Here is a 115,343-nt window from a genome sequence, read left to right as displayed (position 1 = left end):
GGCCAGCTCGGGGCCACCGGACTCGACGATCTTGCCCGCCGAGAAGACGTGCACGAAGTCCGGCTTGATGTAGCGCAGGATGCGCGTGTAGTGCGTGATCAGCAGCGTGCCGACCTCACCGGTCTCGCGGACGCGGTTGACGCCGTCGGAGACCTGGCGGAGCGCGTCGACGTCGAGGCCCGAGTCGGTCTCGTCGAGGATGGCGATCTTCGGCTTCATGAGCTCCATCTGGAGGATCTCGTGACGCTTCTTCTCGCCGCCGGAGAAGCCCTCGTTGACGTTGCGCTCGGCGAAGGTCGGGTCCATCTGGAGCTGCTCCATCGCGGACTTGACCTCCTTCACCCAGGTGCGCAGCTTGGGGGCCTCGCCGCGCAGGGCGGTGGCCGACGTACGCAGGAAGTTGGACACCGAGACGCCGGGGACCTCGACCGGGTACTGCATGGCCAGGAACATGCCGGCGCGGGCGCGCTCGTCGACGGACATCTCCAGGACGTCCTCGCCGTCGAGGGTGACGGTGCCGCTGGTGATCGTGTACTTGGGGTGACCCGCGATCGAGTACGCGAGGGTGGACTTGCCGGAGCCGTTGGGGCCCATGATGGCGTGGGTCTCGCCCTGCTTCACGGTCAGGTCGACGCCCTTGAGGATCTCCTTCGTGCCGTTCTCGACATCGACGGAGACGTGCAGGTCGCGGATTTCAAGCGTTGCCATGGGGTACTCAGGACTCCTGGGTGACGGAGACGAGCACATCGTCCCCTTCGATCTTTACGGGGTAAACGGGGACGGGGCGCGTCGCGGGAAGACCGGACGGCTTGCCGGTGCGGAGGTCGAAGCTGGAACCGTGCAACCAGCATTCAATGGCACAGTCCTCCACCTCGCCCTCCGACAGCGAGACGTTCGCGTGCGAGCAGATGTCGTTGATCGCGAAGACTTCGCCCTCGGTGTGGACGAGCGACACCGGCGTGCCGTCGACCTCCACCCGCTTCGGGGTGTCGGCCTCCAGCTCGCTGAGTGCGGCCACCTTCACGAACGCCATCAGACGGACGCCTCCAGCTCCGCATCGATCTTCGCGATCAGACGCTCTTCGACGTCGTCGACGCCGATGTGCTGGACCAGCTCGGCGAAGAAGCCGCGCACGACCAGGCGGCGGGCCTCGTCGGCGGGGATGCCGCGCGCCTGGAGGTAGAAGAGCTGCTCGTCGTCGAAGCGGCCGGTCGCCGAGGCGTGGCCCGCTCCGGCGATCTCGCCGGTCTCGATCTCCAGGTTGGGGACCGAGTCGACGCGCGCGCCGTCGGTCAGCACCAGGTTGCGGTTCATCTCGTACGAGTCGGTGCCCTCGGCGGCGGCCTGGATGAGCACGTCGCCGATCCACACCGCGTGCGCGTCCTGGCCCTGCAGCGCACCCTTGTACGCCACGTTGGACTTGCAGTGCGGGGTGTTGTGGTCGACCAGGAGGCGGTGCTCCTGGTGCTGGCCCGCGTCCGTGAAGTACAGGCCGAACAGCTCGGCCTCGCCGCCGGTCCCGGCGTACGCGACGCGCGGGTGCAGGCGGACCAGGTCGCCTCCGAAGGTGACGACGACGGACTTGAAGGAGGCGTCGCGGCCGACGAGCGCGTTGTGCTGCGCCACGTGGACGGCCTTGTCGTCCCAGTCCTGTACGGACACGACGGTCAGCTTCGCGCCGTCGCCGAGCAGGTAGTCGACGTTGGCGGCGAGGACGCCGTCACCGGTGTGGTCGATGACCACGACGGCCTCGGCGAACGCGCCGAGCTCGATGACCTGGTGGCCGTAGGCGGTGCCGCCCTCGCCGTGCACCGCGATGCGGATCGGCTCGGTGAGCTGCGTGTCCTTGGGCACCGAGACGACCGAGGCCTTCTCGAAGGAGCTGTACGCCTGGGCGGCCACCCGGTCCACCGGGGTGCCGGCCCTGCCGAGGCGGGCGTCGCCGCGGTCGACCGTCTCGACGGTGACGCCCTCGGGGGCGTCGACCCGGACGGTCAGCACGCCGCCGGCTTCGGCGGTGCCGTCGTGCAGACCGCGGAGGCGGGCGAGCGGGGTGAACCGCCACTCCTCCTCGCGGCCGTGCGGCACCGGGAAGTCCGCCACGTCGAAGGACGGCGGCGCGCTCATGCGCGTGGCGACGGTGGACTCCGCGGCCACCGCGATGGAACCGGCGGTGGTGGAACCCACCGGGATGTTCTGAGCCTCAGCCATGGCTGTCGTAGCGCTCTCTCTCTGGATCAAGAAATCTGGGCGTGCGGAAGGAGGGGGACGGTCAGCCGACCGAACCCTCCATCTGCAGCTCGATCAGCCGGTTGAGCTCCAGGGCGTACTCCATCGGGAGCTCCTTGGCGATCGGCTCGACGAAGCCGCGCACGATCATCGCCATCGCCTCGAACTCGGTCATGCCGCGGCTCATCAGGTAGAAGAGCTGGTCCTCGGAGACCTTGGAGACGGTCGCCTCGTGACCCATCGACACGTCGTCCTCACGGACGTCCACGTACGGGTACGTGTCCGAGCGGGAGATCGTGTCGACCAGCAGCGCGTCGCAGAGCACGTTGGACTTCGAGCCGTGCGCGCCCTCGCCGATCTCGACCAGACCGCGGTACGACGTACGCCCGCCGCCTCGTGCCACCGACTTGGAGATGATGTTCGACGAGGTGTTCGGCGCCATGTGGACCATCTTGGATCCGGCGTCCTGGTGCTGGCCCTCACCCGCGAAGGCGATGGACAGCGTCTCGCCCTTGGCGTGCTCGCCCATCAGGTAGACGGCCGGGTACTTCATCGTGACCTTGGAGCCGATGTTGCCGTCGACCCACTCCATGGTCGCGCCCTCGTACGCCACGGCGCGCTTGGTGACCAGGTTGTAGACGTTGTTCGACCAGTTCTGGATCGTCGTGTAGCGGCAGCGGCCGCCCTTCTTCACGATGATCTCGACGACGGCGCTGTGCAGCGAGTCCGAGGAGTAGATCGGAGCGGTGCAGCCCTCGACGTAGTGGACGTAGGCGTCCTCGTCGACGATGATCAGCGTCCGCTCGAACTGGCCCATGTTCTCCGTGTTGATACGGAAGTAGGCCTGGAGCGGGATCTCGACGTGCACGCCCTTCGGCACGTAGATGAACGAGCCGCCGGACCACACGGCCGAGTTCAGCGACGCGAACTTGTTGTCGCCGACCGGGATGACCGTGCCGAAGTACTCCTGGAAGAGCTCCGGGTGCTCCTTCAGCGCGGTGTCGGTGTCCATGAAGATGACACCCTGCGCCTCCAGCTCCTCGTTGATCTGGTGGTAGACGACCTCGGACTCGTACTGGGCCGCGACGCCCGCGACGAGGCGCTGCTTCTCCGCCTCGGGGATGCCGAGCTTGTCGTACGTGTTCTTGATGTCGGCGGGCAGGTCCTCCCAGGACTGTGCCTGCTTCTCCGTGGAGCGCACGAAGTACTTGATGTTGTCGAAGTCGATCCCCGACAGGTCCGAGCCCCAGTTCGGCATGGGCTTCTTGCCGAACAGCTTCAGACCCTTGAGACGCAGCTTCAGCATCCACTCGGGCTCGTTCTTCTTCTCCGAGATGTCGCGGACGACAGCCTCGGACAGGCCTCGCTTGGCCGCGGCGCCTGCCGCGTCGGAGTCGGCCCAGCCGAATTCGTACGTACCCAGGCCCTCGAGTTCGGGGTGGGCAGTCTCCTCGATAGGGAGAGTCATGCGGGGTTCCTCCCGGCCGTGCTTGCTGATGCTGAATGACTGGTCTTGGGGATGTACGTCGTGCAGACCCCGTCGCCGTGGGCGATGGTGGCCAGCCGCTGGACGTGTGTCCCGAGCAGTGCGGAGAAGACCTCGGTCTCCGCCTCGCAGAGCTGTGGGAACTGTTCGGCGACGTGGGCGACAGGGCAGTGGTGCTGGCACAGCTGCTCTCCGACCGGTGCGCTACGCGCCGTAGCAGCGTACCCGTCGACGCTCAAAGCCCTTGCCAGAGCCTCGGTGCGCTGCTCGGGGGGCGCCGCGTCGACGGCCGCGCGGTACGCCTCGGCCTGCGCGGCGATCCGGGCGCGGGCGAATGCGGTGACGGCCGCCTCGCCCTGCTTGCCGCCGCCGGCCGCCCGGGAGATCCAGGTGAGGGCGTCGGCCGCGAGCTGGTCGTAGGACTGGTCGAAGGCGTCCCGGCCGCAGTCGGTGAGCGAGAAGACCTTGGCGGGCCGGCCCCGCGTACGAGCGCCGTAGACGCGCTGCTCCTTGGCCTCGACCACATCGTCCGCGGCGAGCGCGTCGAGGTGGCGGCGCACGGCGGCCTGCGTGAGGCCGAGGCGCTTCGCCAGATCGGCGACCGTGGACGGGCCGTGGTCCAGGATGGAGCGCGCGACACGGTTGCGGGTGGACCGCTCGCCGGTCGCGACATCCTCCTGCGGGACCTCGCCGTCGTATTTCACAACGCCATTGTTGCGTAATTCCTCTGACCCTGACAACCCTGATCTTGAGCGGGGCCGGTGGACTGCATCACTTAGGCAAACCTAAGTTGACCTGCGGAAATGATCACCGCCCGCTCCCTCGTGCCCCCTGCGCGCACCCGCGCCACCAGCACCCCCCTCCCCTGCCTAGACTCGCTCCCATGTCACATGAGCCCGTCGTCCAGGTCACCGGCCTGGTCAAGCGGTACGGATCCAAGACCGCGGTCGACGGCCTCGATCTCACGGTCGCCACCGGCACCGTCACCGCCGTCCTCGGCCCCAACGGCGCCGGCAAGACCACCACCGTCGAAACCTGCGAGGGCTACCGCAAGCCCGACGCGGGCACCGTGCGTGTCCTGGGTCTCGACCCGGTCGCCGACGCGGCGAAGCTGCGCCCCCGGATCGGGGTGATGCTCCAGTCCGGCGGCGTCTACTCCGGTGCCCGTGCCGACGAGATGCTCCGCCACATGGCGAAACTGCACGCACACCCGCTGGACGTGGACGCCCTCATCGACCGTCTGGGGCTCGCCGGCTGCGGCCGTACGACCTACCGGCGGCTGTCCGGCGGCCAGCAGCAGCGGCTCGCGCTCGCGATGGCCGTGGTCGGCCGCCCGGAGCTGGTCTTCCTGGACGAGCCGACCGCCGGGCTCGACCCGCACGCCCGCCGCTCCACCTGGGACCTCGTACGCGAACTGCGTTCCTCCGGCGTGAGCGTCATCCTCACCACCCACTTCATGGACGAGGCCGAGCAGCTCGCCGACGATGTCGCCATCGTGGACGCGGGCCGGGTCATCGCCCAGGGTTCCCCCGCGGACCTGTGCCGCGGCGGCGCCGAGAACACCCTGCGATTCACCGGCCGCCCCGGCCTCGACGTGGCGTCCCTCCTCAAGGCGCTCCCGGTGGACGCCCTCGCGCAGGAGCTGATCCCGGGGACGTACCGCATCAGCGGGAAGATCGACCCGCAGCTGCTGGCCACCGTCACCTCCTGGTGCGCCCAGCACGGGGTGATGCCGGACGGCATCTCGGTCGAGCGCCGCACCCTCGAAGACGTCTTCCTCGAACTGACCGGTAAGGACCTGCGTCCATGAGCACCGCCCCTTACACCCCGATGCCGGGAGCGGCCCCGCTCGGCCGGATGATCGCGGCGCAGACCGCGCTCGAAACGAAGATGCTGCTGCGCAACGGCGAGCAGCTGCTGCTGACGGTGATCATCCCGGCGCTGCTGCTGGTGCTGTTCTCGGCCGTGGACATCATTACGGTGCCCGTTTCACCGAGCGGTACCGGGAAGTCCGTCGACTTCCTCGCCCCCGGTGTACTCGCCCTCGCCGTCATGTCGACCGCCTTCACCGGGCAGGCCATCGCGACCGGGTTCGAGCGGCGCTACGGCGTCCTCAAGAGGCTCGCCGCGTCGCCGCTGCCGCGCTGGGCGCTGATGACCGCGAAGACGCTGTCGGTGCTGGTCACCGAGGTACTCCAGGTGATCCTCCTGACCGCGATCGCGTTCGGGCTCGGCTGGTCGCCGCAGGGCGGCCCCGTCTCCGTACTCCTGCTCCTGGTTCTCGGTACGGCGGCGTTCTCCGGGCTCGGGCTGCTGATGGCGGGCACCCTCAAGGCGGAGGCGACTCTCGCGGCCGCCAACCTGGTGTTCCTGCTGCTGCTGGTCGGCGGCGGAGTCATCGTGCCGCTGGAGAAGTTCCCGGACGCGGTGCGCGACGTACTGGGCCTGCTGCCGATCTCGGCGCTCTCCGACGGGCTGCGCGACGTGCTCCAGCACGGGGCTTCGATGCCGTGGGGCAACCTCGGGATCCTCGCGGTGTGGGCGGTACTCGGGCTCGGCGCGGCGGCGAAGTTCTTCCGCTGGGAGTAGCCCCCGGTCGGATCTGGGAGTGACGTCACAGCCCTCCCCTGCCCCCCTCGTGAAATCCTGCACAAGCACCGGCCTACGATGGTTGCCGTGTTGAACCCCCTCGCCCTCATCGCCAAGCGATGGACGCCCACGCCCCGTACGCTCCAGCGCGCCGCGATGTCGGCCGTCGTGATGAGCGTGTTCATCATCGTCACCGGCGGCGCGGTCCGGCTGACCGGTTCCGGTCTCGGCTGCGACACCTGGCCCAAGTGCACGTCCGGCAGTCTGATCGTGACGCCCGAGCAGGGCTTCCACGGTTACATCGAGTTCGGCAACCGCATGCTGACGTACGTCCTGTCGGCCGCGGTCGGCTGGGCGATCATCGCGGCGCGCGCGACCAAGCCGTGGCGGCGCGGGCTCACCCGCATCGCCTGGGCCATGTTCTGGCTGGTGATGAGCAACGCCGTCATCGGCGGCATCTCCGTGCGGACCGGCCTCAACCCGTGGACGGTCGCGGGCCACTTCCTGGCCGCCAACGTCCTCCTCGCCGTCGCCGTCGTCGTCTGGCAGCGCACCCGCGAGGGCGACACCCCGCCGAGGCCGCGCGTGCCGGGCCCGGTCCGCAAGCTGTCCTGGGCGATCGTCGCGGCCACGGTCGTGCTGCTCGTCCTCGGTACGTCGGTGACCGGTTCCGGCAAGCACGCCGGTGACAGCAGTGACGTACCGCGCATGCCGTGGGACTGGACCGACGCGGCTCATGTGCACGCGATCGCCGCCTGGGCCCTCTGCGCGCTGGCCATCGCGATGTGGCTGGTGCTGCGCATGGTGGACGCCCCGGACGACACGCGGGCGCGCTCCCGCGATCTGCTGATCGTGCTGGTGGCCCAGGGCGCCGTCGGTTACGTCCAGTTCTTCACGCAGGTCCCGGAGATCCTGGTCGCCGTCCACATGCTGCTGTCCTCGCTGATGTGGATCGCGGTGGTCCGCCTCGCCCTGAGCCTGCGCGAGCGCCCCCTGGAGAGCTCCGACGAGGTCCCCGCACCGCAGTCCGGCGCCTCAGCCGACACCGCGGTCGCCAGCGTCGTCTGACAACCGGTAGACGCGGCGGGCATTGCCCGCCGCGATCAGGCCCGCGACCCGTTCCGCGTCCGCCTTCGACCAGGCGCCCTCGGCCACCCAGCCGCCGAGCACCCGGCCGATCGCCTCGCGGAACACCTGTGCCCCCACCACGTGCAGTTCCGGCAGCCCGCGCGCGCCGCTGGAGAACAGCAGCTTGCCGAACGGTGCCAGCTCCAGGGTCTCCGCGAGTACGGCCGCCGCCCGCGCCCCCGTGTGCGCGGGCGCGGGCCCCAGGTCCGCGTAGACGTGCGGGAAGACGCCCGCGAGATGGGCCGCGTGCCGGTGGTACGGATAGCCGTGCAGCAGCACCAGGTCCGTGCCGAGCCCCGCGCTCGCCGCCGCGAACTCCGTGAGCCGCTCCGGGTCCCCCGCCACGTGCAGCTGGAGCGGCAGCCCGCAGCCGACCGCGTTCCACAGCAGGTGCCGCAGCAGTACGGGGTCGGTCAGCCGGCCGCCCGCCCGGCGCCCCGCCAGCCACCGCCCGGCCGCCCCGCGCACCTCGCCCGGCCCCGGCGGGTACGGCGCGAAAGCGAGCCCGTGCCGTACCCCCGCCACCGAGGTGAAGGCCACCGCGGACTTTCTCGCCGCGTGCATCGCCTCGCCCAGATTGGCGAGGAACCCCTCCGCCGTCCCCGAGGTGTCGGCGATCTGCTCCGCGAGCAGCTCCAGCCGTACGATCTCGCGCGCCTCGGCGCCGCCCGCCGACGCCAGGTCGTCGGGGCAGGTCAGGTCGCCCGGCAGCCCGGTGTCCACGAGGTACGTCGAGATCCCGGTGCCCCTCAGCAGCCGCCGCCCCGCCTCCAGTACGCCCAGCTCCCGGCGCCTGGCCAGATAGCGGGCGGGCGTGCAGTGCGGCTCCAGGCCGAGGAGGGGCGGACACCAGCGGCGTACCGCGAAACCGGTCTGGGTGTCGAAGAAGGTGGTGCCCGCGGCGGGCGGCGCGGGCGTGCGCCCGAGGTGGGCCTCGAAGGTGCCGAGACCCAGCTCGGTGCGGAGCACCCCGTGGCAGTACTGGTCCACCAGGGACGACGGGGTCGTGATCATGGGGGCTCCCGGGGTGGCGGTGACGCTTCCGCAGGGCCTAACGGGTGAGGCCCGCCCCGGGTACTCCCGAGAGAGCCTAGGAAGGCTCGTCCGCGGTCTTCTTCTCGGACTCGCTCACGGGCTTGCTCGCGGACTCGCTCACCGGCTCGGTCACAGGCTCGCCAGCCGGCTTGGTCACAGGCTCGCCAGCCGGCTTGCTCGCGGGCTTGTTCGCCGGGCCGCCGATCTGGATTCCGGCCATCCGCTTCCACTCGTAGGGGCCGGTCTCGACCTTGGCCGCGAAGTCGCCGTCGAAGTCCTCGTGGACGGTGATCCCTGCCTTCTCGGTGGCAGCCTTCGCCACGTCGTACGTCGGGGCCACCAGGTCGCCCCAGGCGCCGTCGTCACCGACCAGGACGATGCGGGTGCCCCGCTGCCCGATGTACGCGAGCTGTCCCTCGGCGCCGCCGTGCTGCCCGGCGAAGGCGCCGATCTGCTTGGCGAGCTTGGCGGTCCTGCGCTCGGCCGACTTGCTGGGGGCCTGCACGGCCTGCTCTGCCTGCTTGGTGTCTGCCATGAGCAGGATGCTACCGACGAGTAGCGAAACTGGCGACGGGCGGGACGCGTGGCCTTGACCACGTGTCCCGCCCGCTTACGGACGTACGTACTTCTACCAGCGCAGGAAGGGGTCCACGGCGACCGCCACGAACAGCAGCGAGACGTAGGTGATGGACCAGTGGAACAGCCGCATCTCCTTGAGCTTCGCGCCGGTGATCTCCGCCTTGGCGCGGGCCAGGAGGCCGTGCGCCTCCCAGAGCCACCAGCCGCCGGTGACGGCCGCGACCGCGGTGTAGAACCAGCCCGTGTAGCCGAGCGGCTGGAGCAGCAGGGACACGGCGACCATGACCCAGCTGTACGCCACGATCTGCTTGGCGACCGCCTTGTTGCCCTTGACGACCGGCAGCATCGGCACGCCCACCCGGGCGTAGTCGTCCTTGACCTTCATCGACAGCGGCCAGTAGTGCGGCGGCGTCCAGAAGAAGATGACCAGGAAGAGGATCAGCGCTGCCCAGGAGAGCGAGTTGGTCACCGAGGACCAGCCGATGAGCACCGGCAGGCAGCCGGCGATGCCGCCCCAGACGATGTTCTGCGCGGTGCGGCGCTTCAGGATCATCGTGTAGACGACGACATAGAAGAGCAGTGCACCCAGCGACAGCGCGGCGGACAGCCAGTTGATCAGCAGTCCGAACCAGAGCGTGGAGATCACCGCGAGCGAGATGCCGAAGACGAGGCACTCGCGCGGGCTGACCATTCCGGTGACCAGCGGTCGCTGCGCCGTGCGGTCCATCAGCGCGTCGATGTCGCGGTCGATATACATGTTCAGCGCGTTTGCGCCACCGGCGGAGAGATAACCGCCGAAGCAGGTGGCCAGCACCAGCCACAGGTCGGGGACACCCTGCTCCGCAAGGAACATCACCGGAACGGTGGTGATCAGCAGAAGCTCGATGATCCTCGGCTTGGTCAGTGCCACAAACGCCTTGACCCGTGCTCCGAACGGCCGATGGCCCCCCGGGCTGGGAGTCAAGGCGACCCCTGCGGGTCGGGACTCGACGGCCGTCACGCACACCCCTGACAGAGAATTCTTAAGCAAGCTCCGGACGTGAAGGCCCGGTAAAGACTTGCGCGTACCACGCCACTCTAGACGTTGCCCATACGTCGCCCTCCGCCGGGGTGGGGTCGTGTTGGGCCGTCCGTGAAGCAGCCGTGGGGTCCGGCCGCACTGGGAGTACTGTCCCGATGTATACGGAAATGCGTTCGTCGAGAGGCGAACCCCGTTCGGCGCGCGCACCCTGGTCACTGAGGCGTCGATTTTCCACGGCGTGGACTCGAAATTTTGCGCGTTCCTGCGGGGGTAGGCTCGACAGCGCCCCGGTGCGGCGAACAGACACCGGGACCAAACATTGTGGAGAGGAGCCCTGACCCAGGGTGAGCACCAAGCCGACCACCACAGACCTTGAGTGGACCGAATTGGACCAGCGGGCCGTAGACACCGCCCGCGTCCTGGCTGCGGACGCCGTACAGAAGGTCGGCAACGGCCATCCGGGTACGGCCATGAGCCTGGCCCCGGCCGCGTACACCCTCTTCCAGAAGGTGATGCGGCACGACCCGGCGGACGCCGAGTGGACGGGCCGCGACCGCTTCGTCCTTTCCGCGGGCCACTCGTCCCTCACTCTGTACACCCAGCTGTACCTGGCCGGCTTCGGCCTGGAGCTGGACGACCTCAAGGCGTTCCGCACCTGGGGTTCCAAGACGCCGGGCCACCCGGAGTACGGGCACACCACCGGTGTCGAGACGACGACGGGCCCGCTCGGCCAGGGCGTCGCCAACGCGGTGGGCATGGCAATGGCCGCCCGCTACGAGCGCGGCCTGTTCGACCCGGAGACGGCGCTCGGGGAGTCCCCGTTCGACCACTTCATCTACGCGATCGCCGGTGACGGCTGCCTGCAGGAGGGCATCTCCGGCGAGGCGTCCTCGATGGCCGGCCACCAGAAGCTCGGCAACCTCGTGCTTCTGTGGGACGACAACCACATCTCGATCGAGGGCGACACGGAGACGGCCGTCTCCGAGGACACCATGAAGCGCTACGAGGCGTACGGCTGGCACGTCCAGCGCGTGGCGCCCAAGCCGGACGGTGACCTGGACCCCGAGGCGCTGTACGACGCGATCGTCGAGGCCAAGAAGGTCACGGACAAGCCGTCGTTCATCGCGATGCGCTCGATCATCGCCTGGCCCGCGCCGAACGCGCAGAACACCGAGGCCGCGCACGGCTCGGCGCTCGGCGACGACGAGGTCGCAGCCACCAAGCGCGTGCTCGGCTTCGACCCGGAGAAGACCTTCGAGGTCTCCGACGAGGTCATCGCCCACACCCGCGAGGCCCTCGACCGGGGTGCCCAGGCGAAGGCCGAGTGGGAGAAGGGCTTCGCCGCCTGGCGCACCGCGAACCCGGAGCGCGCGGCCGAGTTCGACCGCATCTCCGCGGCCGAGCTGCCCAAGGGCTGGGAGGAGAAGCTCCCGGCCTTCGAGACCGGCAAGGCAGTCGCCACGCGTGCGGCTTCCGGCAAGGTCCTGGCAGCGCTCGGTGCGGTCGTCCCCGAGCTGTGGGGCGGCTCTGCCGACCTCGCCGGCTCGAACAACACGACGATCGACAAGACGTCGTCGTTCCTCCCCGAGGGCAACCCCCTCCCGGAGGCGGACCCGTACGGCCGCACGATCCACTTCGGCATCCGCGAGCACTCGATGGCCGCCGAGATGAACGGCATCGCGCTGCACGGCAACACGCGCATCTACGGTGGCACCTTCCTGGTGTTCTCCGACTACATGCGCAACTCCGTCCGGCTCTCCGCGCTGATGCACCTGCCGGTGACGTACGTGTGGACGCACGACTCGGTCGGTCTCGGCGAGGACGGCCCCACCCACCAGCCGGTCGAGCACCTGGCCTCGCTGCGCGCCATCCCGGGCCTCAACGTGGTCCGTCCGGCGGACGCCAACGAGACCGCGATCGCCTGGCGCGAGATCCTCAAGCGGTACACGAAGGTCTTCGGCAAGGGCGCCCCGACGGGCCTCGTGCTGACCCGTCAGGGTGTGCCGACGTACGAGCGCAACGAGGACGCGGCCAAGGGCGGCTACGTCCTGTTCGAGGCCGAAGGGCCCTCCGGGCAGAACACAGAGCCGCAGGTCATCCTCATCGGCACCGGTTCCGAGGTCCAGCTCGCCGTCGAGGCGCGCGAGGAGCTCCAGGCCGCGGGCGTACCGACGCGTGTCGTGTCGATGCCGTCGGTCGAGTGGTTCGAGGAGCAGGACCAGGGGTACCGGGACAGCGTCCTTCCCCCGTCGGTCAAGGCGCGTGTGGCGGTCGAGGCCGGTATCGGTCTGACCTGGCACAAGTACGTGGGCGACGCGGGCCGGATCGTTTCGCTGGAGCACTTCGGTGCCTCGGCGGACGGCAAGGTCCTCTTCAAGGAGTTCGGTTTCACCGGCGAGGCAGTCGCTGCCGCCGCCCGGGAATCCCTCGCCGCCGCCCAGCGCTGACGCCCGTAGAGACACAGACCAGTAGGAGATGCAGAACTCATGACAGACGCACTCAAGCGCCTCTCCGACGAGGGCGTGGCGATCTGGCTCGACGACCTGTCGCGCAAGCGGATCACGTCCGGCAACCTCGCCGAGCTGATCGACCAGCAGCACGTCGTGGGCGTCACCACCAACCCCTCGATCTTCCAGAAGGCGATCTCGCAGGGCGACGGTTACGACGTCCAGCTGACCGACCTCGCGGCCCGCAAGGTGACCGTCGAGGAAGCGATCCGGATGATCACGACGGCTGACGTGAGGGACGCCGCCGACATCCTGCGCCCGGTCTTCGACGCGACGCAGGGCCAGGACGGCCGGGTCTCCATCGAGGTCGACCCGCGCCTGGCCCACCACACCCGGGCAACGGTCGCCGAGGCCAAGCAGCTCGCCTGGCTGGTGGACCGCCCCAACACGCTCATCAAGATCCCGGCGACCAAGGCCGGTCTGCCGGCGATCACCGAGGTCATCGGCAGGGGCATCAGCGTCAACGTCACGCTGATCTTCTCGCTGGAGCGCTACCGCGAGGTCATGGACGCCTACCTGGCGGGCCTGGAGAAGGCGAAGGCCGCCGGCCTGGACCTCTCCAAGATCCACTCGGTGGCCTCCTTCTTCGTGTCCCGCGTGGACACCGAGATCGACAAGCGCCTGGACGGCCTGGGCACGGACGAGGCCAAGGCCCTCAAGGGCAAGGCCGCGCTGGCCAACGCCCGTCTCGCGTACCAGGCGTTCGAGGAGGTCTTCTCCTCGGACCGCTGGGCCGCGCTCGACAAGGCGCAGGCCAACAAGCAGCGTCCGCTGTGGGCCTCGACCGGCGTCAAGGACCCGTCGTACAAGGACACGCTGTACGTCGACGACCTGGTGGCGCCCGGCACGGTGAACACCATGCCGGAGGCGACCCTGGAGGCCACCGCCGACCACGGGCAGATCACGGGCAACACCATCGCGGGCACGTACGAGCAGGCCCGCGCCGACCTCGACGCCGTCGAGAAGCTCGGGATCGCGTACGACGATGTCGTACTGCTCCTGGAGACCGAGGGCGTCGACAAGTTCGAGGACGCCTGGAACGACCTGCTCAAGTCGACCGAGGCCGAGCTCCAGCGCCTCGCACCTTCGAAGGGCTGACCACTTGTCCAGCAGCAATCCGCTGCGTGACGCACAGGATCGACGGCTCCCGCGTATCGCGGGGCCGTCGGGCCTGGTCATTTTCGGCGTCACGGGCGATTTGTCCCGTAAAAAGTTGATGCCTGCCGTGTACGACCTGGCCAATCGCGGCCTGCTGCCGCCGGGCTTCTCGCTCATCGGCTTCGCCCGTCGCGACTGGCAGAGCGAGGACTTCGCACAGGTCGTGCACGACGCAGTCAAGGAGCACGCGCGCACGGAGTTCCGCGAGGAGGTCTGGCAGCAGCTGATCCAGGGCATGCGCTTCGTGCAGGGCGACTTCGACGACGACGAGGCGTTCGAGACGCTGAAGTCGACGATTGCCGAACTCGACCAGGCGCAGGGCACCGGCGGCAACTTCGCCTTCTACCTGTCCGTACCGCCGAAGTTCTTCCCCCAGGTCGTCCAGCAGCTCAAGAAGCACGGGCTTGCCGACCAGTCGGAGAACTCCTGGCGGCGCGCCGTCATCGAGAAGCCCTTCGGACACGACCTGGACTCCGCGCAGGAGCTCAACCGGATCGTGCACGAGGTCTTCCCTCCGAACGAGGTCTTCCGGATCGACCACTACCTGGGGAAGGAGACGGTTCAGAACATCCTGGCGCTGCGTTTCGCCAACCAGATGTTCGAGCCGATCTGGAACCGGTCGTACGTCGACCACGTGCAGATCACCATGGCCGAGGACATCGGCATCGGCGGCCGGGCCGGGTACTACGACGGCATCGGCGCCGCCCGCGACGTCATCCAGAACCACCTTCTCCAGCTGCTCGCGCTGACCGCGATGGAGGAGCCCGCCTCCTTCGACGCGGACGCGCTGGTCGCGGAGAAGTCCAAGGTGCTGGGCGCGGTCAAGATCCCCAAGGATCTGGGCCGGGACACGGTGCGCGGGCAGTACGCGGCGGGGTGGCAGGGCGGCGAGAAGGCCGTCGGCTACCTCCAGGAGGACGGCATCGACCCCAAGTCGAAGACCGACACCTACGCCGCGATCAAGCTGGAGATCGACAACCGCCGCTGGGCGGGCGTCCCCTTCTACCTCCGTACGGGCAAGCGGCTCGGCCGCCGCGTCACGGAGATCGCGGTCGTCTTCCAGCGCGCCCCGCACTCCCCCTTCGACCACACCGCCACCGAGGAACTCGGGCAGAACGCGATCGTCATCCGCGTCCAGCCGGACGAGGGCGTCACGGTCCGCTTCGGCTCGAAGGTCCCCGGCACCTCCATGGAGATCCGGGACGTGTCGATGGACTTCGCGTACGGCGAGTCCTTCACGGAGTCCAGCCCCGAGGCGTACGAACGCCTGATCCTGGACGTCCTGCTCGGCGACGCCAACCTGTTCCCGCGCCTGGAGGAGGTCGAGCAGTCCTGGCGGATCCTCGACCCGATCGAGCGGTACTGGGACACGCACGGCAAGCCCGCGCAGTACCCGTCCGGTACCTGGGGCCCCGACGAGGCGAACGAAATGCTCGCACGAGACGGACGGAGCTGGCGCCGGCCATGAAGATCGACCTGACGGACATCACGTCCAGCAAGATCAACAAGGCACTCGTGAAGGGACGGCGGGCCCTGGGAACCCCCGCCGTCGGCATGGTGCTGACCCTCGTCATCGTGACGGACGAGGAGAACGCGTACGACGCGCTCAAGGCCGCCAACGACGCATCGCGCGAGCACCCCTCGCGCAAGCTCGTCGTCATCAAGCGCCCCTCCCGCTCGCCGCGGGACCGCTCGAAGGCACGCCTCGACGCGGAGGTACGGATCGGCGCGGACGCGGGCACCGGTGAAACGGTCGTCCTGCGCCTCTACGGCGAGGTCATCAACCACGCCCAGTCGGTGGTCCTCCCCCTCCTCCTCCCGGACGCGCCGACGGTGGTGTGGTGGCCGGTGAACGGTCCCGTGGACCCGGCGAAGGACCCCCTGGGGGCCCTGGGCCAGCGCCGCGTGACCGACACGTACGCCGCCGAGCAGCCGATCCACGAGCTGACCGCGCGCAGCGAGAACTACACGCCGGGCGACACGGACCTGTCCTGGGCCCGCATCACCCCGTGGCGTTCGATGCTGGCCGCCGCACTCGACCAGCTCCCCACCGAGGTCACTTCCGTCGAGGTGGAGGGCGAGGAGTTCAACCCGAGCTGCGAGCTGCTCGCCATGTGGCTGGCGGACCGCCTCGGCGTTCCCGTGCGGCGCACGCTCTCCTCCGGCCCCGGTCTGACGGCCGTACGGATGGAGACCCAGGACGGCCCGATCGTCCTGGACCGCGCCGACGGCTCGCTGGCCACCCTGTGCATGCACGGCCAGCCGGACCGTGCGGTGGCGCTGAAGCGGCGCGAGACCGCCGAGCTCATCGCTGAGGAACTGCGCCGCCTCGACCCGGACGACACCTACGCCTCCGCGCTGAAGTTCGGCGTGGACCGGCTGGGCGCGGTCGTGGACAAGGCGGAGGCGGAGGCCTCGGCGACGGGTGGGACGGCATCGTCCGACAAGCCCGCCGAGAAGGCGGACAAGCCCGCCCCGGCAAAGAAGGCCACGTCTGCCGCTGCCGCGAAGAAGGCGGCGTCCAAGTGATGAGCAACGCGCCGCAGTTGGTGGTGCACCGGGACAAGGAGCTGATGGCGCAGGCCGCGGCTGCCCGGCTGATCACCAAGGTGGTCGACGCTCAGGCGGCCCGCGGTTCGGCGTCGGTGGTCCTCACCGGTGGCCGCAACGGGAACGGCCTGCTGGCGGCGCTCGCCACCTCACCGGCCCGGGACGCGATCGACTGGTCGCGCCTGGACCTGTGGTGGGGCGACGAGCGCTACGTCCCCGCCGACGACCCGGAGCGCAACTACACCCAGGCCAGGAAGGCCCTGCTGGACTCGGTCCCGCTGGACCCGGCCCGGGTGCACGCGATGCCGGCGTCCGACGCGGGCTTCACCGACGCGGACTCGGCCGCGGCGGCGTACGCGGCGGAACTGGCCGCGGCGGCGGGCCCCGAGGACCACGGCTCCGTGCCCACGTTCGACGTCCTCATGCTGGGCGTCGGTCCGGACACGCACGTCGCGTCCCTCTTCCCCGAACACCCGGCGGTACGCGAGACGCAGCGGACGGTGGTCGGCGTCCACGGCGCCCCCAAGCCGCCGCCCACCCGCATCTCGCTCACCCTCCCGGCGATCCGCGCGGCCCGCGAGGTGTGGCTGCTGGCGGCGGGCGAGGACAAGGCGAGGGCGGCGGCGATCGCCCTCTCGGGTCCGGGCGAGGTCCAGGCCCCGGCGTCGGGTGCGTACGGACGCGCCCGCACGCTGTGGCTGCTGGACGCGGCAGCTGCGTCCGAACTGCCGCGGGCACTCTACCCGCAGGCCTCGGCCTGACCGCTGGGCGCGGGGCGAGCGGGTGCGGTCGTGAAGGGGGCGTGCTCCGCGTGGGGGCCGCCCCCTTGCCCACCCGTCCCGCCCCCGGGGGGCGGCCCCGCTGCCCAAGGAGGCTCGGGGCTAAGGGGCGGCAGTTAGGGGCGCGGGGAACTGCGCGACCAGCCACGACGCACCTGCACGAAGTCCCCGCACCGCACGATGTCCCCCGCAGGTGCGCACCGGGCCCGCACGGGGGCCAAAATCCCGCCCCCTACCCCCGTTCCACGAACGGCCCCAGCAACCCCTCCACCGCCTCCTCCGCGAAGGCCAGCCCCTCCCCCTCCCCCGCGTCGTACACCGAGTACGCCCCTGCCCCGGCCGCGGTCGTGGCCATGACCGTGACCAGCCCCGCCCTCCGCTGGAAGACCGACTGCTTCACGGTGAAGCCGATCACCCCGTCCCTCCGCAGCGCCACCGTCGCCCGCCGCACCGTCCCCGACCGCATCACCAGGTACTCCCCGGTCAGACCGTGCCCCAGCGCGCGATACGCATCGACCGCCAACAGCACCGCCACCGGCAGCATCACCACCGCCACGCCCCCGGCGACGTACAGCAGCACGTCCGTCAGAAGCACCCCCAGCACCACCAGCACCAGAGTCACCCCCAGCACTGCTCCCACCGACCACCGCAGCCGCCGCCCCCGCGCCGCGGCGGGGTGCGGAACCAGCCGGGCCGCCGACGTCGGCGCGACCGGCTCGCGCAGCACCCGCGCCGCCACCGAGTCCGCCAGTTCCCTCGGCACGGCCGGGATCAGCGTCTTGTGGTCCGTGTGCTTGTCGGAATCGTCTTCCGCGAGACCGGTGGCCACCGCGTCCACGCGGGCCGCACCGGCCAGCCGTACGCCCAGGGGCTCCACGACCTCGACGCCCCTCAGCCGCCGTTCCTCGATCGAGATCGACCGGGAGGTGAGCAGTCCGCGCTGGACCCGCAGCGTGCCGCCCGGCTCGCGGTCGAGCCGGTAGCCCCACCACATCTCGACGAACAGCCCGAGCGCACCGACCACGCCCGCGAACAGCAGCGCCAGCGCGAGCGTGAGGACCATCCAGGCCACCGCGACCCCGCTGAACAGGCCGCCGACCCACTCGATGACGCCCCTCTGCATGCCGAACCATTCGCTGCCCTGCATCACCGCGCCGCCGGCCGCGAAGCCGAGCAGCGGGGCCGTGAAGGACACCGGCGCGTACCGGATCCAGCCCGGGTCGAGGGTGGCGAGCCTGCCGTCGGTGTGCGCCCCGCCGGTGGACGGAGCGGCCCGGACGAGGAGTTCGCGGCGCAGCCGGTCGGCCTCCTGCCGGGTGACCGGGTGGAGTTCGAGGGTGGAATCGGCGCCGCCGCTGTGCTCGCCCGTACCGATCCGCACCTTGACCAGGCCGAAGACCCGCAGCAGCGGGTGCGCGGTGAGGTCGACGCTGCGGATCCGCTCACGGGCCAGCGAGCGTCGCTTCACCAGCAGCAGCCCGGTGTGCAGTTCGGCCCGCTCGGGGCCGATCCGGTACCGGGTGCGCCGCCACCGTACGTATTCGGCGCCCGCGCTGCCGCCGATGACGACCACGGCCCCGCCCAGCACCCAGCCGAGCGCGGCCCAGGCCCCGAAGGGCACGGTGAGGGCGACGAAAGCGGGCACACCGCCGCTGAAGGCGATGCCGCTCATGATCAGCACGGCGACGACGACCGTCCGCCGGTCGAGCTGCCGCCACTCACCGTGGTCGCGCTCACCACCGTCGTACTCGGCGTCGTCGTGCCCGGCGCCGTCGTGCCCGCCCCCCGGGTCGCTCATGTCGCGTCCCCCGGCGTCGCCCCGGTGATCTGCGTCAGCCGCTCGGCGAGCTCAGCGGCCACCTCGTGGTCCAGGCCCTCGATCCGCACCGCGCCCTTGGAGGAGGCGGTGGTGACGACGACCGTGGCCAGCCCGAAGAGCTGCTGAAGCGGGCCGCGCACGGTGTCCACGGTCTGGATCCGGGACATCGGCGCGATCCGCCACTCCTGCCAAAAGAAACCGGTTCGGACGTAGACCGCGCTGTCCGTCACCTCCCACCGGTGCACCCGGTACCACCACAGCGGCAGGAACACCGAGACGATCAGCCCCGGCACCGCGATGACGGCCGCGGGCAGCAGCAGCCAGAACCTGGCCGGGGCGATCAGGACTCCCAGCAGTACGAGGACGAGGACGGGCGGCACGAAGAGCGCCAGCCACTGCACCTGCCACCAGCGGACGGACCGCGGGTCGAGCATGTTGTTCGGCGGCCTGAGCCTTACGGCCCCCGTGCCATTCCCCGTCACCGTCACCCCTTGTCGGTCAGCAGAGGGCTCAACGACCCCGCAGCGTACGGTACTTGTCCACCAGCGCGGCGGTCGAACTGTCGAGCTGCTCGCCGCCTTCGCCCTTGGTGAGCACCGGCTCGATCTTCTTGGCGAGGACCTTGCCGAGCTCGACTCCCCACTGGTCGAAGGAGTCGATGTTCCAGATCGCGCCCTGGACGAACACCTTGTGCTCGTACAGCGCGATCAACTGCCCGAGCACCGAGGGCGTCAGCTCGTCGCTGAGGATCGTCGTCGTCGGGTGGTTGCCGCGGAAGGTCTTGTGCGGCACCAGCTCCTCGGCCACGCCCTCGGCGCGCACCTCGTCCGGCGTCTTGCCGAAGGCCAGCGCCTGCGTCTGGGCGAAGAAGTTCGCCATCAGCAGGTCGTGCTGGGCCTCCAGACCGGACGTCAGATCGGCGACCGGGCGGGCGAATCCGATGAAGTCGGCCGGGATGACCTTGGTGCCCTGGTGCAGCAACTGGTAGTACGCGTGCTGTCCGTTGGTGCCCGGGGTGCCCCAGACGACCGGTCCGGTCTGCCAGTCGACCGGATTGCCGTCACGGTCCACGGACTTGCCGTTGGACTCCATGTCGAGCTGCTGGAGGTAGGCGGTGAACTTCGACAGGTAGTGGCTGTACGGCAGGACCGCGTGCGCCTGCGCGTCGAAGAACGCCCCGTACCAGACGCCCAGCAGACCCAGCAGCAGCGGCACGTTCTCCTCGGCCGGCGCCGTGCGGAAGTGCTCGTCGACCTGGTGGAAGCCGTCGAGCATCTCGCGGAACCCATCGGGGCCGATGGCGATCATCAGCGAGAGGCCGATGGCCGAGTCGAAGGAGTAGCGGCCGCCGACCCAGTCCCAGAACTCGAACATGTTGGCCGTGTCGATACCGAAGTCGGAGACCTTCTCGGCGTTGGTCGACAGGGCCACGAAGTGCTTGGCGACGGCGGACTCGTCGGCGCGCAGGTGCGTCAGCAGCCAGTTGCGGGCGGACGTGGCGTTGGTGATCGTCTCGATCGTCGTGAAGGTCTTCGACGCGACGATGAAGAGGGTCTCCGCCGGGTCGAGGTCGCGGACGGCCTCGTGCAGGTCGGCGCCGTCCACGTTGGAGACGAAACGGAAGTCCAGCTCGCGGGCGCTGAAGGAGCGCAGCACCTCGTACGCCATGGCGGGGCCGAGGTCGGAGCCGCCGATGCCGATGTTCACCACGGTCTTGATGCGCTTGCCCGTGTGGCCGGTCCACTCCCCCGACCTGACCTTGTCGGCGAAGCCGGCCATCTTGTCGAGGACGGCGTGCACCGCCGGGACGACGTTCTCGCCGTCGACCTCGATCACCGCTCCGCGCGGGGCGCGCAGCGCGGTGTGCAGGACGGCCCGGTCCTCGGTGGTGTTGATCTTCTCGCCGCGGAACATGGCGTCGCGCAGCTCGGCGACCCCGGTGGCACGGGCCAACTCGCGCAGCAGCCCCAGCGTCTCGTCGGTGACCAGGTGCTTGGAGTAGTCGAGGTACAGGTCGCCGACCTGCAGGGTGTAGCCGGTGCCGCGCGCCGGATCGGCGTCGAACAGGTCGCGCAGGTGTGTGTCACCCAGCTGCTCCCGGTGCTTGCCCAGGGCGGTCCACTCGGGCAGCTGGTTCAGCCTGGTGCGGCCGCCCGTGGCCTGCGAGCCGCTCTTCGAGTCCATTGCGTTCATCTCGGACATCAGCCCTCTTCTACTCGTATCTGCATGCATCCCCCGCTGCCTCCCCCAACTTAATTGATCAGGGGTGCGAGTGAGGCCACGGACAGGACGAACAGCCCTGCGGCCATCAGCATCGGGGTGTTCAGCCCCCAGGCCGAGGCCACCAGCCCGCCCAGCAGCGCACCGAGCGGAGCCCCTGCGGCGCCCAGCGTCCGGGAGGCCGCGCTGATCCTGCCCAGCATCTTCGCCGGGGCGCGCTCCTGCATCAGGGTCACCTCGTTGGCGTTCCACACCAGGCCCATCAGGCCGAACAGGGCGAGGGCCACCACGGTCACCCACAGCTCCCGCACCAGCCCCATGGCCAGCAGACAGCCACTCTGGACGATCCCGGCGAGGAACACGCAGCGTATTCGCCCCAGCACCCGGGCCAGCCTCCCCGCCACCAGTCCCCCGATCACGCTGCCCACCCCGTATGCGGTGAGGGCCACCACGTATCCCGTGTGCCCGGCATCCAGCCAGCCGGTGAGGTGCAGTACCAGCATCGCGATGAGCGCGCCGACGCCCACGTTGCACAGTGCGGCCGAAATGCAGAGTCCGCGCAGCGGCCGGTCCGCCCAGAGCGTCTTCAGCCCCTCCTTGATGTCACCGCGCAGGGTCGCGCCGGCCTCTCTGGGCTCCCGCTCCGGGGCTGCGGTGCGCAACGAGGCGATCAGCACCGCCGCCAGGACGTAGGTCACCGCGTCGGCCGCGTACGGCACAGAGGTGCCCCAGATCAGCAGCACCGGCACCAGCGGGGCCGCCAGGAAGGTACCCGCGATCATCTGCCCGGTCATCAGCCGGGCGTTGGCCGTGCCCAGCGTCGGGGCAGGGACCAGCGAGGGCAGCAGCGCCGTGGCCGCGTTGTCGAAGAGGGTCTGGAGGGTGGTCAGGGCGAACGCCACCACGACGAGCAGCGCGATCGACGCGTGTCCCCGCGCGACCGCCACCGCGAACGCGGCCATCAGGACGCCCCGCAGCAGGTCGACCGTCCACATCGCCCGCCGCTGGTCGACCCGGTCCGCGACCGCGCCGCCGAGCAGTCCGAACAGCAGCCAGGGCAGGAAGCCGCACGCGGTCACCAGTGACACCAGCACCGGGTCGGAGGTCAGCGAGGCGGCGAGCAGCGGCATCGCTGCCCCGCGCAGCGAGTCGCCGAACTTGGAGACGACGGCGGCCGACCACAGCCGACCGAAACCCCCACGCCAGGCGGGCGCCCGCTCCTCCCCCTGCACTGCTTGCACCGCCGCCACAACTGCCCCCGCCCCTACCGTTGTTCAGATCGTGCAAGAACAGTACGAGGCAGCACTGACAATCGCTCTGACCAGCGGAAACAACAAAAGCCGGACACCTTCCGGTGTCCGGCCCTCGCTCAGTTCCTAGATTTCGCCGCGCAGTTTCGCGAGTGCCTCGGCGAGGATCGCCTCGCCGTCCGCGTCGCTGCGCCGCTCCCGTACGTACGCGAGATGCGTCTTGTACGGTTCGATGCGCGGCGGCGCTGGTGGGTTGTCCCGGTCCTGTCCGGCCGGGAATCCGCAGCGCGGGCAGTCCCAGTTGTCCGGAACCTGCGCGTCGCTTGCGAAGCTCGGCTGTGTCTCGTGCCCGTTGGAGCACCAGAAGGAGATGCGCAGGCGGGGCGCGGACTCGCCGCGCTCTGCCTCACCCATCGGCCCCGCTCCGACCCGGCTTCCCCGGATCGCGTTGCCACTTGCCACGGTCGTAACTCCCTGCGTGATGGTGCTGCGAAGCTTCGTCGAGCGGCTTCGCGGCGGGCGCCCAGTCTCGATAAGGCCCAACGCGCGTCCAGTGACGGGAGTTACACCCCGACGCCGGGACACCTGCCCATGATAGGCCGCGTCCCGCGCGTCGTACCGTCAGTCGTATCAGGTCAGCCCTTGAGCTTCATCAACAGCGCAAGCACGACAATCAGCCCGAACCAGACCAGACCGACCACGACCGTGATCCGGTCGAGGTTGCGCTCGGCGACCGAGGAACCTCCGACGGACGACTGCATGCCGCCGCCGAACATGTCGGAGAGGCCGCCGCCCTTCCCCTTGTGCATCAGAACCAGCAGCATCAGCAGCAGGCTGAATACGATCAGGGCGATCGAGAACCCCATAACCACGGCTGGACCACTTTCCTCGGATCTAGACAAACGACGGGGCCGGTGGCTGGCCACCGGCCCCGTCAGAGTACGACGGATCGGCCCGAGGGCCTACTCACTGCCGGTACTACTGGTCGCGGAAACGCACGATCTTGACGAACTCGTCGGCATCCAGCGCCGCGCCGCCGATCAGGGCGCCGTCCACGTCCGGCTTCGCCATGATCGCGGCGACGTTGCCTGACTTGACCGAACCGCCGTACTGGATGCGGACCTTGTCGGCCAGTTCCTGCGAGTACAGCTCGGCGAGACGGCCGCGGATCGCACCACAGACCTCCTGCGCGTCCTCGGGGGTGGCGACCTCGCCGGTGCCGATGGCCCACACCGGCTCGTACGCGATGACGATGGACTCGGCCTGCTCGGCCGGGACGTCCTTGAGGCCGCCGTCGACCTGGGCGAGGGTGTACTCGACCTGATTGCCGGCCTTGCGGATGTCCAGGCCCTCGCCGACGCACATGATCGGGGTCAGGCCGTGCTTGTACGCGGCCTTCACCTTGGCGTTGACGATCTCGTCGGTCTCGTTGTGGTACTGGCGGCGCTCGGAGTGGCCGATCGCGACATACGCACACTTGAACTTGGCGAGCATGGCGCCGGAGATCTCACCGGTGTACGCGCCGGAGTCGTGCGCCGAGATGTCCTGGGCGCCGAACTTGATCTTCAGCTTGTCGCCGTCGATCAGGGTCTGCACCGAGCGCAGGTCGGTGAAGGGCGGCAGGACCGCGACCTCGACCGCGTCGAAGTCCTTGTCGGCCAGCGCGAAGGCGAGCTTCTGTACGTGGGTGATGGCCTCAAGGTGGTTGAGGTTCATCTTCCAGTTGCCCGCCATCAGCGGGGTGCGGGTGGTGCTCATTCTTGGATCAGTCCTCCAGTGCGGCAAGGCCGGGCAGGGTCTTGCCTTCCAGGTATTCGAGGCTTGCGCCGCCGCCGGTCGAGATGTGGCCGAACGCGTTCTCGTCGAAGCCCAGGATGCGGACCGCGGCGGCCGAGTCGCCACCGCCGACGACCGTGAAGGCGTCGCTGTCCAGCAGGCCCTGCGCGACGGCTGCGGTGCCGCCCGCGTAGTCGGGATGCTCGAAGACGCCCATCGGGCCGTTCCAGAAGACGGTGGCGGCGTCGGCCAGCTTGGCAGCGTACAGCTCACGGGTCCTCGGGCCGATGTCCAGGCCCTCCTGGTCGGCCGGGATGGCGTCCGCGGCGACCGTGGTGGGATGGGCCGGGGCCTTCGTCTTCAGGTCCGGGAACTCCCCCGAGACCAGGACGTCGACCGGCAGGACGAACTCGACGCCCTTCTTCTTCGCGCGCTCCAGGTACTCCAGGACGACCGGGATCTGGTCCTCCTGCAGCAGCGAGATGCCGACCTCGTGGCCCTGGGCCTTGAGGAAGGTGTACGCCATGCCGCCGCCGACCAGGATGCGGTCGGCCTTCTCCAGGAGGTGATCGATCACGCCGAGCTTGTCGGAGACCTTGGCGCCGCCGAGGACGACGGCGTACGGGCGCGAGACGTCGTCCGTGAGCTTCTTCAGGACGCCGACCTCGGTGGCGATGAGGTCGCCTGCGGCATGCGGCAGACGGGCCGGGAGGTCGAAGACCGAGGCGTGCTTGCGGTGCACGGCGCCGAAGCCGTCGCCCACGTACAGGTCGGCCAGCGACGCGAGTTCGTCCGCGAAGGCGCCGCGCTCGGCGTCGTCCTTGGCGGTCTCACCGGCGTTGAAGCGCAGGTTCTCGATCACCGCGACCTGGCCGTCGGCCAGTGCCTCGACGGTGGCGCGGGCGGACTCGCCGACCGTGTCGGTCGCGAACGCCACGTCCGTGCCGAGCAGTTCACCGAGCCGGGCGGCGGCAGGTCCCAGCGAGAAGGCCGGGTCCGGGGCGCCCTTGGGGCGGCCCAGGTGCGAGGCGACGATCACGCGCGCGCCCGCGGCGGCGAGCTTGGCGATCGTCGGCTGGACGGCGCGGATGCGGCCGTCGTCGGTGATGGTCGTGCCGTCGAGCGGCACGTTGAGGTCGGCGCGGACGAAAACCCGCTTGCCGGCGACCCCGTCGGCGATGAGTTCGTCGATCGTCTTCATGAAGTACGGCTCCTCAGGAGGGCTGGACAGGCCACAGGGCTCGCACAGCGCCGCGTTGCGCTGCCCGAGCCCTGTAGCTCACATCTTCATGCTCTCAGTACTGCTGATCAGAACGCGATCAGAGCTGGCCACCGACGAAGACGGTCAGGTCGACCAGACGGTTCGAGTAGCCCCACTCGTTGTCGTACCAGCCGAGGATCTTCACCGTCTTGCCGTCCTGAACCATGGTCAGGGAGGAGTCGAAGGTGCAGGACGACGGGTCGCCCACGATGTCGGAGGACACGATCGGGTCCTCGGTGTACGTGAGGAAGCCCTTGAGGTCGCCGTCGTCGGACGCCTTCTTGAACGCGGCGTTGACCTCGTCCTTGGTGACCTCGCGGCCGAGCTCGACGACCAGGTCGGTGGCCGAACCGGTCGGGACCGGCACGCGCATGGCGATGCCGTCGAGCTTGCCCTTGAGCTGCGGGAGGACCAGGGCGGTGGCCTTGGCGGCACCCGTCGTGGTCGGGATGATGTTCTCGGCGGCGGCGCGGGCACGGCGCAGGTCCGAGTGCGGGAAGTCCAGGATGCGCTGGTCGTTGGTGTAGGCGTGGACCGTCGTCATCAGGCCCTTGACCAGGCCGAAGTTCTCGTCCAGAACCTTGGCCATCGGCGCCACGCAGTTGGTGGTGCAGGAGGCGTTGGAGATGACGTGGTGGTTGGCCGCGTCGTACTTGTCCTGGTTGACGCCCATCACGATGGTGATGTCCTCGTCCTTGGCCGGAGCCGAGATGAGGACCTTCTTCGCGCCGCCGGCGATGTGCTTCTCGGCGTCGGCCTTCTTGGTGAAGATGCCGGTGGACTCGATCACGATGTCGACGCCCAGCGTGCCCCACGGGATGTCGGCGGGGTTGCGCTCGGACAGCACCTTGATGGTGTGACCGTCGACAGTGATGGTGTCCTCGGTGTGCGACACCTCGGCCTTGAGGCGGCCCAGGATGGTGTCGTACTTCAGAAGGTGCGCGGTGGTCGCGGTGTCACCCAGGTCGTTGACAGCAACAATCTCAATGTCCGCACCCTGTTCCAGGAGCGCCCTGAAGTAATTGCGCCCGATGCGGCCGAAGCCGTTGATTCCTACGCGGATCGTCACGAACCGATCTCCTCGTTGGTACGCCGGGGTTTCGACGCCTCGGCGAGCTTGAATGGGATGTCCCCGACCGAGTCCGACCCTACCTCTCCGTAGACCGGGCCGCCGCATCGACCGGGCCCCCGACAGGGCCGGACGTGAGTCCGGCGGCCCGTACTCCCCAGTAATGAAGCGGGGAGTACGGACCGCCGGGACTTTAGCCCTGACTACTCTCGGTGATTGTCGGGTCCAGGCCTTGACATCGGCCCCGGCTTCCGGAATCAGCCCTTGATGCTCTTCAGTGCCTTCTCCAGGAGCACCGCGCGCTGCTTGGCGTCCGGTACGTGCTCCAGGCCGAAGCCGAGGAGTGCGGTGTCACGCGTGGTGACGCCCGCGTACGTCTGGAACAGCTCGCCGGTGCGGGCCCACGGCCCGACGACCGCCGGGCTGCCGGCCGGTGCCGGTGTGGCCGCCCAGGCGCCGAGGGAGGTCTCGAAGCCCTCGACGGCCTGGTCGGCGCCGCCGACGCTGACCCGGGCGTTGTCGGCGAAGACGCCGCGCTCCAGGCTGCCCGGGTCGGTGACGTAGGCGAGGGACAGGTCGACCTTCTTGCCCGCGTAGGCGCTCAGGTCGAAGGAGACCTGCTTCCAGCCGCTGGAGCTGCCGGTGAAGCTGTTCCAGGCGCCGCTGGAGCCGGTCGCGGTGCAGCCGGCCGCCCCCTGCGTGAGGTAGTGCGTCAGGAACGGGTGGGCCCTGATGAAGAACCCGGCCGAGCACTCGGCGGGTACCGCGTTCGAGGTCAGGCCGCCCGCCTCGGGCAGGGTCGTCCAGTCCTCGGCACCCGTGGTGTGCGCCTCCAGGAGGGCGTGGTCGTAGCCGCCCTCGGTGTCCCAGTTGAGCGCCATCTTCAGCGCGGGCTTGTCGGCGGCACTGACACCGGTGAGGTCCACGGTGCGGGTGAGGCGCTTCCAGTTGCTGTCGTTGCTCTGCGCCGAGGCCATGCCCTGGCCCTCGTACGGGGCGTAGGGGTTGTTGATCCCGGTGTAGCGGCCCGCTTGGGCGCTCTTGAACTGCGGGAACTGTGCGGCCGGGAGCGTGTCCGAGGTGACCTGGTAGGAGCCCGCGGTGTCCAGCGGGTTGCCCGGGGCGCCGGTCAGCGGGGTGGTGACCCCGGCGAGCCCGCCGGCGCCGGCCAGCCCGGTGGCGCCGGGAGAGTCCACACGGCCGTACGCACCGAGGTAGTACTGGCTGAAGTCGTTGGTGTTGGCCGGGCCGAGCCTGGCCGAACCGCCGGCCTTCTCGCCCGCCTCGACCAGCTTGCCGCCCTCGTTGAGGTACGAGCGGAGCTGGAGCTGGGTCGGGCCGCCGGGCACCGAGGCGCCGGTGTAGTGCACGACCGAGTCGAAGTGGCTCAGCACGCCGAGCGCGTGCGGGGCGCCCTGGGTGGCGACGTCCCAGACGGTGGCCGAACGGCCGTTGGCCTTCAGCGCGTCGACGTACTTCTGGACCTGCGTCGCGGGTGCGCCCTCCTCGGCGACCACCAGGTGCGCGGCCTTGGGGCGCTCGGCGAGCGTGTAGGTGAAGTGCTCGCTGGAGGTGGGCTTTCCGGCCTTGGTGACGCCGGTGAACCAGACCTCGACCTTGTCGCCCGGCTTGCCGTCCTGGACCTTGGCGCGGTAGTCGTCGAAGTAGGTGTTGTCCTCGTCGCCGTAGACCTCACCGCCGTCCCAGGCCTTCAGGGCCTGGTCGTGCGTGGGCCCGCCGTTGACGCGGTACTTGAGCTCCTTGTCGCGCACCGACTTGCGGGCCGTGACGTTGACTTCCTGGTCCTTGTCACGGGCGTACGAGGAGGTGAACGCGTCCAGGGTGAAGTCCGGGGCGTCGATGCCGACGGAGGACTTCGGCTGGTCGGGGGTCAGGCTCGTCTCCGCGACGGAGAGCGCGAACGGGACGTTCTTGGCGAACTCCTGCTGGATCAGCTTCTCGTCGTCGGGGAAGTTGAAGCCGGAGAGGCAGTCCTCGGGCTTCCAGCGGTCGTTCGGGTCGATCCTGGAGGCGGTCTCGCAGGTGGTCATCTCCGGCGTGAACATCTTGATGCCGTTGACGTTGCCCGCGTGGCCGTCGGCCTCGCCGTTGGTGGTGTACAGCTCCGAGGAGACCTGCGGGTGGTAGCCGGGGACCGCCGGGTTCGCCGGGGTGCCCGCGAGGGCCTTGAGGGCCACGTCGTCGGGGGTGTTGGTGGCGACCTGCCAGCCGACGCCGTAGAGGATCAGCTCGGACGCCGAGTGGTAGTTGATGGCGTACTTGAAGCCGATGCGCTTCTGGAACGCGTCGAGCGCCTTGGTCTCGGGCTCGGAGCTGGGGCTCGGGCCGCGGAAGGTCTCGCTGGCCGGGTCGGGGGACGAACCCTCGTTGTCGTAACCCCACTTGTAGGCGAAGTTGCGGTTGAGGTCGATGCCGTCGCCGGACTCGATGGTGCCGTTGCCGTTGGTGTCGCGGAGGTTCTTGCGCCACAGCCGGACGTCGTCCGCGGTGCTGCTGTGCGTGTAGTCGTAACCGTCCGGGTTGGCGGAGAGCAGGAACCAGATCTCGCTGCTGTCGACCAGCTTGGTGATCTGCTTGTTCTTGCCGTAGTTGTCGAGGTAGTGGTGCATCAGCCGCCGGTTCATCTCCGGGGTGATCCACTCACGTGCGTGCTGGTTGGACATGTAGAGCGTCGAGGGCTTGGCGCCGTCGCCGGTCTGCTTGGCGTTCTTGGTGAGCTTGAGCGCCAGGATGTCCTTGCCCTGCACGGTCTTGCCTATGCTGACGAGCTTGGTGAGCTCCGGGTACTTCTGCGCGGTGGCCAGCAGCTCCTCCTGGAGACCGCCCTTTCCGCTGTACGGGCGGAACACGCCGTCCCCCGGAACCTCGGCCCGCGCCTTGAGGGCGGCGGCCTTCCGCTCGCTGATGTCGACGCCCTGGCCGCGGAGTTCGGCGGCCTGCTTCGCGGTGAGGATCAGTTCGACGGTGGCGGTGCCCTTGTCCGGGACGCGCTCGCTCAGCTCGTGGGCGTCGGTGCCGGCCCTGAGCAGCAGCGGCACCTGCGCCTGGGTGACCTTGGCGTTCCACACCGAGATGCTGTCGCCGCCCCCTGTGGCGTTCCCGGCGGGCTGCGCCTGGGCCACGGGTACCGCGGCGACTCCGGCTATCAGCAGTGAAGAAGCGGCGAGGATCGATCTCGCTCTGCGTCTCATGTGCCCCCCTTGCTGTTGTCTGTCACGTGAGTGAACAGACGTCAGAATCATGACCATTCATGGCCACGTCAAGAGCACATCAGGAACACAAAAAGCTGTCCCTGGCACCCAGTTGGGCACCAGGGACAGCGCGTTGATCCGGAGTCAGAAGTTCCGCAGAACGGGGGGCGGCAGGACGGGGGGCGTGCGGATCAGAGGCTTTGGGCCATGCCGCTGGCCATTCCGCCCGCGAGGCCGCCCGCCATTCCGCCCGCCATTCCGTTGGCGAGGCCCTTGGCCATCTCCTCTTCGATCTCCTCGGACATGTCCTCGGTCAGATTGCACTCCGTACCGGGAATGCCCAGGTCCTGGGCCCGCTTGTCCGCCATCGCGAGGAGGCGGCGGATCCGGCCCGCGACCGCGTCCTTGGTGAGCGGCGGGTCGGCGAGCGCGCCCAGCTCCTCAAGAGACGCCTGCTTGTGCTCCATCCGCAGCCGGCCTGCCGCGGCGAGGTGCTCGGGCACCTCCTCGCCGAGGATCTCCAGCGCGCGCTGTACGCGGGCCCCGGCGGCAACCGCGGCACGCGCGGAGCGGCGCAGGTTGGCGTCGTCGAAGTTGGCGAGCCGGTTGGCGGTGGCGCGGACCTCGCGGCGCATCCGCCGCTCCTCCCAGGCCAGTACGGACTCGTGCGCGCCGAGCCGGGTCAGCAGGGCGCCGATGGCGTCGCCGTCCCGTACGACCACCCGGTCCACGCCGCGCACCTCGCGCGCCTTGGCGCCGATGGAGAGCCGGCGGGCCGCGCCGACCAGGGCGAGCGCCGCCTCGGGACCGGGGCAGGTGACCTCCAGCGAGGAGGACCTGCCGGGTTCGGTGAGCGAGCCGTGCGCGAGGAAGGCCCCGCGCCAGGCCGCCTCGGCGTCACAGGTGGCCCCCGAGACCACCTGGGGGGGAAGTCCCCGGATGGGACGGCCGCGGCCGTCCACGAGCCCGGTCTGGCGGGCCAGCTGGTCGCCGCCCGCCACGACCCGTACGAGATAGCGCGAGCCCCTGCGGAGACCGCTGGGGGCCATCACCACGAGCTCCGAGCTGTGTCCGAAGATCTCCAGGATGTCCTTCTTGAGCCTGCGTGCCGCATAGCTGGTGTCCAGCTCCGCCTCGATCACGATGCGGCCGCTGACCAGGTGCAGCCCGCCCGCGAACCGCAGGATCGCCGAGACCTCTGCCTTTCTGCAGCAGGTCCGGGTGACGGGGAGCCGGGAGATTTCGTCCTTCACCGCTGCCGTCATCGCCATGGGCCGATCCTTCCATGCATCCGAAAAATACGGTCGTACGCGGCTGCCAGGAGCTCCGGGTCGTGCTTGGGGGCTCCGTCGGGCCGGGCCACCGGGGCCAGCTCGACCGTCGCACCGAACCGTTTTGCGGCATCGGCGAGTGAGGGAAGGTCGGGCACGGCGGCCTGGTCGGCCAGCACCACGTCGAAGGCGAGTTTAGGGGCGTGTCGGGCCAAAACCTCCAAATGACGTTGCGGTGAAAAGCCCTCGGTTTCGCCCGGCTGGGGCGCCAGATTGAGGGACAGGATCCGCCTCGCCTTGGTCTCCACCAGGGCATCGAGCAGTTCCGGCACCAACAGGTGGGGGATCACCGAGGAGAACCAGGAACCGGGCCCAAGAACCACCCAGTCGGCGTCAAGAACCGCCGCCACCGCCTCCGGAACCGCGGGCGGATCGTGCGGTACGAGGTGCACCGACTGGACCTCGCCGGGGGTCAGCGCGACCGTCGCCTGCCCCCGTACGGTGTCCACGGCGTCCGGGCGCGCCGGGTCGTGGCCGCGTACGAGCGCCTGGAGCTCCAGCGGGACCGCCGACATGGGCAGCACCCGGCCGTGCGCCCCGAGGAGCTTGCCGACCAGGTCCAGGGCCTGGACGTGGTCGCCGAGCTGCTCCCAGAGGGCGACGATCAGCAGATTGCCGACCGCGTGCTCGTGCAGGTCGCCCTTGGACTGGAAGCGGTGCTGGATGACGCGGGACCAGGTCTGGCCCCAGTCGTCGTCGCCGCACAGGGCGGCGAGGGCCTTGCGCAGGTCACCGGGCGGCAGGACGCCCAGCTCCTCCCGGAGCCGGCCGCTGGATCCTCCGTCGTCGGCGACGGTGACGACCGCGGTGAGGTCGCCGGTGATGCGCCGCAGTGCGGTGAGCGAGGCGGACAGGCCCATGCCGCCGCCGAGGGCGACGACCTTGGGCGTGGCGCCGCGCCTGCCGCCGCGTGCGGCGCGAGGGGCCGGCTCGCCGCCGGGCGCGGGGGTGACCCGGCGCAGGCGGCGGAGCCGGACGATGCGGTTGGTCACTCGCGCCCCATGTCCCGGTGTACGACGACGGTCTCGACGCCCTCGGTGGACAGGCGGGCGGCCAGCTTCTCCGACACGGCGACGGAGCGGTGCTTGCCGCCGGTGCAGCCCACGGCGATGGTGACGTAGCGCTTGCCCTCGCGGCGGTAGCCGGTGGCGATCAGCTGGAGCAGCTCGGTGTAGCGGTCGAGGAACTCCTTGGCGCCGGGCTGGTTGAAGACGTAGCCCGAGACCTCCTCGTTGAGGCCGGTGAAGGGGCGCAGCTCCGGGACCCAGTGCGGGTTGGGCAGGAAGCGGCAGTCGACGACGAGGTCGGCGTCGACCGGCAGTCCGTACTTGTAACCGAACGACATGACGGTGGCGCGCAGCTCCGGCTCCTCGTCGCCGGCGAACTGGGCGTCCATCTTGGCGCGCAGTTCGTGGACGTTGAGGCTGGAGGTGTCGATCACCAGGTCGGCGTCGCCGCGCAGCTCGCGCAGCAGGTCCCGCTCGGCGGCGATGCCGTCGGTGATCCGGCCGTCGCCCTGGAGGGGGTGCGGGCGGCGGACCGACTCGAAGCGGCGGACCAGGGCGTCGTCGGAGGACTCCAGGAAGACGATGCGCCGGGTGACACCCTTGGCGTCGAGGTCGGCGAGGGACTCGCGGAGGTTGTCGAAGAAGCGGCGGCCGCGGACGTCGACAACGACGGCGATGCGGGCCACGTTGCCCTGGGAGCGGGCGCCGAGCTCCACCATGGTGGGGATCAGCGCGGGCGGCAGGTTGTCGACGACGAACCAGCCGAGGTCCTCCAGGCACTTCGCGGCGGTGCTGCGGCCTGCCCCGGACATGCCGGAGATGATGACCAGCTCGGGGATGGGCGCTTCGGCCGCCTCGGGGTCCTCCCGCGTGGTGCCCGTACTCACGTGTGCTCCGTCTCGCTCTCGGTCGTCGGTGGTGTCCAGGGCCTGCTCAGCGGCCTGGTCGTGGCCCGCTTCAGGTTCTGGGTTCTGCTGGGTGCTCTGGTCGGTCATGCGTCGTTCCCCCGTTCTGCGACGGGGTCACCGCGGGTGCGGTGTCCCCCTCGTCCTCAATGATCTCTCCTGTCGCCGTGTTCACGGCGGGTGCGGCCGGGGCCGCTGCTGCGAGGGCCGCGAGGACGGTCTCGGCCGTCTTGCGGCCTATCCCCGGAACCTCGCAGATCTGGTCAATTGTGGCGGACCGGAGCTTCTTCACCGAACCGAAGTGTTTGAGCAGGGCCAGCCTGCGGGTCTCGCCCAGGCCGGCGACCTCGTCGAGGGGCCCGGCACGGAACCGCTTGGCCCGTTTGCTGCGCTGGTAGGTGATGGCGAAGCGGTGGGCCTCGTCACGTACCCGCTGGAGGAGGTAGAGGCCCTCGCTGCTGCGGGGCAGCACCACCGGATCGTCGTCGTCGGGCAGCCAGACCTCTTCGAGGCGCTTGGCGAGGCCGCAGACGGCGACGTCGTCGATGCCGAGCTCGTCGAGGGCCCGCTTGGCCGCGGCGACCTGCGGCTGCCCGCCGTCGACCACCACGAGCTGGGGCGGGTACGCGAAGCGCTTGGGCCTGCCGTCGTCGTCCGCCTCGGCCTCGGGGACCTCGCCCCCGACCCACTCCCCCGTCTTCTCCTTGGCCGCCAAATAGCGCTTGAAGCGGCGGCCGATCACCTCGTGCATGGACCGTACGTCGTCCTGCCCCTCGAAGCCCTTGATCTCGAAGCGCCGGTACTCGCTCTTGCGGGCCAGGCCGTCCTCGAAGACGACCATGGACGCCACGACGTCGTCACCCTGAAGGTGCGAGATGTCGAAGCACTCGATGCGCAGCGGGGCGCCGTCCAGACCGAGGGCCTCGGCGATCTCCTCCAGGGCGCGGGAGCGGGTGGTCAGGTCGGAGGCGCGCTTGGTCTTGTGCAGGACGAGGGCCTGCTGGGCGTTGCGCTGAACCGTCGCCATGAGGTCCTTCTTGTCGCCGCGCTGCGGGATGCGCAGCGAGACGATCGACCCGCGCTTGTCGGTCAGCCACTGGTTGACCGCGGCGGTGTCGTCGGGGAGCGCAGGGACGAGGACCTCCTTGGGGACGGCGTCGCCCTTCTCCTCGCCGTACAGCTGCTGGAGGGCGTGCTCGACGAGGCCCCGCGTATCGACGTTCTCTACCTTGTCCGTGACCCAGCCGCGCTGGCCGCGCACGCGTCCGCCGCGGACGTGGAAGATCTGCACTGCGGCTTCGAGCTCGTCCTCGGCCAGGGCGATGAGGTCGGCGTCGGTGGCGTCGGTGAAGACGATCGCGTTCTTTTCGAGGGCCCTCTTGAGGGCCTCTATGTCGTCGCGGAGGCGGGCGGCCTTCTCGTACTCCATGTCCTCGGCGGCGATCATCATCTGCTGCTCGATGCGCTTGAGGTACGTGCCGGTGCGGCCGGCCATGAAGTCGCAGAAGTCCTCGGCCAGTTCGCGGTGCTCCTCGGGGGTGACGCGGCCGACGCAGGGGGCGGCGCACTTGCCGATGTAGCCGAGCAGGCAGGGGCGGCCGATCTGGGCGGAGCGCTTGAACACCCCGGCGGAGCAGGTGCGTACGGGAAAGACGCGGAGCATCAGGTCGACGGTCTCGCGGATCGCCCAGGCGTGGCCGTACGGACCGAAGTAGCGCACGCCCTTCTTCTTGGGGCCGCGCATCACCTGGACGCGGGGGAACTCCTCGTTCATGGTCACCGCGAGGGACGGATAGCTCTTGTCGTCGCGGTACTTGACGTTGAAGCGGGGGTCGAACTCCTTGATCCAGGAGTACTCCAGCTGCAGCGCCTCGACCTCCGTGGACACCACCGTCCACTCGACGGACGCGGCGGTGGTGACCATCGTGCGCGTCCGGGGGTGGAGATTGGCCAGGTCCTGGAAGTACGAGGACAGGCGCGGGCGCAGGCTCTTGGCCTTCCCGACGTAGATCACCCGGTGGTGCTCGTCGCGGAATTTGTAGACCCCCGGCGAATCGGGGATCTGGCCCGGCCGGGGCCGGTAGCTGGAGGGATCTGCCATGTCGAACAGCCTACTTGCGGGCACCGACAGTCGGGGTGCCCCGGGTGGGGCACCCCGACCTGTTCACCGTGCGCCGCGGTGACGTGCCGTGTGGTGATGTGTGTGCGGCGAGGGCTAGCCGCGCGCCTCCGGGCGACGGCGCAGCCGTACGGCGGTGAGGCCCGCGGCGGCGAGGAGCGCGGCCACCCCTCCGGCTGCCAGCGAAACCGCCTGCGTGCCGTCGTCGGGGGCGGCGGAGGCCACGGCGGAGGTGGGCGCGGCGGCGGGGGCAGCCGCGGGGGCGGGGGCAGCCGCGGGGACGGGGGCGGCCGCGGGGGCGCCGTAACCGCCCGCCTTGCCCTTCTCCGCGTAGGCGCTGCCGGGGAGCTTGTCGCCGTACGCCTTGTGGACGCGGTTCTGGTACGCGGCGAGGGTGGTGCCCCTGGCCCCCACGGCGCGGGTCGCGTCGTCGTCCAGGGGCAGCACGCGCGCGCCGTCGTGGACGTACCAGGCGTCGGTCTGCGGTTCGCGGAAGACGGTGCCGCCGGGGAGTTTGCGGGCGCCGTCCGCGGCGTAGCGGGTCTCGTCGTCGCCGGTGGCGATGTTGACGACCTTCCAGACGGTCTTCCCGGTGGTCGTCCCGGTCGTCGTCCCGGCGCCCTCTTGAGGTGACGGTGCCATCCACAGGGACGCCTTCTGGCCGTCCGAGGAGAGGGCGGTGGCCGCCAGGAAGTCGAGCCGGGAGACCGGGGCACCCTTCTTGCCCGCGACGAACTCGGCGGACAGCGTGTGGACGGGGACCGTCGCCTCCTGCACGCGCGGGGCGGCCGCGCTGCGGGCGACGGCGCCGTCGCGGGCGAAGAAGCGGGACAGGGTGTCGAGGGTGGCGGGGGCGGTCGCCGCCTTGTGGGCGGCGGCCTTCTGGGCGGGAGCGACGGGGTTCTCGTCGGCGCCTGCCTGGCCGGCGAGGCCGAGGACCAGGGTGACGGCGGCTGCTGCGACGGCTGCGGATCTGAAGTGGCCGGTCAAGGCGTGGGAGGTCATGGCGCGCGAGGTCATGCCGTGGGAGGTCATGGCGTCACGCCCCGATCTTGTAGAGCGAGTGGGTCCAGGAGAACTCGTTGTTGTTCACGTACCAGTCGTGCGAGCCCCAGTTGTAGCGGCTGTTGCTCTTCCACGGGTCGCCCCAGTAGACCCAGTTGCTGGCCGTGTCGTAGCCGTAGATGACGTGCATGTGGCCGCCGCCGCTGGACCACTGAATGCGGGTCTCGATCGGGCGGTCGGCGGATATCTCGGTCTGGACCGTCGGGTAGCGGAGCCAGCCGGTCACGTACGAGCCGGGGTTGATGCCCGCCCAGGAGAGGCCGTTCTGGACGTTGCCGAGGGTGGCCTGGTTGTTGGGGCAGACGGTGCTCTGGTTGCGGCCGAAGGCGGCGTTGCAGAACTGGTTCTGGCTGTAGTTCTTGCCGAACCAGGTGGCGATGGTGTTGCCGCTCGCGGCCCAGCACCAGTTGGTCTTCTCCTGGGCCTGCATGGTGATGTTGAGGCGCTTGGCGGCGAGGAGCGGCGCCTGGGCAGCAGCCGGCCGGCTCTGGGCCGCCGGGTCGTCGTGAGCCGGTGCGGCGGTCGCCGTCGCCGTGGGGACAGCGAGCAGCAGCGCTGCGGTGAGGACGGCCGGGGAGAGCCGTCTGAGGTTCTTTCGGGGATGGGTGGTGCTTCGATCGCGCATCGCGGTCCTCCCGAGGCGGGGGGTGGGTGTGGAGGAGCGCGTCCGGACGCTGCTGAGGAGCATCGGGTGTTGTCGAGTGCAGGTCAACACGCTTGAATGCGGGATGACGCGGTGCTGTGAACGCGGTGGCCGGGATGTGAACGGCCCGTTCTCCGCCCACCAGCCCGCTTTACCGAAGGCGGCACGCCTGTGCGCTCTGCCTCCGTGAATGTTCACTGCCACCGTCAGGAGCCGTGATGCGGCAACACCCGACGCCGGAAGCCGACGCCCTCTCGCCGGTGCCCGCCGACCTCTCGCCGGTCTCCGACGCCCTCTCGCCCGTCTCCGCCGACCTGGAACAGTTGCTGCGGACGGGACCGTTCCATCTGGCGCTGCGGGCGGCGCTCGCGGTGCGCGGGCTGCCGCTCCAGCGGGTGCAGCACCATCTGGCGGACCGGGGCGTCAAGGTCGGGGTGACCAGCCTGAGCTACTGGCAACAGGGCGCGCGGCGCCCGCAGCGGGCCGAGTCACTGCGCGCGGTACGGGAGTTGGAAGGCGTACTGAGACTGCCCCCTGAGTCGCTGATCCGGCTGCTGCTGAGGGACGCGGGGAACGAGCCGGAACGGCCGACGGCCCGTGCGTACCGGGCCCTGGTGGAGGCGTCGGGCTCGGTGGAACGGCTGCTGTCCGAGCTGGAGTCCCCGGTCGACGGCGGGCTGCACACCGTCGGCCATCACGAGCGGGTACGCATCGGGCCCGGCCGGGAGCTGGTGGGGCGCGACTCGCAGCACGTGGTGCGGGCGCACCGGGACGGCATCGACCGCTATCTGGCCGTGCACCACGGCGACCCGGGCTGCGACCCGTCCCGGGTGGGGGTGCGGGCCGGGCAGAACTGCCGTACCGGGCGGGTGCGGTGGCACCGGGAGACCGGGCTGATCGTCGCGGAGCTGCTCTTCGACGCGCGGCTGCGGGCCGGGGACACGTACTTCTTCGAGTACGGCTTCGAGGACGGCACCGGCGGGCCGAGCAGTGAGTACGTGCGCGGGTTCAGCTTCGCGGGCGGGCAGTACCTGATGCAGGTGCACTTCGACGAGGCGGCCTTGCCGGTGCGGTGCCGCCGCTTCACCCAGGAGACCGCCGGAGCCCCGAGGACGGCGCGGCAGGACCTCACGCTGAGCGGGCGGCACGGCACGGTGCACTTCGTGCAGCAGGGGGTGCGGCCGGGGATCCTCGGGGTGGACTGGGACTGGGAGTAGCCCAGGCGCTGCGGGAGCCGTGGAGCTCCGGGGAGTCTGGAGCTCCGGGGAGTCTGGAGCTGCGGGGAGTCTGGAGCTGCTCAGGCGTTCGGGCCCGCGATCAGCTTGCCGCCCTCGACCTTGACCGGAACGGCGGGCAGCGGCGCGGTGGCCGGGCCCTTGAGGGCCTTGCCGGTGGTGGTGTCGAAGCGGCTGCCGTGGCAGGGGCAGTTGCCCTCGTTCGCCTCGACCTTGTCCAGTACGCAGCCGGCGTGGGTGCACTGGGCGCTGAACGCCTTGTACTCCCCCTTGGCCGGGCAGCTCACGACGAGGCGCTGCTCGCGGTACAGCTTGGACCCGCCGACCGGCACGGCCGCCGCGTCGCCGAGGGGGACCGGGGCGGTGGGGGTCGGGTTCTCGGCATGCCCGAGCTTGGACTCGGTGGAGCAGGCGGCGACGCCGAGCCCGGCGGCCCCGGCGAGTGCGGCGCCCTTGAGGACGGTACGGCGGGCGGCGGACGGGCTGCCGGACATGGGGGTCTCCACGGGTGCGGTGCGGGCGGTGCGGCGGGGCGCTGTCGCGGGTGCGCGGTGCGGGACCGACGATACCTGTGGGTCTTGGACGAACCGGGCGCGGGTTCGATCGCCTTCAGGGGCGAGCGCATGCGGGAGCAAGGGGGGCGGCTCCGCCGGGGGCCGCCCGCCCTGTGCCCACCCGTTCCGCCCCCTGGGCGGCCCCGCTGCCCACAGGGCGGCGGCAACGGCGGCACCAGCCGCCTACACGCCCTGCACCACCTCCGGTGCCTCGGCCAGGGTGGTCAGCCCGGACGCGCCGGGGCCGCCGGAGTGGAACACGAGGGAGCCGAGTCCTTCGTCGCCGGGGACGGGCGCCCGGTCGGCGGCAAGGGCGGTCGCAGCGCCGCGTCTGTGCATCCCCCGTGTGCCTTTCACGAGGCGGACCCCTCGGGTCGGCCTGTGAGCGGCGGCCGGGACACGCAGTGCGGGCCGGACCCACCAGGGGTCCGGCCCGCATCTCCCGCATCGCGGGACTCCTGTACGGCGGTACTGCCGACTCGTACGACCGACTGCTCTCAGGCCTTGCGGGCCCGTGCCGCCGTCTTCTTGGCCGGGGCGGCTTTCTTGGCCACGGCCTTCTTCGCGACGGCCTTCTTCGCAGCCGGGGCGGCCGACTTCGCCGCGACGGTCTTCTTGGACACCGTCTTCGTGGCCGCTGTCTTCGTGGCCGCCACCGTCCTGGTCGCCGCCTTCCGCGCCGGGGCCTTCTTCCTCGGCGCCGCCGGGCTCGCGTCGCTGATCCGGCTGGGGTCGAGGATGTCCCGCAGGAACTTGCCGGTGTGGCTGGCGGCGACCCCCGCCACCTCCTCCGGGGTGCCCTCGGCGACGACCAGGCCGCCGCCCTTTCCGCCCTCGGGGCCCATGTCGACGACCCAGTCCGCGGTCTTGATGACGTCAAGGTTGTGCTCGATGACGATCACCGAGTTCCCCTTGTCGACCAGACCGTCCAGGATCTTGATGAGCTTGCTGATGTCCTCGAAGTGCAGACCGGTGGTCGGCTCGTCGAGGATGTAGACGCTCCGCCCGGAGGACCGCTTCTGCAGCTCCGCGGCCAGCTTGACCCGCTGTGCCTCGCCGCCGGAGAGCGTCGTGGCGGCCTGGCCCAGGCGTACGTACCCGAGGCCGACCTCGTTGAGGGTCTGCAGGTAGCGGGCGATGGAGGTGACCGGCTCGAAGAAGCCGAGGGCCTCCTCGATCGGCATGTTGAGCACCTCGGCGATGTTCTTGCCCTTGTAGTGCACTTCGAGCGTCTCGCGGTTGTAGCGGGCGCCGTGGCACACCTCGCACGGGACGTAGACGTCCGGCAGGAAGTTCATCTCGATCTTGATGGTGCCGTCGCCGGAGCAGTTCTCGCAGCGGCCGCCCTTGACGTTGAAGGAGAACCGGCCCTGCTGGTAGCCCCGGACCTTCGCCTCCGTCGTCTCCGCGAACAGCTTGCGGATCTTGTCGAAGACTCCGGTGTACGTCGCCGGGTTGGAGCGCGGGGTGCGGCCGATGGGCGACTGGTCGACGTGCACGACCTTGTCGAGGAGGTCGTCGCCCTCGACACGCGTGTGCCGTCCCGGGACGCTGCGCGCCCCGTTCAGCTCGCGTGCCAGGTGGGTGTAGAGGATGTCGTTGACCAGCGTCGACTTGCCGGAGCCTGAGACTCCGGTGACGGCGGTGAGGACACCCAGCGGGAAGGTGACGTCGATGTCCTGGAGGTTGTTCTCCCGGGCGCCGTGCACCGTCAGGTGGCGCGACGGGTCGACGGGGCGGCGTACGTCCGGGGTCGGGATGGCCCGCTTGCCCGACAGGTACTGGCCGGTGATCGACTCCTTGTTGGCCAGCAGGCCCTTCATGGAGCCGCTGTGGACCACCTTGCCGCCGTGCTCGCCGGCGCCGGGGCCGATGTCGACGATCCAGTCGGCGACCTTCATCGTGTCCTCGTCGTGCTCGACGACGATCAGGGTGTTGCCCATGTCGCGCAGCCGCACCAGCGTCTCGATGAGGCGGTGGTTGTCGCGCTGGTGCAGGCCGATGGACGGCTCGTCCAGGACGTACAGCACGCCGACCAGGCCGGAGCCGATCTGGGTGGCGAGCCGGATGCGCTGTGCCTCGCCGCCGGAGAGGGAGCCCGCCGGGCGGTTCAGCGACAGGTAGTCGAGGCCGACGTCCACGAGGAAGCGCAGGCGTTCGTTGACCTCTTTGAGGACACGCTCGGCGATCTTCTTGTCGCGGTCGTTCAGGGTGAGCTGCAGAAGGAAGTCCGCGCACTCGCTGATCGACATCGAGGAGACCTCGGCGATGGACTTCCCCATCACCGTGACCGCGAGGATGAGCGGCTTGAGGCGGGTGCCCTCACAGGTGGGGCAGGGGACCTCGCGCATGTAGCCCTCGAAGCGCTCCCGGCTGGAGTCGCTGTCGGACTCCGAATGGCGCCGCTTCACGAACGGCACCGCGCCCTCGAAGGAGGTGGTGTAGGCGCGCTCGCGGCCGTACCGGTTGCGGTAGCGGACCTCGATCTGCGTCTTGTGACCCTGCAGGAGGGCCTTCTTGGCGCGCTGCGGCAGTCCCGCCCACGCCATGTCGGTGCTGAAGCCGAGCTCGCTCGCCAGGGCGTTGACCAGGCGGGCGAAGTAGTCCTTGGTGTGTCCGTGCGACCAGGGGTGGATGGCGCCCTCGTCGAGGGACTTGTCCGGGTCGGGGACGATCAGCTCGGGGTCGACCTCCATGCGCGTACCGATGCCGGAGCAGTCGGGGCAGGCGCCGAAGGGCGAGTTGAAGGAGAACGAGCGGGGCTCCAGCTCCTCGAACGACAGGTCGTCGTAGGTGCAGTAGAGGTGCTCGGAGTACATCCGCTCACGGTCGGGGTCGTCCGCGTCGAGGTCGACGAAGTCGAGGATGACCGTGCCGCCGGAGAGCCCGAGGGCGGTCTCCACGGAGTCGGTGAGACGCCGCTTGGCGCTCTCCTTGACGGTGAGGCGGTCGATGACCACCTCGACGGTGTGCTTCTCCTGCTTCTTGAGCGTCGGCGGCTCGGACAGCTGGATCGTCTCGCCGTCGACCCGGGCACGGCTGTAGCCCTTGGTCTGGAGTTCGGCGAACAGGTCGACGAACTCGCCCTTGCGCTCGCGCACCAGCGGCGACAGCACCTGGAAGCGGCTGCCCTCGGGCAGCTCCAGGACCTTGTCGACGATGGCCTGCGGCGACTGCCGGGAGATCGGCCGGCCGCACTCGGGGCAGTGCGGCTTGCCGATGCGGGCGAAGAGCAGGCGGAGGTAGTCGTAGACCTCCGTGATGGTGCCGACCGTCGAGCGCGGGTTGCGCGAGGTCGACTTCTGGTCGATGGAGACGGCGGGCGACAGGCCTTCGATGAAGTCCACGTCCGGCTTGTCCATCTGGCCGAGGAACTGCCGTGCGTACGAGGAGAGCGACTCGACGTACCGGCGCTGCCCCTCGGCGAAGATCGTGTCGAACGCGAGGGAGGACTTGCCCGAGCCGGAGAGCCCCGTGAAGACGATCAGGGAGTCGCGGGGGAGGTCGAGCGAGACGTTCTTGAGGTTGTGCTCGCGAGCGCCACGAACGATGAGACGGTCGGCCACGCCGGTTCGCACCTTTCTGGAGAAGAAGCAGGGTGCTGGGGCCCCGGTCCGGCGGTCGGCCGGATTCGGCATCTCAGCCTAGGGGGGTCCGTGCAGCGTTGTCCTGAGGATGCCTGCTGTTGTTTCAAGGATGCCTGAGGTTCCGTTGTTCCCATCGAGCGTATAGCACGTACATTCGATTCTCGGACTTCGCCTGCCGTCTTCACCCGAACGAGTGGCCGGGGCCGGAGGCAGCCGCATATCGTCGGCCCCATGAGTGATCACGTACACGATCTGGCCCTGCTGGACGCCGCGACCGACCGTCTGCTCGCCTCCGCCGCCAAGCTGGACAACGCCGCCGTCGCCGAACCGTCACGGCTGCCCGGCTGGAGCCGCGGCCACGTACTGGCCCACCTGGCCCGCAATGCCGACGCCCTGCTCAACGTCCTCGCGGGCCGCCCCATGTACGGGAGCGCCGAGGCCCGTGACGCCGACATCGCGCGCGACGCCCCGCGCCCCCTCGGCGTACAGCTGGACGACGTGCGTACGATGGCGGAGCGCTTCCGGCAGGCGACCGAGGAGCGCGCCGACTGGGGCCGCACCGTGGAGCTGCGCAACGGCGTGACCGACTCGGCGTCACGGGTGCCGTTCCGCCGGCTGATCGAGGTCGAGCTGCACCACGTCGACCTGGGGATCGGGTACGAGCTGGAAGACCTCTCCGAGGAGTTCACCGGGCGCGAGTGCGCCTTCCTCGCGGACCGCTTCTCGGGGAACGCGGGCGTGGCCGCCACCAACCTCACCGCCGCCGACGGACGGCAGTGGACCACCGGCCGCGGCGGGGACGTCACCGTCACTGTGACGGGCAGCGCCGCCGACCTCCTGGGGTGGCTCTCCGGCCGCCGCGACGGCGCCGCGCTGACGGCCGTCGGGGGCCCCCTCCCCGTACTGCCGCCGCTGTAGCTGCCGCTATAGGGTGCGCGGTATGACGTACAGCGGAGTGGTGAAGGTCGGCGGACCGGCGGATGTGCACGAGCTCAAGGACCTGATGATCTCGAAGGTCGCGGTCGGGTCGATGAACAACAACGCTTACCTGCTGCGCTGCCGGGACACCGGCGAGCAGCTGCTGATCGACGCTGCTGCGGAGCCGCACACGCTGCTGTCGCTGATCGGTGAGGACTCCGTCGCTTCCGTCGTCACCACCCACCGGCACGACGACCACTGGCAGGCCCTCGAAGAGGTCGTGGCGGTCACCGGTGCACGCACCTTCGCCGGGCGGTACGACGCGGAGGGCATCCCCGTCGCGACCGACGTGCCTCTTGAGGACGGGGACACGGTGCGGGTGGGGAGCGTGGAGCTGACCGCGCGGCACATCGTCGGCCACACCCCGGGCAGCATCGTCCTCGTCTACGACGACCCGCACGGCCACCCGCACGTCTTCACCGGCGACTGTCTCTTCCCCGGCGGGGTGGGCAACACGTCCGGCGACGCGGCGGCGTTCGTGTCGCTGCTCGACGACGTCGAGGAGAAGATCTTCGGCCGCCTGCCGGACGAGTCGTGGGTCTACCCGGGCCACGGTGACGACACCACGCTCGGCGCCGAGCGCCCGCACCTCGCCGAGTGGCGCGGTCGGGGCTGGTAGTCCTCGCGAGAGCTGCCTCTCGGGAAAGGTCGCCCGGACCCTTCACCCAGTCGTGACCGCACGGCCCTCCCGGACGTCCGCCCTCCTCGGGGAGAGTGGACGGGAAAAGGGAGGGCCGCGCCATGAAGACGTCCCGGGCCGCCGCTGTCACCGCCTCGTTCCTCGCACTGGCCGTTCTGCTCTCGGGGTGCACGGACGAGTCAACTCCGGTACGGCCCACTGTTCCGACGCGAACAGCGGCTTCCGGGCCCCTGTCCGCACAGGACGCGGCGAAGCTGAAGTCGCTCCGTAAAGTGGACGACCATCCGCTGTGGCAGCTGCGGTTCGAAGGGGCGTACCACCGCGAGCAGCAGGCCGTCTCCCCCACCGTTCCTCCCGACGCGGGCTTCGGCTGCTCGCTCTTCTTCGCGAACGGCAACCGCGCCGACCCGCAGTTCGCCCGGAACTTCGACTGGCAGCACGGCCCGGCCCTGCTGCTGTTCACCGACCCGCCGGACGGGTACGCCTCGGTGTCCGTCGTGGACACCAGCTACCTCGGGCTGCGGCAGAACGCGGACTTCGAGAACCCGCGGACCCAACGGGGGCTCCTCCAGGCCCCGTTGCTGCCCTTCGACGGAATGAACAGCAAGGGACTCGCGGCCGGCTTCGCCTCCGTCGACCGGGCCGAAGGGCCCAAGGGGCGTACGAAGGTGGGCAGCACGCGCATCCTGCGGATCGCCCTCGACAAGGCCGCCACCGTCGCCGAGGCCCTGAAGCTCTTCGACCGGTACGAGATCGACTTCACCGACAGCCCGCCGCTGCACTACTTCCTCGCCGACGCGACCGGCGACTCCGCCGTGGTGGAGCTCGTCGGCGGCAGGGTCGTGGTCGCCGAGCGCGGCAGGCAGCCGTGGAACGGCGCCGTCAACTTCACCTTCGCCCACACCCCGGCGGCCGAGCGGCCGGCCGACCGCCGTTACGGCGCGGCCGCCAGGATCCTCAACGGGGCGCGGGGCGTGCTCGGTCCTGACCGGTCCTTCGGGCTGCTGCGCACCGTCGCCCAGGCGCACACCCAGTGGTCCGTCGTGTACGGCCTGAAGAGCGGCAGGGTCACGCTGGTGACGGGGCAGCGCTGGGGGACGCGGCACGAGTTCACACTGCCCATGGAATGAGCCGCCCGCCGGGGTGCGCTCCCGGAGCACGGGCGGCAGGTACGAAAAGGGGTGGTGGAAGCGGCAGGTACGAAAACGGTGGTGGAAGAGGCAGGTACGAAAACGGTGGTGGAGGCGGCCCGTACGCCGCTTCCACCACCGTTGCCCGGAGACCTGTGGGGGTCAGGAGTCGATCGGGGCCTTGTCGGACTTCCCGGCGGCCTCGGCCGCCTCCCGCTTCTCGGTCTTCTTGTTGGCGATGAGGCTGGTGATCGTGGTGATCACCAGGACGCCGCAGATGACGGAGAGCGAGAACGGGATGGAGATCTCGGGGACGTCCACTCCGCCCTCGTGCAGGGCGTGCAGCACCAGCTTGACGCCGATGAAGCCGAGGATGACGGAGAGCCCGTAGCTGAGGTGGACCAGCTTCTTGAGCAGGCCGCCGATCAGGAAGTACAGCTGGCGCAGACCCATCAGCGCGAACGCGTTCGCGGTGAAGACGATGTACGGGTCCTGGGTGAGGCCGAAGATCGCCGGGATCGAGTCCAGCGCGAACAGCACGTCCGTCATGCCGATGGCGAGCATCACGACCATCAGCGGCGTCAGGATCCGCTTGCCGTTCTTCTGGATGAAGAGCTTGGTGCCGTGGTACTGGTCGGCGACGCCGAACTTGGTCTCGATCTTCTTGAGCAGGCGGTTCTCCTCGAACTCCTCCTCCTCTTCACCTGCGCGCGCCTCCTGGATGAGCTTCCAGGCGGTGTAGATCAGGAACGCGCCGAAGATGTAGAAGACCCACGAGAAGTTGGCGATGACCGCGGCGCCGGCGGCGATGAAGATCGCCCGCAGGACCAGTGCGATCAGTACGCCGACCAGCAGCACCCGCTGTTGCAGGTGGGAGGGGACCGAGAACTTCGCCATGATCAGGACGAAGACGAAGAGGTTGTCGACGCTCAGCGACTTCTCGGTGATGAAGCCCGCGAAGAACTCGCCGGACGCCTGGCTCTCGCCGAACAGCAGCAGGCCGAGCCCGAAGAGGATGGCCAGCGCGATCCAGACGCCCGTCCAGATACCCGCTTCCTTGATCGATACGTCGTGGGGCTTGCGCCCGATGAAGAAGTCGACACCGATCAGGGCTGCGAGCCCCAGGATGGTGAGGACCCACATGGTCATTGAAACGTCCACTGCGCCTCCGGCAGATAGCTACGGCTACTCGAATCAGCGTCGTCGCTGCCGGAGGTCTCTTCCACCCGAGCCGCTCTGTGGCGTGCAACGGGCCGATGCCCCGGGACCGATGGCGGTCCGTATTGACGGGAACATCGCAGGCCGGGAGTACTCCCCTCCGCTGCCTCGAGAGTACAGGAAACACCAAGGGAAGGTAAAGGAATTGGTAAACAAGCCTCAAGAGTGCAGGTCAGGGCCGTTCCGTCGGGATCCGACGGGTTACCTGCCGAGGGCCCTGCGGGCCTGGGCCACCTGACTCAGCACGTTCCACAGCACCTGCCCCGCGGGCGGCGCGAGGAGCGGTTCGTACGTCCAGGCGTGACCCACCCACGGGTCGGCGAGGTGCGCGTCCGGCACCGGGGTGAGGCGCAGCAGCGAACGCCACAGCGGGTCGAGCACCGGCCCGTACGCGCTGGCGTCCTCCCGGTCGGCCACCATCATGAGGTGGACGCCGACGGAGGGGCCCTCGTCGGCGAGGTAACGCAGCTGGGTGACGGCGCGGTCGTCGAAGCCGTGCGGGAAGTCGTTGACGATCAGGAGCTGCTCGGCGGTGTCCAGGTGCGGCGGCAGCGCGTCCGAGGCACCTGCCCTGACCGCCATCTGTACGAGGTCCACGCGCTCGGTCAGCTTCGCCAGGACGGTCGCCACGCCCTGGGCACCGGCCGCGGGCGGCGCGTCCAGCACGCCGGACTTGACCAGCGGGGCGAGCGCGGCGGTCGCGGAGCCCGCCGGGTCGATGACGTGCACGGTGAACTCGCCCGCGGGGTAGGCCCCAAGGAGCCGGGCGGCGTGCGCGACGGCGGTGTCCATGGACAGGCGGCGCAGCTCGTCGGTGTCCATCATCATCGCCGCCTCGCAGCCGGTCCGTCCGGCGTCGATCCACAGACCGCGCTCCAGCGGCAGCCGGACGAGCAGCGGAATGTGCAGGTCGGGGCGCTCGGGCAGGTGCAGGTCGCCGATGCGCAGCGCCATCGGGATCTCCATGGGGACCCGGTAGGCGTGCCAGGCGGGGCTGTTCCAGCGGGCGAAGGAGGGCGGCAGGGCGGGCTCGACGACCTCGGACTCGGCGACGAGCTGGGCCATGTCGCGGTCGAGAACGGCGCGGGCCTGCTCGACGAGGGCGTCCCGCTTCGTACGGGCGCTTTCCCTGGCCAGGTCACCGGTGGAGCCGATGCGGCTGCGCGGGTCGGAGAGGACCTTGTCGAGCTCCTGCTCCATGCGGGACTCGGCGAAGTCGACGGCGCTGCGGTAAGCGGCGGCGCTGCGGGCCAGGTCCTCGAACATGCCCCAGACCTGGTTGTAGAGCCGCTCCTCCATGGACCAGCCGGAGGCGTCGCCTGCCACCGGGCGCGGGGGCTGATTCGGCTGGTTCGACGGGGTGGGCGCGGGCGGCTGCGTGGGCGGGGCCGCCGGGGGCGGGGTCGGTCGCGCGGCAGGCTTGCGGCGGGGGTGGCTGTAGTCGACGGGGCCGCCGGGCCGGGAGGGCAGGCCCTGCGGTGCGGCCGGGCGCTCGGGCGGGACCGGTGCGGACGGTGCTCCGGGGGCGGGCTGCGGCCCGGCGGCGGGAGCGGTGGGCTCGACGCCGTCGGCCTCGTGGCGCACCGCGTCCGAGGGCGCCGCCCCCTGGCGGGCCGCGGGCGGGGTGCGGCGAGCCCGGTCGCCGTCGGAGGTACGGGGCGGGGGCGCGGCCACCGAGCGGGCGAGGCCCCGGCCGACCGCCTCCTGGATGGTGGCGGCCAGCTCGCGGGCCTGCGGGAGACCCTGGTCGGCGAGCATCTCGGCGAGGCCGCCCGCGTATCCCTGGCCGACGGCCCGTACCTTCCAGGCGTCGCCCCTGCGGTAGAGCTCCAGGGCGACGACGGCGGACTCGGCGTCCAGACCGGTGAGGGTGAAGGTGGCGACCTCGGTGCCGTCCAGGCCGGTCACGGCGACGAAGGGCGCGGCGACGGCGCCGAAGCGGGCCGGGAAGCCCGCGGCGGAGGGCAGTGCGAGCAGCACGTTCACCCGGTGCACGTCCTCGGGCAGCGCGCCCAGGTCGACGGCGAGCCGGTGGTCGGCGGCGGCCTGCCGGGACACTTCGAGGCCCGGCAGCTGGTGGGAGCCGGGGTGGGCCACCCGCTCGACGCCCCGCACGGTGCCCTGCTCGTCGCCGAGAGTGGCTCCGGCGACGACCGGCTGGCCGGCCGAGATCCGGATCTCGCAACGGGCCTGGGGCAAGGGGTGGTTCTGTCCCCGGACCAGCTCGGCCGTCATCGTCTTTCTCCCCCGCCGTCGGTGTTTCGCTGCTGCATGCGGTGCAGCTCCCGACGGCTGGAAGCCTCCGGGAGCTGCGGTGTTGCCGTGTTGCGTGGCGCCGTGGAACCCGGGCTGTCGTAGCACCCGGCTTCCGTGGAACCGTGCGTGCCTACAGGTGCGGCAGGATCGACGGCATCAGGTCCTGGAAGGTGCGGCCGTTGGCCGGGTTGCCGAGGGCCGTCATCTGCCAGCCCGCACCGGAGCGGTGCACCTTGGCCATGATCTGGGCGGTGTACTGGCCGCCGCCGTCGAGGGTGTAGCGGGCCAGTTCCTGGCCGTTGGTCTCGTCGACGATGCGGCAGAACGCATTCTGCACTTCCTGGAACGTCTGGCCGGTGAAGGAGTTCACCGTGAAGACGATCTGGTCGATGTGCACCGGGACGCGCGCCAGGTCGACGAGGATCGACTCGTCGTCGCCGCCCGAGCCCGCACCGCCGACCAGGTTGTCACCGGTGTGCTTGACGGATCCGTCGTCGCTGACCAGGTGCCGGAAGAAGACGACGTCCACCGGCTGCTTGTCGGCGAACAGCACCGCCGACGCGTCGAGGTCGACCTCACGGGTGCGCGAGCCGAACAGACCGCGGCGCGGCGCCGCCTGCCAGCCGAGCCCCATCCGCACCGCGGTCAGGGTTCCCCCGTCGCTCTTCTGCAGGCTGATGGCCTGGCCCTTGGTCATGTTGACCGTCACGCGCTACCCCTCTCCACAAACCCCACTGCCGCCCGTGTGTGCGGTTGTGCAGCACCCTACGCAGTCCGCCCGAGGGGGTCGCAACTCCGGTGCGTTTTTGTGTCGGTCCTGCAACACTCCGCGACGCAGCCGCCTCGCGGCGCACCGGAGCCCCCCGCACGCACCGGACGGCCTCGTCCCGCTCCCCCGTTACGCCTGACCCGCCTCCCTCATCATCCGCAGCTCCTTCTTGAGTTCGCCGACCTCGTCGCGCAGCCGCGCGGCCACCTCGAACTGGAGCTCCGCCGCGGCCGCCCGCATCCGGTCGGTCATCTCCTCGATCTGCTGGGCCAGTTCGGCCGCCGGGCGGTCGGTGAGGACCTCGGCGCCCTTCTTGCCCTTTGCCGCCTTCGCGGCCTTGCCGCCGAGCGCCGGGACCGGGGCCTTGGCGTCCTTGCCCGCCTTCGGCTTCCGGTAGTCGGTGCCGAGCAGCTCCTCGGTGTCGACCTCTTCGCGGGCGATCGTCGCGACGATGTCGTTGATCTTCTTGCGGAGCGGCTGCGGGTCGATCCCGCGCTCCTTGTTGTACGCGACCTGCTTCTCGCGGCGGCGGTTCGTCTCGTCGATGGCCTTCGCCATCGCCGGGGTGATCCGGTCCGCGTACATGTGGACCTGGCCGGAGACGTTGCGCGCCGCGCGGCCGATGGTCTGGATCAGGGAGGTCCCGGAGCGCAGGAAGCCCTCCTTGTCGGCGTCGAGGATCGCCACCAGGGACACCTCGGGCAGGTCGAGGCCCTCGCGGAGCAGGTTGATGCCGACCAGGACGTCGTACTCACCGGCGCGCAGTTCGCGCAGCAGCTCGATGCGGCGCAGCGTGTCGACGTCGCTGTGCAGGTAGCGGACCTGGATGCCCAGTTCGAGGAAGTAGTCGGTGAGGTCCTCGGCCATCTTCTTGGTGAGCGTGGTGACCAGGACGCGCTCGTCCTTCTCGGTGCGCTTCCTGATCTCGTGCACCAGGTCGTCGATCTGGCCCTCGGTCGACTTGACGACGACCTCCGGGTCGACGAGTCCCGTCGGGCGGATGATCTGCTCCACGAAGCCGTCGCCGCGCGAGAGTTCGTACGTGCCCGGGGTGGCGGACAGGTAGACGGTCTGGCCGATCCGCTTCTGGAACTCCTCCCACTTCAGCGGCCGGTTGTCCATCGCGGACGGCAGCCGGAAGCCGTGCTCGACCAGGGTCCGCTTGCGGGAGGCGTCGCCCTCGTACATCGCGCCGATCTGCGGGACGGTGACGTGCGACTCGTCGAGGACCAGCAGGAAGTCCTCGGGGAAGTAGTCGATGAGGGTGTGCGGGGCCGTGCCGGGCTCACGGCCGTCGAAGTGCATCGAGTAGTTCTCGATGCCGGAGCAGCTGCCGATCTCGCGGAGCATCTCCAGGTCGTACGAGGTGCGCATGCGGAGCCGCTGGGCCTCCAGCATCTTGCCCTGCTTGTCCAGCTCGGCGAGGCGGTCCGCGAGCTCCTTCTCGATGCCGTTGATCGCCTTTTCCATCCGCTCCGGTCCCGCCACGTAGTGGCTGGCCGGGAAGACGTACAGGCTCTGGTCCTCGCTGATGACCTCGCCGGTGAGCGGGTGCAGCGTGGACAGGGCCTCGATCTCGTCGCCGAACATCTCGATGCGGACGGCCAGTTCCTCGTACACCGGGAAGATCTCGATGGTGTCGCCGCGCACCCGGAAGGAGCCGCGGGCGAACGCCACGTCGTTGCGGTTGTACTGGATGTCGACGAAGCGGCGCAGCAGGGCCTCGCGGTCGATCTCGTCGCCGACCTTGAGGGAGACCATGCGGTCCACGTACTCCTGCGGGGTGCCCAGGCCGTAGATGCAGGAGACGGAGGCGACCACGATGACGTCGCGGCGGGTGAGCAGCGAATTCGTCGCGGAGTGGCGCAGCCGCTCGACCTCCTCGTTGATCGAGGAGTCCTTCTCGATGTAGGTGTCCGACTGCGGGACGTACGCCTCGGGCTGGTAGTAGTCGTAGTACGAGACGAAGTACTCGACGGCGTTGTTCGGCAGGAGCTCGCGGAACTCGTTCGCCAGCTGGGCGGCGAGGGTCTTGTTGGGCGCCATGACGAGCGTCGGGCGCTGGAGCTTCTCGATCATCCAGGCGGTCGTCGCCGACTTGCCGGTGCCGGTCGCACCCAACAGGACGACATCCTTCTCACCTGCGCGAATGCGCTTTTCCAGCTCGGCGATGGCCGCCGGCTGGTCACCGCTGGGCTGGTAGGGACTGACGACCTCGAAGGGCGCCACCGTACGTTCGATCTTGGAAACGGGCCGCATGGAACCACCGTACGACCCACCACTGACACTCACGCGGTGATCACGGCTCGGCGGCCCCGGGCGAGGGGTCCGCGGCGCGGGTTCGTTGTGTACCGGTTTGTTGTGTATCGGATCTGTCACGGCACGTGATCCGGCCCCGTGGTGCGTCGTTCACCGCATGGCCATTCTTCGCCTGTTCCGCGTTGGCGCTCTGCTGTCACGCTCTGGCCGTCCGTGACGTCTCGCGCAAGGAGAACTCCGTGCACGCACGTACTTTCGCCGCCACCACCGCGACCGCACTCGTGGTCGGGGCCGCCGCACTCGCCCTGCCCGGCACCGCGCAGGCCGCCGGGCCCGCCGCCGCTGCCCGCGCCGCCTCCGGCGGGCCCGCCGTGATCGCCCACCGGGGCGCCTCCGGCTACGCGCCGGAGAACACCCTGGCTGCCGTCGACCGGGCCGACCGGCTGGGCATCGACTGGGTGGAGAACGACGTCCAGCGCACCAAGGACGGCGAGCTGGTGATCGTCCACGACGACTCCCTGGCCCGCACCACCAATGTGGAGCAGGTCTTCCCGGGGCGCGCCCCGTGGAAGATCAAGGACTTCACGGCCGCCGAGGTCCGCAGACTCGACGCGGGCAGCTGGTTCGGCGCGCACTACGCAGGCACACGCGTGCCGACGCTGAAGCAGTATCTGAACCGGCTCGACAAGAACCGGCAGAAGCTCTTGATGGAGGTCAAGAACCCGGCCCTCTACCCCGGCATCGAGAAGGACATCCTCAAGGTGCTGCGCAAGGAGGGCTGGCTGAACCGCGACCACGTGCGGTCCCGGCTGGTCGTGCAGAGCTTCGACGCGGCGAGCGTGCGGGCCGTCCACCGGCAGCGGCCCGACGTGACCACCGGGTTCCTGGGCACGCCTGGCGTGGCCGACCTGCGGAAGTTCGCGGCGTACACCGACCAGATCAACCCGCAGCACGGGACGATCACCAAGGAGTACGTGGCGGCCGTGCACCGGCTGAAGGGCGCGCACGGCAAGCGGCTGAGGGTGAACACCTGGACCGTCGACGACGCGGTGAACGCGAAGAAGGTCAAGGGCTTCGGCGTGGACGGGATCATCAGCAACAAGCCGGACGTCGTACGGGACGCGGTACGCCGCTGAGCAGTTGCTGAACGGCTGCTGAGTGGGGGCTGAGCGGGGGGCTGACCAGCCTCTTTCCGCAGGTCGGGGCCGGTTGTCAGTGCCCCGCCTTACGGTGGTGGACGTGAACAGCATGGAGCCACGTGCGAGTTGTGTCGAGTGGGCCGTCGTCGGCAGCGACATCGGCCCGCTCCTGCTGGCCGCGACCGACGAGGGACTGGTGAGCGTGGTCTTCCACGCGCACGAGAAGGTCCGCGGGAAGGCCCTGGAGATGCTGGCGTCGCGGCTCGGGGCCGAGCTCGTCGCGGTACCCGAGCCGATATCCGGGTCGAGCCGGCTGGCCGAGCCGGTCCGCCAGTTCGCGGCCTACTTCGCGGGCACGCTGCGGAAGTTCGATCTCCCGCTGGACTGGTCGCTGACGTCCGGCTTCAACCGGCAGGTGCTGCGCGAACTGAACGACAACGTTCCGTACGGCACGGTCGTCGGGTACGGCGACCTGGCCGCCCGGGTCGGGCAGCCGGGCGCGGCGCAGGCGGTCGGGGCGGCGATGGGGTCGAATCCGCTGCCGGTGGTGGTGGCGTGCCACCGGGTGGTGGAGAGCGACGGCGGTCTCGGCGGGTTCGGCGGCGGCCTGGAGATCAAGCGGGTGCTTCTGGCGCTGGAGGGGGTGCTGCCGCAGCCACTGTTCTGAGCGGGGATGCGGGGAAGCCGGGGTGCGGCTGGGCAGGGCACGGCGGGGCAGATTTCCCGGTGTTCTGGAGGCGTACGGGCTGGCACACTGCGGCGGTGACGACAATCTTTGACGAGTACACACCCCGTATCCCGGGCATGGCAGCCGGCTTCGACGGCGGAGGGGCGTGTACGAAGTGAGCACCACCGACAGGAACAGCAAGGCCGAGGACACGGGCCCACAGCCGGACGCAGAGGTGCTGCCCGGGGCCGGCGACCCCGGGCCCGGCGCCGGTGGGCTCGCCGCGGACACCGCGCCGGTGCTGCCGCCCTCGCCTGCACCCGTATCCCCGCCCGCGCCCGTGCCCCCGGTGGCCGCCGGGGATCTGCCGGCGCTGCAGCGGCGTACCACCGCCGTGCTCATCACCAGCCAGATACTGGGCGGCCTCGGCGTCCCCATCGGCATCGCGCTCGCCCCCGTACTGGCCACGGAGATCAGCGGCACAGAGGCGGTCTCCGGGCTGGCCCCCACCGCTTCCGTGGTCGGCACGGCGCTGCTGTCCGTACCGCTCGCCTCGCTGATGACCTCGCGCGGGCGGCGTCCCGGGCTGGTCCTCGCGTATCTGATCGGCGCGCTGGGCGCCGCCCTCGTGGTGGTCGCGGCGATGACGAAGAGCTTCCCACTGCTGCTCGTCGGCATGGCCGGGTTCGGCGCCGCCTCCTCCGCCAACCTCCAGGCCCGGTTCGCCGCGGCCGATCTGGCGGCCCCGGACCGGCGGGCGAGGGCGATCTCCACGGTCGTCTGGGCGACGACCATCGGCGCGGTCCTGGGCCCGAACATCGCGGCCCCGGCGGGCCGTGTCTTCTCCGGCACCTCCATACCCGTGACGGCCGCCCCGTTCCTGTGGGCCGCCGTCATCTTCCTGGTCACGGGCGTGGTCGTCGCCGTCTTGCTGCGCCCGGACCCCCTCCTGACCGCGCGGGCGCTCGCCCCGCAGGAGGAACAGTCCGCCGCGAGCCGTTCCCTGCGCGCGGGCATCGCCGCGGTGAAGGCGTCCCCGCGGGCCCGGCTCGCCCTCGTCACGGTCGCCGTCACGCACACCGCGATGGTGTCGATCATGACGATGACCCCCGTCCACCTCGGCCACCACGGTGCCGGGATTCAGCTGGTCGGCCTGGTCATCAGCGGCCACATCGCCGGGATGTACGCGTTCTCGCCGGTGATGGGCTGGCTGTCGGACCGGCTGGGCAGGCTCTCGGTGATCGGCCTGGCGGCGGGCCTGCTGTCGCTGGCCGCGCTGCTGGCCGGCACGTCCGGCGGCAGCCACGGGCAGACCGCTGCCGGTCTCTTCGTACTGGGCCTGGGCTGGTCGGCCGGTCTGGTCTCGGGTTCCGCGCTGCTCACGGACTCCGTGCCGCAGCCCGCCCGCGCCGCCGTGCAGGGCCTGTCGGACCTGACGATGAACTCGGCGGCGGGCATCGGCGGTGCGGCGGCCGGCCTGATCGTCGCGCAGGCCGGTTACGGCTGGCTCAACGCGGCCGGCGCCCTTCTGCTGCTGCCGATGGCGGTGCTGGCGCTGTTCACGGCCCGTACGAACAACCGGGCCGAGCCCCGTACGAAAACGGGCGCCCGCACCGACTGAACTGTGCGAGCACTCAGGGCTTCAAAGGCTGATGTGGTACGCCTTGCGCAGCGTCTCGTGCACCGTCCAGGTCGTCCGGTCGCCCTCGCGCAGCACGCACGCGTCGCCGGGACCGATCTCCAGAGTCGCGCCACCCTCCACGGCGACGGTGGCGCGACCGCTGACCACCACGAACAGCTCGTTGGCCTCGGTGTCGGTCACCACACCCGGCGTGATCTGCCAGATTCCGCGCAGCTGCTTGCCGTCCGGGGACTCCCACAGCACCTTGCCCGTGACCACCGGATCGCCGGAGACGATCTGCTCCGGATCGAGCGGCTCGACCTCCAGCTCGGCGTCGGGGATGTGCACGGCGAAAGAGGCGGGAACCGCAGGAACTTGATCAATTGTCGTCATGGCCGGTCACCTTAGCGCCGCTCTCCTGCCCCTCTTCAGCCAGGCCCTAAGCCGGGTCCGAAGCCAGGCCCTAAGCCGGGTCGGAAGGCGGGCCCGAATCTTCAGCCAGGCCCGAAGCCAGGTCCGAAGCCAGCCGGTCGAAGAAGCCGGACCAGCCCGCCTCCGCCGCGGCGTACTGCTCAGCGGTGAGGTTCCCGCCGAGCTGCTGGAACCTCATCCCGGTCCGCCCGTCACCCAGCTCCGTGAGAGCGACACTCACCAGCTCCCCCTCCGCACCGTCGTCGGAGCTCCGGTCGGCGAGGGTGAACATCAGCCGCTCCGGGGGTACGGCCTCCTGGTACTCGCCCCAGAACGGCAGCTCACCGCCGTCCGGCGTGATCATCGTCGCGTGCCAGGCCCCGCCGGCCCTGACGTCCAGGAGCACCCCGTCCACCGGTACGTCGAGGTCGGCCCCGAACCACGCGGCGAAGCGTTCCGGCTCGGTCCAGGCCCGGTAGACGTACTCCCGCGGCGCATCGAAGACGCGGTGCAGATCGATACCCGGCGCACTACCCGGCGCACTCCCAGGCGCACTGGCCATGACGGTGTCCCTTCAGAACCGGCGGCGGACGCCCGTAACCCCCCGCCGCGTACACCCCAGATGTTCTCCGAGGCGGCGGAAACCGGCAATCCAGGCAGGCGTGCCCCGGCGTACGACGGGCACAAGGAAGGTGCGCCAGCACGGGCACGGGCCTCTACAGGGAGCTACTGCTACAGGGAGCTACAGCCATGGAGATTTCGGGAATCATCAGCGCGATCGTGATCGGCATCATCATCGGTGTGCTCGGCCGGCTCGTGGTCCCGGGCCGCCAGCGGATCGGCATCCTGTGGACCATCGCCGTCGGCATCATCGCTGCGCTGGCGGGCGCGGCGATCGCCGAGGCGTTCGGCGTGAACGACACCAAGGGGGTCGACTGGATCGAGTGGCTGATCCAGATCGGTCTCGCCGCGCTCGGTGTCGCCGCCCTGGACCGCTTCAAGTCCGGCGACCGCAGCCGGAGCCACCGGTAGGCATGCCGATATAGGCGCCGGTAGATACGAACGCCTACGCATGCGCCCCGCTCAGGCGGACGGCAGCCCCGCCCATGCCGGGTGCCGCGCATCGTCCGCCCGTACCACCACATCGGCGGCCTCCGACGGGCCGACCTCGTCCTCGTACCGTACGAAGGCGGGCAGCATCCACTGCTCGCCCTCGTCGGTACGGCGGGCGAGGGCACCCCTCGAAAGCCGCACGTGCACCGTCAGGTCGAACGGGAACCAGCGGCCGAGCAGCAGCGGGCCGTGCACCAACAGCACGCCGCCGGGCGGAAGTTGGACGTACGGACTGCGAGTCGCACGGTCGGTGGCCGGGTCCCAGAGGTCGGGCAGGACACGGCCGCTGCCACCCGCTTCGAGCGGTCCGAAAACCTCCCGCCAGAGGGCATTGGTGTCGAACCAGCCGTCGAAGTAGGTGTCCGGGTCCTGCTTGCCGTACTCGAAGCGGAGGGAGGCGGGCCGCAGGAATCCCCCGGTGTCGACTACATGGACGGTACGCCCGCGCAGCCGCAGCTCCGCGGCGATCTGCCCGGCGAGCTCACCGGTACGCGCCGCCGGCGCCCCGTCCACGGCGGCTTTGATCCAGGGACTGCCGTCGGCGGGCACCCGGGCGTCGAGGTGGCCGGCGAGGGTGTCGGCGAGGCGTCCCCAGGTGATCGGTCGGAGCTGCATACGGCCATGGTCGCCGATGGGACCGGCACCTGGCCTGCCGGCCCGCTGGTCCGCCGACCCGGTGAGGGGTGGCCGCTTGACCTTGCCATGGGCGTCAAGGCCCGCCCCTCCCGCGTCGTACCGTTCGTCGCTGACATCACGGAGGACGGAACCGCCGAGGCCGTCGTGCGCGAGGCCACCGGCACGTACGGACGGCTCGATGTGCTCGTCAACAACGCCGGGATCGTCGGCGGCGGCGCCCTCGGCACGCTCACCCGCACCGGCACCGGCATCGAGGCGCAGTTCGCCACGAACTTGATCGCCCCGGTGCTGCTGACGCAGGCCGTACTGCCCGCGTTCGGCGACCTTGGCGGCGTGATCGTGAACGTCAGCACCTCCGCCGTCCAGCGCGCCTGGCTCGGCAATTCCGTGTACGCCTCGACGAAAGCGGCACTCGAACTCCTCACCCGCAGCCGGGCGGTGGAACGAAAACCGAACATTCAACGCGATCGTCATTCCCTCTATGCCCCACGTGGAATCGGCGGTATCCCCTCTCCATGAACCTCGTGGCTCCCCTCGTGGTCGTCGAACCCCTGCGCCGGGTCCACTGCGCGGAGTGCCGGCAGGGCCCGCTCCGCCTCCTGATCCTCGAGTACAACGCCCCGCGCTGTCTGGACTGCGCCGACCTGGGCCACCTCGTTCTCCTCCCGCGCGGCGACGCGGCGCTCACCCGCCGTGCCCGCGAGGGGAGTTCGCTGTGGGCGGTCGTGATCCGTCACCACAAGCGCCGCAAGCGGTACGAGCGTCAGGGCCTGCTCGTCGAGGAGGCGGCCCTCGCCCGTGCCGAATCCGCCTGCCTCGCGGACGCCGACGCCCGCGCCCGGCGGCGGGCGCGCGACGCGGACCGCAGGGCCGTCCACGACACCCGCTTCACGGCCGCCTTCGCCGCGGCCGTCTCCGCCCTGTTCCCCGGCTGCCCGCCCGAACGCGCCTATGCGATCGCCGCCCACGCCTCCGCCAGGGGCAGCGGCCGGGTGGGCCGCAGCGCGGCGGGCCGCGCACTGGACGAGGGCGCGGTCACGGCGGCGGTGCGTGCGTCCGTACGGCATGAGGACACCCCGTACGACGCCCTGCTGATGGCGGGCGTACCCAGGCGGGAGGCGCGCACGCGGGTGGCGCAGGCGATCGAGAGGGTCCTGGAGGGGTGGCACACCACGCCTGAAGTGCCGTGACACCCTGAGGTGTCGTGACAAACGGTCGTACCGGGGCAGGATGGCTCTTCTCCGGCACATCGACACGTTGACACAACGACACGACGACACAAAGGCGAGGTTCCAGCCGATGCCCACCCCTGCCGCACGTCCCCGCGACGGGGTGGCGCTCGCTGCCTCGCTCGACGACGCGCCCCTGCGCCCCTTCCATCTGCGGGTGACGGCGACGACGTTCGGCGCGAACTTCTCCGACGGTTACGCACTGGGCATGATCGGCGCGGTCCTGGCGACCCTCACCGACGCCCGGCACCTGTCCGGCGTCTGGCAGGGGCTCCTCGGCGCCTCGGCCCTGATCGGCCTCTTCTTCGGCAGCATCGTGCTGGGCCGGGTCGGCGACATCATCGGCCGCCAGAAGCTCTACATCTACAACTTCGTCCTCATCACCGTCGCCTCCGCCCTCCAGCTCTGGGCGAAGGACCCCGCGGTCCTCTTCACCCTCCGCCTCCTGATCGGCTTCGGCCTGGGCGCGGACTACGCGGTGGGCCCCACGATGCTGTCCGAGTTCGCACCGAAGCGGCTGCGCGGGCTGCTGCTCGGCTCGCTCACGGTGATGTGGACGGTCGGGTACGTGCTCGCGGGCATCCTGGGCACCTGGCTCGGCAAGACGGAGGACATGGCGTACGTCCTGCTCGCGACGGGCGCGCTGCCCGCCCTCCTGGTCCTCCTGGTCCGCATCGGCACCCCGGAATCACCGAGCTGGCTGGTCAGCCAGGGGAGGGTCGAGGAGGCCAGGGACATTGCGCGGAGGTACCTGAGGAGCGAGCTGGGGGAGATGGCGGAGGGGGCCTCGGGGGGAGCGGGGGCGGGTGGAACCGGGGCGAGCGGAGCCGGGGCGAGCGGGGCGGCGACATCGGCGGGCGCGGGTGCGGCCTCGGCAACTGGCGCGACGGGGGCGGCAGGCACGGGCGCCGCGACGGCGACTGGCGGGGCGGCGGTGGCCGAACCGGCAGTGGCTGGATCGACGACGCCGGGACCGGCGACGGCCGGAACCGCGACTTCCGGAACTGCGACGGCGGGAGCGACGGCCGGAACGACGGTCGGACCCGCGACGGCCGGAGCGACTTCCGGACCCACGACTTCCGGACCCACGACAGCCGGACCCACGGCCGAACCCACGACATCTGGACCCACGACGGTCGGACCCACGGCCGGACCCGCGACATCCGGACCCGCGACGGCCGAAGCGACAGCCGGACCCACAGCGACAGTCGACCCAGCGGCGACGGCTCACGTCGGCCCCGCTCCCAGCACCACCTCCTGGGCCGCGTACCGCGAGCTCTTCGCGCCAGGACAGGCCCGCCGCACCTGGTTCGGCCTGATCTTCTACAGCGCGCAGGTCCTCCCCTACTTCGCCATCTACACCTTCATGCCGACGATCCTCCTCGCCCTGAACGTCGACGACGCCGACCTCCAGAACCTCCTCCTCAATCTCTTCCTGCTGGCGGGCGGAGTAACCGGCCTGTGGTTCCTGCAGCGCATGGGCCGCCGCCCGCTCGTCATCGCCACGTTCGGCATCATGACGGCCGCCCTCGCCCTGATGGGCGCGCTCACCCACGCCTCGACGACGGCCCTGATGATCCCGTTCCTCGTCTACACCTTCGTCATGGCCGGCGCCTCGAACCTCACCCAGGTCTATCCGGCCGAGCTCTACCCCACCCACCTGCGCGCCACCGGCGTCGGCTTCCTCAACGGCACGAGCCGCATCGCCTCGGCGGTCGGCACGTTCGTCCTGCCCGTGAGCCTGGAGTCGATCGGCCTGAGCTGGTCGATGTACTGGCTGGCGGGGGTACTGCTGCTCGGCACGGTGGCCTCGGTGGCGTGGGCACCGGAGACGAAGGAGGAGGTCACGACTTCGGGAGGCTGAGCCCGGCTCCCGCCCCCTCCGGCCCTCCGGCCCTCCGGCCACTGTCGTACGGTGCGATGTCATACCGTGTCGTAGCCGGGGGGCGGCGAAACGATCTGACGTCAAGGGGTTGTGGACCCGAGTGATACGCGCTATTCGGACCATGATCGCGAACCGCGAACCGCGAACCGCGAACCGCGAAGAGCACGCGGTTCACGGTTCGCTCCTGCCACCTGGCTGGCGCCCCGCTCTCCGCGCCTCCCCTCCCCCACCCCCGGCCCCGAACCCCTCGGTCCCGAGCCCCTCCGCCTGCCCGTCCCCGTCTCTCCCGACGCCGACCGCTGGCTGACCTTCCACGGTGAGCGTCTCCTGGTCGCCGTGGTGCGTACGGTCACCTCCGCCGTCCGCGTCCTGGACGTCCTCGCCCCCGTACTTCGCGACGACACCCGCGTCGACCTGGTCTTCGCGTACGACCCCGGCTCCGCCTTCGGCGAAGGCGTCCTGCCGTACCTCCGTGAGCGCGGCGCGCTCATCATGTCCTGGGAGCAGTTCCGCGCGTCCGCACCGCACCTCATCGTCACCGCCACCGAGAACGCCGTCCTCACCGACGCCGGGCACACCGCCCCCGTATTGGTCCTCCCGCACGGTGTCGGCTTCCACAAGTACGTTCCGGACGCCCGCGGTCCCGGCGAGCGTCTCGCGGGACTGGTCCCGCGGGAGCTGCTGGCCGGCGGGAGGGTGCGTACCGCCGTTTCACACCTCGACCAGGCACACCAACTCCCGCCCTCCGCACACCCCTTGCTCATCGGCGACCCCTGCCACGACTCGCTGCTCGCAGCAGGAAGTGCCTCGCGCGAGCGCTACCGCCGGGCCCTCGGCGTACCGCCCGGCCGGCGCCTGGTCCTGATCAGTTCGACCTGGCGGGACGAGTCCGCGCTCGGCCAGGACTCGTCCCTCCCGGCCCGGCTGCTTGCCTCACTGCCCGCCGACGCGTACGCCGTCGCGCTCGTCACCCACCCCAACGTGATCTCCGCGCACGGAGCGGGCCAGCTCGAACACCTGCTGGGCTCGGCCCGCGCGGCCGGCCTGATCCGCATACCGCCCGAGTCCGGCTGGCAGGCCGGCCTGCTCGCTGCCGATCTCCTCGTCGGCGACCACGGTTCGGTCACCTTCTACGGGGCCGCGCTCGGCGTCCCCGTACTCCTCGGTGCGTTCAGCGACCAGGAGGCGGTGGCCGGGACCCCCATGGCGGAACTGGGCCGGCTGGCCCCGCGCCTCGACCCGTACGCGCCCCTGCTCCCCCAGATCGAGGCGGCCCTCGGCGCGCCGGACTCCGACCGGTTGCGCAAGCTGGGTTCGACCGCGCTGGCCGACCCCGGGCACGCGCTGCGCCGCCTGCGGAAGACGGCGTACGACCTGATGGGCCTCCCCGAACCGGCCGCACCGGCACCTGCGCCCCTCGCGCCGGAGGATCCCCGCCCGGTCCCGGCCCCTTACCTCTGCACGGCGTTCTCGGTGACCACCCGGCTGAGAACCGGGCGGGAGTGCCAGGGCGGCGCGAGCCCTCACGTCCGAATCGCACGCATACCGGCGGCCGTCGCCACAGCCCCTGCGCCCGCCGACGAACACCACCTCAGCTGCCCGGACGACGAACGCGACCGGTCGCTCCGCGAGAGCGCGTCCGTCCTGGTGAGCCGCACCCCGAAGAGCGGCACCGCCGCAGCGACCTGGGCCCGTGGCGTCTTCGCGGACTTCCCCGGGGCGGTGCTGGCTGCGGCACCGGTGGCCCCCGGCACGTACCGGATCCACGTACGCGACGGCCGTACGGTCGAGGCGGCGATCACGGGGGCCGACCCGCGCACCGCCCCGGACCCCGGCATTCCGGCGGCGGTCGTGCACGCCTGCCTGCTCGGCGGCGTCCCGCTGGACGGCTTCGTCACGGTGACCGTCGCGGACCGCGAGGAGGACGTCTCGCTACGCGTGCTCCCCTGAGCCGTCCAGCAGTGACCTGAAGACGTCGCTACGCATGCTCCCCCGGGCCCTCCAGCAGTGACCTCACGACCTCGGCGCGCGGACTGCCCGCAGCCTCGTAGATCTCCAGTGCGCGCTCCAACTGCCGTCCCTCACCGGTGAGTCGGTGCAGCGTCTCGCGGTGCACAGCCTCGTAGTGCACCGCACCGGCCTGTCGCAGGGCATCCGCCGACTCGGTGAGTGCGGCGACCGCCCCGTCCTTGCGCCCCAGCCCGAGCAGTACGTCCCCCTCGGCCGCGCGCGCTCGGGCGCCCATGCGGCGGTCGCCGATCGCCGCGAACCGCGCACCGGCGTCGCGCAGGGTCGCGAGAGCGGCCTCCGCTTCGCCTGCCGCATCCTGCGCGCACCCGAGGAAGTACAGCCCGATGGCGATGCCGCGCGGATCGCCGTCCTCCTCGTACAGCGCCAGTGCCTCCCGATAGACCCCCACGGCTCGGTCGGGCGCGTACCGGTCGTACCACCGCCCGTGGAACTCCCGTACCGAAGCACGCAGCAGCAGCCACCCCGATTCGTCCGCTCGGACCACGGCCGTCTCCAGTTCCACGCGCGCCCGCTCCTCCTCCCCGAGGTCCATCAGCGGACGCGACAGCAGCGCGCGCAGCCGGGCCTCGGAGGCGGGCAGAGCGGCCGCCTCCGCCGCCCGCACGCCGATTTCACCGGAGGCGAGCCAGTCGGCGACGTACCGCCGATTGAGGTAGAGAGCGGTCAGCGCCTCGGCCAACTCGGCGCAATCCCGGTGGAGTCCACGGGATGCGGCCTCCCGCAGTACGGCGAGGATCTCGGCACGCTCGGCCTCCAGCCAGTCCAGGGCCTCACCCCTGCCCCCGTCCCCGCTCCCCGTCGTGTCCCTGAACGGGGAAGCCTCCGCCGCCACCCGCTCCGCATACCGCCCGGCCCGCATCCGCCCGCCCATCACGGCCAGATCCGCATGGGCGGCGAGTCGCAACAGATGCCCGAGGGCCGACTCCACGACCTGCCCGGCGTCCTCCCGCGCGTCCTCGGCAACCTTCCGGGCGTGCAGCCGCACCAAGTCGTGGAAGGCGTAGCGCCCACCGTCCACCACCTCGACGAGGCTGGCTTCCTCCAGTACGTCCAGGGCGTCCTGCGCCGACCCGCCATCGACCCCGGCGAGGGCGGCGGCGAGCCCCACCTCCCAGCTGCGCCCCGGATACAGCCCCAGCAACCGGTACACCCGCCGGACCTCTTCCGGCAGCCCTTCGTACGCCACCCCGAACACCGCCACGACACTCTCCCCCGGTATCTTCAGCGCGCTCAACCGCCGCTTCTCGTCGGCCAGTTCACCAGCGAGCATGCCCAGCGTCAGCCGCCGGTGCACCACCAGCCGGGCGGCGGCCACATGCAGCGCCACGGGCAGCCCACCGCACCACTCCACGATCCGCGCTGCAGCCTCCGGCTCGGCCGCCACCCGATCCGCACCACACAAATGCTCCAACAGCTCCCGGCTGTGTGCCGGCTCCAGCGGGTCCAGATGTACGAAGTCGGCTCCGTCCATCATGAGCCCCGCCAACCGCCCCCGACCGATGGCCACCACCGCACTCGGCCCTGTTCCCGGAATCAACGCCCGGACCTGCGCGGCCTCCTGCACGCCTTCCAGTACGACCAGCACCCGCTTCCCCGTGGTGCGCGTCCGGAACAGCGCGCTCAGCTCCCCGAGCGAAGCAGGAAGACAGGCGTTCTCGACCCCCAGCCCCCGCAGGCACTGGCTCACCGCAGCCGACACATCGGCCCCCGCCAACTGCGGCCCGTCAACCCCCGCCCACCCCGGCCCTTCAGCGCCCAGAGCCGCGAAGTCGACGTACACATCACCCCCGGTGAACCGCTCCTGCACTCCCTCGGCCCACCACCGCGCCACCGCTCTCTTCCCCACCCCCGACAGCCCGCTCAGCGCCACCACCCCGCCACCGTCGAGAACGGCCAGCGCCTGCTCCCGCCCAACGAACTTCCGCGGACCGCGTGGCACTTGCCTGGGTGTCACCGGTGCACGACTCTCGCGGGGCTCGCTCCGGATGACCACGTCCCCGTGTATGTCCCGCGCCTGCACAACCGGCCCGTTCACGGTCCCACCGACCTCGTTCACGGTCCTGCCGACCTCGTCATGCATGTCTGCCCCGCCCCGTGTCGCCACCCGACCACCAGTACTCACAAGCTACTTGACGGTCCGTATGGCTCTCGCACCATGGAATCGGCGCCCCCGGCTGACGTACTGCGGATATGCCCCGGGGAGGCAGCCCGCCAAGATACGCTCCCTGCACGCTCCTTGGGGAGGAGCTTCCATCTCATCTCGTTCCATTCGTTCCAGTCGGTCCAGTCGGTCCAGGAGCGCTGCGGGACTCGTTCTCGCCGCACTGTCTCCGTCCCGTGGGGGGATTTCTCATGCACGAAATGATCAAAGGTGCCAATGTCTCTCTTTCGGCGCTGAGTGAGCACAACGAATCCTTCGCGGTCAGCCTGAGTTGGACCAGCCAGAGCGGCGAGGGCGACGCCGATGTCTCGGTACTGCTGCTCGGCGCGGACGGCAAAGTGCGAAGCAACGACGACTTCTTCTTCTACAACAACCCGACCGCGCCCGACGGAAGCGTGCAGCTGCTCGGGCTGACGCCGACCGACACCGGCAACGAGGACAGGATCCAGCTCTGCCTTTCGGCGCTGCCTTCCGATGTCGTCCGGCTGGTCGTTGCCGCAAGCCGCCACCGGCGCGCCGCGTTCGGCGAGTTGGAGAATCTGGCGCTGGAGCTCGCCGACAGCACCGGCGAGGCCGTTCTCCGCTTCGCCATCACCGGCGCGACCACGGAGAGCGCCTTCGTCTTCGGCGAGGTGTACCGACGCGGCGAGGAGTGGAAGTTCCGTGCGGTGGGGCAGGGCTACGACACCGGTCTGGCGGGGCTGGCCACTGATTACGGGATCGAGATCGACGAGGACGACGGGCAGGAGACGGACGCGGACGCGGATCCTGCCACGGGGGTGCTGCCGGATTCGGAGGCACTGGCGGAATCCGTGCAGGAACCGGAAGCTGGACAGGAACCGGAAGCTGTGCAGGAACCGGAAGCTGTACAGGAATCCGTACAGGAATCCGCTCCCCGTCCGCTCCTCCCCGCGCAAGCCACGGCTGAGCCAGCGAGCCCGCCGCGGGGCCCCGGCCCCGCCGCTCCGGACGAGGCCCCGCCCACAGCACCCCCGTCCCCGCCGGCTGCCGAGGCCCCGACTGCCCCGCCGCGCCGGCTGCGTACGGCCAAGAAGAAGGTGACTCTGCCCAAGATCACCAAGGCGTCTCTGGCGGAGAACGACACCTGGAACCCTTCCCGGCTCTTCCCCGCTTCCTCCTTGAAGAGCGACAGGGAACGTGAGACGAGGGCGACCTCCGTCCTGTTGTCGGTGATGGCGCAAGTACCCGAGTTCGGGCGGCGTCTGACGGCTGCGTTCGGCGCTCCCGCAGGCCGCATGGAATCCTTCACGGAGGTGTCCCTGCCGCACGGCGAGAGCCCGAAGCGCCCCGACGGAGTCATTCGCGTCGAGCGTGCCGGAAAGCTCTGGACCGCCCTGGTGGAGACCAAGACGAACGGCAATCCGCTGAAGAGCGAACAGATCCAGGCCTACGTCGACATCGCGGCCCGCCGCGGGTACGAGGCCGTCATCACGCTCTCCAACGACGTCGCACTCGAAGGCAGCCCTCTCGTCGACGTGAAGATCGACGGCCGGCGCAAGAACAAAGTGGCGCTGTGGCATCTCTCCTGGGCCGAAGTGGCCCACCAGGCACAGATGCTGATCCGCCATGAGGGTGTCGCGCACGAAGCGCACGCCTGGCTCCTCCAGGAACTCCTCTGCTACCTCCAGCACGAGAACTCCGGGTGTCACGGGTTCCAGAACATGGGCCCCTTCTGGGTCCCGGTACGCAACGGGATCGACGAGGAAACCCTCTGCCCGGGCGACCCGCGCACCGTACGGGTGGTGGAGAGCTGGGAACGGCTCGTCCGCCAGGTGTGCCTGCGGCTCGGCGGTGAGCTCGGCGTGAAGGTCATCCCCGTCCAGCGGGCCAAACGGGGCTCGGAACCCCAGCCGCGCCGGGCCGAACTCGCCGACCGCTTCTGTGAGGACGGCCGGCTGCACGCGGAGATCCGGGTCGACGGAGCGGTCGGCATCCTCTCGCTCACCGCCGATCTGCGGCTGGGGAAGCTCCGCACGTCCGTCGATGTTCCGGTCCCGGAGCAGGGGTACCCCCTGAGCTGGGCAAAGCGCCTGATCAAACAATTGGACGGTGCTCCGGCCGATCTTCACGTCCAGACGCTCGTCGACGGCGAGGGAACCGGCCCGCGCGGGACCATGGAAAAGCTGCGCCGGGAGCCGGGAGACCTCCTCCCGAAGGGGGCCGTTCCCCTCACGGGGTTCCGGCTGTCGCTCTCCAAGAGCGCGGGCAGCACGCGCGGCAACGCCGAGACCGGATTCATCCGCTCCGTGGATGCGGCCGTCGCCCACTTCTATCTGGGTGTGGTGACCCAGGTGGCCCGGAGCACCGCTGGGACGACCCGGAGCTCCGCCGGGCGGTCGACGCCGCCGGTGCCCGCCGGATAAGGATCCCTGGCCGGGCCTCTGCGAAGCCCGGCCAGGCGTTGTCAGTGGTGTGCGCTTCACTGAAGTCATCACTATCCGTGAGCATTGCGGGGGGACTGATGACGGAGAGCAGTGGGCGTGAGGGGTGGGTGCCGACCCATGTGTCGCTGGCGGGGCTGGCTGCACGGGGTTGGACGCGTGCCATGGTGCGGGATCTGCTGGGCGAGCCGGACAAGCGGGCGCTGAATCCTTACTACCGGTCGGCGCCGCCGATACGGCTGTATGCGGTCGCGCGGGTCGAAGAGGCGGAGCGGAGCGAGGAGTTCGAGGTGGCGCGGGCCGCCGCCGAGCGGAGGTCTGCCGCCGGGAGGGCGGCTGCGGGGAAGAGACGGGAGGCCGTGCTCGCTGCGGTACGGGCCGTGGAGATCGAGGTTCCGCGGATGGCCGACCGCGAACTGGCCGAGCGAGCCGTGCGACGGCGCAATCAGCTGGACGAACTGCGGGCCGAGTACCGCAGCGACCACCATCCCGAACCTGCGACGGTGGCGAATGCGGAACCGGACGCCCTGGTGAGGTGGGAGGTCAACTATCTGCGCCATGCGCTGACTCGGTACGACGACCTGCTGGACGGGCTGTACGGCGTGACGGGGCGGGCCGAGGCGGAGCAGCTGCTCAGGATCCGGGTGTACGGGGCGATCGCCGCCCGGTATCCGCGGCTCGCCGACGAGTGCCGGCGGCAGCTCAGGGAGCGGGGGGTGGGGCCCGGTGGGCGGCTGCTGTAGTTCGGGCGCTGGGGGTCGTGCCGCCTTCGTGACGCGTACGATCTTCGCCATGCCGTCGGACCTGCCCAAAACCTCCTCGCGAGAGGGGGCAGTTGCGGGAAAGGCACTGCCTGGCGGAACGGGGCGAAGTAGGATTAACCCTTACACAGCGGGCAGCGGGCAGCGGGCAGCGGGCAGCGGGCAGCGGGCAGCGGGCAGCGGGCAGCGGGCAGCGGGCAGCGGGCAGCGGTGAGAAGGCGGTGTTGTTCGCGGCTCGGTCGGCGGGGGCGTTGCACCGGCTCTTCGATGTGCTGCCCGTGTTCGCCGGGGACTCCCGGATACGGCGGCGCTTCACGCTCGTTCCCGGCTCGGAGTTCGGCCGGGACGCGCGGGAGGCCGTCGAGCGGTTCGGCGGGCTGTGCGTTCCGTGGGAGGTGGCGCTCGCGGAGACGCACGACCTGGTGGTGGCGGCCAGTCCCAAGGGCGGTTTGGGGCAGCTGCGCGGGCCCAAGGTTCTACTGCCGCACGGGGCCGGCTTCAGCAAGGCGCTCCCCTGGGAGGGGACCGCGGGGCAGGCCTCGGGCTTCGATCCCGCGTTTCTGGTCGGCGAGGACGGCGAGCCCGTTGCCGCACTCCATGCCCTCGCCCATCCCGATCAGGCCGCACGGCTCACCCGCGCCGTTCCGGCCGTCGCGGGGCGCGTGGCCGTGGTGGGCGACCCGACGCTGGAGCGCATGCTGGCCTCGGCCGGGCAGCGCAGCCGCTACCGGGCGGCCTTGGCGACGGGCGGGCGCCGGCTCGTCGTGCTGACGTCCACCTGGGGGCCCGAGTCACTGCTCGGCAGACATCCGGGTCTTCCGGGCCGACTGGCACGCGCACTGCCCTGCGACGCCTACCAGTTGGCGCTGATCGCCCACCCCAATACGCACAGCCGCCTCGGCGCGAGGGAGTTCACCGAGCGCCTCGCCCCCGCCCTGGACGCGGGGATGGTGCAGGCCCGGACGTACGAGGAGTGGGGTGCGCTGCTCGTCGCCGCCGACGCCGTCCTCACCGACCACGGCTCCACCGCCCTGTACGCGGCAGCGCTCGGCACCCCGCTCGTCGCCGCCTGCGACGGCGGGAACGAGTTGATCCCGGGCAGCCCGATGGCGGAAGTGCTGTACCGAATACCGATGTTGGGCGACCCGGGCAACCCGGGCGACACGAGCGACCTCGGCAAGATCCTCGACGCCTACGCGAGCAGCGGTGTCGACGTGCGCCGCCTCGCCTCACCCGCCTTCGCCGGGCAGGGGCGCGTGCTGGAGCGGCTGCGCCACGAGTTGTACGGCCTGCTGGGCCTGGTGCCGCCCGGCGGAGCGGGGGCCGTGGATGCCAGGCCGTTGCCCGCCCCCGTCTCCACCGGGCGGGACATCGCCGCCTTCGCCGTACGGATCGAGCAGCACGGCGGCGTCGTACACATCGAGCGGACGCACGCGGGCGGGCGCGACGGTGTGCACCATCTGGCCGCCGAGGTCGACCGGGCGACGACCCGGCAGTCGCAGAGTGCCGGGTTGCTGTTCCGGCGCGCCGCAACCGCTCCTGAGGACCGGTACGGGGAGGAGTGGACCGTGCGGGGCTGGATCGACCGGACGCTTGAGGAGTACGGGGCTCGGCGCACCGCCGCCGTCGTCCTCGGCCCCGGGCACTGTGCGGTCCGGCGGCACGGCGGGCCGCTGTGGGAGGTGCGGGTGGCTCCCTGCCGGGAGGACGGCCGAGTGTTCCGTACCGACCCCGCCGCCGTGTTGTCGGCGGTGCACGCACTGCTCGGGAGTGGCTCCACCCACCGGCGCATCCGGTGCGTCGTGGCGGGGCGCAGCTATGAGGCGGACCTCTCCCCCGCCGGTGACGACATGGCCGACAGAGTCTGCTGACACGTCCCTACGGCTCCAGCGCGCCCGCCGCCTTCCGGATCGCAGCGGCGGATCCGGCGTGCGCCGCTGCCCGTTCAGTGTCGCCGGTGTCGGTGGCGAGCGCCGCCAGCGCCTCGTGCACCCGGGCCTCGTCGAAGGTGGAGTGGCGCAGCTGTGCGCTGTCCAGCGCGGCCTCGTACAGCTTGCGCGCCTCGTCGGTGCGGCCGAGGCCGTGCAGTACGCCGCCCAGTGCGAAGCCGGTGCGGGCGGTCATCCGTTCGCGGCCGAGGGCGCGGGCCGCCGTGTGCGCCTCGCCGAGGAGGGTGGCAGCCAGGCCGGGGTCGCCCATGCCCTGGGCGGATCGGCCGAGGAGGTAGGTCTGCAGCATGGCGCCGTAGGCGTTGCCGATCTCGTGGTGGATGCGGCGGGACTCCTCGAAGTACGGGACGGACTCCGCCCACTGCTCCTGCACGGCGAGGAGCTTGCCCCGGAACTCGGCCACCGAGGCCTGCAGTTTGCGCTCCGGCGTCGTGGCCGCGGCTTCCACCGCCCGCTCCAGCTCCTGCGATGCCTGCCCGTACTCGCCCTGCTCCCAGAGCAGCCGGGCGAGTTGGCAGTGCATCCTGGCCACCGCCCGCTGATCCCCGGCCCGGTGGGCCGCCGCTACTCCGGTGCGGAACGCCTCGGTCGTCTCGGTGGGGTGCGGGTGGTCGAGGTGGAAGGTCCACAGCGGTTCGCAGAGCGCCCACGTCTCGGTGTCGAGGCCGTGTGCGTATCCCGTGCGTACGCAGCCGGAGAGGACCAGGCGTTCGGCCCGCAGCCACTCCAGTGCGGCCGCCTTGTCCTCGAACGGCACATCGGCGGCGTACGGAAGCGGAAGTACGGGGACCGGTGGCCCGAACGTCATCCGGAGGCCCGCCGCCGTCTCGTCGGCACGCTGTGCTTGCCGCAGGTGCCAGTGCAGCAGGCGGCCACGGGCGGCAGCCGCCTCGCCCGGAACGCTGTCGCGGTCGGCCGTGTGCTGTGCGTGGTCGCGCAGCAGGTCGGGGAGGCGGAGGCGGCCGCCCGCGCCGCGCAGCAGCAGGCCCGTGTTCTCCAGCGCGTCGAGGGCGGCGTCGGCGTCGTCCTGGTCCGTGCCGAGCAGAGCGGCCGCGGCACCTGCCGTGAGGTGCGGGCCGGGGTGGACCGCCAGCGCCCGGTAGAGCCGGCGGGTCTGCTCGGGCAGGCTTTCGTACGCGGCCGTCCAGACGTTCTCCACCATGGAGAGGCCTTTCCCCTTCAGCTCGGCGACCAGCCGCTCGATGCGGCTGTTGCGGCGTTTGCGCAGCCACTGGGCGGCCGTGTGGAGCGCTGCGGGAAGCCCTCCGCAGGCGCGGGCGAGCGCCAGTACCGCTGCCGGTTCCGCGGTCAGTCGCGGGTCGTCCGCCAGGTGGTGCAGCAGGCGTACGGAGTCGGCGCCCTCCAGCGGCCCCAGCGGCAGTTCGAGGACGGGGCCGTCGGTGAAGTCGTGCAGCAGCCCCTGGCTCACGACGACCGCCACGCTGCCTGGGCCTGCGGGAAGACAGTCCGTGATCTCCGTCCCGGTGCGTACGTTGTCGAGTACGACGACGAGGCGCCGCCGCCCGGTCTGCGTCCGGTACTGCTTGCCGAGGACCTCGGGCGTGGTGCCCAGCCAGGGCGGCAACACCTGGAACGCGTGCAGGAGTTCCGTCAGGACCGCGGCCCGGTCGACCCCGCCGTCGCCGGAGGTGCGGTGGTCGTCGAAGTCGATGTGCAGGACACCGTCGGGGCAGCTTTCCCGCAGGCTGCGGGCGAGCCGGGCGGCGAGTGCGGTGCGGCCGACGCCTTCAGTGCCGAAGACGTTGACTACCAGCAGGCCGGCGGAAGGGCGATCCGCGGCGAGCTGCCGGAAGGCTTCCTGCTCGGCGGTGCGGTCCTCGAAGTGGCGGGGTTCCGGGGGGATTTGGTACGGGATCCCGGCGGGAGGAGACACGACGGGATCGCCATGGTGGTGATGGTGATGGTGCTCGTCGTGGGTGTTCAGCTCGCCGATGTGGCCGGCTTGGACGACCGTACCCACCCTGGCCTGCCCACCCACGCTGTTCCACGTCTGATCCGGCACGCGGCCACTCTAGGCGCAGCGGCCTGGGCGCGGAACACGGCCTGCTTCCAAGCGTATTGACGGAGTGTCATCGCAGGAGATCGAGTACGTGGACGGGGTCGTTTCCCGCCGCGCCGCCGGGCCACCAGTCGTCGCTGCCGCTGTCCGACTCGTATCCGTACCAGAGTCCGTCGCGGCCGTAGCGGAGCTGGAAGCGTCCGGCGGTGAGGCGGTTGCGTGAGGGGCGGAAGTCCTGGTGGCCGAGGGCGAGCAGGGCGGAGCGGGCGCGGTCGAAGGGGCCGGCGGGCGGGTCCCAGGGTTCGTCGAGGATTTCGAGGGCGGTGGCCCCGCCCTGCCGCCAGGCCGCGACCGCTTTGGCCAGTTCCGTGGGGGTGCGGCCGAGTGCCCTGGTCAGGGACGTGTAGAGGGAGCGGGTCGCCGCGGTCAGACCGGATCCCGGCTGGGCCGCGGCGATGCGGACCGCGTCCTGCCAGGGGGTGAGACCGGCGATCGGGTCGGCGCCGGTGGTGAGAAGCGTGTGCGCGCGGATCGCCGCGTCGGTGGCCAGGTGGTCCAGGGCCAGTGGGTCGGGGGCGCCTCTGGTCTGCGGGTACGAGGGCGGGGTGCCCGGGTGGGCGGGCGGCGGGAGGGGTGCCGGGAGCAGGCCAGGCAGGCGGGCCTGCTCGAGCGCTTCGCGGGCCCCGATCGCCGGGACGGACGGGGGTTCGCGGGTTTCCGTGGCGGTGCGGGCGGCGTTGCGGCGGGAGAGAGCGTCGAGGATTTCGCGTTCGTCCCGGCCGCGGAGCAGGAAGACGAGGAACGGGTCCTCGTCGAGGAGCCGGGCCACCTGGTAGCAGAGGGCCGCCGCGTGCTTGCAGGGGCGGCCGGCGTCCGGGCACGTGCAGCTGGGCAGCAGGTCGCCGGCCGTGGCGGGCAGGAGCGGGACGTCGGAGAGGGGTGAGTCCGGGTCGAGCAGGGCCTGCGGCATGGTCTTGGCGAGAAGCGCTTCGAGGTGGGCCGGGTGCTCGGCCGCCGCGTCCAGGAAGGTGTCCCAGTCGTCGTCGGCGAGGGTGCGCAGCCGGAGGTCCGCGCGGTAGGGGCGGGCACGGCTGCCCCGTACGTACGCCACGACCCGGCCCGGGGTGACCGTGATCGTGTCGACGTGGCCCGCGTCGGCGTAGGCGTGGCCGCGGGCCAGCCGGGCCGGGTCGAGGGAGAGCGCTTCGAGGGCGGCCACCCAGGCCTTTCCCCACCAGGTGGTGGCGGGGCCGCTCGTCTCCGGGGACGGGGGGAACGTACGCCGGTGGTCCGCCTGGGCTGCCGGGGGCGGGGGCGGGGGCGGCGGTGTCACGACGGCCTCCTCAGGGAGACGAGGTCGGCCAGTTCGCGGTCGGTGAGTTCAGTGAGGGCGACCTCGCCCGTGCCGAGGATCGCGTCCGCCAACGACCGCTTGGAGGCGAGGAGTTCGGCGATACGGTCCTCGACCGTGCCCTCCGCGATCAGGCGGTGGACCTGGACGGGCTGGGTCTGGCCGATGCGGTACGCGCGGTCGGTGGCCTGCTCCTCGACCGCCGGGTTCCACCAGCGGTCGAAGTGGACGACATGGGCGGCACGGGTGAGGTTCAGGCCGGTGCCCGCCGCCTTGAGGGAGAGCAGGAAGACCGGGACCTCGCCGGACTGGAAGCGGTCGACCATCTCCTCGCGGTGCGCCACCGGCGTGCCCCCGTGCAGGAGTTGGGAGGGGATCGCGCGGGCGGACAGGTGCTGGGAGAGCAGCCGGGCCATGGTCACGTACTGCGTGAAGATCAGTACGGAGTCCTCTTCGGCGAGGATCGTGTCGAGGAGTTCGTCGAGGAGGGCGAGCTTGCCGGAGCGGGCGGTGAGCCGGGCGGGGTTCTCCTTGAGGTACTGCGCGGGGTGGTTGCAGATCTGCTTGAGGGAGGTCAGCAGCTTCATGATCAGGCCGCGGCGGGCGATGCCCTCGGACGCTTCGATGGCGGCCATCGTCTCGTGCACCGCCGCCTGGTAGAGCGCGGCCTGCTCGCGGGTGAGGGAGACGGGGTGGTCGGTCTCCGTCTTGGGCGGCAGCTCGGGGGCGATGCCCGGGTCGGACTTCTTGCGGCGCAGGAGGAAGGGGCGGACGAGGCGGGAGAGGCGTTCCACCGCTTCCGGGTCCTCGCCGCTCTCGACGGCGCGCGCGTGCCGGGCCCGGAAGGTGGTGAGTGGGCCGAGCAGACCGGGGGTGGTCCAGTCCAGGAGGGCCCACAGCTCGGAGAGGTTGTTCTCGACGGGGGTGCCGGTGAGGGCGATCCGGGCCGGGGAGGGGATCGTGCGGAGGGCTTTCGCCGTGGACGAGCGGGGGTTCTTCAGGTGCTGGGCCTCGTCGGCGACGATCATGTTCCAGCGGTGGGTGGCCAGTTCGGCCGCGCTGGTGCGCATGGTGCCGTACGTGGTGAGGACGAAGCCGCCGTCGCCCGCGTCCGAGTCGAGAGGGTCGTCCAGCGCACGGGCCGTGCCGTGGAAGCGGCGGACGGGCACGCCCGGCGCGAAGCGCTCGATCTCGCGCTGCCAGTTGCCGAGGAGGGAGGCCGGGCAGACCACCAGGGTGGGGGCGGTGCGGGCGCGGTGCAGGTGGAGGGCGATGACGGTGATGGTCTTGCCGAGGCCCATGTCGTCGGCGAGGCAGCCGCCGAGGCCGAGCGAGGTCATCAGGTCGAGCCAGGCCAGGCCGCGCAGTTGGTAGTCGCGCAGGGTGGCGTTCAGGGCGGGTGGCTGCGGGAGCGTGTCCGCGCCGCCCCGGGCGAGCCGGTCGCGGAGGGCTGCCAGCGCACCGGCCGGAACCGCTTCGACCCGCTCCCCTTCGACCTCCGCCGTGCCGGTGAGCGCCACCGCGAGCGCGTCGGCCGGGTCGAGGAGGCCCAACTGCCGCTTGCGGGCCTTGCGTACGAGCGCGGGGTCGACCACCACCCACTGGTCGCGCAGCCGGACCACCGGGCGGTGCTCCTCGACCAGGGCGTCCATTTCCGCCTCGGTGAGTTCCTCCCCGTCGACCGCCAGCTGCCAGCTGAACGCGAACAGCTGGTCCGCCTCGAAGAAGGGGGTGCCGTCGGTGGCCGAGCCGGGTGCGGGGCGCACCACCGCGGTGGCGGTGAGCGTACGGGCCAGCTCGCGCGGCCAGTGGACGGCGACGCCCGCCGCCTCCAGCCGGTGCGAGGCTGCGCCGAGCAGGTCGTACAACTCGTCGTCGGACAGCGGCAGTACGTCGGGGACGGGCTGCTCCAGGAGCCGGGCGAGCGGCGGCCAGACGCGGCCTGCGCGGCGCAGGGCGAGGACGGTGTCGATGCGGGCGCGCGGGCCGAAGTGGTCGCCGCCCTCGCCGTCCCAGAGGTCCGCCACGTCCACGAGGTGGGTCGGGTCGGCGAGGCTGTGCACCTGCACGACGGCGGCGCCCGCACGGCGCCCGCCCGCGTCCCGGCTGCCCTGGGCGTCTTCGTCGGGGGTGTCGAAGAGGCTGTACGCGGGGAGGTCCAGCCGGAGCGATACCCGTACCCCCGCGTCCGCCCCGGCCGCGACCTCGGCGGCCCACTCCCGCAGCCCTGGCAGGTGCTGGGCCTCGCGCGCGGCGAAGGGGCCGCCCAGGGCGAGGGCCGCCGCAGGCGTGCGCGGCAGGGTGTCGGCGACGGCATCGACGAAGGACTTCACCAGGTGGGCGGGGTCGGGGACCTGGAGGGGTGTGCGGTCGGGCAACGGCACCGCGTACCCCTCGGGCGGCAGTGCGGCGGCGATCGCCCTCAGGTGCGCGATGTCCGCGGCGTCGGGCGGACCCGCCCGCCAGGCGTCGTCGCCGGACGCGGTGAGGCCGGGCAGGAGCAGCCCGCGCGCGGCCAGGTGCAGGGCGTGCAGGGCGGCGGCGCCCCAGCAACGGGTCGCCGGATGCGCGAGGGAATCGTGCCGGGCGGCGGCGAGCAGCGGCAGGGCATCGGCGAGCGGGAGGAGGAGGGCGGGGACGGTGCGGGTACGGACGACGGCGCCGTGCCGGCGGACGACGCTGAGGGAGCCGGAGGCGGCGCCGAGGACGTCACCGACCCCGGACAGAGGGGTGCCGTCCGGGGCCCAGAGGGCGATACGGCCGTCCCGGGGCAGGGGTGCGGGCAAGTAGAGCGCGGCGGCGTACGGCGGCAGGCGGCGGGGCGACGCATGGGGTGTGTGCAGTGTGACCATCGCGGCGCCGCCTCCCGTCCGGGTGTGATCTGCGCAGGTGGGCGCAGGTTTTCTGCGTGGACCTGCGAGTGTACGGGCGGGGTCTGACAGTGGGGGCGGGGTGGCGACGTGCGGCGCTGGGAGGAAGCCGGGCATCACGCCCCGGTACGAGGCGACGCACCGCGTCCGGGGTGCAGCGAGGCGTCACGGCCGGGGCGGCCCGACCCGGCCGGGGCGAAGTATCACGGCACAGGGGCGCGGCGACGCGTCACGGTCCCGGAATGGGACGGGGCGACACGGCGCCGGGACAAGCCTTCACGGCGCTGCGCGGGCCCGGGATCGGCGGAGGCCGATGTCCCGAACACCCGACGGACCGACCACCCTGGCCCGAAGGCCCGAAGGCCCGAAGGCCCGGACGCACCGACCGCCCTGCCCCGGCCAGTAGAGGCGGCAGACCGAACCTCCCGGCCCGCCCCCCGACGGATGAACGCACGTGGCCCCGCGCCGGAACCCCTCAACACCATCCCGGAGCCCCTCAGCCCCGTCCCGGAGCCCCTCAGCCCTGGCCACGCCCCGTCGTCAGCGAGGACACCACACCGGCCTGGATGACCGGGGCACTCTCTGCCGTGCCCGAGAATTCGTTGTGGACCGAGTGCACCCGCACCCCGCCCCCCGTCTCCACCGGCTTCAGCTCCGCCAGGATCTCGCGCAGCCGGTCCGCCGCCGCCGGGTCCGCCGCCAGGGTCTGGCGGATGCGCAGCCGCCAGGCGCCTTCCAGGTCGGCGGCCATCTGCCGGTCGTCGTCGGCCAGCGCGGCGGTCAGCTCGCCCCGGGTGGCCTCCAGTTCTCCCGCCAGCGTCTCCTCGTCCGTGGTGCCGTTGCCCCGCGAGAAGAATCCGCTGAGCCGGCCCCGTACCTGGGCCCATCCGTCCGTGGCCATCTGCTGCACCAGGGCGGTCGCGCCCGCTGTCGCCAGTGCCACCAATTCCGGTTCCACTGTTCCCCCTTGGGGTGTTGCTGGAAATCTTCGTACGCCGTCAGGCAACCGTAGGACGATCCGTGCCCCGGAGCACGCCCTTCACCTCAAGAGGAGGCGTTCCGCCGCGCGCCCACGCAGCAGACTCGGCAGCCCCCGTCCCCTCAGAGCGTGAGCCACCCGACGCCGCCGTACCAGTGCCCGCCCGCACGGAGGTGGTCTCCCACCGCGCGCTCCAGCGAGGTACGGCGCGGCAGTTCGGCCACCGGGATGTCCGCGGTGCCGAAGACGAAGGCGAGCGTCCCGCTGTCATACTCCTCGTCCCTTGCGGCGACCCGCTCGAAGAGGTCCTGGAAGCGGACGATGCGGGACCGGCCGGAAAGGCATGCGCGCAACCGCGGATCGAGCAGCCAGGACTCACAGACGGCGACCCGGTGCCCCTCCTCGGGGAAATGGCGGGGGAAGAAGGCGCGTGCGGCGGCCAGTGACTCCTCGCACGCGGTCGGCGAGAGCGGGCCGGAGAAGTCCGGAATGTGGATGCTCAGGCAGGGGTCGTCCGCCTCGCCGGGCCGCCCCGCCTCGGCCAGGGACGCCGCGGCCCTTCCCCGAATGACCGTCCGCTGGAACTGCAGACGTCCCAACTGGTAGATCTCGCCCCGGAAATGGAGCCTGATCCAGTACGGCACCAGCAGTCCGCCCGTCCCCTCCCGCCTGCGGTGCACTGCCATGTTCCGCCCGAGATCGGCCAGGGTCCGCCGGGACACCTCCTCGGGAATTCCGATGCCGCGGTGGTACGCACGAGCGTGCTCCAGCGCCGCGACGAAGACGTACACCGGGAAGTACCTGCCCGCCTCCCCCAACTCGGCGGGCAGCAGCGGCAGTTCCACGCCGCCGTCCGGCACCCCCATGTCCCGCACCAGGCCCCGGACGCAGCGCCCCAGCAGCCACCGCCACTCGGGGTCCTCCGCCATCGTGCGCCGCAGCGCGACCAGCGGATTGACGTCCTCGTGCGGAACGGCCAGGTCCAGCAGTACGGCGGGAAGCTCGTCAGCCGTCGGCAGCACGGCCTCGACCTCAGCCCCGGTCCCGGAGACCTCACCCCCGGTCCCGGATTCGGACCCGGCCCCCTCCAGCGCCTCCAGACTCTTCAGCCACTCCGCCAAGTGCACGTCCGACCGGAGCACTTCCCGTACGGCCACCATGTGAGCCACCCCTCGCCGTCCCTGTTTCGTCGCCCTGCGCGAAGTCCCATCATCACCCGGGCCACCGCGGTGCGCACCGGCATTGATATCCAGTCGGTGAGACGTACGCATCCACCATGCGGACCATGGTTGTCGGGCAGCACCACGGGCGGCGAGGATGCGGGCATGGCCCCTGTTCTCGTATCGCGTCGTCACGTGGATCTGCTCCGTGTCTCGACCATGCTCTGTCGGGCCTTCTCCTGCCGTACGTCCGGCTGCTGACGCATCGCCTCCACTGACGCGTCCCGTCCCGCCGCTCTCCTCATAGAGGTCGCTCCATAGAGCTCTCCTCATAGAGGAGAGGGATTCCGCGCGTCGGCAGCAGAGGCTGTTCTCCCCTTCCGGCCTGCCCTGAGCCGTCCCGCCCGGGGCCGTCGCCCGTTCCCGTCTTCTTCTTCGTACGGAATCCCGCCGCGCCCGTGTGCCGTGCAGGGTTCCCCGCTGCCTCCGAGGTCTCCCCATGCCCACCACCGTGCCCGCAGCCGTGCCCAAAATCCCGTCCGGCGCCCCTGCCCAGCCCCTGCTGCACTGGTTCCTGCCCACCGGCGGCGACGGCCGCGACCCCGGCGGCGTCACCGCCGTGCAGGGCAGGACCGGATCCGCCACCCGGCGCCCCGCCGACATCGGCTACCTCTCCCAGGTGGCACGCGCCGCCGAACAGGCCGGGTTCCATTCGCTGTTGACGCCCGTCGGCCTCGGCTGCGTCGATCCGTGGATACTCACCGCCGCCCTCGCCCAGCACACCGACCGGATCGGCTTCCTGGTCGCCTTCCGGGCCGGGTTCGCCAGTCCCACCCTGCTCGCCCAGCAGGCGGACGCGTTCCGCCGGTTCGCCGGCGGCCGGCTGCGCCTGAACGTCGTCACCGGCGGCGACCCCGCCGAGCAGCGGGCGTACGGCGACCACCTGGCGCACGACGAGCGGTACGCACGGACCGCCGAGCTCATGGCGGCCCTGCGCACCCTGCTCGACGGCAGGGTCGCCGACCGCGAGGGTGCGCACTTCCACCTCCAAGGGGCGCGGCTCGTCGACCCCGCCGTGGAGCACCCCGTACCGCTGTACTTCGGCGGCGCCTCCCCCGCCGCAGAGGACGTCGCCGCGCGCCACGCCGACGTACAACTGCTGTGGGGAGAACCGCCGTCGGCGATCGACGAGCGCATCAAGAGGCTGCGGGCCAAAACGGAGGCGGTGCGCGGCGGGCACGGCTCGCTGCGGTTCGGGCTGCGGCTGCACGTCATCGCCCGCGACACCGCTGCCGAGGCATGGGCCGAGGCGGACCGGATCCTGTCCCGGCTCGACCCCGATGCGGTACGCGCCAGCCAGGCCAGGTTCGCCGGCATGGACTCCGTGGGGCAGGCCAGGATGGCCGCCCTGCACGGCGGCTCCCCCGACGCCGCGAAGCTGGAGATCGCCCCCAACCTCTGGGCGGGCATCGGCCTCGTACGGGAAGGGGCGGGCACCGCGCTCGTCGGCTCGCACGACGAGGTCGCACAGCGGCTGTACGAGTACCGGGCGCTGGGCGTCGAGGAGTTCGTACTGTCCGGCTATCCGCACCTCGAAGAGGCCTACCGGGTGGGCGAAGAGGTCGCACCCCGGCTGCGCGCGCTCGTCGACGCAGCGGTACGCGCCAAGGACGAAGCAGAAGGCGCCAAGGACGAGGCAGCACGCACCAAAGAGGCGGCGGGCATCAAAGAGGCAGCACGCATCAAAGAGGCGGCGGGCGCATGACTCTCACCGCACCGCCCGGGACGGCGGCCGTCACCAAACCCGCCGCCGCGTCCCCCGCCGTCCGCGGCAACCCCCGTTTCGCCGCCCTCCGTTGGGCCGCGCTGCGTGCCGTCGCCCTGGCGGTGCTCCTTGCCGCTTGGCAGCTGGTGGTGCTGGCGGAGGTGTGGCCACGGGTGCTGGTGCCCTCGCCCGGCGAGGTGTGGCACCAGTTCCTGCTGTCGTCGACCGTTCACGACGGGGTGCGCGGACAGAGCGGCCATCTCCTGATCGAGCACCTGGGCGTCAGCCTGCGCCGGATCGGCATCGGCACCGGGTACGCGGTTCTCGCCGGAGTGCCGCTGGGGCTTCTCATCGGCGCGGTCCGCCCGGTCGCCGTCGTACTCGAACCGGCCGTGACGTTTCTGCGGACGCTGCCACCGCTCGCGTACCTCTCGCTGCTCGTCATCTGGTTCGGCATCGACGAGTCGCCCAAGGTGTGGCTGCTGATCATCGCCGCCCTGCCCCCGATCGCCGCCGCTACCGCCGCAGCCGTACGGACGGTTCCCGAGCACCTCATAGAGGCGGCGCGCGCACTGGGTGCGGGACAGCTGTCGCTGCTGCTGTCCGTACGGCTTCCCGCCGCGCTCCCCGAAATCCTCACCGGGGTACGGATCGCCGTCGGCGTCGCGTACACCTCGGTGGTCGCCGCCGAGACCATCAACGGCGTCCCCGGCATCGGCGGCATGATCCGTGACGCGCAGCGCTACAACCAGACCGCCGTCGTCATCGTCGGCCTCATCGCGATTGGCCTGTCGGGCATCCTCCTCGACGCCCTGCTCAGGACGGCCGAACGCCGCCTCGTTCCCTGGCGCGGCCAGAAGTGACCCCGCACGCAGCGCACACCGGCCTCCCGCCCCCGCACACGCACCGCCCCCACTTCACCCACCTCACCCTCCGCCCCCACTTCACCCACCTCACCCACCTCACCCACCTCACCCACCGGAGCCCCGCCATGCCCCCGCCCCCGTACCTCCGCCGCACCGTCCTCCTGGCCGCCGTCGCCGCGCTCACCTCCCTCACCGCGACCGCCTGCGGCTTCGGCGGGTCCGACAGCACGGGCAGTACGGACGCGTCGGGCAGGACGGTCGTCCGCATCGCCTACCAGGCGATACCCAATGCCGACCTCGTGGTGAAGAACCAGCGGCTGCTGGAGAAGGCGCTGCCCGACGTGTCCGTGAAGTGGGTCAAGTTCGACTCCGGCGGCGACGTCAACACCGCGGTGATCGCCGGATCGGTGGACCTGGGGCTCGCGGGCTCCAGCCTGGTCACCAAGGGTCTGTCGGCGCCCCTCAACATCCCGTACAAGGTCCTCTGGATCCACGACCTGATCGGCGACAACGAGGCGCTCGTCGCGAAGAAGGGCATCGGCAGCGTCAAGGACCTGGCCGGCAAGAAGGTCGCCACCCCCTTCGGCTCGACCTCCCACTACTCGCTGCTCGCCGCCCTGAAGTCGGCGGGCGTACCGGCGGACAAGGTCCAGTTGCTCGACCTCCAGCCGCAGGACGCGCTCGCCGCCTGGAAGCGCGGCGACATCGACGCGGCGTACGTGTGGACCCCGACCCTGGGCGAACTCACCAAGGACGGCAAGGTCCTCACCACCAGCCGGAAGGTCGCCGACGCGGGCAAACCGACCGCCGACCTCGGCATCGTCACGAACGCCTTCGCCGAGAGCCACCCCGAGATCGTCACCGCATGGCTGGGGGCCCAGGACCGGGCCGTCGCCCAGGCCAAGTCGGACCCCGCGAAGGCAGCCGCGTCCATCGGCAAGGAACTCAATGTGTCGCCCGCCGACGCCCGGCGCCAGCTCGGCCAGCTGGTTCTGCTCAGCGCGAAGGAGCAGACGGGGCCCGCCTATCTGGGCCGCCCCGGCGCACCGGGCAGGCTCGCCGTGAACCTGCGCGACGCCGCCGGATTCCTCAAGGGGCAGAAGGCCGTGGACGCGGTGCCTGCGCTCGCCGACTTCCAGAAGGCCCTCGCCGTGGAGGAGCTGTCCCGTGCCGCAGGCTGAAACGACGCAGCAGGCTGGGCCCACATCCGACCCCAAGACGCAGCCCGAGGTCGTACTGAAAGACGTCACCGTCCGCTACGGCCGCCACGCACGCGCCCTGACCACCGCCGTCGAGGACGTCTCCCTCACCCTCGTGGACGGCGAGTTCACCGTTCTCGTGGGCCCCTCCGGCTGCGGCAAGACGACCCTGCTGCGCGTCGTCGCCGGCTTCGAGCGGGCCTCGGCAGGGGCCGCTCTCGTACGGGATGCCGCGCCCGCCCCGGGCGGCGGCACCGGCATCGTCTTCCAGCAGCCACGCCTCTTCCCGTGGCGCACCGTCGGCGGCAACCTCGCCTTCGCCCTCGCCAGACACGGCGTCCCCCGCGAGCAACGCCCCTCCCGCATCGCGGAGTTGCTGGATCGGGTGGGGCTCGCGGGCATGGGCCGGCGCCGTACGTGGGAGCTGTCGGGCGGTCAGCAGCAGCGGGTCGCGATCGCCCGTGCGCTGGCGGGCGAGCCCCGGCTGCTGCTGATGGACGAGCCGTTCGCCGCCCTGGACGCGCTCACCCGCGAGCGCCTTCAGGAGGAGGTCCGTACCCTCGCGGCGTCCTCGGGGACGACGGTGCTGTTCGTGACGCACTCCGCGGAGGAGGCGGTGCTGCTCGGCACCCGGGTCCTGGTGATGGCGGCGCCGGCGGGCGCCCCGGGCCGTATCGTCGCGGAACTTCCCGTGGATCTGCCCCGCGACGCCGGCACGGATCCGGCGGCCCTGCGCGCCGCCCCGGAATTCGCCCGCCTGCGGGGCGAGTTGACGGCCACGATGCGGGAGGCGGCCACACTCCCCGCATGACCTGTGCCCCGGCCACACCTCTATGAGGTGCGGCCGGGGCACACACGGGCACGGACCAGTGCCGGAGCACACACGGGCACGGACAGTGCCAAGGCACACACGGGCCGAGGCCGGAGCACACACGGGCACGGACCCGTGCCGAAGCACACACGGGCCAAAGCCGGAGCACCCGTCGGACCAGCCGGGAGGGCTAACTCCCCTGCCCCGTCCGCTCCTCCAGCTCCCGCCACACCTTCCGCACCTGCGGCTCCAGAGCCTCCAGCGGCCCGTCGTTGTCGATCACCAGGTCGGCGACGGCGAGCCGCTGCTCGCGCGTGGCCTGCGCCGCCATCCGCCCGCGCGCGTCGGCCTCGCTCGTCCCCCTCAGTCGTACGAGCCGGTCCAGCTGGGTCTCGGGCGACGCGTCCACGACCACCACCAGGTCGTACAGCGACGCCAGCCCGTTCTCGGTGAGCAGTGGCACGTCGTGGACGACGACGGCATCGGCCGCAGCGGCCCCCGCCAGTTCCGCCGAACGGGCCCCGACCAGCGGGTGCACGATCGCGTTGAGGGTCTTGAGCTTCTCCGGGTCCGCGAAGACGATCGCGCCCAGCGCAGGACGGTCCAGTGTGCCGTCCGCCGCGAGAACCCCCTCGCCGAACGCGGCCACCACGGCGTCGAGCCCGGGAGTCCCGGGCTCGACGACCTCACGCGCGATCTTGTCGGCGTCGACGACAACCGCGCCGTACGACGCGAGAAGCCGCGACACTTCACTCTTGCCGGCGCCAATACCACCGGTCAGGCCAACTCTCAGCATGACCGGCAGCCTAGAGCGCCCGCCGCGGCCCCTAGAGGTCGCCCTCCCGCTCCGCGAGGAACTTCTCGAACTCCAGGCCGATCTCGTCCGCCGACGGCAGGTCCTTGGCCTCCGCGACGAGGCTGCCACGCGTCTCCGCACCCGCCACCGCGTCGTACTGGTGCTCAAGTCCCTGGACCAGCGCGACCAGCTCCTCGTCGCCCTCGCCGACCTGCCGGTCGATCTCGTCCTGGGTGCGCCGCGCCTCCGTGCGCAGCGCGTGCGCCACCGAGGGCAGCACCAGGCCGGTGGCCGCGGTGATCGCCTCAAGGACGGTCAGCGCCGAGTCCGGGTAGGCGGAGCGCGCCACGTAGTGCGGCACGTGGGCGGCGACGCCGAGCACGTCGTGCCCGGCCTCCGCCAGCCGGTACTCAACCAGCGACTCCGCCGATCCCGGTACCTGCGCCTCGTCGAACGGGCTGCGGTGTCCGGGCACCAGGTCCGTGCGGTTGCCGTGCGGGGTGAGGCCGACGGGGCGGGTGTGCGGGACGCCCATCGGTATCCCGTGGAAGTTCACCGCCAGCCGCACCCCGAGCCGCTCCACGATCTGCTGCACAGCCACCGAGAACCGCTCCCACTCCACATCCGGCTCGGGACCTGCGAGCAGCAGGAACGGGGCGCCCGTGGCGTCCTGCACCAGGTGCACCTCAAGGGACGGCGTCTCGTAGTCCGTCCACTGGTCGCGCCGGAACGTCAGCAGGGGCCGGCGCGCCCGGTAATCCACCAGCCGGTCGTGGTCGAAGCGCGCCACGACCTGGTGGGGCAGTGTGTCGAGGAGCTTGTCGACGATCTGGTCGCCGGTCTCGCCCGCGTCGATGTAGCCGTCGAAGTGGTAGAGCATGACAAGTCCGGCCGACTCCTGGGCCAGCGCCATGTCGACGACGGCAAGCCCCTTCGGCTCCCATGCGTACAAACCCTGCGGATCAAGCACGATTCCCGCTACCTCCTCGCGTTTCACAGAGAAGAACGTGCAGCGGGGCACAGGCATTCCCACCTGTGCCGTCATCCCTCGGACGAGTGGACAATCCCACGAACGGGAACCGCCGTTGGGCGGCACAACGCAGCGAGGCCCGCTCCCCCGAAGGGGAACGGGCCTCGCTGTTCAGCCAGTTCAGCTGTCGGCCGCCGTCCTGTGACAGGTCAGTCGGCCACGCGACCGGTGAGGGTCAGAGCATTCAGCTCTGGCCGCCCGCCAGCTTCTCGCGCAGGGCAGCCAGGGCCTCGTCCGACGCCAGGGCGCCGGAGTTGTCGTCCGACTCCGAGGAGTACGAACCGCCCGAGATACCGGCGCTGGCGCTGCCACCGGCGGCGGCGGCCGGAGCGGCCGCACCCTCGGCAGCGGCGGCCTCGTCGGCCTCGCGGGACTTGATGACCTGGGCCTGGTGCTGCTCGAAGCGCGTCTGCGCCTCGGCGTACTGGGTCTCCCAGACCTCACGCTGCGACTCGAAGCCCTCGAGCCAGTCGTTGGTCTCGGGGTCGAAGCCCTCGGGGTAGATGTAGTTCCCCTGGTCGTCGTACGACGCGGCCATGCCGTAGAGCGTCGGGTCGAACTCGACCGAGGCCGGGTCGGCACCGAAGGCCTCGTTGGCCTGCTTCAGCGACAGCGAGATCCGGCGACGCTCGAGGTCGATGTCGATGACCTTGACGAAGATCTCGTCGTTGACCTGGACGACCTGCTCCGGGATCTCCACGTGGCGCTCGGCCAGCTCGGAGATGTGGACCAGACCCTCGATGCCCTCGTCGACGCGCACGAACGCGCCGAACGGAACGAGCTTCGTGACCTTACCGGGAACGACCTGCCCGATCTGGTGCGTACGGGCGAACTGCTGCCACGGGTCTTCCTGCGTCGCCTTCAGCGACAGGGAGACACGCTCGCGGTCCATGTCGACGTCGAGGACCTCGACGGTGACTTCCTGGCCGACCTCGACAACCTCGGACGGGTGGTCGATGTGCTTCCAGGACAGCTCGGAGACGTGCACGAGACCGTCGACGCCACCCAGGTCCACGAAGGCACCGAAGTTGACGATCGAGGAAACGACGCCGGAGCGGACCTGACCCTTCTGGAGGGTCGTGAGGAACGTCTGGCGGACCTCGGACTGGGTCTGCTCGAGCCAGGCACGGCGGGACAGGACCACGTTGTTGCGGTTCTTGTCCAGCTCGATGATCTTGGCCTCGAGCTCCTTGCCCACGTAGGGCTGGAGGTCGCGGACGCGGCGCATCTCGACGAGCGAGGCCGGCAGGAAGCCGCGGAGGCCGATGTCGAGGATGAGACCACCCTTGACGACCTCGATGACGGTACCGGTGACGATGCCGTCTTCTTCCTTGATCTTCTCGATGGTGCCCCAGGCACGCTCGTACTGAGCGCGCTTCTTCGAGAGGATCAGGCGGCCTTCCTTGTCCTCCTTCTGGAGAACCAGGGCCTCGATCTCGTCACCCACGGCGACGACCTCGTTCGGGTCGACGTCGTGCTTGATCGAGAGCTCGCGGCTCGGGATCACGCCTTCGGTCTTGTAACCGATGTCGAGGAGAACCTCGTCGCGGTCGACCTTGACGATGACGCCCTCAACGATGTCGCCGTCGTTGAAGTACTTGATCGTCGCGTCGATCGCCGCGAGGAACGCGTCCGCGTCGCCGATGTCGTTGACCGCAACCTGCGGGGTGGTGGCGGTGGCGGTGGTCTCGGTGCTGCTCGTCATGTGGGAAAGGGCTCCGGTACGGACAGAAATCGTAGGTACTGCTACGCCGTGAGCCTGTCGCTCTGCAGAAGCCGGACAGCCGAAGAAGCACCGGACTGAGAACATCGCCAGGCGCCTCGAAAACCGAGGAGACATACATGCAGATACGAGCGCGGCCTGCTAGGTCTGAGGCGCGCAGGCTCGCAGCGCAACTTGTAGCATACGGGGGCTGCCGGGCAGGGTCAATGCGCGAAGGCACACACCCGGGGCGGAACGCCTCATACCCGGCACAACTCAGGTTAGGCGAGGCCACCATGGCCGCCCGGCTCCCCCTCGACCACTTCTGGCACGTCCGCCGGAAAGTACCCGGGGAGGGTTTCCGCGGAGCCTACTCAGACGATTCAGACGGGCGCAATGATCCACGAAGACGAAGCCTCAGACGCTTTCGCCCCTCGCGACGCACTGGACGCACTGGACGCACTGGACGTCCAGGACGACACCGAGCCCGAGGCCACCCGGCGTGACGCGGGGGAGGCGGAGAGCAGCCGGGCCAGCCGGGGCTGGTGGGACCGCAACGCGGACGAGTACCAGCAGGACCACGGGACCTTCCTGGGGGACGACCGCTTCGTATGGGGTCCCGAGGGCCTCGACGAGGTGGAGGCGGAGCTGCTCGGCCCCGTCGACTCCCTCAAGGGGCTCGACGTGCTGGAGATCGGCGCGGGCGCCGCACAGTGCTCCCGCTGGCTGGTCGCCCAGGGGGCCCGCCCGGTCGCGGTGGACCTCTCGCACCGGCAGCTCCAGCACGCGCTGCGGATCGGCGGCGGCGAGGACGGGGTGGGCCTGGTGCAGGCCGACGCCGGGGTGCTGCCGTTCCGGGACGGCTCCTTCGACCTGGCGTGCTCGGCGTACGGCGCGGTGCCGTTCGTCGCGGACCCGGTGAAGGTGTTCCGCGAGGTGCACCGGGTGCTGCGGCCCGGCGGGCGGTGGGTGTTCTCGGTGACGCACCCGATCCGCTGGGCGTTCCCGGACGAGCCGGGCCCCGAGGGGCTCTCGGTCTCCGCCTCGTACTTCGACCGCACCCCCTATGTGGAGCAGGACGAGCAGGGGCGGGCGGTGTACGTCGAGCACCACAGGACGCTCGGCGACCGCATCCGGGACGTGGTGGCCGGCGGCTTCCGGCTGGTCGACCTCGTGGAGCCGGAGTGGCCCGCGTGGAACAGCTCGGAGTGGGGCGGCTGGTCCCCGCTGCGGGGGAACCTGATCCCGGGGTCGGCGATCTTCGTCTGCGTACGGGACTGATCCAAGGGGCAGCGGCCTTCGTCCGGACGGGGGCTGACCGGCGCGCCCGGCTCCGTACGACACTGGGGGCGTGATCCGCACCGACGCCCTTGACCAGCTGCCCGTCCGTTCCGCCGTGCCCGCCCTCAAAGAGGCGCTCGGCGCGCACGGCACCGCGGTGCTGTGCGCGCCGCCCGGCACCGGCAAGACGACCCTGGTACCGCTGGTGCTCGCCGGGCTGGTGGGCGGGGGTCCGGTGCGGCGGGTGGTCGTCGCGGAGCCGCGGCGGATCGCCGCCCGTGCGGCGGCCCGGCGGATGGCGTGGCTGCTGGGCGAGGAGGTCGGCGGCCGGATCGGCTTCACCGTGCGGGGCGAGCGCACGGTGGGTGCCCGGACCGTCGTGGAGGTCGTCACGACGGGAGTGCTGCTGCAGCGGCTGCAGCGCGATCAGGAGTTGCCCGGCGTCGATGTCGTCGTCCTGGACGAGTGCCACGAGCGGCATCTTGATGCGGACACGGTGGCCGCTTTCCTGCTGGACGTACGGGCCGCGCTGCGGCCGGAGCTGCAGCTTGTGGCGGCGTCGGCGACGACGGACGCGGCGGGCTGGGCCGAGCTGCTGGGCGGTGCGCCCGTGGTGGAGGCGCAGGGGGTGTCGTACCCCGTCGAAACGGTGTGGGTGCCGCCGGCACGGCCGGTGCGCCCGCCGCACGGGATGCGCGTCGACCCCGCGCAGCTGACGCATGCGGCGTCGGTGGTGCGGCGGGCGCTCGGCGAGCGCGCGGGCGACGTGCTGTGCTTCCTGCCCGGGGTGGGCGAAATCGCCCGGGTGGCGGGCCAGTTGGGGGGCGTGGGTGCCGAGGTGCTCCAGGTGCACGGACGTGCCCCCGCGGCGGTGCAGGACGCCGTACTCGCGGGATCTTCCTCGTCGGGGCGTCGTGTCGTCCTGACCACGTCCGTCGCCGAGTCGAGCCTGACGGTGCCCGGGGTGCGGATCGTGGTGGACTCCGGGCTCGCCCGTGAGCCGCGTACGGACCATGCGCGGGGGCTGAGTGCGCTGACGACCGTACGTGCGTCGGCCGCGGCGGGACGGCAGCGTGCGGGCCGCGCCGGGCGCGAGGCCCCGGGGACGGCCTACCGCTGCTGGGACGAGGCGGAGGAGGTCCGGCTGGCGCGCTTCCCGAACCCGGAGATCAAGGTGGCGGACCTCACGGCGTTCGCGCTCCAGGTGGCCTGCTGGGGCGATCCCGACGCGTCCGGCCTCGCCCTGCTCGACACGCCTCCGACCGGGGCGATGGCGGCGGCGCGGGAGGTCCTGTCCGCGATCGGCGCAGTCGACGCGCAGGGGCGGGCGACGGAGCGGGGCGTACGGCTGTCACGGCTCGGGCTGCACCCCCGGCTGGGCCGGGCGCTGCTCGACGGCGCCCGGGAGGTCGGCGCGCGCCGGGCGGCGGAGGTGGTGGCGCTGCTGAGCGAGGAGCCGCCGCGGGAGTACGGGGACGACCTGGCGGGCGCGTGGCGGGCGGCGCGGCGCGGCAGCGACGGGTACGGGGCGCGGTGGCGCCAGGAGGCACGGAGGCTGGCGTCGGGGGTCGGGGGTGCCGGCACCTCTGGTGGCTCGGGTGGCTCCGGTGGCTCCGGTGGTGGGGACGACGCGGTGGCGGGGCTGGTGGCGGCGCTCGCGTTTCCCGAGCGGGTGGCGCGGGCGCGGGGTGCGGGCGCCTTCCTCATGGCGTCCGGGACCGGGGCGGAGGTGGGTGAGGGGTCACGGCTGCGGAGTGCGCCGTGGCTGGCGGTTGCGGTCGCGGACCGGCCCTCGCACTCGGCGTCCGCGAGGGTGCGGCTCGCGGCCGTCGTCGACGAGGACACGGCGCTGCTCGCGGCGGAGCACTTGCGGGTGTCCGGGGAGGAGGTGCACTGGGAGGACGGGGACGTCGTCGCCCGGCGGGTGGACCGCCTGGGCGCCGTGGAGCTGACCGTACGGCCGCTGAAGGACGCGCCACGCGCGCGCGTGCACGAGGCGCTCCTGGAGGGGCTGCGGCGCGAGGGGGTCGGGCTGCTGCGGTGGACGCGGGACGCGGAGTCCCTGCGGGAGCGGCTGGCCTTCCTGCACCGGGAGTTGGGGGCGCCCTGGCCGGACATGTCGGACGAGGCTCTGTCCGGGCACACGGACGACTGGCTGGAGCCGGAGCTGTCGCGGGCGCGGCGGCGGGCGGACCTGGGACGAATCGACGCGGGGCAGGCGCTGCAGCGGCTGCTGCCGTGGGCGAGCGGGGACGCGGCGCGGCTGGACGAGCTGGCGCCGGAACGGATCCAGGTGCCGAGCGGGTCGCGGATCAGGGTGGATTACGGGGGCGGACAGCCCGTGCTGGCGGTGAAGGTGCAGGAGATGTTCGGGTTGGCCGAGACGCCGCGGGTGGGGGGCGTGGCGGGGGTGCCGGTGCTGGTGCACCTGTTGTCGCCGGCGGGGCGTCCGGCGGCGGTCACGGCGGATCTGGCGTCGTTCTGGAAGGAGGGGTACCGGGCGGTGCGGGCGGAGCTGAGGGGGCGGTACCCGAAGCATCCGTGGCCGGAGGATCCGGGGAGTTTCGAGGCGACGCGATTCACGAAGGCACGGTTGCAGAGGTAGGGGCGGTGTCGGGGGCGTCAGCCGCCCAAGGCGGCTAAGGGGCAGGCAGTTGGGGGCGCGGGGAACTGCGCGACCAGCCACGACGCACCCGCACGGTGTCCACAGGACCCGCACCCGCCGGCCCCACTCCCCGCCCCCGCGCCTCCACCCACAGCGCCAGCGCGAGAAGCGCGAGACCCAGCCCCAGGAACCCCCACGGCAAGTACGCCGTGAGCAGCAGGATCAGTGTCCGGTTGGACTTCACGAGGGCAACCGTGGAGTCGACGTAGTCGGCCCGCATCCTGACGTGCCCCGCGAACGCCGTGACCTTGTCGCGTCCGCCGAGCAGGCTGCCGCCCCGCAGCTCCTCCTGGTGGATCTCCTCGCCGTTGACGGGGGCGCCGGTGACGGGATCGATCCAGAACATCCGTTTCGTCGTGTACCACATGCTCGTGCCGGTCTGCTTCTCCAGCTTGGTGGAGTCGATGCCTGGCATCGGCATCTGCTTGGGGTAGGGCACCTTGGTCCACGGGATGGTCTGCTCGAAGTAGTAGACCTCCAGGCCCCGGAACTCCTGCGTGCCCCGGTAGTGGATGGGCGCGGTGCGGCGGGCCCTGGAGTCGTAGTACTCGTAGTCGCGCTTCTCCGTCAGGAACGGCCACTTGAACTCGATGCCGCGGCGCTGCACGGCATCGCCGTCGACCATCTCGCCGGTGGCGTGCACGGGGTCCTGCGAGTGCGCATCAAAGATGTAGCGCTCGGGGATGGTGGAGACCATCTTCCCGTCGGGGCCCGCGACGAAGGACAGGGCGTCCCAGACGACGACGTCGCGGTCCGCGGTCGCCTCGATCTTCTCGGACTCCTCGACGTTGCCCTTGAGGGTCTGCACGATGGTGAGCCTCTCGACCTGCTTGGACTGCATCGTGCCGTAGTCGACGAGCGTCGCCGGTTTGGCCTCCAGGACCGCTTCCTGGTACTGGCTGGGCGGGATCTTGGCCAGGCGCGGGAAGGCGTACCAGCGCAGGAGCGGGGAGAGGGCGGTGAAGAACACCGCGAGGGCGAGCAGGACCAGGCTGGATTTGCGTCGCATCTGCTTCCCGCCCCGCTACTTCTTCGGGCCCGGGACGGTGGTCAGCAGCGGCTTCGGCGAGGTTTCGCCGGTCGGGGTGCCGACGGCCGTGATGGCGAGGACCAGGGCGAATGCGGCGGCCAGCCCTATGGCGGCGGCGATGAGGGCGCGCATGGCCCGCCTCCCTCCCGGTAAAGGTTTCTGACGTTCCGTCAGGGACGTCGGGGAGGGGGCACCGTAGCAACGGCCGCGCGAGAGGGGAACAGGTCGGACGGGGGCTTCTCCCCTGGCCGGACAGAGGCTCGTCCCCGGGCCGGACAGAGGCTCTTCGCGGGGGCCGGACACAGGCACTCCCCCGGGCCGGTCGCAGGCTCTTCCCGGGGCCGGACACCCCAGGAGGGGGCCGGTGACTCCGGCCCCCTCCCGTATACGGTCCGCTCCCCCGGTTACGGCTTCGGCGTGCCCGTCCCCGAAGGGCTCCCCGTCGGCGTCGTCCCCGGTGTGGTCGGGGTCGTCGTCGGCGGTGTGGTGGGCGGGGTGGTCGGCGGGGTCGTGGGCGGTGTCGTCGGTGCCGCCGTGACCGTGAGCTGGACGTTCAGCGCGACGCCGTCCGCGACGATCCGCAGGACGTACGTGCCCGCCGTGTCGCCCGCGTACAGCTTCGGCAGCGTCACCGTGCCGTCGGCGCCCGTGGTGAGGCCGCCCACGGTGCGTACCGCCGTGCCGTCCGCGGCCTTGAAGTACGGGCCCTTGGTGCCGGTGATCACCGCGGACACCGTGGCGCCCGCGAGCGCCTTGCCGTCGGCGGTCGCCTTCACCTCGACGGCGGTCGCGAACGCGGCACCGGCCTCGGCCTTGAGCGCGGCCTGCGACGTACGGGCGAGTGCGTCGGCCTTCGGCGCCGGGGCCGGCGCGGCCTTGACCGTCGCCCAGAACTCGGCCGCCGGAGTGCCGGGAGCGGTCGCCCGGACCACGAACGATCCCGCCTGCCGGCCCGCCGCGAGGACCGGCGCGGTGGCGGTGCCGTCCTTGCCGGTGGTGACGGTGGTGCGCAGGGCGTTGCCGGGGAAGCGGGCGCCGGTGGCGCCGATGACGGTGAAGTCGACCTTGACGCCCGCTACCGGCTTGCCCGCCGCGTTGAGCGCGCGCACGGCCGGGCGGCCTGTGAAGTTCCCGCCCGCGACGGCGGCCAGCTTCTGGGCGCTGGTCTGCTGCAGCTTGACGGGGCCGGCCGGTGTGGTGGGCGGCTTGGTGGTGGTCGGCGGCTTGGCCGGCGGTTTGGTCGCGACGGGGGGCTTGGTGGCGCCCGGAGCCGGGGTGGTGGGAGTGGTCGGGGTCGTACTGCCGGTGCCCGAAGGGGTGTTGCGGTGGCTGTCGGGGTCGGGAGTGGTCGGCTGGACGCCGGAGCCGTCCGGGACCTCGTGGGTGCCGCGCTTGTAGTACTCGAACCAGGACAGGACGGTCCGCAGGTACTCCTGCGAGTGGTTGTAGCTGAGGATCGCCTTGTCGCGGTCCTGCGGGTTCGTCATGTCGCGGGAGCCCGCGCAGAGGTAGTGCCCGGCGGCCAGCGCCGCATCATAGATGTTGTTGGGGTCCTTGCGGCCGTCCCCGTTGCCGTCCTTGCCGCTGCGCGCCCAGGTCGACGGGATGAACTGCATCGGGCCGATCGCCCGGTCGTACGTGGCGTCGCCGTCGAACTCGCCCTTGTCGGTGTCCGAGATGTTCGCGAAGCCGATGCCGTTGAGGACGGGCCCGCGGATCGGCTTGGTGGTGTTGCCCTGGGCGTCGACCTGGCCGCCGCGCGCCTGACCGGACTCCACCTTGCCTATGGCGGCGAGGAGCTGCCACGGGAGACGGCAGGAGGGATCGGCCGTCTCGATGGCCGTCTGCGCCTTCTTGTACGCGTCCAGCACGGTCGCGGGGAGACCCGCCTCGGCCGCCCCGACCGGGGTGGTGGTGCCGTCGCCGGGCAGGCCGATGCTCGCGTCCGGCACACCGGGGGTGGTCAGCGGTGGAAGGTCCGTGTAGTACGGGGAGTTGCCGGTGGCGGCGCTGTCCGGCGACGGCTTCGCACCGGCCGCCGCCTGCCCGGTGGCCGGATTCCCCGCCGCCCCTGGAGCCTGCGACGCGGACAGGGCTGCCACGGCTATCGCCGCGACCGCTGTCGTGGTCGCCCCCTTGCGCAAACGGCGACCGAATTGTGCTGCCATGCGAGTGGTCCCTCCCCATCGGCGGCAGACGCGCTCCCCAGCGCGAAGACCCACGTGACACTACGACAACTCTTGGCCCCGGAACACAGGCTTCTGGACGCTTTTCACCAGTTCGACACCTTCGTATCCCCCCGTATCCCCCGCAAGAGGCGTCTCAGCAGTCCCGCATACTGAGCGTTATTGATCAAAATCGGCCAACGCCCAGTCGGGGCCGTCCACAACGCCCAGTCGGGGCCGTCCAGGAGGACACCGGTGCCGTTCACACTCAGCCACGCCGCTGCCGTACTGCCCGGCATCCGCCGGAACGGCACGGGCCGCGGCCCGTTCCTGGCGTCCGCCCTCGTCGCCGGATCCTTCGCCCCCGACCTGACGTACTACGCCGCGTCCGTCGTCCCCGGCGGGATGGCGTTCGGCGACTTCACGCACTCGGCGGCCGGCATCGTCACCGTGGACGTCCTGTGCACCGCCCTACTGGTGGGGCTGTGGCTGCTGGTCCGCGAACCGCTGACGGCCCTGCTGCCGCGCACCTGGCAGCCACGGGTGTACAGGCTCCTGCGCGGGGAGCGCTGGGACGCCGTGTCGCCGTCCCTGGCGGGGAAGTTCGCGCTGTCGGCGGTGGCCGGATCACTCACCCACGTCGGCTGGGACCTCTTCACGCATCCGGGCCGCCTCGGCATGGAGCTGCTGCCGGTCCTGGGGCAGACGTACGCCGGCTTCCCCCTCTACACCTATGCGCAGTACGGGACTTCGGCGCTGGCCGCCGTCGGCCTCGGCTGGTTCCTGGCGACGGCGCTGCGACGCCGGCCGGACGGAGCCGCACTCACCGGCGTACCCCTGCTGGACGTACGGCGGCGGACCGCCGGGATCGCCCTGCTGCTGGGGTGCGCGGCACTGGGCGCGGTGGGACGGTGCGTGATCTGGGCGGCCCACCAGAGCCTCCCCCTGCGGCCGTTCGACTACGTGCCGACGGCCTGCTTCGGCGCCGGGGCGGGGCTGCTGGTGGGTCTGGTGCTGTACGCAGTGCTGGTGGGCCGGTGGCGGAGCACCTCGGCGGAACCCTCCGCAATGCACGACTCGGCGGAACCCTCCGCAATGCACGACTCGGCCGAATCCTCCCCGATGCACGACGACACGGCGGAGGCCCGCCCCCGTACCCGATCGCACTGATCGCACACGGGGACGGGCCTCGCCGGAACACACTCCGCAAGCCCCGCAGGGTCAGTGCGCCGCCGACTCCCAGTCCGCACCGACACCCACCGACACGTCCAGCGGCGCCCGCAGTTCGACCGCGCCCGCCATCTCGCGGCGGACGATCTCCTCGACCTTCTCCCGCTCGCCCTTCGCGATCTCCAGCACGATTTCGTCATGCACCTGGAGCAGCATCCGCGAGGTGAGCCCGGCCTTCTCCAGCGCCGCGTCCACATTCAGCATCGCGACCTTGACGATGTCCGCCGCGGTGCCCTGGATCGGGGCGTTGAGCGCCATCCGCTCGGCCATCTCACGGCGCTGACGGTTGTCGCTGTTGAGGTCGGGGAGGTAGCGGCGGCGGCCCAGCATCGTCTCCGTGTAGCCCGTGGCGCGGGCCTCCTCGACGGCGCGCTGCAGGTAGTCCTGCACCCCGCCGAACCGCTCGAAGAACGTGTTCATCAGGCCGCGCGCCTCGCCCGCGTCGATGTTCAGCTGCTGGGAGAGACCGAACGCGGAAAGCCCGTACGCCAGGCCGTACGACATGGCCTTGATCTTGCGGCGCATCTCGGCGTCGACCGCGGAACGCTCCACGCCGAACACCTGCGAGGCGACCGTGGTGTGCAGGTCCTCACCGGACTTGAACGCCTCGATGAGGCCCGCGTCCTCCGACAGGTGGGCCATCACGCGCAGTTCGATCTGGCTGTAGTCGGCCGTCATCAGGCACTCGTAGCCCTCGCCGACGACGAAGCCGCGGCGAATCGCGCGGCCCTCGTCCGTACGCACCGGAATGTTCTGCAGGTTGGGCTCGGTGGAGGACAGCCGTCCGGTCGCCGCCACCGTCTGGTTGAAGGTGGTGTGGATACGGCCGTCGGCGGCGATCGTCTTGATCAGGCCCTCGACGGTGACCCGCAGCTTGGCCTGCTCACGGTGGCGCAGCATGATCACCGGCAGCTCGTGCTCGGTCTGCGCCGCCAGCCAGGCCAGGGCGTCCGCGTCCGTCGTGTACCCCGTCTTGGTCTTCTTCGTCTTGGGCAGCGCCAGCTCGCCGAAGAGGATCTCCTGGAGCTGCTTGGGCGAACCGAGGTTGAACTCGCGGCCCGCCGCGTCGTGCGCCTCGCCCACGGCATGCTGCACCGCGGCCGCGAACTGCTCCTCCATGGCGGTCAGATGGTCCCGGTCGGCGGCGATGCCGTGCCGCTCAAGGCGGGCAAGGAGGATCGAGGTGGGCAGCTCCACGTCATGCAGCAGCTCGGCCGCGCCGACCTCCTTGAGCTTCTCGCCGAACGCCTCACCCAGGTCGAGGATGGTGCGGGCCTGCCCCATCAGCGCATCGGCCTCGGCCCGCTCGTCCTCCTCCGACCCGAAGGCCAGCTGTCCGTCGGCGACCGCCGCAGGGGCCAGTTCACGGCCCAGGTACTCCACCGACAGGGCGTCCAGCGCGAAGGACCGCCGCCCCGGCTTCACCAGGTACGCGGCGAGCGCGGTGTCCATGGTGACCCCGGCGACCTGCCAGCCGTGCTCCGGGAAGACCCGCATGGCGCTCTTGGCGTTGTGCAGCACCTTGGGCCGGTCCGCATCCGCGATCCACGCGGCGAACGCCTTCTCGTCGCCCTCGGCCAGCTCGGCGGGGTCGAACCAGGCGGCCGCCCCGTCCGCCGCGGCCAGCGCGATCTCCGTGACGTTGCCCGAGCCCAGCGCCCAGGTGTCGACCGTGGCCACACCCAGCGGCTGCGCGCCGTGCTCCTGCAGCCAGGGGGCGAGCTCGCCGGAGCCCAGCACGACGCCGTCCAGCTCGATCCCGGCGGCCGGAGCCGCCGCTTCCTCCTCCACGGCGCCCGGGTCCACGGCCAGCAGCCGCTCCCGCAGCGACGGATTGCGGATCTCCAGCACCTCCAGGACGCCGGCCAGTGCCTCCCGGTCGTACGGAGCGCGCTCCAGGTCCGCGGGGCCCTTGGCCAACTCCACGTCGCGCACCATCTCGGTGAGCTTGCGGTTGAGCTTCACGGCGTCCAGGTGGTCCCGGAGGCTCTCTCCCACCTTGCCCTTGACCTCGTCGGCCCGCTCCATCAGCGCCGCGAACGAACCGAACTCCTTGATCCACTTCGCGGCGGTCTTCTCGCCGACCTTCGGGATGCCCGGCAGGTTGTCCGACGGGTCGCCGCGCAACGCCGCGAAGTCCGGGTACTGCTGCGGGGTCAGACCGTACTTCTCCTCGACCGCCGCAGGGGTGAACCGGGTCATCTCGGAGACACCCTTGGTCGGGTACAGCACCGAGGTGTGCTCAGTGATCAGCTGGAACGAGTCGCGGTCGCCCGTCATGACCACCACGTCGAACCCGGCCGCCTCCGCCTGCGTGGCGAGCGTGGCGATCACGTCGTCCGCCTCGAACCCGTCGACCGCGAACCGCTCGACGTGCATCGCGTCGAGCACCTCGCCGATCAGCTCGACCTGCCCCTTGAACTCGTCGGGGGTCTTCGAACGGTTCGCCTTGTACTCCGGGAACTCCTCGGAGCGCCACGTCTTGCGGGACACGTCGAACGCCACCGCGAAGTGCGTGGGCGCCTCGTCACGCAGGGTGTTCGCCAGCATCGACATGAAGCCGTACACGGCGTTGGTCGGCTGGCCGCTCGCCGTCGTGAAATTCTCCGCGGGCAGCGCGAAGAACGCACGGTAGGCCATGGAGTGCCCGTCCACGAGGAGCAGGCGGGGACGCGCCCCGGCGGTCTCAGGAGTCTTGTCTGCGGTCTTCGCTGCTGTTTTTGCCACGTGTCCGATCCTAGGCCGCCCCACTGACAATCCGGTCCGCGGAGCCGTCACGCAACGCCCCGCCCGTCCTCACTGTCAGTGCCTCGTGACAGGATCGAAGACCTCACAGATCCGCAGATCCACCGCTCGAAGGGGAGCGCCATGGCAGCGAAGCCGCCCGCAGGGGACCCGGTCCAGGACGCACCGCAGGTCGCGGCCCCCCAGCACGCCGCCGCCGGCCTGCCCGCCATAGCGCACACCCTGCGCATGGCCCAGCAGCAGATGGGCACGGTCCGCACCGCCCGCACCCTCCTCAAGGTCAACCAGAAGAACGGCTTCGACTGCCCCGGCTGCGCCTGGCCCGAGGAGGACAAGCGGCACACCGCCGAATTCTGTGAGAACGGCGCGAAGGCCGTCGCCGAGGAAGCCACCCTGCGCCGGGTCACCCCGGCCTTCTTCGCCGCGCACCCGGTCTCCGACCTGACGGAGCGCAGCGGGTACTGGCTGGGCCAGCAGGGCCGGATCACCGAGCCGATGCTGCTCGACGAGGGCTCGGACACCTACCGGCCGGTGACCTGGGAGTACGCCTTCGGCCTGATCGGCCGCGAGCTGCGGGCACTCGATTCCCCCGACGAAGCCGTCTTCTACACCTCCGGCCGCACCAGCAACGAAGCGGCGTTCCTGCTCCAGCTCTTCGCCCGCGAGTTCGGTACGAACAACCTGCCCGACTGCTCCAACATGTGCCACGAGTCCTCAGGCTCCGCCCTCACGGAGACCATCGGCATCGGCAAGGGCAGCGTCAGCCTGGAGGACCTCCACCAGGCCGACCTGATCATCGTCGCCGGGCAGAATCCGGGCACCAACCACCCGCGCATGCTGACCGCCCTGGAGAAGGCCAAGCATGCGGGCGCAAAGATCATTTCGGTGAATCCCCTGCCCGAAGCGGGACTTGAGCGCTTCAAGAACCCGCAGACCCCGCAGGGCATGCTCAAGGGAACGGCCCTCACCGACCTGTTCCTGCAGATCCGCCTCGGCGGCGACCAGGCCCTCTTCCGCCTCCTCAACAAGCTGATACTGGAGACGAACGGCGCGGTCGACGAGCTGTTCGTACGGGAACACACCCACGGTTACGAGGAGTTCGCCGCCGCGGCGAAGGCCGCCGACTGGGACGACACACTGACCGCGACCGGCCTCGATCGCGCCGACATCGAGCGGGCGCTGCGCATGGTCCTCGCCTCGAAGAGGGTCATCGTGTGCTGGGCGATGGGCCTGACCCAGCACAAGCACTCCGTGCCGACCATCCGCGAAGTGGTCAACTTCCTCCTGCTGCGCGGCAACATCGGCCGCACCGGCGCCGGAGTCTGCCCCGTCCGCGGCCACTCCAACGTCCAGGGCGACCGCACCATGGGCATCTTCGAGCGGCCCGCACCCGCCTTCCTCGACGCCCTCGACAAGGAATTCTCCATCACCTCGCCCCGCCACCACGGGTACGACGTGGTCCGCGCCGTCCAGGCGCTGCGCGACGGCGACGCCAAGGTGTTCTTCGCGATGGGCGGCAACTTCGTCGCCGCCACCCCCGACACCCACGTCACCGAGGCCGCCATGCGCAAGGCCCGCCTCACCGTCCACGTGTCGACCAAGCTCAACCGCTCGCACGTCGTCACCGGCACCCGCGCACTGATCCTGCCCACCCTCGGCCGCACCGACAAGGACGTCCAGAAGAGCGGCAAGCAGTTCGTGACGGTCGAGGACTCCATGAGCATGGTGCACGCCTCCCGCGGCAACCTCCCGCCCGCGAGCCCGCACCTGCTGTCCGAGCCCGCCATCGTCGCACGCATGGCACAGGCCGCCCTCGGCGAGCGATCGACCACCCCGTGGGCACAGTTCGAGCAGGACTACGCGCGCATCCGCGACCGGATCTCCCGCGTCGTCCCCGGCTTCGAGGACTTCAACACCCGCGTCGCCGCACCCGGCGGCTTCACCCTCCCGCACGGCCCGCGCGACGAGCGCCGCTTCCCCACCGCCACTGGCAAGGCCAACTTCACCGCGGCCCCCGTCGAGTACCCCGAACTCCCCGCCGGGCGGCTGCTGTTGCAGACCCTGCGCTCGCACGACCAGTACAACACCACCATCTACGGCCTCGACGACCGCTACCGCGGCATCAAGGACGGCCGCCGCGTCGTCCTCGTCAACCCCCAGGACGCCCGCGAGCTCGGCCTCGCCGACGGCAGCTACACCGACCTGGTCAGCGAGTGGAAGGACGGCGTCGAGCGCCGCGCCCCCGGCTTCCGCGTCGTCCACTACCCGACCGCCCGCGGCTGCGCCGCCGCCTACTACCCCGAGACGAACGTCCTCGTACCGCTCGACGCGACGGCCGACACCAGCAACACCCCCACCAGCAAGTCGGTCGTCGTCCGTCTGGAACAATCACCGCCCGTATGAGCGTTCGCTTAGACACGTCGCTCAGACACGTCGCTCAGACACGTCGCTCAGATAAGTCGCTCAGACAAGTCGCTGAGACAACCGGACCACACGGTCACACACCGAACGGAGCCTGGCCCATGGGTGAGCAGTCCACCGCGAAGTTCCCGCAGGACGTCGTCGACGAGTACGCCGCGCTCGGCGTCGACCTGGCCGCGATGTTCTCCGCCGGGCACCTCGGCACCCGCATGGGTGTGCAGATCATCGAGGCATCCTCGGACCGCGTCGTCGGCACCATGCCCGTCGAGGGCAACACCCAGCCGTACGGACTCCTGCACGGCGGCGCCTCCGCCGTCCTCGCCGAGACCCTCGGCTCGGTGGGCGCCATGCTGCACGGCGGCAGCAAGAAGCTCGCCGTCGGCGTCGACCTCAACTGCACCCACCACCGGGGCGCCCGCAGCGGACTGGTGACCGGCGTGGCCACCCCCGTCCACCGCGGACGCTCCACCGCCACCTACGAGATCGTCATCACCGACGAGCAGGACAAGCGGGTCTGCACGGCCCGCCTCACCTGCATGCTCCGCGACACCGAGGGCCTCACCGGCTGACCGGCAGCGTCACACTGCTGACCCCGGCCCGGACGGACATCTGCGTCCCGGCCGGGTACCGCAGCGTGTAGTCGAAGTCCGTCGACATCAGCACCACACCCAGCCGATGCCCCTTCTTGAAGACGTACTCCTGCGGCTGCATGTCCCACTTCAGCGCGTACTCGCGCCCCTCCACCACCTTGTCCTGGCGGGAGAAGGAATTCCGGTTACGGACGTCCAGCCACCCCCGCGACACGATCTTGAAGTCGGCACTCTCCGTACGATGCTTGCTGCGGTACGCGCACCCCGTGTCCCCCTCGATGCCCTGCCCGTAACAGACCTGGGGCTGCGAGGTGTCCGACGCCGTGCCCGCGGTCGCCCTGGTGTCCTGCCCGTAGTCCACCAGCAGCGCCGTCACGTACGGCGAGGTCCCCTTCAACGAGGCCAGCACCGACATCTTCGGCACCCCGTTCACCCGCAGGTCCTTCTCCAGTGCGCCCGTCGTGTACGCCAGCCGGTTCGGGTTCGCGGTCTGAGGCGACGCCGCCAGCTGCTCGGCCTTCACCGTGCGGCCCGCGTCCGTCAGCGACTGCTTGACCGGCAGTCCCGGCCACGGCGACAAGCCACGGGAATTCAGCCGCAGCGTCTCGTTCCGCGTCCCGCGCGCCGGCCACTCCGACTGCCGCTTCCAGCTGAAGTCGGCCTGCTCGACATCCACCTTCGGCTCGTCCAGCGCGCCGTTCTTCAGCCCGTACAGCCAGTAGTCGAACCACTGGTGGGTCTGGCGCAGCCACTCCTCCATCCGCAGCGGCATCGGGTTGATGTGCCCCGCCTGGTGCAGCCACATCTTGCGCGGCACACCGTTCTTCTTCAGCGCGTCCCACAGCTGACCGGCGTGCTTGGTCTTCACGTTCCAGTCGTTGAAACCGTGCACGACGAAGACCCCGGCCTTGATCTTCCCGACGTCCTTGAGATAGTCCCGCTCCTTCCAGAACGGCCCGAAGTCCCCCGTCGTACGGTCCTGTTGGGCGGTCAGCGCGTCATGGACCGGCGCGCACACCTCCGGGTTCGCCCGGCTGTTGACGCCCTTCGCGAGGATGTCGGTGTCCTCGCCCTGGTAACCGCCCGGCGCGACGACGCCACCGCCGGCCCGGTAGTAGTCGTACCAGGAGGAGATCCCGGAGATCGGCACGATCGCCTTCAGACCCTTGACCCCGGTAGAGGCGACGGCGGTGGGCAGCGTCCCGTTGTACGAGATGCCCATCATCGCGGAGTTGCCCGTCGACCAGGTGGCCCCGACCGGCTTCCCGTCCAGGTCCCAGCCGCGGGCCCGCCCGGCCAGCCAGTCCACGGCGGCCTTCGCACCGAGCGTCTCGTTGCGCCCGCCGGAGGTGGAGCAGCCGGTCGCCGCCCCCGTACCGACGCTGTCGACCTGGGCGACCGCATAGCCGCGCGGCAGATAGTAGTTGTCGTAGTACCCGCCGTACGTCACCGGGCCCGCGGCGACGAGGGACGGCCTGCGCGCCTCACCGGCCGGCCACTTCCCGCCGAACGGCAGCCCGTCCTCGTCCACATCGACGTTGTGGAACGGAACGTCGGGACCACCGCCCCAGTACGGACTCGCCTCGATGATCGTGGCGACCTTCAGCCCGGCGTCGGTCTCCTTGGGCCGCAGGATCCGCATCCGGATCGTGTCGCGCTTCCCGTCGTCGTCGCTGTCCACCTCGGTCTCGACGTCGACCTGCTGGTAGAGCGCGTCAGCACGCGAAAACACCGGCTGCGTCTGATTGTTGACGATCTTCAGGGCGGGCTGCGCGGCCTGGTCCGCCCGCGCGGCGGCGGGCGTCGGGAGCGCCGCCAGGAGGGACGCGGCCAGTGCCGCCATGCCCCATTTCCGTACCGTACGTATAGCTGTGGGTCTCGCCATCGTGCCTGCCTCCAGAGGGTGCGGGGATGCGACGATCACGCGGTGGGCGCGTACACATTCGCCGCTCCGGCCCGGACGCGCCAGAGGGCAGCACCGACCTCATGCATCGGCGTTGCCCACCGGACAACTCCGCTGCCCGGAAGGGAGGTTCGCGACGCGGCCATTAGAGCCCTGGTTCTCCTGGGGCGCCAGAGGCAATCGAGCCACCTGTTTCGGCCGCCGCCCAGTAGCCCGCACACCTCTCAACACGTAGCCTTCGAAGGTGAGTTCAGGTCGCACGCACACCCTCCGGGCGAGCACCAGGAACACCCTCGCGCTGCTCGCCGCCCTCGCCTGCGCCACCGCGTGCAGCCCGCAGGGCACACCTGACGCCACCGCCTCCGACAGCTCCCCCGCCACTTCCGCCGCACCTCCCGCCCGCCCCGCCGACCTGTGCACCTCACTCGTCTCGTACTGGGTGAAGGAGGCGCTCAAGGGCAACAAGTGGGCCGGCATCGACTGGGAGCAGAAGGGCCTTTCCAACGAGCAGTACGGCATCCACGAAGCCGTACTCGCCGAAGCCCGCGCCGAGCAGAAAAAACACGGCACCGCCGCGGCCGAACAGCTCGCCGACCGCAGGGTCCGGCAGAAGTGCGAAGCCCAGAAGGGCGCCACCGGCAGCTCGGAGAACTGGCGCGAACCACAGGCGCCCCGGGAACCGCACACACCGCGATGAGCACCATCGGCCCCGTCGAGGAGTACGGCACAACGCCCGGCGCAGGAGCCGGAGCAGACACCGGAGCAGGGGATTCTGCGCCAGCCCACGAAGTCATCGGAACCGCCAATTCCGCCCACCGAGGCCCCACTTGGCATCGCGGACGGCACCGCGTCTGGCGCCGTGCCGCTCTCGCCGCCTGCGCCGCCCTCGCCCTCGTGCTCGCTCTCGGCCACCTGAACGGGCGGCGCCCGACCGTGCCCCCCTTGCCTGGACTGATCACCCGCATCTCCTACCAGGGGCTCGCCGGGCCGCCCGACCGGAAGGCCCGGAGCTTCACCTTCCGCATCAAGATCACGACCACTGACCCCGCACGCGGCAGCCACCTCCTCGTCAGCGCGATCCAGCAGCCGTACGCCGCATTTACCACATTCGCCACACCAGCACCACCACTTGATATACGGCAGGGAAGGGGCATAGTTACGGCACTGCGGATCACCGTCGGCACCTGCACGGGAATTCCGCGCGGAGTCTCTCTACCCGTACTCGAAGTAACGCTGAGTAACAGAAGGACCGAAGAACGCGTGAGCTTCGGACTCGGCGCCACCTACGCCGAGGACCTCGAAGACGTCCTCACCGAGCTCTGCCCGCTGTCAGTACCAAGATCACCCCAAGCGCCTTAGCGGAACTGCCAGTTCTCACCATGCGAGAAAAAGCCACACCGGCCAAAAGACCGATATGACCCTCCTTGTGCACCAAGCTCTCGCCACGGCATAACAAGACAGTCACATCCTGCGGCTACCGGCTCCCCGAGTCCTTCACCTGCGCTTAGAGTCACGGCCAGTCACCGCGCCGTCGGGCACGACTGCAAGCGACCGCAAGCGACTGGCACGAACAGTCCCGCAACGTCCCACCACCACGCCCCAGTTCGGCCCGGCCAGCGTCACGGCACCTCAGCAGAGGAGGCCGCGCCAGGGAAAGGATTCACCGTGCGACACCGTTCCTTGCTCATACTCACCACCGTGCTCACCACCGGAGCACTCACCCTCACCGCCTGCTCGTCGCGTGACGAAGGCGGCAAAAGCAACGGGGGCTCGGGCAAGACGACCACCGTGATCATCGGTGTCGACGCCCCGCTCACCGGATCCCTTTCCGCCCTCGGCCAGGGCATCAAGAACTCCGTGGACCTCGCGGCCAAGACCGCCAACAAGAACAAAGAGGTCTCGGGCGTCGAATTCAAGGTCGAAGCCCTCGACGACCAGGCAATTCCCGCCTCCGGCCAGGCCAACGCCACCAAGTTCGCCGGCAACAAGGACGTCATCGGCGCCGTCGGCCCCCTCAACTCCGGCGTCGCCCAGTCCATGCAGGGCGTCTTCGACACCGCGGGCCTCGTCCAGGTCTCCCCGGCGAACACCAACCCCTCGCTCAGCCAGGGCGACAACTGGGGCAAGGGCGAGAAGAAGCGCGGATTCAAGACGTACTTCCGCACCGCCACCACGGACGTCATCCAGGGCAAGTTCGCCGCCCAGTACCTGTACAACGACGCCAAGAAGAAGAACGTCTACGTCGTCGACGACAAGCAGACCTACGGCGCCGGCCTCGCCGCGATCTTCTCCGAAGAGTTCAAGCGCCTCGGCGGCAAGATCGCAGGCAGCGACCACGTCACCACCAAGGAGACCGACTTCTCCTCCACCGCCAACAAGATCAAGGGATCCCAGGCGGACTCGGTCTACTTCGGCGGCCAGTACCCCGAGGGCGGCCTCCTCTCCGACCAGGTGAAGAAGACCGGCGCCGACATCCCGCTCATGGGCGGCGACGGCGTCTACGACCCCGCCTTCATCAAGGCCTCCGCCCAGTCCAACGACGGCGACCTCGCCACCTCGGTCGGCTTCCCCGTCGAGAAGCTGGAAACCGCCAAGAAGTTCATCGCCGACTACACGGCCGCCGGCTACAAGGACCCCTACGCGGCCTACGGCGGCTACTCCTACGACGCCGCCTGGTCCATCATCCAGGCCGTCAAGGCAGCCGTGCAGGCCAACGGCGGCAAGCTGCCGACCGACGCCCGCGCCAAGGTCCTCGAAGCCATGTCCAAGGTCTCCTTCGAGGGCGTGACCGGCAAGGTCTCCTTCGACGAGTACGGCGACACCACGAACAAGCAGCTCACCGTCTACTCCGTGAAGAACGGCGCATGGACCGACGTCAAGAGCGCCACGTTCAAGGACTGACCCACCCGCACTGACCGACCCAAACCGCGCGAGGACGCAAACAGCGCCCTCGCGCGGTGTCATATCCGACACGCTCATCGGAGGCCCTGCGGTGCACGAACTGCCGCAACAGCTGGTCGACGGTCTGGCCCTCGGTGCCCTGTATGGCCTCATCGCCATCGGGTACACCATGGTCTACGGCATCGTCCAGCTCATCAACTTCGCCCATGGCGAGATCTTCATGGTCGGGGGCTTCGGCGCCCTCACCACGTACCAGATCCTCCCCTCGGGGACCTCACTCGTGGTGGCCCTGCCCCTCATGCTCATAGGCGGAGCGATAGTCTCCGTGGCTGTCGCCACAGCCGCGGAACGCTTCGCATACCGACCACTGCGCGGCGCCCCGCGACTCGCACCACTCATCACCGCGATCGGTCTCTCGATCGTCCTCCAGCAACTGGTCTGGGGCTTCTACCCCGGCGCCAAGGCACCCGTGACCTTCCCCGAGTTCACCGGTCCCTCCTTCAAGATCTTCGACGGCCTGGCCATCGACCGCGCCGACCTCTTCGTCTTCATCGCGGCCCCCGTCTGCATGGCCGCCCTCGGCATCTTCGTCTCCAAGAGCCGCAGCGGACGCGCCATGCAAGCCACCTCCCAGGACCGCGACACCGCGAAGCTCATGGGCATCAACACCGACCGCATCATCGTGCTGGCATTCGCCATCGGCGCCGCCTTCGCCGCAGTCGCCGCCGTCGCGGAAGGCCTCAGCAAGGGCCAGGTCCGCTTCGAAATGGGCTTCATCCTCGGCCTCAAGGCCTTCACCGCCGCCGTACTCGGCGGCATCGGCAACATCTACGGCGCCATGGTCGGCGGCCTCGTCCTCGGCGTCGCCGAAACCATGGCCACCGCCTACATCGCCGACATCCCCGGCATGCAGCAACTCGGCGGCGGCAGCTGGAAAGACGTCTGGGCCTTCGCCCTCCTCATCCTCGTCCTCCTCTTCAGGCCCCAGGGCCTGCTGGGCGAACGCGTCGCGGACAGGGCGTGATCACGATGACAACAGCCACCAAAACCACAGAACCCGCCCAGGCGCCCACCGACGCCCACGCCACCCTGCTCCGGCGAGCCATCGCCGCAGGCGGCGTACTCACCGTCGCCAGCACCTTCCTCAACTGGACCTACACCGACGAGTTCCCCGGCAATCTGACCGTCACCGGATACCCCGGCGGCCTCCAGATCCTCACCCTCACCGCCGGCCTGCTCGTCCTGCTGTACGCACTGAGCGCACTCGGCACCAAGGGCCTCGCCTGGCTCGCCCCCGCGGGCACCACCAAGGCCCTGCGCCTCCTGGCCCTCGGCGCCTTCGGCACCACCTGGTTCACCGCCGTCGCCATCGCCGTAGTACTCGGCGGCGTCAACCACCTCGACCCGGGCGGCTTCCTCGCCGCAGTCGCCTCCGCGATCCCCCTCCTGGCGTTCAAACTCCCCGACGACACCCGCCAGGTCGCACGCCCCAAGGAACTCCCCTCCTGGGCCGAAATCCTCATCATCGTCGCCGTCTTCGCCGTCGGACTCTTCATCGTCTCCTACGGCATCGACACCGACTACTCCGAACTCTTCATCGGCTTCCTGATCACCGCCGGCTTCGCCACAGCAGCCCTCGGCAAATCAGGACTCCTCGCCCGCCTCACCGCACTCACCTACAAGCACCGCTCCATCACCATGACCGCCGCATTCCTCGCCGCGGCCAGCTTCCCCTTCACCCAGAGCACCGACACCTTCACGCTCATCGGCGTCAACATCCTCATCTTCGCCACCGTCGCCCTGGGCCTGAACATCGTCGTCGGCCTCGCCGGACTCCTCGACCTCGGATACGTCGCCTTCCTCGGCGTCGGCGCCTACACCGCGGCCCTCGTCTCCGGAACCAGCTCCTCCGTCTTCGGCGTCCAATTCCCCTTCTGGGCAGCCGCCCTCTGCGGAGCAGCCGTCTCCCTCGTCTTCGGCGTCCTCATCGGCGCCCCCACCCTGCGACTGCGCGGCGACTACCTCGCCATCGTCACCCTCGGCTTCGGCGAGATCTTCCGCCTCACCGTCAACAACCTCGACGGCAACTCGGGACCCCGCGTCACCAACGGACCCAACGGCGTCTCCAACGTCCCGCCGATCAACCTCTTCGGCTACGACTTCGGCGCCGAACACAGCCTGTTCGGCCTGCCGATCACCAAATTCACCAACTACTTCCTGCTGATGCTGCTCGCCACCATCCTGGTCGTGCTCGTCTTCCGCAGGGCAGGAAACTCCCGCATCGGCCGCGCCTGGGTCGCCATCCGCGAAGACGAAACCGCCGCCACCGCCATGGGCATCAACGGCTTCCGCGTCAAACTCATCGCCTTCGCCCTCGGCGCCTCCCTCGCCGGACTCGCCGGCTCCGTCCAGGCACACGTCACCACCACCGTCGTACCCGAGAGCTACCAGTTCGCCGGACCCGTACCCCCCAACTCCGCATTCCTCCTCGCGGCAGTCATCCTCGGCGGCATGGGCACCATCAGCGGACCCCTCCTCGGCGCCTCACTGCTCTACCTCATCCCGGCCAAGCTGCAAATCCTCGCGGACTACCAGCTCCTCGGCTTCGGCATCGCCCTCATCCTGCTGATGCGCTTCCGACCCGAAGGCCTCATCGCCAACCGGCGCGCCCAGCTCGAATACCACGAGACCGACCAACTCGACGTACCCGACCAACCCACCCCGGGCCCCGGCGTCGGCATCACGAAGGCGGGGGCGTGAACCCCATGGCAACTCCCACAGCCACCACCGACACCGCACCGGCGTCCCAGGCCGTCCTCGACGCAAGCGGCGTCACCATGCGCTTCGGCGGCCTCACCGCCGTACGCAACGTGAACCTCACCGTCAACGCAGGCGAGATCGTCGGCCTCATCGGCCCCAACGGCGCCGGCAAAACCACCTTCTTCAACTGCCTCACCGGCCTCTACGTCCCCACCGAGGGCAAGGTCACCTACAAGGGCACCGTCCTGCCGCCCAAGCCCCACCTCGTCACCCAGGCAGGCATCGCCCGCACCTTCCAGAACATCCGGCTCTTCGCCAACATGACCGTCCTGGAAAACGTCCTCGTCGGCCGCCACACCCGCACCAAGGAAGGCCTCTGGTCCGCCCTCCTGCGCGGCCCCGGCTTCAAGAAAGCCGAAAAGGCGTCCCACGAACGCGCCATGGAACTCCTGGAGTTCATCGGCCTCGAAGCCAAGGCCGACCACCTCGCCCGCAACCTGCCCTACGGCGAACAGCGCAAGCTGGAAATCGCCCGCGCACTCGCCAGCGACCCCGGCCTGCTCCTCCTCGACGAGCCCACCGCCGGCATGAACCCCCAGGAAACCCGCGCCACCGAAGAACTCGTCTTCGCCATCCGCGACATGGGCATCGCCGTCCTCGTCATCGAGCACGACATGCGCTTCATCTTCAACCTCTCCGACCGCGTCGCCTGCCTCGTCCAGGGCGAAAAACTCGTCGAAGGCACCGCCGAAGTCGTCCAGGGCGACGAACGCGTCATCGCCGCCTACCTCGGCACCCCCTTCGAAGGCGCCCCCGGCGCCGAAGAAGCCGCCGAAGTAGAAGCCGCCGAAGCACACGCAGAAGCCCAGGCCGATGCACGCAGCACCACCCGCACCGAAGGAGACACCCAGTGACCGCCCTGCTGGAGGTAGAGGACCTCCGCGTCGCCTACGGCAAGATCGAAGCCGTCAAGGGAATCTCGTTCAGCGTCGAAGAGGGCCAGGTCGTCACCCTCATCGGCACCAACGGCGCGGGCAAGACCACCACCCTGCGCACACTCTCCGGGCTCCTCAAACCGTCCAGCGGCCGCATCACCTTCGACGGCAAACCCCTCGACGGCGTCCCCGCCCACAAGATCGTCGCCCTGGGCCTCGCCCACTCCCCCGAGGGACGACACATCTTCCCCCGGCTGACGATCACCGAGAACCTCCAGCTCGGCGCCTTCCTCCGCACCGACAAAGCAGGCATCGAAAAGGACATCCAGCGCGCCTACGACCTCTTCCCCATCCTGGGAGAGCGCCGCAAGCAGGCCGCCGGAACCCTCTCGGGCGGCGAACAGCAGATGCTCGCCATGGGCCGGGCCCTCATGTCCCAGCCCAAACTGCTCATGCTCGACGAGCCCTCCATGGGCCTCTCCCCGATCATGATGCAGAAGATCATGGAGACCATCGTCGAGCTCCGCGCCTCCGGCACGACGATCCTCCTCGTCGAGCAGAACGCCCAGGCGGCGCTCTCCCTCGCCGACCACGGCCACGTCATGGAGATCGGCAAGATCGTCCTCTCCGGAACCGGCCAGGACCTCCTCCACGACGAGTCCGTCCGCAAGGCGTACCTCGGCGAGGACTGACCGCTCTTTGGGTACGGGAAAGGGGCCCGGCCCGCGTTCACCACGCGGACCGGGCCCCTTCTCCTGCCGTACGGCCTACTGCTCCTTGGCCGCCGCCTTCTTCTCCTCGGCATCCTCGATGACCGCCTCGGCCACCTGCTGCATGGACAGCCGACGGTCCATCGACGTCTTCTGGATCCACCGGAACGCGGCCGGCTCCGTCAGCCCGTACTGCGTCTGAAGGATCGACTTCGCCCGGTCCACCAGCTTCCGCGTCTCCAGCCGGAGCGTGAGGTCCGCGACCTCGTTCTCCAGGGCCTTCAGCTCAGTGAAGCGCGAGACGGCCATCTCGATCGCCGGAACGACATCGCTCTTGCTGAACGGCTTCACGAGGTACGCCATGGCACCAGCGTCGCGGGCCCGCTCGACCAGGTCGCGCTGCGAGAAGGCGGTCAGCATCAGCACCGGAGCGATGGACTCGGCGGCGATCTGCTCGGCGGCGGAGATGCCGTCCAGGATCGGCATCTTCACGTCGAGGATGACCAGGTCCGGCCTGTGCTCCCGGGCCAGCTCAACGGCTTTCTGACCGTCTCCGGCCTCGCCCACGACCTGGTAGCCCTCCTCCTCCAGCATCTCCTTGAGGTCGAGCCGGATGAGGGCTTCGTCCTCGGCGATGACGACGCGGGTCGTCAGCGGCGGGACGTGCGACGTGGTGTCGTCGTCGGCGACGGGCTGGGGCGACTCGGGGGTGGTCACGGGGCTCCTTGATACGGGACAGATACAGCTCCCCAGAGCCTACCTACCTCATGTATGTTTGAGTCCCCGAGGGGCTACGGTAGCCTTCGGTTCGCAGGAGCTCCGGTAGTCCAATCGGCAGAGACGATACCCTCAAAAGGTATTCAGTGTGGGTTCGAGTCCCACCCGGGGCACTTTACCTTCGATTCGAAGGCGTCAATACGTTGGGTGATCTTCACCATCCCCGGCGAAGATTCCGGCGTTCGAGCCGAGATTCAGACACCCGAGCGGCACGCTCGGTGCATGTACGAACTCAGCGTGCGGCAGCACGCGCTCGCGCTGGTCGCTCAGGGCCGCAGCCTCAACTCCGTGAGCAAGGAAACCGGCATATCCCGGTACGCCATCCGCTCCTGGCAGACCCGGATCGAGCCACTCCCCCGCATCCTTGGGGCCCCGATCCGCGACACTCCGGCTGACCCGGCTGCGTACTCCTACCTCCTCGGGCTGTACCTGGGTGACGGCTGCCTGAGCGAGCACGCACACGGTGGGCACTACCTGCGCATCGCTTGTGCCGACGCCTGGCCGGGTCTCATCGAGGAATGCCGGACGGCGATCATGGATGTACACCCGCAGACCAAGGTGTACATCCTCCAGCGGCAGGGCTGCGTCAACGTGACCAGCTACAGCCGGAGTTGGCCCTACCTGTTCCCACAGCACGGCACTGGCAAGAAGCACGAGCGCCGCATTGCACTGGAACCATGGCAGCAGCGCATCGTGGACGACTTCCCCTGGGAGTTCGTTCGCGGGCTCATCCACTCGGACGGTTGCCGCATCACCAACTGGACCACGCGGCACATCAGCGGCGAGCGCAAGCGCTACGAGTATCCGCGGTACTTCTTCACCAACAAGTCGACGGACATCCGGAACATGCTGACCGGCACGCTGGATGCCTTGGGCGTGGCATGGAAGCAGGCCAACGCATGGAACATCTCGGTGGCCCGACGGGCGTCCGTCGCCTTGATGGACGCCCACGTCGGGCCCAAATACTAGCAGCCGACCACTACTTGGGACTGTCGTCCTCGCCGATGTGGTGGATGCGCACGAGGTTCGTCGAGCCCGCCACTCCCGGCGGCGAGCCCGCCGTGATCACCACCACGTCGCCCTTCTGGCAGCGGCCGATGCGGAGGAGCTCTTCGTCCACCTGGGCGACCATCTCGTCCGTCGAGTCCACCTTCGGGCCGAGGAAGGTCTCCACGCCCCAGGTGAGGTTGAGCTGGGAGCGGGTGGAGGGTTCCGGGGTGAAGGCCAGGAGCGGGATGGGTGAGCGGTAGCGGGAGAGGCGTTTGACCGTGTCGCCGGACTGGGTGAAGGCGACCAGGAACTTCGCGCCGAGGAAGTCGCCCATCTCGGCGGCCGCGCGGGCGACCGCGCCGCCCTGGGTGCGGGGCTTGTTGCGGTCGGTCAGCGGGGGCAGGCCCTTGGCGAGGATGTCCTCTTCCGCTGCCTCGACGATGCGGCCCATCGTGCGGACCGTCTCGATCGGGTACTTGCCGACGCTGGTCTCGCCGGAGAGCATCACCGCGTCCGTGCCGTCGATGACCGCGTTGGCGACGTCGGAGGCCTCGGCGCGGGTGGGGCGGGAGTTCTCGATCATCGAGTCGAGCATCTGGGTGGCGACGATGACCGGCTTCGCGTTGCGCTTGGCGAGCTTGATGGCGCGCTTCTGGACGATCGGGACCTGTTCCAGCGGCATTTCGACGCCGAGGTCGCCGCGGGCGACCATGATGCCGTCGAAGGCGGCGACGATGTCGTCGATGTTCTCGACGGCCTGGGGCTTTTCGACCTTGGCGATGACGGGGAGGTGACGGCCCTCCTCGCGCATGATGCGGTGGACGTCTTCGATGTCGCGACCGCTGCGGACGAAGGAGAGGGCGATGATGTCGGCGCCCGTGCGCAGTGCCCAGCGGAGGTCGTCGATGTCCTTCTCCGAGAGGGCGGGGACGGAGACGGCGACGCCGGGGAGGTTGAGGCCCTTGTGGTCGGAGACCATGCCGCCTTCGATGACGGTGGTGTGGACGCGGGGTCCTTCGACGGAGGTCACTTCGAGGGTGACCTTGCCGTCGTCGACGAGGATGCGTTCGCCGGTGGTGACGTCGGTGTTGAGGCCGTCGTAGGTGGTGCCGCAGGTGTGGCGGTCGCCTTCCATGGGTTCGACGGTGATGGTGAAGTCGTCGCCGCGTTCAAGGAGTACGGGGCCTTCGCGGAAGCGGCCGAGGCGGATCTTCGGGCCTTGAAGGTCGGCGAGGATTCCGACGCTGCGGCCGGTTTCTTCGGCGGCTTTGCGTACGTGTTGGTAACGCTCCTCGTGTTCGGCGTAGGTGCCGTGGCTGAGGTTGAAGCGGGCGATGTCCATTCCGGCTTCGACCAGTGCCTTGATCTGGTCGTATGTGTCGGTGGCGGGGCCCAGGGTACAGACGATCTTTGCTCGGCGCATACCTCCGAGCCTAGGGCTTACCGGCGGGTAGGTAATTGGCGGTGCATGACGACTCAACAACCTTTGGGTGAAGGGTTATTGACAAGTGTTGAATTGTGCGCGGGGGTGCTCTGATGAGCAATTGGGAGTGTGGGCTTCAGAGTTGGGGCGGAGCCATCGTGAAGCGTGCGTTGACGTGGGCGTAGACGGTCTGGCGCTGGGGTTCGAGGTCGAGGGCGGGGGCGGACTCGGCGGCATCGCCGGCGCCTCCGTAGGCGGCCATCCGCATGCCGTGGGCCATGGGCATGGGTGCGGCCTGCTCGGCGCCTTCGTCGGCGAGTTCGAGGAGGGCGACGAGGTGGGTGCCGAGGGCTTCGGCGTATTCGCGGGCGCGGACGACGGCTTCGCGGACGGCGTGGGTCCTGGCCTGGCCGTAGACGGGTGAGGTGGGGCGCAGGGCCCACCAGGGGCCGTCGACGCGGGTGAGGTCGAGGTCGGAGAGGCGGGTGGTGAGTTCACCGAGGGAGGTGAAGTCCGCGAGTTCGGCGGTGAGGTGGACGCGGCCGTGGTAGGCGCGGATGTGTTCGCCGCGGCCTTTGCGGGTGAGTTCGGGGGTGATGGAGAAGGCGCCTGTTTCGAGCTTTTCGACGGCGTCGCCGTATGCCTTGACGAGTTCGAGGGCGGCGGTGTTGCGGCGGGTGAGGTCTTCGAGGGCGGTGCGGCGGTCGGTGCCGCGGGCGCTGACGGTGATGCCGATGCGGGCGATCTCGGGGTCGACTTCGAGGCGGGCTTCGCCGCGGACGGCGATGCGGGGGGCTTCGGGGGTGCCGTACGGGGCGGCGGGGGTGTGGGTTTCGGTGGTCACTGAGGGCTCCCTCGGTGGGCAGGTGTGTGGTGTGCGCATGGTGTACGGGCGCTGTCGGCTGTCGTAGGGACCACTGTGGCATCCGGGTGTGACATCGGGGAGTCATCGGATCGAAACCTGTAGGGGGTGTCGCGTGTGGCGGGTCTGGGTCAGAATCTACGCGCGTTGTGCATGGACAACGCGGGGACGAAGGAGTTCAAATGCCGCTGAATCGACGGAAGTTTCTGGGGCAGGCCGCTGCTACTGGCGCCGGTGTGGCGCTGACCGGCGGGGTCGCGGGGTCCGCGGAGGCCGCGGAGCGCGGGCACGGGGGCGGGCACGGTCACGGTCGTCCGCCGAAGCGGTACTCCTTCACGGTGATGGGGACGACCGATCTGCACGGAAATGTCTTCAACTGGGACTACTTCACGGACAAGGAGTTCGACGACAAGGACCACAACGATGTGGGCCTGGCGAAGGTCTCGACGTTGGTGAATGCGGTGCGCAAGGAGAAGGGCCGTCGCAATACCCTCCTGATCGACGCGGGTGACACCATCCAGGGCACCCAGCTGTCGTACTACTACGCGAAGGTCGACCCGATCACGGCGAAGCGTGGTCCGGTGCATCCGATGGCGCAGGCGATGAACAAGATGGGTTATGACGCCGCGGCGCTCGGTAATCACGAGTTCAATTACGGAATTCCGGTGCTGCGGAAGTTCGAGGAGCAGTGTGATTTCCCGCTGCTCGGGGCGAATGCGCTGGACGCGAAGACGCTGCGGCCGGCTTTCCGCCCGTACAGCATGCACCGGCTTCGTACGCCGCACGGTCGGGATGTGAAGGTGGCTGTGCTGGGGCTGACGAATCCCGGTATCGCGATCTGGGACAAGCAGAACGTGCAGGGGAAGATGGTTTTCCCGGGCCTTGAGGAGCAGGCGGCGAAGTGGGTGCCGAAGCTGCGGTCGATGGGTGCGGACGTCGTGATCGTGTCGGCGCACTCGGGTTCGTCGGGGACTTCTTCGTACGGTGATCAGCTGCCGTACGTGGAGAACGCGGCCGGTCTGGTGGCGGAGCAGGTGCCGGGGATCGACGCGATCCTCGTCGGTCACGCGCACACGGAGATTCCGGAGTACTTCGTCGAGAACAAGGCGACGGGGAAGAAGGTCGTGCTGTCGGAGCCGCTGAAGTGGGGTCAGCGGCTGACCCGGTTCGACTTCGAGCTGGTGTGGGGGAAGGGCCGTTGGACGGTGGAGAAGGTCGGGGCGAGTGTCCTGAATTCCAATGCCGTGGCGGAGGACCCGCGTATCACCGGGATGCTCACTGATGAGCACAAGAAGGTGGTCGCGTATGTGAACCAGGTGATCGGTACGTCGACGGCGGCGATGGCGACGGCGGAGGCGGCCTGGAAGGACGAGCCGCTGATCGATCTGATCAACCTGGTGCAGGTGGAGACGGTGAAGGCGGCCCTCTCCGGCGGGGAGTACGCGAAGCTGCCGGTGCTGTCGCAGGCGTCGTGCTTCTCGCGTACGGCGAAGGTGCCGGCCGGGGAGATCACGATCAAGGACGCGGCGGGTCTGTACCCGTTCGAGAACACGCTTGAGGCGCGGCTGCTGACGGGTGCGCAGGTCAAGGAGTACCTGGAGTACTCGGCGAAGTACTACGTGCAGACGGCGGCGGGCGCTCCGGTGGACACGTCGAAGCTGACGAATGCGGAGAACACCCCGGACTACAACTACGACGTCGTCTCGGGTCTGACGTACGAGATCGACATCGCGAAGCCGAAGGGGGCGCGGATCGTGAAGCTTTCGTACGACGGGAAGCCGCTGGATCCGAAGGCGCAGTTCGTGTTCGCGGTGAACAATTACCGGGCGTCCGGTGGCGGTGCGTTCCCGTACATTGCGGCGTCGAAGCAGCTGTGGGCGAATTCGGAGGAGATCCGGAACACGATCATCACGTGGGTGAAGGCGAAGGGGACGGTGGATCCGAAGACGTTCGCTTCGGTGGACTGGAAGCTGACGCGGGACGGAACGCCGGTGTTCTAGGCGGCTGTTGTGGTACGTGCGCGGGCCGCATCCCCTT

90 protein-coding genes, 1 tRNA gene and 2 pseudogenes (1 of these 93 only partly in view) are annotated in these 115,343 nt (G+C 70.4%); 42 read left to right on the top strand and 51 right to left on the bottom strand.

Annotated features, from left to right (window positions below):
• The 5 genes from sufC to AB0D18_RS10775 form a co-directional block, all read right to left on the bottom strand.
• Positions 1-708, bottom strand: the 5' portion of a protein-coding gene (gene sufC, locus AB0D18_RS10795) for a Fe-S cluster assembly ATPase SufC (RefSeq protein WP_362415170.1). Its footprint begins 57 nt before the window's first position; 708 of the gene's 765 nt are visible here — the first part of the coding sequence; the start codon lies at positions 706-708; the stop codon falls past the left edge of the window.
• 7 nt (positions 709-715) lie between these two features.
• Positions 716-1,033: a non-heme iron oxygenase ferredoxin subunit gene (locus AB0D18_RS10790; RefSeq protein WP_266655245.1), complete on the bottom strand. Its 318-nt coding sequence runs from the start codon at positions 1,031-1,033 to the stop codon at positions 716-718.
• Positions 1,033-2,211 (bottom strand): Fe-S cluster assembly protein SufD, encoded by a 1,179-nt coding sequence (sufD, locus tag AB0D18_RS10785; protein ID WP_362415168.1) that lies wholly within the window; start codon positions 2,209-2,211, stop codon positions 1,033-1,035. The genes AB0D18_RS10790 and sufD overlap by 1 nt, the downstream gene beginning before the upstream one ends.
• A 61-nt stretch (positions 2,212-2,272) precedes the next feature.
• Positions 2,273-3,697: a Fe-S cluster assembly protein SufB gene (sufB, locus tag AB0D18_RS10780; protein WP_362415166.1), complete on the bottom strand. Its 1,425-nt coding sequence runs from the start codon at positions 3,695-3,697 to the stop codon at positions 2,273-2,275.
• On the bottom strand, positions 3,694-4,419 hold the full coding sequence (locus AB0D18_RS10775) for a metalloregulator ArsR/SmtB family transcription factor (RefSeq protein WP_362415164.1): 726 nt from the start codon (positions 4,417-4,419) through the stop codon (positions 3,694-3,696). Before AB0D18_RS10775 ends, sufB begins: the two co-directional genes overlap by 4 nt.
• 179 nt (positions 4,420-4,598) lie before the next feature.
• Between AB0D18_RS10775 and AB0D18_RS10770 the strand changes: the two genes are divergently transcribed.
• From AB0D18_RS10770 to AB0D18_RS10760, 3 genes are all read left to right on the top strand, one after another.
• Positions 4,599-5,525 carry an ABC transporter ATP-binding protein gene (locus tag AB0D18_RS10770; RefSeq protein WP_362415162.1) on the top strand — a complete coding sequence of 309 codons (927 nt, stop codon included), beginning with the start codon at positions 4,599-4,601 and terminating at the stop codon, positions 5,523-5,525.
• A complete protein-coding gene (locus tag AB0D18_RS10765) occupies positions 5,522-6,304 on the top strand; it encodes an ABC transporter permease (RefSeq protein WP_362415160.1) in 783 nt (260 codons plus the stop codon). Before AB0D18_RS10770 ends, AB0D18_RS10765 begins: the two co-directional genes overlap by 4 nt.
• Positions 6,305-6,382: 78 nt before the next feature.
• The gene (locus AB0D18_RS10760) at positions 6,383-7,372 is read left to right on the top strand and encodes a COX15/CtaA family protein (protein WP_362415158.1); all 990 of its coding nucleotides are present in this window, start codon (positions 6,383-6,385) and stop codon (positions 7,370-7,372) included.
• Here AB0D18_RS10760 and AB0D18_RS10755 read toward each other — a convergent pair.
• The 3 genes and pseudogenes from AB0D18_RS10755 to AB0D18_RS10745 form a co-directional block, all read right to left on the bottom strand.
• Positions 7,340-8,446, bottom strand: coding sequence for an amidohydrolase (locus tag AB0D18_RS10755; protein WP_362415156.1), 1,107 nt, complete (start codon positions 8,444-8,446; stop codon positions 7,340-7,342). The genes AB0D18_RS10760 and AB0D18_RS10755 overlap by 33 nt on opposite strands.
• A 208-nt stretch (positions 8,447-8,654) precedes the next feature.
• Positions 8,655-9,002 (bottom strand): annotated as a pseudogene (locus tag AB0D18_RS10750) (hypothetical protein); the annotation flags it as partial.
• Positions 9,003-9,095: 93 nt separating this feature from the next.
• Positions 9,096-10,052 (bottom strand): heme o synthase, encoded by a 957-nt coding sequence (locus tag AB0D18_RS10745; protein WP_362415338.1) that lies wholly within the window; start codon positions 10,050-10,052, stop codon positions 9,096-9,098.
• 359 nt (positions 10,053-10,411) lie between these two features.
• On the opposite strand from AB0D18_RS10745, the gene tkt reads away from it, so the two are divergent.
• From tkt to pgl, 5 genes are read left to right on the top strand one after another with little or no spacing between them, the layout of a single operon-like run.
• Entirely contained in the window at positions 10,412-12,514 is a 2,103-nt protein-coding gene (gene tkt, locus AB0D18_RS10740; RefSeq protein ID WP_362415154.1) for a transketolase, read from the top strand.
• A gap of 39 nt (positions 12,515-12,553) precedes the next feature.
• The gene (gene tal, locus AB0D18_RS10735) at positions 12,554-13,672 is read left to right on the top strand and encodes a transaldolase (RefSeq protein ID WP_362415152.1); all 1,119 of its coding nucleotides are present in this window, start codon (positions 12,554-12,556) and stop codon (positions 13,670-13,672) included.
• Between the two features lie 4 nt (positions 13,673-13,676).
• Complete coding sequence (zwf, locus tag AB0D18_RS10730; protein ID WP_362415150.1) at positions 13,677-15,200, top strand: glucose-6-phosphate dehydrogenase; 1,524 nt, start codon at positions 13,677-13,679, stop codon at positions 15,198-15,200.
• The gene (opcA, locus tag AB0D18_RS10725; RefSeq protein ID WP_362415148.1) at positions 15,197-16,261 is read left to right on the top strand and encodes a glucose-6-phosphate dehydrogenase assembly protein OpcA; all 1,065 of its coding nucleotides are present in this window, start codon (positions 15,197-15,199) and stop codon (positions 16,259-16,261) included. Before zwf ends, opcA begins: the two co-directional genes overlap by 4 nt.
• Complete coding sequence (pgl, locus tag AB0D18_RS10720; protein ID WP_362415146.1) at positions 16,261-17,043, top strand: 6-phosphogluconolactonase; 783 nt, start codon at positions 16,261-16,263, stop codon at positions 17,041-17,043. Before opcA ends, pgl begins: the two co-directional genes overlap by 1 nt.
• Positions 17,044-17,293: 250 nt before the next feature.
• Here pgl and AB0D18_RS10715 read toward each other — a convergent pair whose 3' ends face one another.
• The 16 genes from AB0D18_RS10715 to AB0D18_RS10640 all read right to left on the bottom strand — a co-directional run bounded on the left by AB0D18_RS10715 (position 17,294) and on the right by AB0D18_RS10640 (position 36,720).
• A complete protein-coding gene (locus tag AB0D18_RS10715; protein WP_362415144.1) occupies positions 17,294-18,859 on the bottom strand; it encodes a PH domain-containing protein in 1,566 nt (521 codons plus the stop codon).
• Positions 18,856-19,314 (bottom strand): PH domain-containing protein, encoded by a 459-nt coding sequence (locus tag AB0D18_RS10710; protein WP_362415336.1) that lies wholly within the window; start codon positions 19,312-19,314, stop codon positions 18,856-18,858. The genes AB0D18_RS10715 and AB0D18_RS10710 overlap by 4 nt, the downstream gene beginning before the upstream one ends.
• A gap of 76 nt (positions 19,315-19,390) precedes the next feature.
• On the bottom strand, positions 19,391-21,073 hold the full coding sequence (gene pgi, locus AB0D18_RS10705) for a glucose-6-phosphate isomerase (protein WP_362415334.1): 1,683 nt from the start codon (positions 21,071-21,073) through the stop codon (positions 19,391-19,393).
• A 59-nt stretch (positions 21,074-21,132) separates the two neighbouring features.
• Entirely contained in the window at positions 21,133-22,350 is a 1,218-nt protein-coding gene (locus AB0D18_RS10700; protein ID WP_362415142.1) for an MFS transporter, read from the bottom strand.
• Positions 22,351-22,476: 126 nt separating this feature from the next.
• Positions 22,477-22,812 (bottom strand): RNA polymerase-binding protein RbpA, encoded by a 336-nt coding sequence (locus AB0D18_RS10695; protein ID WP_362415140.1) that lies wholly within the window; start codon positions 22,810-22,812, stop codon positions 22,477-22,479.
• Positions 22,813-22,985: 173 nt separating this feature from the next.
• Positions 22,986-23,222, bottom strand: a complete 237-nt coding sequence (secG, locus tag AB0D18_RS10690) for a preprotein translocase subunit SecG (RefSeq protein ID WP_362415138.1) — start codon at positions 23,220-23,222, stop codon at positions 22,986-22,988.
• A gap of 106 nt (positions 23,223-23,328) precedes the next feature.
• The gene (gene tpiA / locus AB0D18_RS10685) at positions 23,329-24,108 is read right to left on the bottom strand and encodes a triose-phosphate isomerase (protein ID WP_362415136.1); all 780 of its coding nucleotides are present in this window, start codon (positions 24,106-24,108) and stop codon (positions 23,329-23,331) included.
• A gap of 7 nt (positions 24,109-24,115) precedes the next feature.
• On the bottom strand, positions 24,116-25,327 hold the full coding sequence (locus AB0D18_RS10680) for a phosphoglycerate kinase (RefSeq protein WP_362415134.1): 1,212 nt from the start codon (positions 25,325-25,327) through the stop codon (positions 24,116-24,118).
• Positions 25,328-25,445: 118 nt separating this feature from the next.
• Positions 25,446-26,456 carry a type I glyceraldehyde-3-phosphate dehydrogenase gene (gene gap / locus AB0D18_RS10675; RefSeq protein ID WP_362415132.1) on the bottom strand — a complete coding sequence of 337 codons (1,011 nt, stop codon included), beginning with the start codon at positions 26,454-26,456 and terminating at the stop codon, positions 25,446-25,448.
• Between the two features lie 257 nt (positions 26,457-26,713).
• On the bottom strand, positions 26,714-29,668 hold the full coding sequence (locus AB0D18_RS10670) for a M14 family zinc carboxypeptidase (protein ID WP_362415130.1): 2,955 nt from the start codon (positions 29,666-29,668) through the stop codon (positions 26,714-26,716).
• A 191-nt stretch (positions 29,669-29,859) separates the two neighbouring features.
• Positions 29,860-30,939 carry a DNA-binding protein WhiA gene (gene whiA / locus AB0D18_RS10665; protein ID WP_362415128.1) on the bottom strand — a complete coding sequence of 360 codons (1,080 nt, stop codon included), beginning with the start codon at positions 30,937-30,939 and terminating at the stop codon, positions 29,860-29,862.
• Entirely contained in the window at positions 30,930-31,991 is a 1,062-nt protein-coding gene (yvcK, locus tag AB0D18_RS10660; RefSeq protein WP_362415126.1) for a uridine diphosphate-N-acetylglucosamine-binding protein YvcK, read from the bottom strand. Before yvcK ends, whiA begins: the two co-directional genes overlap by 10 nt.
• Entirely contained in the window at positions 31,988-33,001 is a 1,014-nt protein-coding gene (rapZ, locus tag AB0D18_RS10655) for an RNase adapter RapZ (RefSeq protein WP_362415124.1), read from the bottom strand. The genes yvcK and rapZ overlap by 4 nt, the downstream gene beginning before the upstream one ends.
• Complete coding sequence (uvrC, locus tag AB0D18_RS10650) at positions 32,964-35,012, bottom strand: excinuclease ABC subunit UvrC (protein WP_362415122.1); 2,049 nt, start codon at positions 35,010-35,012, stop codon at positions 32,964-32,966. Before uvrC ends, rapZ begins: the two co-directional genes overlap by 38 nt.
• Before the next feature lie 114 nt (positions 35,013-35,126).
• Positions 35,127-36,065, bottom strand: a complete 939-nt coding sequence (locus tag AB0D18_RS10645) for a hypothetical protein (protein ID WP_362415120.1) — start codon at positions 36,063-36,065, stop codon at positions 35,127-35,129.
• 4 nt (positions 36,066-36,069) lie between these two features.
• Entirely contained in the window at positions 36,070-36,720 is a 651-nt protein-coding gene (locus tag AB0D18_RS10640) for a papain-like cysteine protease family protein (RefSeq protein ID WP_362415118.1), read from the bottom strand.
• 236 nt (positions 36,721-36,956) lie between these two features.
• On the opposite strand from AB0D18_RS10640, the gene AB0D18_RS10635 reads away from it, so the two are divergent.
• Positions 36,957-37,955 (top strand): hypothetical protein, encoded by a 999-nt coding sequence (locus tag AB0D18_RS10635; protein ID WP_362415116.1) that lies wholly within the window; start codon positions 36,957-36,959, stop codon positions 37,953-37,955.
• Positions 37,956-38,035: 80 nt separating this feature from the next.
• Here the strand turns inward: AB0D18_RS10635 and AB0D18_RS10630 are convergent, their stop codons facing one another.
• The 3 genes from AB0D18_RS10630 to uvrA form a co-directional block, all read right to left on the bottom strand.
• Positions 38,036-38,467, bottom strand: a complete 432-nt coding sequence (locus AB0D18_RS10630; RefSeq protein WP_362415114.1) for a Rieske (2Fe-2S) protein — start codon at positions 38,465-38,467, stop codon at positions 38,036-38,038.
• Positions 38,468-38,710: 243 nt separating this feature from the next.
• On the bottom strand, positions 38,711-38,866 hold the full coding sequence (locus tag AB0D18_RS10625; RefSeq protein ID WP_362415112.1) for a hypothetical protein: 156 nt from the start codon (positions 38,864-38,866) through the stop codon (positions 38,711-38,713).
• A gap of 158 nt (positions 38,867-39,024) precedes the next feature.
• Positions 39,025-42,093: an excinuclease ABC subunit UvrA gene (uvrA, locus tag AB0D18_RS10620; protein WP_362415110.1), complete on the bottom strand. Its 3,069-nt coding sequence runs from the start codon at positions 42,091-42,093 to the stop codon at positions 39,025-39,027.
• A 252-nt stretch (positions 42,094-42,345) separates the two neighbouring features.
• Between uvrA and AB0D18_RS10615 the strand changes: the two genes are divergently transcribed.
• From AB0D18_RS10615 to AB0D18_RS10605, 3 genes are all read left to right on the top strand, one after another.
• Positions 42,346-43,032 (top strand): maleylpyruvate isomerase family mycothiol-dependent enzyme, encoded by a 687-nt coding sequence (locus AB0D18_RS10615; RefSeq protein WP_362415108.1) that lies wholly within the window; start codon positions 42,346-42,348, stop codon positions 43,030-43,032.
• A gap of 22 nt (positions 43,033-43,054) precedes the next feature.
• The gene (locus AB0D18_RS10610) at positions 43,055-43,711 is read left to right on the top strand and encodes an MBL fold metallo-hydrolase (protein ID WP_362415106.1); all 657 of its coding nucleotides are present in this window, start codon (positions 43,055-43,057) and stop codon (positions 43,709-43,711) included.
• A 122-nt stretch (positions 43,712-43,833) separates the two neighbouring features.
• Complete coding sequence (locus AB0D18_RS10605) at positions 43,834-44,862, top strand: carcinine hydrolase/isopenicillin-N N-acyltransferase family protein (RefSeq protein ID WP_362415105.1); 1,029 nt, start codon at positions 43,834-43,836, stop codon at positions 44,860-44,862.
• Between the two features lie 162 nt (positions 44,863-45,024).
• Here AB0D18_RS10605 and AB0D18_RS10600 read toward each other — a convergent pair whose 3' ends face one another.
• The 4 genes from AB0D18_RS10600 to uvrB all read right to left on the bottom strand — a co-directional run bounded on the left by AB0D18_RS10600 (position 45,025) and on the right by uvrB (position 51,364).
• Positions 45,025-46,023, bottom strand: a complete 999-nt coding sequence (locus AB0D18_RS10600) for a TerC family protein (protein WP_362415104.1) — start codon at positions 46,021-46,023, stop codon at positions 45,025-45,027.
• A gap of 258 nt (positions 46,024-46,281) precedes the next feature.
• Positions 46,282-48,315 (bottom strand): TerD family protein, encoded by a 2,034-nt coding sequence (locus tag AB0D18_RS10595; RefSeq protein WP_362415102.1) that lies wholly within the window; start codon positions 48,313-48,315, stop codon positions 46,282-46,284.
• Between the two features lie 151 nt (positions 48,316-48,466).
• Positions 48,467-49,045 carry a TerD family protein gene (locus tag AB0D18_RS10590; RefSeq protein WP_362415101.1) on the bottom strand — a complete coding sequence of 193 codons (579 nt, stop codon included), beginning with the start codon at positions 49,043-49,045 and terminating at the stop codon, positions 48,467-48,469.
• Positions 49,046-49,234: 189 nt separating this feature from the next.
• A complete protein-coding gene (gene uvrB, locus AB0D18_RS10585; RefSeq protein WP_362415099.1) occupies positions 49,235-51,364 on the bottom strand; it encodes an excinuclease ABC subunit UvrB in 2,130 nt (709 codons plus the stop codon).
• A gap of 239 nt (positions 51,365-51,603) precedes the next feature.
• Here uvrB and AB0D18_RS10580 point away from each other — a divergent pair, with 239 nt between their 5' ends.
• From AB0D18_RS10580 to AB0D18_RS10570, 3 genes are all read left to right on the top strand, one after another.
• On the top strand, positions 51,604-52,500 hold the full coding sequence (locus AB0D18_RS10580) for a glycerophosphodiester phosphodiesterase family protein (protein WP_362415097.1): 897 nt from the start codon (positions 51,604-51,606) through the stop codon (positions 52,498-52,500).
• 112 nt (positions 52,501-52,612) lie between these two features.
• Positions 52,613-53,170, top strand: coding sequence for a methylated-DNA--[protein]-cysteine S-methyltransferase (locus AB0D18_RS10575; protein ID WP_362415332.1), 558 nt, complete (start codon positions 52,613-52,615; stop codon positions 53,168-53,170).
• Between the two features lie 340 nt (positions 53,171-53,510).
• Positions 53,511-54,791, top strand: coding sequence for an MFS transporter (locus AB0D18_RS10570; protein ID WP_362415330.1), 1,281 nt, complete (start codon positions 53,511-53,513; stop codon positions 54,789-54,791).
• Positions 54,792-54,812: 21 nt separating this feature from the next.
• Here the strand turns inward: AB0D18_RS10570 and AB0D18_RS10565 are convergent, their stop codons facing one another.
• Both AB0D18_RS10565 and AB0D18_RS10560 read right to left on the bottom strand, forming a co-directional pair.
• On the bottom strand, positions 54,813-55,184 hold the full coding sequence (locus tag AB0D18_RS10565) for a cupin domain-containing protein (RefSeq protein ID WP_362415095.1): 372 nt from the start codon (positions 55,182-55,184) through the stop codon (positions 54,813-54,815).
• Positions 55,185-55,254: 70 nt separating this feature from the next.
• Positions 55,255-55,764 carry an SRPBCC domain-containing protein gene (locus AB0D18_RS10560; RefSeq protein ID WP_362415093.1) on the bottom strand — a complete coding sequence of 170 codons (510 nt, stop codon included), beginning with the start codon at positions 55,762-55,764 and terminating at the stop codon, positions 55,255-55,257.
• 188 nt (positions 55,765-55,952) lie between these two features.
• Here AB0D18_RS10560 and AB0D18_RS10555 point away from each other — a divergent pair, with 188 nt between their 5' ends.
• On the top strand, positions 55,953-56,234 hold the full coding sequence (locus tag AB0D18_RS10555; RefSeq protein WP_362415091.1) for a GlsB/YeaQ/YmgE family stress response membrane protein: 282 nt from the start codon (positions 55,953-55,955) through the stop codon (positions 56,232-56,234).
• A 51-nt stretch (positions 56,235-56,285) separates the two neighbouring features.
• Here the strand turns inward: AB0D18_RS10555 and AB0D18_RS10550 are convergent, their stop codons facing one another.
• Positions 56,286-56,930 carry a uridine kinase gene (locus tag AB0D18_RS10550; protein WP_362415089.1) on the bottom strand — a complete coding sequence of 215 codons (645 nt, stop codon included), beginning with the start codon at positions 56,928-56,930 and terminating at the stop codon, positions 56,286-56,288.
• A gap of 87 nt (positions 56,931-57,017) precedes the next feature.
• Between AB0D18_RS10550 and AB0D18_RS10545 the strand changes: the two are divergent.
• The 4 genes and pseudogenes from AB0D18_RS10545 to AB0D18_RS10530 form a co-directional block, all read left to right on the top strand.
• Positions 57,018-57,395, top strand: a pseudogene (locus AB0D18_RS10545) (SDR family oxidoreductase); the annotation flags it as partial.
• A gap of 71 nt (positions 57,396-57,466) precedes the next feature.
• Positions 57,467-58,141, top strand: a complete 675-nt coding sequence (locus AB0D18_RS10540; RefSeq protein WP_362415087.1) for a DUF2293 domain-containing protein — start codon at positions 57,467-57,469, stop codon at positions 58,139-58,141.
• Positions 58,142-58,250: 109 nt separating this feature from the next.
• A complete protein-coding gene (locus AB0D18_RS10535; protein WP_362415085.1) occupies positions 58,251-60,044 on the top strand; it encodes an MFS transporter in 1,794 nt (597 codons plus the stop codon).
• Between the two features lie 357 nt (positions 60,045-60,401).
• On the top strand, positions 60,402-62,015 hold the full coding sequence (locus AB0D18_RS10530) for a CDP-glycerol glycerophosphotransferase family protein (RefSeq protein WP_362415083.1): 1,614 nt from the start codon (positions 60,402-60,404) through the stop codon (positions 62,013-62,015).
• 28 nt (positions 62,016-62,043) lie between these two features.
• On the opposite strand, the gene AB0D18_RS10525 is transcribed toward AB0D18_RS10530, so the two are convergent.
• Positions 62,044-64,035: a hypothetical protein gene (locus AB0D18_RS10525; protein WP_362415081.1), complete on the bottom strand. Its 1,992-nt coding sequence runs from the start codon at positions 64,033-64,035 to the stop codon at positions 62,044-62,046.
• 422 nt (positions 64,036-64,457) lie between these two features.
• Between AB0D18_RS10525 and AB0D18_RS10520 the strand changes: the two genes are divergently transcribed.
• The 3 genes from AB0D18_RS10520 (at position 64,458) to AB0D18_RS10510 (ending at position 69,291) form a co-directional block, all read left to right on the top strand.
• A complete protein-coding gene (locus AB0D18_RS10520) occupies positions 64,458-66,641 on the top strand; it encodes a TerD family protein (RefSeq protein WP_362415328.1) in 2,184 nt (727 codons plus the stop codon).
• Positions 66,642-66,739: 98 nt separating this feature from the next.
• Positions 66,740-67,402 carry a hypothetical protein gene (locus AB0D18_RS10515; protein WP_362415079.1) on the top strand — a complete coding sequence of 221 codons (663 nt, stop codon included), beginning with the start codon at positions 66,740-66,742 and terminating at the stop codon, positions 67,400-67,402.
• 239 nt (positions 67,403-67,641) lie between these two features.
• Entirely contained in the window at positions 67,642-69,291 is a 1,650-nt protein-coding gene (locus tag AB0D18_RS10510) for a translation initiation factor 2 (RefSeq protein ID WP_362415077.1), read from the top strand.
• Between the two features lie 7 nt (positions 69,292-69,298).
• Here AB0D18_RS10510 and AB0D18_RS10505 read toward each other — a convergent pair whose 3' ends face one another.
• From AB0D18_RS10505 to AB0D18_RS10485, 5 genes are all read right to left on the bottom strand, one after another.
• Positions 69,299-71,392: a tetratricopeptide repeat protein gene (locus tag AB0D18_RS10505; RefSeq protein ID WP_362415075.1), complete on the bottom strand. Its 2,094-nt coding sequence runs from the start codon at positions 71,390-71,392 to the stop codon at positions 69,299-69,301.
• Between the two features lie 67 nt (positions 71,393-71,459).
• Positions 71,460-72,722, bottom strand: a complete 1,263-nt coding sequence (locus AB0D18_RS10500) for an SWIM zinc finger family protein (protein ID WP_362415073.1) — start codon at positions 72,720-72,722, stop codon at positions 71,460-71,462.
• Positions 72,719-75,592, bottom strand: a complete 2,874-nt coding sequence (locus tag AB0D18_RS10495; RefSeq protein ID WP_362415071.1) for a DEAD/DEAH box helicase — start codon at positions 75,590-75,592, stop codon at positions 72,719-72,721. Before AB0D18_RS10495 ends, AB0D18_RS10500 begins: the two co-directional genes overlap by 4 nt.
• Positions 75,593-76,127: 535 nt before the next feature.
• Positions 76,128-76,568: a hypothetical protein gene (locus AB0D18_RS10490; RefSeq protein WP_362415069.1), complete on the bottom strand. Its 441-nt coding sequence runs from the start codon at positions 76,566-76,568 to the stop codon at positions 76,128-76,130.
• A 143-nt stretch (positions 76,569-76,711) separates the two neighbouring features.
• Entirely contained in the window at positions 76,712-77,611 is a 900-nt protein-coding gene (locus AB0D18_RS10485; RefSeq protein WP_362415326.1) for an acyltransferase domain-containing protein, read from the bottom strand.
• A gap of 637 nt (positions 77,612-78,248) precedes the next feature.
• Here AB0D18_RS10485 and AB0D18_RS10480 point away from each other — a divergent pair.
• From AB0D18_RS10480 to AB0D18_RS10465, 4 genes are all read left to right on the top strand, one after another.
• Positions 78,249-79,514, top strand: a complete 1,266-nt coding sequence (locus AB0D18_RS10480; protein ID WP_362415067.1) for an LLM class flavin-dependent oxidoreductase — start codon at positions 78,249-78,251, stop codon at positions 79,512-79,514.
• Positions 79,511-80,377, top strand: coding sequence for an ABC transporter permease (locus tag AB0D18_RS10475; protein WP_362415065.1), 867 nt, complete (start codon positions 79,511-79,513; stop codon positions 80,375-80,377). Before AB0D18_RS10480 ends, AB0D18_RS10475 begins: the two co-directional genes overlap by 4 nt.
• A gap of 128 nt (positions 80,378-80,505) precedes the next feature.
• Complete coding sequence (locus tag AB0D18_RS10470; protein WP_362415324.1) at positions 80,506-81,561, top strand: ABC transporter substrate-binding protein; 1,056 nt, start codon at positions 80,506-80,508, stop codon at positions 81,559-81,561.
• 55 nt (positions 81,562-81,616) lie between these two features.
• On the top strand, positions 81,617-82,390 hold the full coding sequence (locus AB0D18_RS10465; RefSeq protein ID WP_362415322.1) for an ABC transporter ATP-binding protein: 774 nt from the start codon (positions 81,617-81,619) through the stop codon (positions 82,388-82,390).
• A 190-nt stretch (positions 82,391-82,580) separates the two neighbouring features.
• On the opposite strand, the gene coaE is transcribed toward AB0D18_RS10465, so the two are convergent.
• From coaE to rpsA, 3 genes are all read right to left on the bottom strand, one after another.
• Positions 82,581-83,186 carry a dephospho-CoA kinase gene (gene coaE / locus AB0D18_RS10460; RefSeq protein ID WP_362415063.1) on the bottom strand — a complete coding sequence of 202 codons (606 nt, stop codon included), beginning with the start codon at positions 83,184-83,186 and terminating at the stop codon, positions 82,581-82,583.
• A 31-nt stretch (positions 83,187-83,217) separates the two neighbouring features.
• Positions 83,218-84,156 (bottom strand): PAC2 family protein, encoded by a 939-nt coding sequence (locus AB0D18_RS10455; protein WP_362415061.1) that lies wholly within the window; start codon positions 84,154-84,156, stop codon positions 83,218-83,220.
• A 244-nt stretch (positions 84,157-84,400) separates the two neighbouring features.
• On the bottom strand, positions 84,401-85,921 hold the full coding sequence (rpsA, locus tag AB0D18_RS10450) for a 30S ribosomal protein S1 (protein ID WP_362415059.1): 1,521 nt from the start codon (positions 85,919-85,921) through the stop codon (positions 84,401-84,403).
• A 393-nt stretch (positions 85,922-86,314) separates the two neighbouring features.
• Between rpsA and AB0D18_RS10445 the strand changes: the two genes are divergently transcribed.
• Positions 86,315-87,199 carry a class I SAM-dependent methyltransferase gene (locus AB0D18_RS10445; protein ID WP_362415057.1) on the top strand — a complete coding sequence of 295 codons (885 nt, stop codon included), beginning with the start codon at positions 86,315-86,317 and terminating at the stop codon, positions 87,197-87,199.
• A gap of 70 nt (positions 87,200-87,269) precedes the next feature.
• Entirely contained in the window at positions 87,270-89,804 is a 2,535-nt protein-coding gene (gene hrpB / locus AB0D18_RS10440; RefSeq protein ID WP_362415055.1) for an ATP-dependent helicase HrpB, read from the top strand.
• Between the two features lie 34 nt (positions 89,805-89,838).
• Here hrpB and AB0D18_RS10435 read toward each other — a convergent pair whose 3' ends face one another.
• The 3 genes from AB0D18_RS10435 to AB0D18_RS10425 form a co-directional block, all read right to left on the bottom strand.
• A complete protein-coding gene (locus tag AB0D18_RS10435; protein WP_362415053.1) occupies positions 89,839-90,873 on the bottom strand; it encodes a DUF3068 domain-containing protein in 1,035 nt (344 codons plus the stop codon).
• A gap of 15 nt (positions 90,874-90,888) precedes the next feature.
• Positions 90,889-91,026 (bottom strand): SPW_0924 family protein, encoded by a 138-nt coding sequence (locus tag AB0D18_RS10430; RefSeq protein ID WP_362415051.1) that lies wholly within the window; start codon positions 91,024-91,026, stop codon positions 90,889-90,891.
• A 272-nt stretch (positions 91,027-91,298) separates the two neighbouring features.
• Positions 91,299-93,062: a lytic murein transglycosylase gene (locus AB0D18_RS10425; protein ID WP_362415049.1), complete on the bottom strand. Its 1,764-nt coding sequence runs from the start codon at positions 93,060-93,062 to the stop codon at positions 91,299-91,301.
• A gap of 252 nt (positions 93,063-93,314) precedes the next feature.
• Here AB0D18_RS10425 and AB0D18_RS10420 point away from each other — a divergent pair, with 252 nt between their 5' ends.
• Positions 93,315-94,229 carry a DUF4184 family protein gene (locus tag AB0D18_RS10420; RefSeq protein WP_362415048.1) on the top strand — a complete coding sequence of 305 codons (915 nt, stop codon included), beginning with the start codon at positions 93,315-93,317 and terminating at the stop codon, positions 94,227-94,229.
• Positions 94,230-94,280: 51 nt separating this feature from the next.
• Here the strand turns inward: AB0D18_RS10420 and polA are convergent, their stop codons facing one another.
• On the bottom strand, positions 94,281-97,016 hold the full coding sequence (gene polA, locus AB0D18_RS10415; RefSeq protein WP_362415046.1) for a DNA polymerase I: 2,736 nt from the start codon (positions 97,014-97,016) through the stop codon (positions 94,281-94,283).
• Between the two features lie 141 nt (positions 97,017-97,157).
• Here polA and AB0D18_RS10410 point away from each other — a divergent pair, with 141 nt between their 5' ends.
• Positions 97,158-99,437, top strand: a complete 2,280-nt coding sequence (locus AB0D18_RS10410; protein ID WP_362415044.1) for an FdhF/YdeP family oxidoreductase — start codon at positions 97,158-97,160, stop codon at positions 99,435-99,437.
• Positions 99,438-99,556: 119 nt separating this feature from the next.
• The gene (locus tag AB0D18_RS10405; RefSeq protein WP_362415042.1) at positions 99,557-100,024 is read left to right on the top strand and encodes a hotdog fold thioesterase; all 468 of its coding nucleotides are present in this window, start codon (positions 99,557-99,559) and stop codon (positions 100,022-100,024) included.
• Here the strand turns inward: AB0D18_RS10405 and AB0D18_RS10400 are convergent.
• Positions 100,014-101,930, bottom strand: a complete 1,917-nt coding sequence (locus AB0D18_RS10400) for a Xaa-Pro dipeptidyl-peptidase (RefSeq protein ID WP_362415040.1) — start codon at positions 101,928-101,930, stop codon at positions 100,014-100,016. The genes AB0D18_RS10405 and AB0D18_RS10400 overlap by 11 nt on opposite strands.
• 262 nt (positions 101,931-102,192) lie before the next feature.
• Between AB0D18_RS10400 and AB0D18_RS10395 the strand changes: the two genes are divergently transcribed.
• The 7 genes from AB0D18_RS10395 (at position 102,193) to AB0D18_RS10365 (ending at position 109,236) form a co-directional block, all read left to right on the top strand.
• A complete protein-coding gene (locus AB0D18_RS10395) occupies positions 102,193-102,645 on the top strand; it encodes a hypothetical protein (protein ID WP_362415038.1) in 453 nt (150 codons plus the stop codon).
• Positions 102,646-102,890: 245 nt separating this feature from the next.
• Entirely contained in the window at positions 102,891-103,307 is a 417-nt protein-coding gene (locus tag AB0D18_RS10390; protein WP_362415036.1) for a hypothetical protein, read from the top strand.
• Between the two features lie 306 nt (positions 103,308-103,613).
• On the top strand, positions 103,614-104,849 hold the full coding sequence (locus AB0D18_RS10385) for a branched-chain amino acid ABC transporter substrate-binding protein (protein ID WP_362415034.1): 1,236 nt from the start codon (positions 103,614-103,616) through the stop codon (positions 104,847-104,849).
• A 91-nt stretch (positions 104,850-104,940) separates the two neighbouring features.
• Complete coding sequence (locus AB0D18_RS10380; RefSeq protein ID WP_362415032.1) at positions 104,941-105,873, top strand: branched-chain amino acid ABC transporter permease; 933 nt, start codon at positions 104,941-104,943, stop codon at positions 105,871-105,873.
• Positions 105,874-105,878: 5 nt separating this feature from the next.
• Positions 105,879-107,609: a branched-chain amino acid ABC transporter permease gene (locus tag AB0D18_RS10375; RefSeq protein ID WP_362415030.1), complete on the top strand. Its 1,731-nt coding sequence runs from the start codon at positions 105,879-105,881 to the stop codon at positions 107,607-107,609.
• A 5-nt stretch (positions 107,610-107,614) separates the two neighbouring features.
• Positions 107,615-108,523 (top strand): ABC transporter ATP-binding protein, encoded by a 909-nt coding sequence (locus AB0D18_RS10370; protein ID WP_362415028.1) that lies wholly within the window; start codon positions 107,615-107,617, stop codon positions 108,521-108,523.
• A complete protein-coding gene (locus AB0D18_RS10365; RefSeq protein ID WP_362415026.1) occupies positions 108,520-109,236 on the top strand; it encodes an ABC transporter ATP-binding protein in 717 nt (238 codons plus the stop codon). Before AB0D18_RS10370 ends, AB0D18_RS10365 begins: the two co-directional genes overlap by 4 nt.
• A 75-nt stretch (positions 109,237-109,311) precedes the next feature.
• On the opposite strand, the gene AB0D18_RS10360 is transcribed toward AB0D18_RS10365, so the two are convergent.
• Positions 109,312-109,971, bottom strand: a complete 660-nt coding sequence (locus tag AB0D18_RS10360) for a response regulator (protein WP_362415024.1) — start codon at positions 109,969-109,971, stop codon at positions 109,312-109,314.
• A 99-nt stretch (positions 109,972-110,070) separates the two neighbouring features.
• Between AB0D18_RS10360 and AB0D18_RS10355 the strand changes: the two genes are divergently transcribed.
• Positions 110,071-110,144: transfer RNA gene (locus AB0D18_RS10355), tRNA-Leu, on the top strand.
• 109 nt (positions 110,145-110,253) lie between these two features.
• On the top strand, positions 110,254-111,000 hold the full coding sequence (locus AB0D18_RS10350) for a hypothetical protein (RefSeq protein ID WP_362415321.1): 747 nt from the start codon (positions 110,254-110,256) through the stop codon (positions 110,998-111,000).
• 10 nt (positions 111,001-111,010) lie between these two features.
• Here the strand turns inward: AB0D18_RS10350 and pyk are convergent, their stop codons facing one another.
• Positions 111,011-112,444, bottom strand: coding sequence for a pyruvate kinase (gene pyk / locus AB0D18_RS10345; protein WP_362415022.1), 1,434 nt, complete (start codon positions 112,442-112,444; stop codon positions 111,011-111,013).
• 136 nt (positions 112,445-112,580) lie between these two features.
• Positions 112,581-113,288, bottom strand: coding sequence for an SIMPL domain-containing protein (locus AB0D18_RS10340; protein WP_362415020.1), 708 nt, complete (start codon positions 113,286-113,288; stop codon positions 112,581-112,583).
• Positions 113,289-113,488: 200 nt separating this feature from the next.
• Between AB0D18_RS10340 and AB0D18_RS10335 the strand changes: the two genes are divergently transcribed.
• Positions 113,489-115,306, top strand: coding sequence for a 5'-nucleotidase C-terminal domain-containing protein (locus tag AB0D18_RS10335; RefSeq protein ID WP_362415018.1), 1,818 nt, complete (start codon positions 113,489-113,491; stop codon positions 115,304-115,306).
• Positions 115,307-115,343 lie beyond the last annotated feature (37 nt).

The sequence above is a fragment of the Streptomyces sp. NPDC048442 genome (assembly GCF_040651475.1).
Lineage (GTDB): Bacteria > Actinomycetota > Actinomycetes > Streptomycetales > Streptomycetaceae > Streptomyces.
The sequence above is the reverse complement of the archived record's forward strand: the minus strand, read 5'-3'. Positions and strand labels throughout refer to the sequence as shown.

Coding starts and splice junctions, on each gene's coding strand:
- AB0D18_RS10470 (WP_362415324.1), top strand. CDS start 80,506: ATGCCCCCGCCCCCGTACCTCCGCCGCACCGTCCTCCTGGCCGCCGTC.
- sufD (WP_362415168.1), bottom strand. CDS start 2,211: ATGGCTGAGGCTCAGAACATCCCGGTGGGTTCCACCACCGCCGGTTCC.
- tal (WP_362415152.1), top strand. CDS start 12,554: ATGACAGACGCACTCAAGCGCCTCTCCGACGAGGGCGTGGCGATCTGG.
- pgi (WP_362415334.1), bottom strand. CDS start 21,073: ATGAACGCAATGGACTCGAAGAGCGGCTCGCAGGCCACGGGCGGCCGC.
- AB0D18_RS10790 (WP_266655245.1), bottom strand. CDS start 1,033: ATGGCGTTCGTGAAGGTGGCCGCACTCAGCGAGCTGGAGGCCGACACC.
- AB0D18_RS10670 (WP_362415130.1), bottom strand. CDS start 29,668: ATGAGACGCAGAGCGAGATCGATCCTCGCCGCTTCTTCACTGCTGATA.
- AB0D18_RS10480 (WP_362415067.1), top strand. CDS start 78,249: ATGCCCACCACCGTGCCCGCAGCCGTGCCCAAAATCCCGTCCGGCGCC.
- AB0D18_RS10615 (WP_362415108.1), top strand. CDS start 42,346: ATGAGTGATCACGTACACGATCTGGCCCTGCTGGACGCCGCGACCGAC.
- AB0D18_RS10575 (WP_362415332.1), top strand. CDS start 52,613: ATGGAGCCACGTGCGAGTTGTGTCGAGTGGGCCGTCGTCGGCAGCGAC.
- AB0D18_RS10550 (WP_362415089.1), bottom strand. CDS start 56,930: ATGCAGCTCCGACCGATCACCTGGGGACGCCTCGCCGACACCCTCGCC.
- AB0D18_RS10715 (WP_362415144.1), bottom strand. CDS start 18,859: ATGAGCGACCCGGGGGGCGGGCACGACGGCGCCGGGCACGACGACGCC.
- AB0D18_RS10350 (WP_362415321.1), top strand. CDS start 110,254: ATGTACGAACTCAGCGTGCGGCAGCACGCGCTCGCGCTGGTCGCTCAG.
- uvrC (WP_362415122.1), bottom strand. CDS start 35,012: ATGGCAGATCCCTCCAGCTACCGGCCCCGGCCGGGCCAGATCCCCGAT.
- AB0D18_RS10405 (WP_362415042.1), top strand. CDS start 99,557: ATGGGTGAGCAGTCCACCGCGAAGTTCCCGCAGGACGTCGTCGACGAG.
- AB0D18_RS10625 (WP_362415112.1), bottom strand. CDS start 38,866: ATGCACAGACGCGGCGCTGCGACCGCCCTTGCCGCCGACCGGGCGCCC.
- AB0D18_RS10335 (WP_362415018.1), top strand. CDS start 113,489: ATGCCGCTGAATCGACGGAAGTTTCTGGGGCAGGCCGCTGCTACTGGC.
- AB0D18_RS10375 (WP_362415030.1), top strand. CDS start 105,879: ATGACAACAGCCACCAAAACCACAGAACCCGCCCAGGCGCCCACCGAC.
- AB0D18_RS10760 (WP_362415158.1), top strand. CDS start 6,383: ATGGTTGCCGTGTTGAACCCCCTCGCCCTCATCGCCAAGCGATGGACG.
- AB0D18_RS10630 (WP_362415114.1), bottom strand. CDS start 38,467: ATGTCCGGCAGCCCGTCCGCCGCCCGCCGTACCGTCCTCAAGGGCGCC.
- AB0D18_RS10595 (WP_362415102.1), bottom strand. CDS start 48,315: ATGACGGCCGAGCTGGTCCGGGGACAGAACCACCCCTTGCCCCAGGCC.
- AB0D18_RS10445 (WP_362415057.1), top strand. CDS start 86,315: ATGATCCACGAAGACGAAGCCTCAGACGCTTTCGCCCCTCGCGACGCA.
- AB0D18_RS10435 (WP_362415053.1), bottom strand. CDS start 90,873: ATGCGACGCAAATCCAGCCTGGTCCTGCTCGCCCTCGCGGTGTTCTTC.
- AB0D18_RS10535 (WP_362415085.1), top strand. CDS start 58,251: ATGCCCACCCCTGCCGCACGTCCCCGCGACGGGGTGGCGCTCGCTGCC.
- pgl (WP_362415146.1), top strand. CDS start 16,261: ATGAGCAACGCGCCGCAGTTGGTGGTGCACCGGGACAAGGAGCTGATG.
- AB0D18_RS10370 (WP_362415028.1), top strand. CDS start 107,615: ATGGCAACTCCCACAGCCACCACCGACACCGCACCGGCGTCCCAGGCC.
- opcA (WP_362415148.1), top strand. CDS start 15,197: ATGAAGATCGACCTGACGGACATCACGTCCAGCAAGATCAACAAGGCA.
- AB0D18_RS10640 (WP_362415118.1), bottom strand. CDS start 36,720: ATGCGCGATCGAAGCACCACCCATCCCCGAAAGAACCTCAGACGGCTC.
- AB0D18_RS10635 (WP_362415116.1), top strand. CDS start 36,957: ATGCGGCAACACCCGACGCCGGAAGCCGACGCCCTCTCGCCGGTGCCC.
- AB0D18_RS10610 (WP_362415106.1), top strand. CDS start 43,055: ATGACGTACAGCGGAGTGGTGAAGGTCGGCGGACCGGCGGATGTGCAC.
- AB0D18_RS10515 (WP_362415079.1), top strand. CDS start 66,740: ATGACGGAGAGCAGTGGGCGTGAGGGGTGGGTGCCGACCCATGTGTCG.
- AB0D18_RS10555 (WP_362415091.1), top strand. CDS start 55,953: ATGGAGATTTCGGGAATCATCAGCGCGATCGTGATCGGCATCATCATC.
- AB0D18_RS10425 (WP_362415049.1), bottom strand. CDS start 93,062: ATGGCAGCACAATTCGGTCGCCGTTTGCGCAAGGGGGCGACCACGACA.
- AB0D18_RS10710 (WP_362415336.1), bottom strand. CDS start 19,314: ATGCTCGACCCGCGGTCCGTCCGCTGGTGGCAGGTGCAGTGGCTGGCG.
- AB0D18_RS10770 (WP_362415162.1), top strand. CDS start 4,599: ATGTCACATGAGCCCGTCGTCCAGGTCACCGGCCTGGTCAAGCGGTAC.
- AB0D18_RS10765 (WP_362415160.1), top strand. CDS start 5,522: ATGAGCACCGCCCCTTACACCCCGATGCCGGGAGCGGCCCCGCTCGGC.
- AB0D18_RS10605 (WP_362415105.1), top strand. CDS start 43,834: ATGAAGACGTCCCGGGCCGCCGCTGTCACCGCCTCGTTCCTCGCACTG.
- AB0D18_RS10410 (WP_362415044.1), top strand. CDS start 97,158: ATGGCAGCGAAGCCGCCCGCAGGGGACCCGGTCCAGGACGCACCGCAG.
- AB0D18_RS10495 (WP_362415071.1), bottom strand. CDS start 75,592: ATGGTCACACTGCACACACCCCATGCGTCGCCCCGCCGCCTGCCGCCG.
- AB0D18_RS10645 (WP_362415120.1), bottom strand. CDS start 36,065: ATGACCTCCCACGGCATGACCTCGCGCGCCATGACCTCCCACGCCTTG.
- rapZ (WP_362415124.1), bottom strand. CDS start 33,001: ATGACCGACCAGAGCACCCAGCAGAACCCAGAACCTGAAGCGGGCCAC.
- uvrB (WP_362415099.1), bottom strand. CDS start 51,364: ATGCGGCCCGTTTCCAAGATCGAACGTACGGTGGCGCCCTTCGAGGTC.
- tpiA (WP_362415136.1), bottom strand. CDS start 24,108: ATGAGCACCACCCGCACCCCGCTGATGGCGGGCAACTGGAAGATGAAC.
- pyk (WP_362415022.1), bottom strand. CDS start 112,444: ATGCGCCGAGCAAAGATCGTCTGTACCCTGGGCCCCGCCACCGACACA.
- AB0D18_RS10520 (WP_362415328.1), top strand. CDS start 64,458: ATGATCAAAGGTGCCAATGTCTCTCTTTCGGCGCTGAGTGAGCACAAC.
- AB0D18_RS10755 (WP_362415156.1), bottom strand. CDS start 8,446: ATGATCACGACCCCGTCGTCCCTGGTGGACCAGTACTGCCACGGGGTG.
- sufB (WP_362415166.1), bottom strand. CDS start 3,697: ATGACTCTCCCTATCGAGGAGACTGCCCACCCCGAACTCGAGGGCCTG.
- AB0D18_RS10430 (WP_362415051.1), bottom strand. CDS start 91,026: ATGCGCGCCCTCATCGCCGCCGCCATAGGGCTGGCCGCCGCATTCGCC.
- coaE (WP_362415063.1), bottom strand. CDS start 83,186: ATGCTGAGAGTTGGCCTGACCGGTGGTATTGGCGCCGGCAAGAGTGAA.
- rpsA (WP_362415059.1), bottom strand. CDS start 85,921: ATGACGAGCAGCACCGAGACCACCGCCACCGCCACCACCCCGCAGGTT.
- whiA (WP_362415128.1), bottom strand. CDS start 30,939: ATGGCGATGACGGCAGCGGTGAAGGACGAAATCTCCCGGCTCCCCGTC.
- AB0D18_RS10475 (WP_362415065.1), top strand. CDS start 79,511: ATGACTCTCACCGCACCGCCCGGGACGGCGGCCGTCACCAAACCCGCC.
- AB0D18_RS10565 (WP_362415095.1), bottom strand. CDS start 55,184: ATGACGACAATTGATCAAGTTCCTGCGGTTCCCGCCTCTTTCGCCGTG.
- AB0D18_RS10400 (WP_362415040.1), bottom strand. CDS start 101,930: ATGGCGAGACCCACAGCTATACGTACGGTACGGAAATGGGGCATGGCG.
- AB0D18_RS10540 (WP_362415087.1), top strand. CDS start 57,467: ATGAACCTCGTGGCTCCCCTCGTGGTCGTCGAACCCCTGCGCCGGGTC.
- AB0D18_RS10680 (WP_362415134.1), bottom strand. CDS start 25,327: ATGAAGACGATCGACGAACTCATCGCCGACGGGGTCGCCGGCAAGCGG.
- AB0D18_RS10560 (WP_362415093.1), bottom strand. CDS start 55,764: ATGGCCAGTGCGCCTGGGAGTGCGCCGGGTAGTGCGCCGGGTATCGAT.